This is a genomic window from uncultured Pseudoalteromonas sp. (assembly GCF_963922945.1).
Lineage (GTDB): Bacteria > Pseudomonadota > Gammaproteobacteria > Enterobacterales > Alteromonadaceae > Pseudoalteromonas.
In genome coordinates, this window is record NZ_CAWUKC010000002.1 from 1 (window position 1) to 111,903 (window position 111,903).

At 41.5% G+C, this 111,903-nt stretch carries 98 protein-coding genes; 26 read left to right on the forward strand and 72 right to left on the reverse strand.

What is annotated here, in order from left to right; genetic code table 11:
- Positions 1 to 246: 246 nt before the first annotated feature.
- The 11 genes from fdx to prlC all read right to left on the reverse strand — a co-directional run bounded on the left by fdx (position 247) and on the right by prlC (position 10,819).
- On the reverse strand, positions 247 to 585 hold the full coding sequence (gene fdx / locus AABI99_RS00545; RefSeq protein ID WP_338362620.1) for an ISC system 2Fe-2S type ferredoxin: 339 nt from the start codon (positions 583 to 585) through the stop codon (positions 247 to 249).
- A gap of 10 nt (positions 586 to 595) precedes the next feature.
- The gene (gene hscA, locus AABI99_RS00550) at positions 596 to 2,458 is read right to left on the reverse strand and encodes a Fe-S protein assembly chaperone HscA (RefSeq protein ID WP_338362621.1); all 1,863 of its coding nucleotides are present in this window, start codon (positions 2,456 to 2,458) and stop codon (positions 596 to 598) included.
- 41 nt (positions 2,459 to 2,499) lie between these two features.
- Complete coding sequence (gene hscB / locus AABI99_RS00555) at positions 2,500 to 3,027, reverse strand: co-chaperone HscB (RefSeq protein WP_338362622.1); 528 nt, start codon at positions 3,025 to 3,027, stop codon at positions 2,500 to 2,502.
- Between the two features lie 81 nt (positions 3,028 to 3,108).
- Complete coding sequence (gene iscA / locus AABI99_RS00560) at positions 3,109 to 3,432, reverse strand: iron-sulfur cluster assembly protein IscA (protein WP_338362623.1); 324 nt, start codon at positions 3,430 to 3,432, stop codon at positions 3,109 to 3,111.
- A gap of 9 nt (positions 3,433 to 3,441) precedes the next feature.
- On the reverse strand, positions 3,442 to 3,825 hold the full coding sequence (gene iscU, locus AABI99_RS00565; protein WP_338362624.1) for a Fe-S cluster assembly scaffold IscU: 384 nt from the start codon (positions 3,823 to 3,825) through the stop codon (positions 3,442 to 3,444).
- A gap of 42 nt (positions 3,826 to 3,867) precedes the next feature.
- Positions 3,868 to 5,085: an IscS subfamily cysteine desulfurase gene (locus AABI99_RS00570; RefSeq protein WP_338362625.1), complete on the reverse strand. Its 1,218-nt coding sequence runs from the start codon at positions 5,083 to 5,085 to the stop codon at positions 3,868 to 3,870.
- A 24-nt stretch (positions 5,086 to 5,109) separates the two neighbouring features.
- On the reverse strand, positions 5,110 to 5,601 hold the full coding sequence (iscR, locus tag AABI99_RS00575; RefSeq protein ID WP_338362626.1) for a Fe-S cluster assembly transcriptional regulator IscR: 492 nt from the start codon (positions 5,599 to 5,601) through the stop codon (positions 5,110 to 5,112).
- A gap of 219 nt (positions 5,602 to 5,820) precedes the next feature.
- Complete coding sequence (trmJ, locus tag AABI99_RS00580) at positions 5,821 to 6,549, reverse strand: tRNA (cytosine(32)/uridine(32)-2'-O)-methyltransferase TrmJ (protein ID WP_338362627.1); 729 nt, start codon at positions 6,547 to 6,549, stop codon at positions 5,821 to 5,823.
- Between the two features lie 99 nt (positions 6,550 to 6,648).
- The gene (locus AABI99_RS00585; protein WP_338362628.1) at positions 6,649 to 7,404 is read right to left on the reverse strand and encodes a class I SAM-dependent methyltransferase; all 756 of its coding nucleotides are present in this window, start codon (positions 7,402 to 7,404) and stop codon (positions 6,649 to 6,651) included.
- Positions 7,405 to 7,454: 50 nt separating this feature from the next.
- Positions 7,455 to 8,636, reverse strand: coding sequence for a response regulator (locus tag AABI99_RS00590; RefSeq protein WP_338362629.1), 1,182 nt, complete (start codon positions 8,634 to 8,636; stop codon positions 7,455 to 7,457).
- 131 nt (positions 8,637 to 8,767) lie between these two features.
- The gene (gene prlC / locus AABI99_RS00595) at positions 8,768 to 10,819 is read right to left on the reverse strand and encodes an oligopeptidase A (protein WP_338362630.1); all 2,052 of its coding nucleotides are present in this window, start codon (positions 10,817 to 10,819) and stop codon (positions 8,768 to 8,770) included.
- A gap of 225 nt (positions 10,820 to 11,044) precedes the next feature.
- On the opposite strand from prlC, the gene gorA reads away from it, so the two are divergent.
- The 3 genes from gorA (at position 11,045) to AABI99_RS00610 (ending at position 14,222) form a co-directional block, all read left to right on the forward strand.
- Positions 11,045 to 12,406, forward strand: coding sequence for a glutathione-disulfide reductase (gorA, locus tag AABI99_RS00600; protein WP_338362631.1), 1,362 nt, complete (start codon positions 11,045 to 11,047; stop codon positions 12,404 to 12,406).
- 255 nt (positions 12,407 to 12,661) lie between these two features.
- Entirely contained in the window at positions 12,662 to 13,291 is a 630-nt protein-coding gene (locus AABI99_RS00605) for a hypothetical protein (protein WP_338362632.1), read from the forward strand.
- 94 nt (positions 13,292 to 13,385) lie between these two features.
- On the forward strand, positions 13,386 to 14,222 hold the full coding sequence (locus tag AABI99_RS00610) for a mechanosensitive ion channel family protein (RefSeq protein ID WP_338362633.1): 837 nt from the start codon (positions 13,386 to 13,388) through the stop codon (positions 14,220 to 14,222).
- 48 nt (positions 14,223 to 14,270) lie between these two features.
- Here the strand turns inward: AABI99_RS00610 and tldD are convergent, their stop codons facing one another.
- The 25 genes from tldD to AABI99_RS00735 all read right to left on the reverse strand — a co-directional run bounded on the left by tldD (position 14,271) and on the right by AABI99_RS00735 (position 43,533).
- Positions 14,271 to 15,710: a metalloprotease TldD gene (tldD, locus tag AABI99_RS00615; RefSeq protein ID WP_338362634.1), complete on the reverse strand. Its 1,440-nt coding sequence runs from the start codon at positions 15,708 to 15,710 to the stop codon at positions 14,271 to 14,273.
- Positions 15,707 to 16,534, reverse strand: a complete 828-nt coding sequence (locus AABI99_RS00620) for a carbon-nitrogen hydrolase family protein (protein WP_338362635.1) — start codon at positions 16,532 to 16,534, stop codon at positions 15,707 to 15,709. Before AABI99_RS00620 ends, tldD begins: the two co-directional genes overlap by 4 nt.
- Positions 16,531 to 20,388 carry a YhdP family protein gene (locus AABI99_RS00625; RefSeq protein WP_338362636.1) on the reverse strand — a complete coding sequence of 1,286 codons (3,858 nt, stop codon included), beginning with the start codon at positions 20,386 to 20,388 and terminating at the stop codon, positions 16,531 to 16,533. Before AABI99_RS00625 ends, AABI99_RS00620 begins: the two co-directional genes overlap by 4 nt.
- Entirely contained in the window at positions 20,388 to 21,860 is a 1,473-nt protein-coding gene (rng, locus tag AABI99_RS00630; RefSeq protein WP_338362637.1) for a ribonuclease G, read from the reverse strand. The genes AABI99_RS00625 and rng overlap by 1 nt, the downstream gene beginning before the upstream one ends.
- A 1-nt stretch (position 21,861) precedes the next feature.
- Positions 21,862 to 22,431: a Maf family protein gene (locus AABI99_RS00635; protein WP_338362638.1), complete on the reverse strand. Its 570-nt coding sequence runs from the start codon at positions 22,429 to 22,431 to the stop codon at positions 21,862 to 21,864.
- Complete coding sequence (gene mreD / locus AABI99_RS00640; RefSeq protein WP_338362639.1) at positions 22,431 to 22,910, reverse strand: rod shape-determining protein MreD; 480 nt, start codon at positions 22,908 to 22,910, stop codon at positions 22,431 to 22,433. The genes AABI99_RS00635 and mreD overlap by 1 nt, the downstream gene beginning before the upstream one ends.
- Positions 22,903 to 23,745 (reverse strand): rod shape-determining protein MreC, encoded by an 843-nt coding sequence (mreC, locus tag AABI99_RS00645; protein WP_338362640.1) that lies wholly within the window; start codon positions 23,743 to 23,745, stop codon positions 22,903 to 22,905. The genes mreD and mreC overlap by 8 nt, the downstream gene beginning before the upstream one ends.
- Positions 23,745 to 24,788: a rod shape-determining protein gene (locus AABI99_RS00650; RefSeq protein WP_002958401.1), complete on the reverse strand. Its 1,044-nt coding sequence runs from the start codon at positions 24,786 to 24,788 to the stop codon at positions 23,745 to 23,747. The genes mreC and AABI99_RS00650 overlap by 1 nt, the downstream gene beginning before the upstream one ends.
- Before the next feature lie 136 nt (positions 24,789 to 24,924).
- Positions 24,925 to 26,964 (reverse strand): SUMF1/EgtB/PvdO family nonheme iron enzyme, encoded by a 2,040-nt coding sequence (locus tag AABI99_RS00655; RefSeq protein ID WP_338362641.1) that lies wholly within the window; start codon positions 26,962 to 26,964, stop codon positions 24,925 to 24,927.
- A 176-nt stretch (positions 26,965 to 27,140) separates the two neighbouring features.
- A complete protein-coding gene (locus AABI99_RS00660; RefSeq protein WP_338362642.1) occupies positions 27,141 to 30,824 on the reverse strand; it encodes an H-type lectin domain-containing protein in 3,684 nt (1,227 codons plus the stop codon).
- Positions 30,825 to 30,880: 56 nt separating this feature from the next.
- Positions 30,881 to 31,366: an agglutinin biogenesis protein MshP gene (locus tag AABI99_RS00665; protein WP_338362643.1), complete on the reverse strand. Its 486-nt coding sequence runs from the start codon at positions 31,364 to 31,366 to the stop codon at positions 30,881 to 30,883.
- Positions 31,356 to 32,195, reverse strand: coding sequence for a type II secretion system protein (locus AABI99_RS00670; RefSeq protein ID WP_338362644.1), 840 nt, complete (start codon positions 32,193 to 32,195; stop codon positions 31,356 to 31,358). Before AABI99_RS00670 ends, AABI99_RS00665 begins: the two co-directional genes overlap by 11 nt.
- Complete coding sequence (locus tag AABI99_RS00675; protein ID WP_338362645.1) at positions 32,195 to 32,737, reverse strand: type II secretion system protein; 543 nt, start codon at positions 32,735 to 32,737, stop codon at positions 32,195 to 32,197. The genes AABI99_RS00670 and AABI99_RS00675 overlap by 1 nt, the downstream gene beginning before the upstream one ends.
- Entirely contained in the window at positions 32,724 to 33,215 is a 492-nt protein-coding gene (locus AABI99_RS00680; protein WP_338362646.1) for a prepilin-type N-terminal cleavage/methylation domain-containing protein, read from the reverse strand. Before AABI99_RS00680 ends, AABI99_RS00675 begins: the two co-directional genes overlap by 14 nt.
- Before the next feature lie 9 nt (positions 33,216 to 33,224).
- Positions 33,225 to 33,758: a prepilin-type N-terminal cleavage/methylation domain-containing protein gene (locus tag AABI99_RS00685; protein WP_338362647.1), complete on the reverse strand. Its 534-nt coding sequence runs from the start codon at positions 33,756 to 33,758 to the stop codon at positions 33,225 to 33,227.
- A 22-nt stretch (positions 33,759 to 33,780) separates the two neighbouring features.
- A complete protein-coding gene (locus AABI99_RS00690; protein WP_338362648.1) occupies positions 33,781 to 34,365 on the reverse strand; it encodes an agglutinin biogenesis protein MshB in 585 nt (194 codons plus the stop codon).
- A 5-nt stretch (positions 34,366 to 34,370) separates the two neighbouring features.
- The gene (locus AABI99_RS00695; protein ID WP_338362649.1) at positions 34,371 to 35,588 is read right to left on the reverse strand and encodes a type II secretion system F family protein; all 1,218 of its coding nucleotides are present in this window, start codon (positions 35,586 to 35,588) and stop codon (positions 34,371 to 34,373) included.
- The gene (locus tag AABI99_RS00700) at positions 35,575 to 37,302 is read right to left on the reverse strand and encodes a GspE/PulE family protein (RefSeq protein WP_338362650.1); all 1,728 of its coding nucleotides are present in this window, start codon (positions 37,300 to 37,302) and stop codon (positions 35,575 to 35,577) included. Before AABI99_RS00700 ends, AABI99_RS00695 begins: the two co-directional genes overlap by 14 nt.
- On the reverse strand, positions 37,299 to 38,489 hold the full coding sequence (locus tag AABI99_RS00705; RefSeq protein WP_338362651.1) for a tetratricopeptide repeat protein: 1,191 nt from the start codon (positions 38,487 to 38,489) through the stop codon (positions 37,299 to 37,301). The genes AABI99_RS00700 and AABI99_RS00705 overlap by 4 nt, the downstream gene beginning before the upstream one ends.
- Positions 38,486 to 39,388 (reverse strand): AAA family ATPase, encoded by a 903-nt coding sequence (locus tag AABI99_RS00710; protein WP_338362652.1) that lies wholly within the window; start codon positions 39,386 to 39,388, stop codon positions 38,486 to 38,488. Before AABI99_RS00710 ends, AABI99_RS00705 begins: the two co-directional genes overlap by 4 nt.
- Before the next feature lie 2 nt (positions 39,389 to 39,390).
- Positions 39,391 to 41,049, reverse strand: coding sequence for a pilus (MSHA type) biogenesis protein MshL (gene mshL, locus AABI99_RS00715; protein WP_338362653.1), 1,659 nt, complete (start codon positions 41,047 to 41,049; stop codon positions 39,391 to 39,393).
- Positions 41,033 to 41,350: an agglutinin biogenesis protein MshK gene (locus AABI99_RS00720; RefSeq protein WP_338362654.1), complete on the reverse strand. Its 318-nt coding sequence runs from the start codon at positions 41,348 to 41,350 to the stop codon at positions 41,033 to 41,035. The genes mshL and AABI99_RS00720 overlap by 17 nt, the downstream gene beginning before the upstream one ends.
- Positions 41,328 to 42,008, reverse strand: coding sequence for an agglutinin biogenesis protein MshJ (locus AABI99_RS00725; protein ID WP_338362655.1), 681 nt, complete (start codon positions 42,006 to 42,008; stop codon positions 41,328 to 41,330). The genes AABI99_RS00720 and AABI99_RS00725 overlap by 23 nt, the downstream gene beginning before the upstream one ends.
- The gene (locus AABI99_RS00730; protein ID WP_338362656.1) at positions 42,008 to 42,604 is read right to left on the reverse strand and encodes a PilN domain-containing protein; all 597 of its coding nucleotides are present in this window, start codon (positions 42,602 to 42,604) and stop codon (positions 42,008 to 42,010) included. The genes AABI99_RS00725 and AABI99_RS00730 overlap by 1 nt, the downstream gene beginning before the upstream one ends.
- Positions 42,601 to 43,533 carry an MSHA biogenesis protein MshI gene (locus AABI99_RS00735; protein WP_338362657.1) on the reverse strand — a complete coding sequence of 311 codons (933 nt, stop codon included), beginning with the start codon at positions 43,531 to 43,533 and terminating at the stop codon, positions 42,601 to 42,603. Before AABI99_RS00735 ends, AABI99_RS00730 begins: the two co-directional genes overlap by 4 nt.
- Before the next feature lie 77 nt (positions 43,534 to 43,610).
- On the opposite strand from AABI99_RS00735, the gene AABI99_RS00740 reads away from it, so the two are divergent.
- Positions 43,611 to 44,519, forward strand: coding sequence for a pyridoxal-phosphate dependent enzyme (locus AABI99_RS00740; protein WP_338362658.1), 909 nt, complete (start codon positions 43,611 to 43,613; stop codon positions 44,517 to 44,519).
- Positions 44,520 to 44,526: 7 nt separating this feature from the next.
- Here AABI99_RS00740 and AABI99_RS00745 read toward each other — a convergent pair whose 3' ends face one another.
- The 6 genes from AABI99_RS00745 to AABI99_RS00770 form a co-directional block, all read right to left on the reverse strand.
- On the reverse strand, positions 44,527 to 46,200 hold the full coding sequence (locus AABI99_RS00745; protein WP_338362659.1) for an EAL domain-containing protein: 1,674 nt from the start codon (positions 46,198 to 46,200) through the stop codon (positions 44,527 to 44,529).
- A gap of 145 nt (positions 46,201 to 46,345) precedes the next feature.
- A complete protein-coding gene (gene arsC / locus AABI99_RS00750) occupies positions 46,346 to 46,762 on the reverse strand; it encodes an arsenate reductase (glutaredoxin) (protein WP_338362660.1) in 417 nt (138 codons plus the stop codon).
- 9 nt (positions 46,763 to 46,771) lie between these two features.
- Entirely contained in the window at positions 46,772 to 47,788 is a 1,017-nt protein-coding gene (gene arsB, locus AABI99_RS00755) for an ACR3 family arsenite efflux transporter (RefSeq protein WP_338362661.1), read from the reverse strand.
- A gap of 9 nt (positions 47,789 to 47,797) precedes the next feature.
- Positions 47,798 to 48,520, reverse strand: a complete 723-nt coding sequence (arsH, locus tag AABI99_RS00760; RefSeq protein ID WP_338362662.1) for an arsenical resistance protein ArsH — start codon at positions 48,518 to 48,520, stop codon at positions 47,798 to 47,800.
- A 425-nt stretch (positions 48,521 to 48,945) separates the two neighbouring features.
- A complete protein-coding gene (gene ssb, locus AABI99_RS00765) occupies positions 48,946 to 49,626 on the reverse strand; it encodes a single-stranded DNA-binding protein (RefSeq protein ID WP_338362663.1) in 681 nt (226 codons plus the stop codon).
- 20 nt (positions 49,627 to 49,646) lie between these two features.
- Complete coding sequence (locus tag AABI99_RS00770; protein WP_338362664.1) at positions 49,647 to 51,014, reverse strand: MFS transporter; 1,368 nt, start codon at positions 51,012 to 51,014, stop codon at positions 49,647 to 49,649.
- 162 nt (positions 51,015 to 51,176) lie between these two features.
- On the opposite strand from AABI99_RS00770, the gene uvrA reads away from it, so the two are divergent.
- A complete protein-coding gene (gene uvrA, locus AABI99_RS00775) occupies positions 51,177 to 53,996 on the forward strand; it encodes an excinuclease ABC subunit UvrA (RefSeq protein ID WP_338362711.1) in 2,820 nt (939 codons plus the stop codon).
- Positions 53,997 to 54,076: 80 nt separating this feature from the next.
- On the opposite strand, the gene trpS is transcribed toward uvrA, so the two are convergent.
- The 3 genes from trpS to rpe are packed head-to-tail and all read right to left on the reverse strand — an operon-like array spanning position 54,077 to position 56,462.
- Complete coding sequence (gene trpS / locus AABI99_RS00780) at positions 54,077 to 55,081, reverse strand: tryptophan--tRNA ligase (RefSeq protein ID WP_338362665.1); 1,005 nt, start codon at positions 55,079 to 55,081, stop codon at positions 54,077 to 54,079.
- Between the two features lie 32 nt (positions 55,082 to 55,113).
- Positions 55,114 to 55,779 carry a phosphoglycolate phosphatase gene (locus AABI99_RS00785; RefSeq protein WP_338362666.1) on the reverse strand — a complete coding sequence of 222 codons (666 nt, stop codon included), beginning with the start codon at positions 55,777 to 55,779 and terminating at the stop codon, positions 55,114 to 55,116.
- Positions 55,779 to 56,462 carry a ribulose-phosphate 3-epimerase gene (rpe, locus tag AABI99_RS00790; RefSeq protein ID WP_338362667.1) on the reverse strand — a complete coding sequence of 228 codons (684 nt, stop codon included), beginning with the start codon at positions 56,460 to 56,462 and terminating at the stop codon, positions 55,779 to 55,781. The genes AABI99_RS00785 and rpe overlap by 1 nt, the downstream gene beginning before the upstream one ends.
- Before the next feature lie 201 nt (positions 56,463 to 56,663).
- Between rpe and AABI99_RS00795 the strand changes: the two genes are divergently transcribed.
- Both AABI99_RS00795 and AABI99_RS00800 read left to right on the forward strand, forming a co-directional pair.
- Positions 56,664 to 56,960: a hypothetical protein gene (locus AABI99_RS00795; protein ID WP_338362668.1), complete on the forward strand. Its 297-nt coding sequence runs from the start codon at positions 56,664 to 56,666 to the stop codon at positions 56,958 to 56,960.
- Positions 56,961 to 56,963: 3 nt separating this feature from the next.
- Positions 56,964 to 57,149, forward strand: a complete 186-nt coding sequence (locus AABI99_RS00800) for a DUF2970 domain-containing protein (protein ID WP_338362669.1) — start codon at positions 56,964 to 56,966, stop codon at positions 57,147 to 57,149.
- Here the strand turns inward: AABI99_RS00800 and AABI99_RS00805 are convergent.
- From AABI99_RS00805 to AABI99_RS00845, 9 genes are all read right to left on the reverse strand, one after another.
- Positions 57,097 to 57,963, reverse strand: coding sequence for a Dam family site-specific DNA-(adenine-N6)-methyltransferase (locus AABI99_RS00805; protein ID WP_338362670.1), 867 nt, complete (start codon positions 57,961 to 57,963; stop codon positions 57,097 to 57,099). The genes AABI99_RS00800 and AABI99_RS00805 overlap by 53 nt on opposite strands.
- Positions 57,964 to 58,016: 53 nt before the next feature.
- Entirely contained in the window at positions 58,017 to 59,387 is a 1,371-nt protein-coding gene (locus AABI99_RS00810) for an AAA family ATPase (protein ID WP_338362671.1), read from the reverse strand.
- Positions 59,387 to 60,457 (reverse strand): 3-dehydroquinate synthase, encoded by a 1,071-nt coding sequence (gene aroB, locus AABI99_RS00815; RefSeq protein WP_338362672.1) that lies wholly within the window; start codon positions 60,455 to 60,457, stop codon positions 59,387 to 59,389. The genes AABI99_RS00810 and aroB overlap by 1 nt, the downstream gene beginning before the upstream one ends.
- Positions 60,458 to 60,485: 28 nt before the next feature.
- A complete protein-coding gene (aroK, locus tag AABI99_RS00820; RefSeq protein WP_338362673.1) occupies positions 60,486 to 61,004 on the reverse strand; it encodes a shikimate kinase AroK in 519 nt (172 codons plus the stop codon).
- Positions 61,005 to 61,188: 184 nt separating this feature from the next.
- Positions 61,189 to 63,279: a type IV pilus secretin PilQ family protein gene (locus AABI99_RS00825; protein ID WP_338362674.1), complete on the reverse strand. Its 2,091-nt coding sequence runs from the start codon at positions 63,277 to 63,279 to the stop codon at positions 61,189 to 61,191.
- Positions 63,266 to 63,802 carry a pilus assembly protein PilP gene (locus tag AABI99_RS00830; RefSeq protein WP_338362675.1) on the reverse strand — a complete coding sequence of 179 codons (537 nt, stop codon included), beginning with the start codon at positions 63,800 to 63,802 and terminating at the stop codon, positions 63,266 to 63,268. The genes AABI99_RS00825 and AABI99_RS00830 overlap by 14 nt, the downstream gene beginning before the upstream one ends.
- Positions 63,799 to 64,404: a type 4a pilus biogenesis protein PilO gene (locus AABI99_RS00835; RefSeq protein WP_338362676.1), complete on the reverse strand. Its 606-nt coding sequence runs from the start codon at positions 64,402 to 64,404 to the stop codon at positions 63,799 to 63,801. Before AABI99_RS00835 ends, AABI99_RS00830 begins: the two co-directional genes overlap by 4 nt.
- A complete protein-coding gene (locus AABI99_RS00840; protein ID WP_338362677.1) occupies positions 64,394 to 64,966 on the reverse strand; it encodes a PilN domain-containing protein in 573 nt (190 codons plus the stop codon). The genes AABI99_RS00835 and AABI99_RS00840 overlap by 11 nt, the downstream gene beginning before the upstream one ends.
- Positions 64,954 to 66,033 (reverse strand): pilus assembly protein PilM, encoded by a 1,080-nt coding sequence (locus AABI99_RS00845; protein WP_338362678.1) that lies wholly within the window; start codon positions 66,031 to 66,033, stop codon positions 64,954 to 64,956. The genes AABI99_RS00840 and AABI99_RS00845 overlap by 13 nt, the downstream gene beginning before the upstream one ends.
- 131 nt (positions 66,034 to 66,164) lie before the next feature.
- Between AABI99_RS00845 and AABI99_RS00850 the strand changes: the two genes are divergently transcribed.
- Positions 66,165 to 68,681, forward strand: a complete 2,517-nt coding sequence (locus AABI99_RS00850) for a PBP1A family penicillin-binding protein (RefSeq protein ID WP_338362679.1) — start codon at positions 66,165 to 66,167, stop codon at positions 68,679 to 68,681.
- A 66-nt stretch (positions 68,682 to 68,747) separates the two neighbouring features.
- Here AABI99_RS00850 and metL read toward each other — a convergent pair whose 3' ends face one another.
- Positions 68,748 to 71,093: a bifunctional aspartate kinase/homoserine dehydrogenase II gene (gene metL / locus AABI99_RS00855; RefSeq protein WP_338362680.1), complete on the reverse strand. Its 2,346-nt coding sequence runs from the start codon at positions 71,091 to 71,093 to the stop codon at positions 68,748 to 68,750.
- Positions 71,094 to 71,099: 6 nt separating this feature from the next.
- Positions 71,100 to 72,347 (reverse strand): cystathionine gamma-synthase, encoded by a 1,248-nt coding sequence (gene metB, locus AABI99_RS00860; RefSeq protein WP_338362681.1) that lies wholly within the window; start codon positions 72,345 to 72,347, stop codon positions 71,100 to 71,102.
- A gap of 269 nt (positions 72,348 to 72,616) precedes the next feature.
- Here metB and metJ point away from each other — a divergent pair, with 269 nt between their 5' ends.
- Positions 72,617 to 72,937, forward strand: coding sequence for a met regulon transcriptional regulator MetJ (gene metJ, locus AABI99_RS00865; protein ID WP_004589341.1), 321 nt, complete (start codon positions 72,617 to 72,619; stop codon positions 72,935 to 72,937).
- 61 nt (positions 72,938 to 72,998) lie between these two features.
- Here metJ and AABI99_RS00870 read toward each other — a convergent pair whose 3' ends face one another.
- Positions 72,999 to 74,240 carry a malic enzyme-like NAD(P)-binding protein gene (locus AABI99_RS00870; RefSeq protein WP_338362682.1) on the reverse strand — a complete coding sequence of 414 codons (1,242 nt, stop codon included), beginning with the start codon at positions 74,238 to 74,240 and terminating at the stop codon, positions 72,999 to 73,001.
- A gap of 520 nt (positions 74,241 to 74,760) precedes the next feature.
- The gene (rpmE, locus tag AABI99_RS00875; RefSeq protein WP_004589339.1) at positions 74,761 to 74,976 is read right to left on the reverse strand and encodes a 50S ribosomal protein L31; all 216 of its coding nucleotides are present in this window, start codon (positions 74,974 to 74,976) and stop codon (positions 74,761 to 74,763) included.
- Between the two features lie 232 nt (positions 74,977 to 75,208).
- Here rpmE and priA point away from each other — a divergent pair, with 232 nt between their 5' ends.
- From priA to AABI99_RS00900, 5 genes are all read left to right on the forward strand, one after another.
- Entirely contained in the window at positions 75,209 to 77,395 is a 2,187-nt protein-coding gene (gene priA, locus AABI99_RS00880; RefSeq protein WP_338362683.1) for a primosomal protein N', read from the forward strand.
- Positions 77,396 to 77,406: 11 nt separating this feature from the next.
- Positions 77,407 to 77,934, forward strand: coding sequence for an SPOR domain-containing protein (locus tag AABI99_RS00885; protein WP_338362684.1), 528 nt, complete (start codon positions 77,407 to 77,409; stop codon positions 77,932 to 77,934).
- A 79-nt stretch (positions 77,935 to 78,013) separates the two neighbouring features.
- Positions 78,014 to 78,532 (forward strand): ATP-dependent protease subunit HslV, encoded by a 519-nt coding sequence (gene hslV / locus AABI99_RS00890; protein WP_004589336.1) that lies wholly within the window; start codon positions 78,014 to 78,016, stop codon positions 78,530 to 78,532.
- Positions 78,533 to 78,543: 11 nt separating this feature from the next.
- Positions 78,544 to 79,872 (forward strand): HslU--HslV peptidase ATPase subunit, encoded by a 1,329-nt coding sequence (hslU, locus tag AABI99_RS00895; RefSeq protein WP_338362685.1) that lies wholly within the window; start codon positions 78,544 to 78,546, stop codon positions 79,870 to 79,872.
- Positions 79,873 to 79,934: 62 nt separating this feature from the next.
- On the forward strand, positions 79,935 to 80,309 hold the full coding sequence (locus tag AABI99_RS00900) for a gamma-butyrobetaine hydroxylase-like domain-containing protein (RefSeq protein WP_338362686.1): 375 nt from the start codon (positions 79,935 to 79,937) through the stop codon (positions 80,307 to 80,309).
- A 31-nt stretch (positions 80,310 to 80,340) separates the two neighbouring features.
- Here the strand turns inward: AABI99_RS00900 and AABI99_RS00905 are convergent, their stop codons facing one another.
- From AABI99_RS00905 to AABI99_RS00915, 3 genes are all read right to left on the reverse strand, one after another.
- A complete protein-coding gene (locus AABI99_RS00905; protein WP_338362687.1) occupies positions 80,341 to 82,221 on the reverse strand; it encodes a methyl-accepting chemotaxis protein in 1,881 nt (626 codons plus the stop codon).
- 89 nt (positions 82,222 to 82,310) lie between these two features.
- Positions 82,311 to 83,348 carry an MJ1255/VC2487 family glycosyltransferase gene (locus tag AABI99_RS00910; RefSeq protein WP_338362688.1) on the reverse strand — a complete coding sequence of 346 codons (1,038 nt, stop codon included), beginning with the start codon at positions 83,346 to 83,348 and terminating at the stop codon, positions 82,311 to 82,313.
- On the reverse strand, positions 83,345 to 83,884 hold the full coding sequence (locus AABI99_RS00915) for a phosphatase PAP2 family protein (RefSeq protein ID WP_338362689.1): 540 nt from the start codon (positions 83,882 to 83,884) through the stop codon (positions 83,345 to 83,347). The genes AABI99_RS00910 and AABI99_RS00915 overlap by 4 nt, the downstream gene beginning before the upstream one ends.
- Before the next feature lie 200 nt (positions 83,885 to 84,084).
- Here AABI99_RS00915 and rraA point away from each other — a divergent pair, with 200 nt between their 5' ends.
- The gene (rraA, locus tag AABI99_RS00920) at positions 84,085 to 84,582 is read left to right on the forward strand and encodes a ribonuclease E activity regulator RraA (protein WP_338362690.1); all 498 of its coding nucleotides are present in this window, start codon (positions 84,085 to 84,087) and stop codon (positions 84,580 to 84,582) included.
- 75 nt (positions 84,583 to 84,657) lie between these two features.
- Positions 84,658 to 85,707 (forward strand): formimidoylglutamase, encoded by a 1,050-nt coding sequence (locus AABI99_RS00925; protein ID WP_338362712.1) that lies wholly within the window; start codon positions 84,658 to 84,660, stop codon positions 85,705 to 85,707.
- Positions 85,708 to 85,728: 21 nt separating this feature from the next.
- Here the strand turns inward: AABI99_RS00925 and AABI99_RS00930 are convergent, their stop codons facing one another.
- Positions 85,729 to 87,387 carry a GGDEF domain-containing phosphodiesterase gene (locus tag AABI99_RS00930; RefSeq protein ID WP_338362713.1) on the reverse strand — a complete coding sequence of 553 codons (1,659 nt, stop codon included), beginning with the start codon at positions 87,385 to 87,387 and terminating at the stop codon, positions 85,729 to 85,731.
- 122 nt (positions 87,388 to 87,509) lie between these two features.
- Entirely contained in the window at positions 87,510 to 88,757 is a 1,248-nt protein-coding gene (gene hutI, locus AABI99_RS00935) for an imidazolonepropionase (RefSeq protein WP_338362691.1), read from the reverse strand.
- 112 nt (positions 88,758 to 88,869) lie between these two features.
- Here hutI and hutC point away from each other — a divergent pair, with 112 nt between their 5' ends.
- The 3 genes from hutC to hutH all read left to right on the forward strand — a co-directional run bounded on the left by hutC (position 88,870) and on the right by hutH (position 92,856).
- On the forward strand, positions 88,870 to 89,577 hold the full coding sequence (gene hutC / locus AABI99_RS00940; RefSeq protein ID WP_338362692.1) for a histidine utilization repressor: 708 nt from the start codon (positions 88,870 to 88,872) through the stop codon (positions 89,575 to 89,577).
- A 67-nt stretch (positions 89,578 to 89,644) separates the two neighbouring features.
- Positions 89,645 to 91,318, forward strand: a complete 1,674-nt coding sequence (gene hutU / locus AABI99_RS00945) for a urocanate hydratase (RefSeq protein ID WP_338362693.1) — start codon at positions 89,645 to 89,647, stop codon at positions 91,316 to 91,318.
- Positions 91,319 to 91,320: 2 nt separating this feature from the next.
- A complete protein-coding gene (hutH, locus tag AABI99_RS00950) occupies positions 91,321 to 92,856 on the forward strand; it encodes a histidine ammonia-lyase (protein ID WP_338362694.1) in 1,536 nt (511 codons plus the stop codon).
- On the opposite strand, the gene AABI99_RS00955 is transcribed toward hutH, so the two are convergent.
- Positions 92,853 to 93,623: an NADP-binding protein gene (locus AABI99_RS00955; protein WP_338362695.1), complete on the reverse strand. Its 771-nt coding sequence runs from the start codon at positions 93,621 to 93,623 to the stop codon at positions 92,853 to 92,855. The two genes, hutH and AABI99_RS00955, sit on opposite strands and share 4 nt — an antisense overlap.
- Before the next feature lie 116 nt (positions 93,624 to 93,739).
- Between AABI99_RS00955 and AABI99_RS00960 the strand changes: the two genes are divergently transcribed.
- The 4 genes from AABI99_RS00960 to AABI99_RS00975 all read left to right on the forward strand — a co-directional run bounded on the left by AABI99_RS00960 (position 93,740) and on the right by AABI99_RS00975 (position 100,371).
- Positions 93,740 to 95,767 carry a methyl-accepting chemotaxis protein gene (locus AABI99_RS00960; protein ID WP_338362696.1) on the forward strand — a complete coding sequence of 676 codons (2,028 nt, stop codon included), beginning with the start codon at positions 93,740 to 93,742 and terminating at the stop codon, positions 95,765 to 95,767.
- 363 nt (positions 95,768 to 96,130) lie between these two features.
- Positions 96,131 to 98,839 (forward strand): preprotein translocase subunit SecA, encoded by a 2,709-nt coding sequence (gene secA / locus AABI99_RS00965; protein ID WP_338362697.1) that lies wholly within the window; start codon positions 96,131 to 96,133, stop codon positions 98,837 to 98,839.
- 59 nt (positions 98,840 to 98,898) lie between these two features.
- Positions 98,899 to 99,297, forward strand: coding sequence for an 8-oxo-dGTP diphosphatase MutT (mutT, locus tag AABI99_RS00970; protein ID WP_338362698.1), 399 nt, complete (start codon positions 98,899 to 98,901; stop codon positions 99,295 to 99,297).
- A 6-nt stretch (positions 99,298 to 99,303) separates the two neighbouring features.
- Positions 99,304 to 100,371, forward strand: a complete 1,068-nt coding sequence (locus tag AABI99_RS00975) for a phosphotransferase (RefSeq protein ID WP_338362699.1) — start codon at positions 99,304 to 99,306, stop codon at positions 100,369 to 100,371.
- A gap of 100 nt (positions 100,372 to 100,471) precedes the next feature.
- On the opposite strand, the gene AABI99_RS00980 is transcribed toward AABI99_RS00975, so the two are convergent.
- The 3 genes from AABI99_RS00980 to pmbA form a co-directional block, all read right to left on the reverse strand.
- Positions 100,472 to 102,547, reverse strand: coding sequence for a M13-type metalloendopeptidase (locus AABI99_RS00980; RefSeq protein ID WP_338362700.1), 2,076 nt, complete (start codon positions 102,545 to 102,547; stop codon positions 100,472 to 100,474).
- A gap of 250 nt (positions 102,548 to 102,797) precedes the next feature.
- Positions 102,798 to 103,280: a DUF721 domain-containing protein gene (locus tag AABI99_RS00985; protein WP_338362701.1), complete on the reverse strand. Its 483-nt coding sequence runs from the start codon at positions 103,278 to 103,280 to the stop codon at positions 102,798 to 102,800.
- A 71-nt stretch (positions 103,281 to 103,351) separates the two neighbouring features.
- Entirely contained in the window at positions 103,352 to 104,701 is a 1,350-nt protein-coding gene (gene pmbA / locus AABI99_RS00990) for a metalloprotease PmbA (protein ID WP_338362702.1), read from the reverse strand.
- 144 nt (positions 104,702 to 104,845) lie between these two features.
- Between pmbA and yjgA the strand changes: the two genes are divergently transcribed.
- Positions 104,846 to 105,379, forward strand: a complete 534-nt coding sequence (gene yjgA / locus AABI99_RS00995; RefSeq protein ID WP_338362703.1) for a ribosome biogenesis factor YjgA — start codon at positions 104,846 to 104,848, stop codon at positions 105,377 to 105,379.
- Between the two features lie 111 nt (positions 105,380 to 105,490).
- Complete coding sequence (hemN, locus tag AABI99_RS01000) at positions 105,491 to 106,864, forward strand: oxygen-independent coproporphyrinogen III oxidase (protein WP_338362704.1); 1,374 nt, start codon at positions 105,491 to 105,493, stop codon at positions 106,862 to 106,864.
- 105 nt (positions 106,865 to 106,969) lie between these two features.
- Here the strand turns inward: hemN and AABI99_RS01005 are convergent, their stop codons facing one another.
- The 3 genes from AABI99_RS01005 to AABI99_RS01015 form a co-directional block, all read right to left on the reverse strand.
- Positions 106,970 to 107,485, reverse strand: coding sequence for a DUF2489 domain-containing protein (locus tag AABI99_RS01005; protein ID WP_338362705.1), 516 nt, complete (start codon positions 107,483 to 107,485; stop codon positions 106,970 to 106,972).
- Positions 107,486 to 107,497: 12 nt separating this feature from the next.
- Positions 107,498 to 108,091, reverse strand: coding sequence for a Der GTPase-activating protein YihI (yihI, locus tag AABI99_RS01010; protein WP_338362706.1), 594 nt, complete (start codon positions 108,089 to 108,091; stop codon positions 107,498 to 107,500).
- A 740-nt stretch (positions 108,092 to 108,831) separates the two neighbouring features.
- Positions 108,832 to 109,464, reverse strand: coding sequence for a c-type cytochrome (locus AABI99_RS01015; protein WP_338362707.1), 633 nt, complete (start codon positions 109,462 to 109,464; stop codon positions 108,832 to 108,834).
- 280 nt (positions 109,465 to 109,744) lie between these two features.
- Between AABI99_RS01015 and yihA the strand changes: the two genes are divergently transcribed.
- The gene (gene yihA / locus AABI99_RS01020; protein WP_338362708.1) at positions 109,745 to 110,404 is read left to right on the forward strand and encodes a ribosome biogenesis GTP-binding protein YihA/YsxC; all 660 of its coding nucleotides are present in this window, start codon (positions 109,745 to 109,747) and stop codon (positions 110,402 to 110,404) included.
- A gap of 10 nt (positions 110,405 to 110,414) precedes the next feature.
- Here yihA and AABI99_RS01025 read toward each other — a convergent pair whose 3' ends face one another.
- Together AABI99_RS01025 and AABI99_RS01030 are read right to left on the reverse strand one after the other, a co-directional pair.
- A complete protein-coding gene (locus AABI99_RS01025) occupies positions 110,415 to 110,933 on the reverse strand; it encodes a DUF1285 domain-containing protein (RefSeq protein ID WP_338362709.1) in 519 nt (172 codons plus the stop codon).
- Positions 110,930 to 111,517, reverse strand: a complete 588-nt coding sequence (locus tag AABI99_RS01030) for a YceI family protein (protein ID WP_338362710.1) — start codon at positions 111,515 to 111,517, stop codon at positions 110,930 to 110,932. The genes AABI99_RS01025 and AABI99_RS01030 overlap by 4 nt, the downstream gene beginning before the upstream one ends.
- Between the last annotated feature and the right edge of the window lie 386 nt (positions 111,518 to 111,903).

Consider the following 111,903-nt stretch of genomic DNA (forward strand, 5'->3'; position numbering starts at 1 on the left):
CTATCAGCTATCAGCTATCAGCTATCAGCTATCAGCTATCAGCTATCAGCTATCATCTATCAGCTATCAGCTATCAAAAGCTAAAAAATCGAGAAATAGATGTAAAGCTACTTCAGTTTATTAACACAAATAACTAAACCTTCATCTCGAGCAACTAAAAACTAACGGCTGAAAGCGCTAAAACAAAAAACCGCTGTAGAGACCAAGCAACTACAGCGGTTTTTATTAAATCAAAGCCGTTAAGAATTAATGCTCTTCATTAACGATATTGAGATTGTACTTAGGGATTTCAACCACTAAGTCTTCATCTCTTATTACTGCTTGGCAGCCTAAACGAGATTCTGGCTCTAAGCCCCATGCTTTATCTAACATGTCGTCTTCTAGCTCGTCGCTTTCATCTAGTGAATCAAAGCCTTCGCGAATTACTAAGTGGCACGTGGTACATGCACACGACTTTTCACATGCATGGGGAATGCTTATGCCATTTTTTAAGGCCACATCTAGGACTGTTTCGCCCGCTGGCGCTTCTAGTGCTGCACCGTCAGGACATAATTCCGGATGGGGAAGAAAAATAATTTGTGGCATTCTAACCTCTTTAAACGTTGTCTACTGACTGCCCTGTAAGGGCTTTTTTAATTGATGCATCCATTCTGCGCGAGGCAAAATCGCTGCTAGCGTTATCTACTTTTTCAATTGCTGCTTTAATATCACTTGGCTGTGTCGCTGTTTCACGTATTTTTGCAAGCTCGCTTATTTCAGCTTTTAAATTAGCAAGTTGAATATCATCGAGCAAATCGCCATCACTAGCAAGTGATGCTTCTAGTGCTTCAATAACACGCAGTGCTTCTACTTGTTGCTCTTTAAGCATACGTGCTTGCATGTCGTCTTTAGCATTGCTCATTGACTCTTTAAGCATATTGGCAACTTGGTCATCAGATAAGCCAAACGATGGTTTAACTTGGATCTCAGCTTGTACGCCTGTGGATTTTTCCATAGCCGATACACTTAATAAGCCATCTGCATCCACTTTAAAAGTAACACGTATATGCGCAGCGCCTGCTGCCATTGCCGGTATACCTTTTAAACTAAATTTAGCTAACGAGCGGCAATCATCTACAAGCTCGCGTTCACCTTGAAGTACATGTAAAGACATGGCTGTTTGGCCATCTTTAAACGTAGTAAATTCTTGTGCACGAGCAACAGGTATTGTGGTATTGCGCGGAATTATTTTTTCAACTAATCCACCCATGGTTTCAAGGCCAAGCGACAATGGTAATACATCAAGTAATAACATGTCAGAATCTGGCTTGTTGCCCACTAATACGTCAGCTTGTAGCGCAGCACCTAATGCAACAACCCGATCTGGGTCGATCGAGGTAAGCGGCTCTTTTGCAAAAAAGCTTTCCACTTGGCTGCGAACCAGTGGCATACGTGTAGAACCACCCACCATAACGACTTGCAGTACTTCTTCGTTTTCGATGCCTGCATCTTTTACAGCACGGCGACACGAACGAAGTGTTTTTTTAACCAGCGGCATAGCCAGCTCATCAAAGGTTTCGCGTGTGACTTCTACAGTGTATTTTTGCTCATCAAACTCAAGCACGACATTCACTTTTGCGTACTGGCTTAATGCCTCTTTACAGGCTTTTGCTTTATTAATAAATAAACGAAGCACTGAGGGTGCTAACGACGAAATACCTGTTTGCTGCTTAAAGTAATCAACGAGTAATGAGTCAAAATCATCGCCACCTAGGCTAGAGTCGCCACCTGTAGCCATAACTTCAAACACACCTTGGTGCAAGCGCAAGATTGAAATATCAAAGGTGCCGCCACCTAAATCGTAAACAGCAATAATGCCTTCTTGGCCCGAGTCTAACCCATAAGCGACTGCCGCAGCGGTTGGCTCGTTTAATAAGCGCAATACGTTAATTCCTGCAAGCTCTGCAGCATCTTTAGTGCTTTGGCGCTGTGCGTCATCAAAGTAGGCAGGTACGGTAATAACAGCACCTAAAATTTCCTGATTACCAAAGCTTTGCTCGGCACGCGCTTTAAGCGCCGATAAAATGTGGCTAGATGCTTTCACTGGGCTGATTTTTCCAGCTTCGGTTTCAATAGCAAGTGAGCCGTTATCCTCGCAAAATTGGTAGGGTAGCTGGCCGTAGCTTTGTTCAATTTCAGCCTGCGTTTTACCTAAAAAGCGCTTTACTGAAATAAGCGTATTGGCTGGATCTTGAGTCGCTGCTTGGGCAGCATCAGTACCTACCGTTATACCACCGGCTTGATAGCGTACAACTGATGGCAACATAGCTGCGCCATGCTCATCTGTTAATGTGCGGCTTTCGCCACTTTGTACCGTTGCAACCAATGAATTAGTGGTACCTAGGTCAATACCTATTGCTAATTTATGTTCATGTGGTGCCGCGCTCTGCCCCGGCTCAGCAATTTGCAATAATGCCATAATGCTCTTTAAACTCGTGTTGCTCGCTTTACAGCAAGTAATTAATCGTCAAATAAACTGTCTTCAATGCGCTCAAGTTCGTCTTGCAGCTTATATACAAACTTTAATTTGCGAATGTTGTCGGCAGCGAGTTGATATTGCGCCTCATCGTTGCTCGCAAGCTGCTTGGCAAGCTCACTACTGTATTGAGCTTTTAGTTGTTTTATTTGTGATTCAAAATTAGTAATAGCAGTATCTGGATCATTTGCAGACTCTAGCTCTTCGAGCTCTTCTCGCAGTTCCATTTGTTGCATTAAAAATGAGGGATCTTGCAAGGTTTGTTGCTCAGCACGAATATCAACCCCAAGTTCGCTAAGCATATACTCTGCGCGCTTTACCGGGTGCTTGAGCGTTTGTAGTGCATCGTTAATTTCAGCAGTACTTTGTACAGCCATTAACTTATCACGGCTGCTCGAATTAGCGTGGCGATCAGGGTGTACTGCACGCTGCAACTCAAGGTAGTGCTTATTTATTGTCGCCAAGTCGATATTGTAATCAACGGGTATTGCAAATAACTCGAAATAACGCATAACTTTAACCAATATAATTCACAAATAATAAAGCCCTACAATCACTGGCAGGGCTTATAAATACTACAAAGGTAGTTGAGCTTAAACAGTAAAGCTTTCGCCACAACCACACTCATCGGCTTGATTTGGGTTATTAAATTTAAACCCTTCATTTAAACCTTCTTTAGTGTAGTCAAGCTCAGTGCCATCAATGTAAACCAAGCTCTTTGCATCAACAATTAAGGTAACGCCTTTGGCTGCAAAGGTTTCATCGTCTTCGTTTAGCTCATCAACAAACTCAAGTACATAAGCAAGACCTGAACAGCCCGTCGTTTTAATGCCAACGCGCAGGCCTATGCCTTTTCCGCGGTTTGCTAAAAATGATTGTACACGGTTTGCTGCCGCATCTGTCAATGTCACTGCCATGAGACTCTCTTACTTTGCTTGTTTGCTTTTGTAATCAGAAATTGCTGCTTGAATTGCATCTTCGGCTAAAATTGAACAGTGGATTTTCACTGGTGGTAATTCAAGCTCTGCACTGATATCAGTGTTTTTAATGGTTGCAGCTTCATCTAATGTTTTACCTTTTACCCACTCTGTTACAAGCGAAGATGAGGCAATTGCACTACCACAGCCGTATGTTTTGAATTTTGCATCTTCAATAACGCCTTCAGACGATACTTTAATTTGCAGTTTCATTACGTCACCACATGCTGGTGCGCCAACCATACCCGTTGCCACTGACGGATCATTTTTGTCTAGAACACCCACGTTGCGTGGGTTTTCTACGTGGTCGATTACTTTATCACTATAAGCCATAATTCTATCCTCATTACCTGCTACGGTAGATGCTCACACGTATTAGTGGTGAGCCCATTCAACTGAATCTAAATCAATACCATCTTGATGCATTTCCCATAAAGGAGACATCTCGCGTAGGCGACCGATAGAGTTTTTGATTAACTCAACGGTGTAATCAATCTCTTCTTCGGTAGTAAAACGACCAATACTAAAACGAATTGAGCTGTGTGCTAGTTCGTCGTTACGACCAAGTGCGCGTAATACATATGAAGGCTCTAAGCTTGCTGATGTACATGCAGAACCCGATGATACCGCAATATCTTTTACTGCCATAAGTAGCGATTCACCTTCAACAAAGTTGAAGCTTATATTCACAATACCTGGTACTGATTGGTCTTGTGCGCCGTTAAAATATACTTCATCCATATCAGACATAATGCCATCGATTAAGCGTTTACGTAATGCGCTGATATGTGCATGGTCTTTTTCAAAATCTTGCTTAGCGATTCTAAATGCTGCACCCATACCTACAAGCTGATGCGTTGCAAGTGTACCCGAGCGCATACCACGCTCATGACCACCACCGTGCATTTGCGCTTCTAAGCGTGCACGTGGTTTACGACGAACATAAAGCGCACCAACACCTTTAGGGCCGTATACTTTGTGGCCTGAAAACGACATAAAATCAACTTTAAGCTGTTGTACGTCGATGAGTACTTTACCCGCGCTTTGCGCAGCATCTACGTGAAACATAATCTTACGTTCACGACACATTTCGCCAATCGTATTGATGTCTTGGATAACACCTAGCTCGTTGTTAACGTGCATGATGCTAACAAGCACCGTGTCTTCACGCATAGTTTCTTCAAGCTTTTTAAGATCTAATAGGCCGTTTTCTTCAACGTCCATGTAGGTTACTTCAAAGCCTTGGCGCTCAAGCTCACGACATGTGTCGATTACAGCTTTGTGCTCAGTTTTAGCGGTAATAACATGCTTACCTTTCTTTTTGTAAAACTGTGCTGCACCTTTAATTGCAAGGTTATTTGATTCTGTAGCGCCCGAGGTGAAAACAATTTCACGCGGATCTGCATTAATTAAATCGGCAATGTCTGTGCGCGCTTGGTCAACGACTTCTTCAGCTTGCCAACCAAAACGGTGCGAACGTGACGCAGGATTACCAAAATTACCGTCCATTGTCAGGCATTGCATCATCTCTTTTGCAACACGCTCGTCAACAGGCGTAGTCGCTGCGTAATCTAAATAAATCGGTAACTTCATTTCTCTCTCCGCTATAGGTCAACGTTATAGTTGACAGCTTACTTGAATGTTTTCCAACTGCTTAATTGCATTATTGATGCTGTTATCTTGGCGAGATGCGATTGCTTTCACATCTGACTTTTCTACCAATTCAGCTAAGGTAATATTATTTAAAAACTCTTCGATGCGTGCGCTTAAATCAGACCATAAGCTATGAGTTAAACAACGCATACCACTTTGACACCCGGTATCGGCACCTTGACAACGTGTTGCATCTACCGATTCGTCTACCGCATTGATTACATCACCAACAGAGATAACCGCAGCTTCTCGGCCTAGCAAATAACCCCCGCCAGGACCACGAACCGAGCTAACTAAACCGTTTTTACGTAAACGGGCAAATAATTGCTCAAGGTAAGACAAAGAAATTTCTTGCCTTTGTGAAATATCAGCAAGGGCTACAGGGCCTACACTCGCATGTAGTGCAACATCCAGCATAGCTGTTACGGCATATCTGCCTTTTGATGTTAACTTCATAACGCCCCCCGCACAAAAGAGTGCAAATTTTAATTACCAGAGTAAAATAGTCAAGTATTATCACTTGATAAAAATTTGATTAAGAACCTTGTTCTATTAACAAACTTTTAATACTTGACCTTTTTGGTCAAGTATTAGGTGTATTGTAATTACCTGAGTGTTTTAGTCAAGTATTAGCTGATTATTTACCCGCAGGTTTTTATAACCAATTGCTATAGCTTACTTAGGAATAGATTTATTAATTGAGGTAAGAATGCCGCGCAGTATGTTTAGCTCTGCCTCTTCTGGGCGAGCTCGGTTAAACAAACGACGTAACTTCGTCATTACTAAGCCTGGATGCTGTTTTATGATAAAGCCCGTGTTATTAAGCGTTTCTTCAAGGTGCTCATAAAATAGCTCTGTTTGTTTTGAACTTGGGTAAGCTACCTCGTCCTCTGCTTGCTCTACTTTTGGCTGCTGATTTAAAAATGCCATACGTGTTTCGTAGCTTAGTGTTTGCACGGCCATAGCTAAATTAAGCGAGCTATATTCAGGATTTGCAGGAATGCATACATGGTAGTTACACAGTTGTAGCTCCTCGTTGGTCAATCCGCTATTTTCACGGCCAAATACAAGTGCTACTGGGCCATTCGCCGCCTCAGCGACTAGTTTTTCACCACACTCACGTGGTTCAACCATAGGCCAAGACAACGTGCGCGAACGAGCACTTGTACCAATGGTTAACGCACAATCGGCAATAGCGTCTGCCACAGTGTCAACAACAACGGCATTGCCTAAAACATCGGTTGCGCCCGCTGCTAAGGCGCTTGCATGGCTGTCTATTTCACACGCAGGATCCACTAAATAAAGTTTTGATAAGCCCATGGTTTTCATCGCGCGAGCCGCCGAACCAATGTTGCCTGAGTGAGAAGTGTTAACTAAAACGATGCGAATATCATCTAAGATCATTGCTATGCTACTTTACTGTGCCAAAAAATTGTGCGAATTCTAACATAAAAGCGCATTAAGATCCTAGATCCTTAAAACCGATCAACACGCCAAACGCCGTTATACCATAGCCGCTTTTACATACACGTCAAAACGGTTCTTCTTTGTTTTAATTTGCATACTGGGAGTTTGATTGTTCAGAAACGGCGCGTAATCAGGGCGTTTAACAACAACACGTTTACTAGCAAGTGGATAAGCAAACTCTAGCAAGTCATCGGCATCGGTATCGGCGCCAACAAGCTCTTGAAATACTCGCATTTCTTTTTTAACTAACGCTGATTTTTCTCGGTGTGGAAACATAGGATCTAAATACACGACATCGGGCATACTCTCACACTGTTCTAACAGCGTGTGGCTTGAGCCAAATACTAAGCTCATATTTTGCTGCATCCATTGGCCTATTTCTGCATCGTTGTATGCACGCTTTAAGCCATCAAATAATAGAGCAGCTACCACAGGGTGGCGTTCATGCAGTATAACTTTACATCCCAGTGACGCTAATACAAAGCCATCACGACCAAGCCCTGCGGTGGCATCTAGTACAACAGGGGTTGCGCCTTTGTTTAACCCTACCGCTTTTGCGATTGACTGACCTTTACCACCACCAAATTTTCGCCTGTGAGCAACAGCGCCTGTAACAAAGTCTACGTTTATTGCGCCAAGTTTAGGTTCATCGCTTTTTAAAAGGCTCAGACCTTTATCGTCATAATGTAGAGTAAAGCCGCTACAACTTTGCGCCCATTGGGCTAAGTTAAAACGCGTTTCTAGCTCATTTAAATACGGGCGACACTCTTTAAAAGCACACTGAATAACCACGACACACTCCGACGAAAAATTTCAGCTGCAGTATAACAAGCGTTAACGCACTAAAATAGCTCTATATCGCTTTGGTGCGCAAGACTATGTGAGCTGGCCTCTTCTACTTTTGAGCGTAAACTGCACAGTAATTCGTTGCGGCTCTCGGTCACTTGTTTAAGCTGGTATTTTATAAATGCTAGATCACTATTTGCGGTCACTAACAGCTGCATAGTTTCGTCTAATTGAGACATGTATAAGGTTAAATCTGCAGGGTTTGCCTGTGCTTGTGTTTGTTTAATAGCGCAGTTTAGTTCATGCAGCTGCTCTATAAACTGCCTAGTGTAGTCATTCTGTACAACATTTTGGCTGGTAAGTTGCTTTACAATATCTTGCAAAGCGGTGCTGATTTGCGTGGCTTGCTCAAAGCTATTTTCGTTTCTTTCCATAGCAACGACCTTTTCGTTTGTCACCTCGAGTATGTGCGGAAATAAGTCTTTATAGCGGCCGTACAAAGCACGATCCTCAATAGGCATATTTTTGATTAACAAAGAGAGTTTGGGGTAATTTATAATGGTACTACTGCCAATATCAACAAAGCGCTCTGCATTGCGGTGCTGCTCTAAAAGCTCTTGCTCAAGCGGGCAAACTCCTGATTCCAAACTATAAAAAAAACTATTGCCTTGATACCAAAACACCACAACAACATCTAAATTTAATGGCCCAAAAAACGCTAAAAAATGCTCACTTAGCGATTGAAAGTTATGACAGTGGTAACTTTGCGCCACAAACCTGACTATCCGTCCCATATCTCCAGACTCAGCTAAAGCCATAGCGGCGGTAGTTTGTGCTTTAGCCACATCAAACCTTAGCTTTTTGCACTGCTGTCGGTACTCATAAAGTACTTTAATTCGTGCCATTAATTCTTCGGTATTAAAGGGTTTTATAATGTAGTCAGATGCGCCAACGCTGTAACCTTTAACTCTATCACTAAGCTCAACTTTAGAGGATAGAAACATAACCGCTATATCGTGTGTTAACTCATCCTCTTTTAACGCTTGGCACACTTGGTAGCCGGACTTACCGGGCATTTCTATATCGAGTAAAATGATATCTGGTGTGTGTTGTTTAGCTAGTTTAAGTCCTTGTTCGCCATCTTTGGCGTGAATAAGCTTACAAAAGCCCGCTAAAGCCTCCTCTATAATTCGATGAACATATAAGTCGTCATCAATTGTTAGTACTACCTTTGCCATGCCTTAGTCCATTTTACTGTGTATACATAAAGCATAGTACGAGAGGTTAAAATTACTAAAAACAATTGGCCAATATATTAAAAAACATAAAAAAAGCGCCATATAGGCGCTTTATAAGGTTAAGTAGTTGTTTATGCAGCTATACCACTGTGACGCAACAAAGCATCAACATTTGGCTCGCGACCACGAAACTTTTTAAATAATGCCATAGGCTCTTCACTACCACCTTTTTCTAAAATATTTTCTAAAAAGGCTTTACCTGTCTCGGCATTAAAAATACCGTCTTCTTCAAATTTAGAAAATGCGTCGGCAGAGAGTACCTCAGCCCACTTGTACGAGTAGTAACCGGCGCTGTAGCCACCTGCAAAAATATGACTAAAGCCATGTTGAAAACGATTAAACTCAGGCGGATTTACTACCGACGTGCGACTGCGTACATCATTTAGCGTTGCCTGAATTTGACACGATTGATTTGCTTGGTAATCGTGGTGAATTCTAAAGTCGAACAACGAAAACTCAATTTGACGCAGCATTTGCATACCAGAATTGTAGTTTTTAGCAGCTAGTAGCTTATCAAGTAGCTCTTTTGGTAATGGCTCTCCACTTTCAAAATGGCCTGAAATAAAGCTCAACGCTTCTTCATCGTAGCACCAGTTTTCTAAAAATTGGCTTGGTAGTTCTACGGCATCCCATGCCACACCGTTAATACCCGCAACAGGCGCAGCATCAACTTGGGTAAGCATGTGGTGAATACCATGACCAAATTCGTGAAAAAGTGTGGTTACTTCGTCATGTGTAAATAGCGCCGGTTTGTCGCCTACCGCTTTATTAAAGTTACACACTAAGTACGCAACAGGTGTTTGTAACTCACCGTTGGCGCGTATTTTACGCCCCATACAGTCATCCATCCACGCACCGCCACGTTTGCGCTCACGTGCATACAAGTCAAGGTAAAAACGACCGCGTAATGTGTTTTTGCTGTCAAAAATTTCAAAAAAGCGTACATCGTTGTGATAACTATCAAAGTCGCTTACTTCTTTTACTTTAATACCAAATAAGCGATTAACGGTTTCAAATAAACCACTAAGTACTTTATCTGCAGGGAAGTAAGGGCGCAGTACTTCATCTGAAATTGCGTATTTTTCTTGCTTGAGTTTTTCGCTGTAATAACCAAAATCCCATGCTTGAAGCTCAGATATACCGTGTTTTTGCTCGGCATAGGCTTTTAGCTCTGCCACTTCTTGCTCTGCTTGTGGCTTAGACTTAGCGGCTAAATCTTCTAAAAAAGAGAAAACTTGCGCTGGCGATTCGGCCATTTTAGTTGCTAATGATTTTTCAGCGTAGTTATTAAACCCTAACAGCTGCGCTAGTTCATGGCGAAGTGCAAGCTCTTCTTCCATTATGGCTGAATTATCAAACTCACCTGCATTAGGGCCTTGATCTGAAGCGCGGGTGCAAAATGCCGTGTAGGTTTCTTTGCGCAGTTCGCGGTCATCTGCGTAGGTCATAATTGGCAAATAAGACGGAAAATCAAGTGTAAATACCCAGCCGTCTAAGCCTTTGCTTTTCGCTGTTTCGCTGGCAAGCGCTAACGCCGACTCTGGCAAGCCTGCCAATTGGCTTTCATCGGTAATGTGTTTATGCCATGCAAGTGTTGCATCCATTACGTTGTTGCCAAACTTAGAAGCAAGTTCAGATAAACGCGTGCTAATTTCGCCATAGCGCTTTTGATCGTCTGCTGATAAGGCAATGCCTGAAAGTTTAAAATCACGTAGGGCGTTAGTTATAGTTTTTTGTTGCGCAGTGCTCAGAGTTTTAAATTCATCGCTGTTAAAAAGCGTATTATACGCCTCGTACAGGCCTTGATGCTGCCCGACAAATGTTGAGTACTCAGATATTAGCGGTAGGCATTGTTCGTAGGCTTCACGCAGCTCGTCGTTATTCATCACTGAATTAAGGTGCGACACCGGTGAAAACATACGCGAGAGTTTGTCATCGGCTTCTTCAAGGGGTAGTACTAAATCATTCCATGTAAACGAGCCTTTGGCTAACACGTCATCGATGGCTTTACGACATTGCTCTATACCGTGCTTTAGTGCCGGTACTACGTACTCTGGCTTTATTTTTGAAAACGGGGGTAAGCCTTCAAGGCCAATGAGTGGATTTGTTTGTGCTTCGCTCATGAATTTTCTCAATTTATTTGACTATGAATTTGAAGTTGGGGCAAAACGTTGAAATACAAGCCTCCATTAATGGGTCTAATATAGCTTAGGTTGAAACTGATCGGCACAATAAAGGATTTCGTTTGTTGTGTTTATCGGCTTTTTAGCGTGTTGTGCTGGGTGACTTGCACTTAGCATATGCTATCATCGGCACATTATAGTTAAATATATTTTTGAGGATTAAACATGGCTCAGCATTTTGATTACATTGCGATTGGTGGTGGTAGTGGTGGTATTGCCTCTGCTAACCGTGCAGCAATGCGTGGCGCTAAAGTAGCGCTTATCGAAGCAAAACACATGGGTGGCACCTGTGTGAATGTAGGCTGTGTGCCTAAAAAAGTAATGTGGCATGGCGCACAAGTTGCTGAAGCAATTAATTTATATGCACCGGATTATGGCTTTAATGTAGAAGTAAAAGACTTTAACTGGAGCAAGTTAGTCGAAAGCCGTGAAGCTTACATAAGCCGTATTCATAAAGGATATGACAATGGTTTAGCAAACAACGGTGTAACCGTAATTAATGGTTTTGCTAAATTTGTTGATAACAAAACCGTAGAAGTAAACGGCGAGCATTACACAGCTGATCATATTTTGATTGCAGTAGGTGGACGCCCGCATACACCTAATATCCCAGGTGCTGAGTACGGTATAGATTCAAATGGCTTTTTTGAGCTTACAGAGCAACCAAAGCGAGTGGCAGTCATTGGCGCAGGCTATATTGCTGTAGAGCTTGCCGGTGTATTGCATGGCCTAGGTACTGAAACTCACTTATTTGTGCGCAAACATGCACCGCTTCGTAATTTTGATACGCTACTGGTTGATACTCTAGTAGATATCATGAAAAAAGAAGGCCCAACACTACACACCGAATGCTCGCCTAAAGAAGTGGTTAAAGAGAGTGATGGTAGCTTAACTATACATTTTGAAAATGGTTACAGCCAAAACGTTGACCAAGTTATTTGGGCAATTGGTCGTGAGCCAAGCACCGATGTAATTAACATTGCAGTTACAGGGGTTGAGCTAAATAGCTCTGGTTATGTAAAAGTAGATGAATATCAAAATACAAACGTACCTGGCATTTATGCTGTAGGCGATATTATTGAGCACGGTATTGAACTTACACCTGTCGCTGTAAAAGCCGGCCGTACCTTATCAGAGCGTTTATTTAATAAAGACCTGCCTGATGATTTAAAAATGGATTATAGCCTTGTACCTACCGTGGTATTTAGTCACCCACCTATCGGTACTATTGGTGAAACCGAGCAAGAAGCGATTGCTCGCCATGGCGAAGAAAACGTAAAAGTGTACAAGTCGGGCTTTGCTGCAATGTACACTGCCGTAACGCAGCATCGCCAACCGTGTGCCATGAAGCTGGTATGTGTAGGCCCTGAAGAAAAAGTTGTTGGTTTACACGGCATTGGTTTTGCCGTTGATGAAATGATTCAAGGCTTTGCGGTAGCAATGAAAATGGGCGCAACTAAAGCTGATTTTGATGCGGTTGTTGCGCTGCACCCAACAGGCTCTGAAGAGTTTGTTACTATGCGCTAAGCGCAGGCCTGTTATAATTTTAAAAGCCCTTGCTCTGTTTGAGTAAGGGCTTTTTTATGCCGTGTGCATTTATACCAATACTACACAACTGATTAACCCAATACACCACAAACAACACACAGGGTATACATCTAACCCATTAATTTAACTATATAAATTTTAGACCTCAAAATATTTAAAAAGTTTCGATAATGTTTTGGCTTTTAGCTTATTTTGTAATTACACTCCGCGCATTGTTTTCTATTTGAGCTTATTATGTTTTTACTGCGATCGTTTATCTACTTACTGTGCTTAGCAGGTGTAGCTTTTTTAATCCAGCTTGAAGGCTTTGATTTACAGCAAAACGCACTCTACAGTGAAGAAACGCTTACTGAACACATGCAAGATATTTTAACGCTTCTAAGTTCTATTTTGTTTTTTTATGCCTCACGTATCAATTCACAACTTAAGATAGCCTGCGTATCATTAGCGTCCCTAACGGCAATGATGTTCGTAAGAGAATTTGATACATACCTTGATATGTATGTGTTTGATGGCGCATGGCAAACTATTGTGTACACTCTGTTAGCCTTGATAATACTGTATTTAGTCACTCAAAAAGGGCATATTTATAGCTCCCTAAAAGCGTATGCACATACACCAAGCTATGGTATTTGCTTATCTGGCTTGGTTACTTTACTAGCGTTCTCAAGAATGATGGGAAAAGGTGAGTTTTGGCAAGCGGTTATGGCAGAGCATTATGTACGTGTGGTTAAAAACATTATTGAGGAAGGCATAGAAACCCTAGGCTACACGCTTATTTTTATCGCTGCTATTGAGCTTGTATTGTTTTGCCAAAAACACGCTAAACACGCGCAGGATTCTATTACACAGCGAGCAGCCTAGCTGTAAATAAGTCATTTTATACAGGTTAAATTTGCTAATTTGTTTGATTACTCAATATACTTAGCGTGCTTATTTTTACAACTATTTGGATGTTATGCTCACAGACATACTCATGCACCCTTTTTTAGTTTCTGTACTCGTACTTGCCATCGCGTTTGTACTTAAAGTACTGCTTGATAAACTAGCAAGAAACCGCGCAGAAAAAAAAGAAAAAGACATTCGTTACATCACCCATAACATTAAGCACTTTATTAATTTTGTTATGGTGCTGTCGCTTTTGTTTGTATGGTCTACCGAAATACAAAATTTTGCACTGTCTATTGCCGCGTTTGCGGTGGCTATTGTGCTTGCAACGCGCGAGTTTATACAGTGTGTTATTGGTTTTTTTTACCTTGTTACAACACGCCCATTTAAAGTCGGTGATTGGATACAAGTAGGTGATTACTTTGGCGAAGTAGCTGAGACTGATTGGATAAAAACCACATTACATGAAATTGATATGCATACATATCAGTTTTCTCGTAAAACAATTTACATCCCTAATAATAAGCTTATAACCAGCTCAATCAAAAACTTAAATTTTGTAAAACGCTTTACCACGCACCATTTTACAATTGTAAGAAGAGAAAGCTTTAACCCTTATCCTATTTATGAGGCACTAAACGAAAAAGCGAAGCTATTTTGTAAAGAGTTTGAGGAGGTTGCTAGCCGCTATAACTCAATGATAGAGCGCAAGTTAGATGCTAAAATTTCTGGGCCTGAACCCGTAATACATTTTAGTACCACGGAGCTTGGTGAGTTTAAAGCTAACTTTACACTGTTTTGCCCAACTCATAACGCCTTGGAGATTGAGCATAAGTTAACTGAGTGTTTTATGAACTTGTGGTACGAAGAAGCGAAGAAAAACAAAGAAACAAAAAGCGAGGCTTAAGCCTCGCTCATATAACTTTTAAAGCACAAATTGCTTCGCGCTATTGTTTTATGCGGTGCCGCCTACTGTAAGTTGGTCTACTTTAAGACTTGGTTGGCCTACCCCTACCGGCACGCTTTGGCCATCTTTACCACACACGCCTACGCCTTTATCAAGCGCTAAATCGTTACCCACCATAGAAATGTGCTGCATAACCTCTGGGCCATTACCAATTAGCGTTGCGCCTTTAATTGGCTGGGTAATTTTACCGTTTTCAATTAAATACGCCTCTGATGCGCTAAATACAAACTTACCTGAAGTTATATCTACTTGGCCGCCACCAAAATTTGGGGCAAACACCCCTTTTTTAACTGAGCTGATAATATCGGCTTGGCTGTGCTCGCCACCTAACATATAGGTGTTAGTCATACGTGGCATAGGTAAATGCGCATACGACTCACGACGTGCATTACCTGTTGGGTTTACGCCCATTAAACGCGCATTGAGCTTATCTTGCATGTAGCCTTTTAATATACCGTTCTCGATGAGTACGTTATAAGCTGCAGGTGTGCCTTCATCGTCAACATTAAGTGAACCACGGCGATCAGCCATGGTGCCATCATCCACTACAGTACACAGCTCAGATGCAACTTTTTGCCCTACTTTACCGCTAAATGCCGACGCGCCTTTACGGTTAAAGTCGCCTTCAAGGCCGTGCCCTACTGCTTCGTGTAACAACACGCCTGGCCAACCATTACCAAGTACAACTTCCATTGTGCCAGCGGGTGCATCAATTGCCTCTAGGTTTACTTTAGCTTGGCGTACGGCTTCTTCGGCAAAGCCCATCCAGCGCGGCTTGCCTTCAACTAGCTCTTTAAAATAACCATAATCTAAACGTGCACCGCCCCCTGCGCCACCGCGTTCACGGCGGCCATTTTTTTCAAGCAAAACGGAGCAGTTTAAACGAATAAGCGGGCGTATGTCGGTTGCAAAGGTACCATCGCTGGCAGCAATTAATACTTCTTCGTATACCGCCGACATTGAGCTAATTACTTGCTGTGCATCAGGGGCAAGTTCGCGAATGTAGTTTTCAAGCTCACGTAGTAAACTCACTTTGTCGCTGTCACTCATGCTTGATATGGGCTGATGCGGTGCAAATTGCGCTTTTGCTTTCACGTCGCTAAACACTTTAATGGTTTTATCTGCGCCCGCATCAGCAATGCTACGAGCTGCGGTTGCCGCTTTGTTTAACGCTTCAAGGTTAATGGCATCAGAGTAAGAAAAGCCCGTTTTTTCGCCACTAACGGCACGTACACCTACGCCGCGCTCAACGTTGTAAGAGCCTTCTTTTATTAAACCGTCTTCAAGTACCCATGACTCATGATGGCTTGATTGAAAGTATAAATCGGCGTAGTCCACTTTGTGCTGATGAATATACCCTAGCGTTTTTTCGAGTTCTTCTCGATTTAGCTGGCTGTCGTGTAATAAATGCTGTTCAACCGAATTCATAATAAATGCTCTCTAAATCGTTGATGAGATTGCACAGGCATATCTCGTCTAATTTTATTTAACTGGTTTAGATCAGCGTAACCGCTAATAAACCCGACCCCGTTTTCACGTGTAGCTAATTGCTCACCCCACGGAGAAATAATCATACTGTGGCCGTATGTTTGGCGACCATTTTGATGCGTTCCATACTGCGCCGCTGCAACAACGTAACATTGTGTTTCTATTGCTCGCGCTGTTAACAATGGCTGCCAATGTGCTTGCCCGGTAGGGACTGTAAACGCACTAGGTACTAACATTATTTCAGCCCCTTGGCGCGCAAGTGCATTAAACAATCCACTAAAGCGCAAATCATAACATACTGTTAAGCCAATTTTGCCAAATGGTGTAGCAACCACTACAACATCATCACCGGATTGGGTAAAGTCTGACTCTCGATAGCTGGCGGTTTTATCCGCCACATCAACGTCAAATAAGTGCATTTTGTTATACGTAGCAACGCATTCACCTTGCTCATTGAATAAATGCGAAGCTGCATAGTATTTATTATTTTTGCTTGGCTCGGGGACAGTGCCCGTATTTAACCAAATAGCATGCTTTTTACAGAGTAAACTTAATTGCTTTTTATAGTGGCTAATGCGCTTAGCAACCTTTAACGTCTCATGGCCACTTTTACTAAATACTAAAAACGCTTCGGGTAGGCACACAAGCAAAGGCCTAGCTGCGGGTAGTTTATTTAATGCATTGGCAAGGGTTGCCATGTTTTCATCGGGGTTGGTGCCTGAGCACATTTGCAAAGCAACTATATTAGGGCTTACTGTACTCATTGTGCTGCTTTTACCGCTGCATCTTTAAGTGTAAGCGTGCTAGTTGCTTGCGGCTGATTTTGTGCAGCTTGCGGTAAGGTAACCTCCTTACTTTTGCGATCAAGCTCTTGCACTACAGGGTCATTCATTTTACCCGTTACCTTAAAGTTAATTTCTGAGATCACCCTTGCTGAATGAATAACTTTATCAAGCGCGAGTGCCGCAAGCCCCGTAACAGGGTTGACCATCCAAGCCACAATGACTGGAATGCTTGATGTTACTTGTGGTGCCACAGCTAAATCGTAATCGATTTCTAGGGTATTTAAATTAGCATAGCCGTTAATGGTTAAATCGGCTGGTACGCCATCCATTTTGGTATTTTTAGTGTAGGCTATGCCTTTATCTAACTGCATAGAGCCTTTTAAATTGTTATAAAAAAAACCTTTTGAAAATACATCTCTAAAGTCGAGTTTTAATTTACGTACTAACGAATCAAGGCTGAGTAGTGAAAAAACACGTGCGCCACCATCGCTTATTTCAGCAATGTGCCCTTCACCTAAGTTCCATTTAACTTCACCGCCTAAACTCGGTATATCAAAATCATACGGGGCACCTTGCCATGCAAGGGTGTAGTTAATATCAGCCTTTGAGTCTTTTATTGCAGTAGTGATATCAAACTCGTTAAATAAAGCACCTATATCATCACTTTTAAGCTCACCATCAAATTGTGTAAAGCCGCCTTGCCATTGCCCCTTGGTATGTAAAATATGATCGCCCTTATCAACCACAAGCTCAGAAATAGTCAGCTTATCACCTTCACCAACTAGCGAAGCGCTAACCTGATCAAGCTGATAACTGGCCACTTTACAATCTGCACATTCAAACTCTATTGCAGGTATTTTATTAAGCCATGCTAAGTCTTGCTCTGGCAGTACATCAATGTTCTCAAGATCTTCCTCTACTTTAGGTGCAAAATTAAGCCTTAAGTAATCACTATTAATACGTATTGGTTGGCTGGGTTGAGAGCTTGGAATAAACACGCCGGCGCGAAGCTCTTTGGCATTGAGCTTTAAATATAAATCGTTTTGTTGTGGTGCTAAGCGCATTTCAAAATCGTTAAAAATAATGTCGCTCACGTTCACCTTGTCAATATGCGCAACCACTTCATTTAATGGCGGCATAATACCGGGAGATTGCTGCTCAGGTTTAGCTTTAGCGGCTTTAATAATTTGGTCGATTAATTCAAACCATGCTTCTAGTTGTGTTTGCTCAAGGTTGATATTAACGCTAAAATCTTTTTGGTTTAGTCCTAAATCTTGCTCACCGAGTACGATATGCATATTGCTAAATTGCGGCTGGCCATTTTCTAAAATCGCATTAAAATAAAGCTGTTGATTAGCATTAGCTGTAATAAGGTTTGAGATATCATCACCTTGCACAACGCCACTCAGCGGCCAAATTTGCTCACTAGTTTTGTTATATGGTGCAGGTAATGTGCTTGTTAAGCCACGCAGCTCTGAGCTAACTTGAGCGCGATAATTAAAGCCTTGTTCGGTAAAATTAAGGGTAAGGCCTATATCAACGTCACTTTGCCCATTTAGGTAGCCTTTCAGCACGCCTTGCGCTTGGGTTGTTAGTGTATCTGCATTTAAAAGCGCCGTTATATCAATATTAGCGGTGTACTGCTGTGCTTCGCTTTGACTACGGTAGTCAATACTCAGCGGCATTCCCAACCAAGTAGCGCTAGCGTTTTGCATGCTAATTGTATCGTTTTCAAAACTAAGCTCGCCGTTTAATTTTTCAAGCGCAATACCTGGAGCCGAAATATAAACAGGTAAATCGTTTAGTTTTACTTTGCCGCTTACACTGGCTCCGCCTTTAAATTTAGAGCCAATTAAAAGCGTGACACTTGCATCGGCTTCCCCTTTGCCCTGTACCACTTCAAAAATATTAGCTAGGGGGTTTGCAATCGGCGTGGCGGCAAAAAAGTCGTACAGTTTTTCCATTTGCGCACGTTTATCTATTTGTACAATGAGTTCATCAGCATTCATTAAGTCAGCAATACTGACTTGCACGCTATCGCCTACTTCTAAATTAACTAACTGGCCTTGCTGGCTATAAATATCCATACGTTCGTTAGCAAAATGCAGTTGTACGTTTGCATTAGTAACTGCTGGCCAATTGGGGTCAAACGCGTATGTTGCATTATCTATTTGCGCGAGTACATCGAATTGGCCGCTGCCATCTGTGAAAGGAAAACCTGAAAGCGGGCCCGCAAATAATACTTGCGCTTTAGCTACTTCGCCCCCTTTTATTGCGCCGTTTAAGTAGCTTACAAGTTGAGGGCTCATTGCCTTTAAAGGAAAATAGTGACCTGCTACGGTGGCATCATCGGCATAGGCTTCTGCGTAAAGATCTAAACGGGGATCGTCGCTAAGGTTTACATTTAGTTCAGCCGCTAAGGTCACTTCGTTATTATCAAACCAAATATTATTGCTACTTACACGCCAGTAATTATCTATTTTTGCTAAATCCAGATCGATATTAATTTGGTTGTAATCAATATTTTTACTGAAGCTATCGCCGGTTATTAAAGTGCCGTTTTCACCAAATATTTGTACTCGCCCGCGCTGCTGATTTATTAGCCCAGATACTCTAAGCGCTTGCGCTGCAGGAATACCTGACACTTCTTGCCAGCCAATATTATTTGCTGAAAACCAAAGCTGCCACATTTCATTTGGGTTGAGCTCTAGGTAGGCTTGATCAATAAAACCACTTGGTTTGCGGTTTAAAAGTGGCTGTAATGCTTCAAAATTAGTTAACGAAGCCAAGTTACCCAGTAAAGAAAGATCAACCTGCTGCAGCCACACTTTATTGTGCTTACCTAAGTTGGCCTCAAATTCTAGACTTGGCCAGGTTGTATCGTTATTACTAAATGCTAAGCCCGTGCTTTTTAAGTGCCAAGCGTTTGCCTCAGGAAATAAATGAAATCCCCCTTCGCTTAAACTTACTTGCTTAGCTTGCTGGCCATTTTGCCAATGAACAAAACTGGGTAACCACTGCATTTTTACATCGCTGATAAAACCATTTTCGAGCTTAAGCCAAGACTTTAAGTTTATGTCAGTGTAAAGCTGTTGTTTTTCAGTATTAATATATTGCGCTAACCAGTTAGATACATCTACGCTATTTGCTTGTACGTAAATATCACCTGCAATTTGCTCTATGGTTTTACCGCTTAGTGCGATACGTGCGTCAAAGCTTCCAACACTAATGCCAGGCAAGGCCAGACTACCACTTCCTAGGTGTTGTTTTTCTTGGTTTTGCCATACTATGTTTTCGAGTAGCAGCTTACGCTCTTTGCCATCTTCTAAAATAAAATTAATGCTCGAATTTTCAATCGCAAAGTGGCCTGTGTCACCTAAAAACAGCTCTTCAATTAACTCCTTTTGTTCAAACGAGACATCCTCATTATTGGAGTTATTCAACAAGTTTTGAATATTTACGCTAGTGTGAAAGCCATTAATTACAAAGTAATTAGACTTGAGCTGAAAAGCTTTAATGCTCTCCCATAAATTAAGCTCTAGGCTGGTTTTGGCTATAGTAAGTGATATAGGGGCAGTTTCGTTGTCTTTAAACGATAAATCTTCTAACACCAAGGCAGGGCCGGCACCATGCCAACTGGCAGAGATTGCGCCAATAGAAAGACTAATGGCAAATTTATCGTGCAGGTAGGCTTCTATATCGCCTTTGTAGTCGTTTGCATAAGGTAAGGTGTACTTTAAAATAGAAACAATTACGGCCAGTAATACTAAAATTATGGCGCAGGTTTGCCATAACTTTCTAAAACAAAAAAAACAGACCGCTTTCGTTTTCATTACATCATTACCACATCAAACTGCTCTTGGCTGTATAGGCTCTCTGTTTGGATATTGACCTGCTTACCAATAAATAGTTCAAGTTCGGCTAGGTTATGGTACTCGTCGTTGAGTAAGGCTTCACTTACCGCAGGCGCTGCATAGACCATAAATTTATCAGCATCGTAAGCACGATTAACACGCACTATTTCGCGCAGTATTTCGTAACATACGGTTTCAACTGTTTTTTGTGAGCCACGCCCTGAGCAAGCAGGACACACATCACACAAAATATGCTCAAGGCTTTCTCGGGTACGCTTTCGGGTCATTTCGACTAAGCCTAATGCGCTTAAGCCATTTATATTAGCTTTTGCACGGTCTTTAGATAACGCAGTTTCTAATGAGTGCAGTACTCTGCGTTTATGATCCTCGCTGATCATATCGATAAAATCGATAATAATAATGCCGCCTAAATTACGCAATCGTAGCTGCCTAGCTATGGCTGATGTGGCCTCAACATTGGTATTAAAAATGGTCTCTTCTAAGTTGCGATGCCCTACAAACGCGCCGGTATTCACATCAACCGTGGTCATCGCCTCGGTTTGGTCGATAATTAAATAACCGCCTGACTTGAGTGTAACTTTACGATGTAGCGCTTTTTGAATTTCAGTTTCAACGTCAAATAAATCAAAAATTGGGCGCTCGCCAGGGTAGTACTCAAGTGCCTGCGACAGTAACGGCACAAACTCTTCAGTAAACAGCTTTAGTTCTTGGTAGGTTAGCTTAGAGTCAACCCTAATGCGTTCCATATCTTCCCCTACGTAATCGCGTAGGGTTCTAAACGCAAGTGTTAAGTCTTCGTGTAATATACTGGCTTTATTGGTTTTTTGTCGGCGTGATACAATTTTTTGCCACAGCTTTTGTAAAAATTCAGCATCGTGTCTTAGCTCTGCCTCACTTGCTCCCTCAGCTGCTGTACGAACAATAAAACTGCCGTTATCGTCGCCATACTCTGCTACTATTTTTTTAAGGCGTGCACGCTCTTCTTCAGTCTCTATACGCTGGCTTACGCCAACATGGGTCGCGTCTGGCATAAATACTAAATAACGCGAAGGAATCGTAATATCAGTCGTCAGACGAGCGCCTTTAGTGCCAAGAGGATCTTTGACCACTTGCACCATAATGTATTGGCCTTGACGTACCAGCTCACGGATATCTTGTACTTTTTTAATGGGTTCGTCATCAACCCCCTCAACTATTGAGGCACTATTAACTATGTCTGATGCATGTAAAAAAGCGGCTTTTTCTAATCCAATATCAACAAACGCAGCTTGCATACCTGGTAGTACGCGACTTATTTTGCCAAGGTAAATATTACCTACAATCCCTAAGTTGCCAATTCGCTCTAGTTGAATTTCTTGTAATACACCGTTTTCTATTAAGGCAACACGGCTTTCACTTGGTGTGACATTTATTAATAGCTCTGTACTCATGTTACCTTCTTAAAAATGCATGTAATAATTGTTCGGTCTCATATAAAGGTAAGCCCACAACTGCAAAATAGCTACCTGCAATGTGTGTAACAAAGCGACCACCTAAGCCTTGAATGCCATAACCGCCGGCTTTATCTTGCGGCTCGTTTGACTCCCAATAGCTATTTATTTCTTCATCGCTAAGGGTTTTAAAGGTTACATCGGTACTCACCACACAGCTGAGTACATTGCTTGGTGAAGCAAAAGCGACTGCTGTAAGCACTTGATGTGTATTACCCGATAAACGTTTGAGTGTTGCAACGAAATCGTTTTTGTCGCGTGGTTTACCCAGCGATTCGTTATCAATAACAACCACAGTATCGCTACCAAGCACAGGGCGGTCTGTGTAACCGAGTTCGACACCAGTTTGTGCTTTTAAACGGGCCAAACGCTCAACCAAGTCATAGGGTGTCTCGTTTGCGAGGGGACTTTCATCTGCATCAACACTAAATTGTTCAAACTTAATGCCTAGCTGACTCAGCAACTCTTTACGTCGCGGGGAGGCTGATGCCAAATATACTGCGGTTGTCATTACCTGATCCTAAAATGTCTACGGTATTTACGAAGAAGTAAAAAGACCCAAAACCAACTGACCATGCCGGTTACCACTGGCCAAAGGTATTGTGGATTAAAATAAACACCTAATAAAAAGTGGTTTAACCAAAATTGCATTAAGTGATACAGGGTTAAAAATAATCCTATCAACAAGCTTTGTTGCCAAAGCGAAAAATTACGTATTTTTTGAAAATTACTCGCCGTCACAAATATGCAAATAGAGTATGTAAGTGAGTTTACGCCCAGTGGCGAACCCAATGCTAAATCCATAAGTAGACCAACAATCCATGCGGTACCAATATTCAATCTATGCGGTACTGCCAATGACCAGTACATTAATACCAGTAATACCCAGTCGGGCCTAAAAGGTTCAAACGAAAAAGGCAGTGGCATTAATGCCATAATTAAAGCAAAAAAGATGCTTAGGGCAATTAACAATGAATAACGATTAATCATCGCTGATTTGCTCCTGTTGATTGCGCCATAAAATAACCAACAAACGAATACGATCTAGCTGTGCAATAGGCTCTGCAAATACTTGGGCAAATGGGCGGCCTTCGTCACGGTTTATTTCGGTAACAACAGCCACCGGATAACCTTCAGGGAACGTACCACCTAGTCCCGAGGTAACAAGTACATCGCCAATGCGAACATCTAGGCTATGAGGTACATGCGAAAGTTTAACCACATTAATTTTACCAATACCTTCTACCACTGTGCGTACGTCGTTTCGCAAAATACGCACCGGCGTAGCATGAGTTGTGTCGGTCATAAGTAATACACGCGATGTAGTAGAACCAACTTTAGTAAGCTGCCCAACAACGCCCATTTCGTCAATGACAGCTTGACCTTCGCTTAGGCCGTCGGTAGTACCGCGGTTAATAACCACTTGATGACTATAAGGGTTTGAGTGAACAGAAAGCACCTGAGCTATTTTTTTACGATTAGATTGCTTAGCCGATGAGCCAAGTAACGCGCGTAACTTTTGATTTTCACGAGCTAAAAATTGGTACTGCTGCAATTGCTCGCTTTGTAACATTTGCTTTTTTTTCAGTGCTTCGTTTTCGCTCAGTAGCTGTTCGCGAGTGTGAAGGCTTTTAGCACCTAAGCTAAATAATTCGTAAGGCAGGTTGGCAACGTAAATTAATGGACTGACAAGTGTGTTGAGGCTAGTACGCACAACCGTGCCGCCTTGCGTAAACTTATCGCCCGCAATGAGCATTATACTCAAAAGCACTGCGACAAAAAGTCGCAGTTGCAAAGAGATGGTTTGTCCAAACAGTAATTTCATTAATCGTAACTAAAAACGTCACCACCATGAACATCAATCATTTCAAGAGCTTTACCGCCACCACGTGCTACACATGTCAGTGGGTCATCGGCAACAACCACAGGAATGCCTGTTTCTTCCATTAATAAACGATCTAAATCTTTTAATAGTGCGCCACCGCCAGTTAGCACCATACCGTGAGCAGAAATATCTGATGCAAGCTCAGGTGGTGATTGCTCAAGGGCAACCATTACAGCACTTACAATGCCCATTAGCGGCTCTTGTAGCGCTTCTAAAATCTCGTGCGAGTTAAGTGTAAATGAGCGAGGTACACCTTCTGCTAAATTACGACCGCGTACTTCAATTTCAATAGGTTCATCGGTTTTAAATGCAGAGCCAATTTGGTGTTTAATATTTTCGGCAGTTGCTTCACCAATTAGGCTACCAAAATTACGGCGCACATAATTGATAATGGCTTCATCAAACTTATCGCCACCAATACGCACAGACGATGAGTAAACAACCCCGTTTAGTGAAATAATTGCTACTTCGGTAGTACCACCACCAATATCAACAACCATAGAGCCGGTTGCCTCTGATACGGGTAGCCCTGCACCAATTGCGGCGGCCATTGGCTCTTCAATTAGGTAAACTTCGCGAGCGCCAGCACCCATTGCTGATTCGCGTATTGCGCGTTTTTCTACTTGGGTTGCACCACACGGTACACAAATAAGTACACGCGGGCTTGGGCGCATAAAGTTATTGTTGTGCACTTGTTTTATAAAGTGTTGTAACATTTTTTCGGTTACATAAAAGTCGGCTATTACCCCGTCTTTCATTGGGCGAATTGCTTTAATATTACCCGGTGTACGCCCTAGCATTTGCTTTGCTTCTGTACCCACAGAAGCAACACTTTTAGGTCCACCAGCGCGTTCTTGACGAATTGCAACCACTGAAGGCTCGTTAAGTACAATACCTTCTTCTTTTACATAGATAAGGGTATTGGCTGTACCCAAGTCGATCGATAGATCGTTTGAAAAAATACCACGGAGTTTTTTAAACATGAGGCTGGATGACCTTTGAAATACGTTCTTATGTTAGCTGTACTCACTTTAACATGCCTAATTAGATGAGCAATATAAAGCACAGCTACCTTTGTTAATTTGTGAAAAAAGGAAGCTAGGCTTCCTTGGTTAAATGCTATCGTTCGCGGACTAAGCGAAAGCCAATGTAGTTAGATCTAAAATCTGGCGCTAAAATTAAACGTGTTGAAGCTCGAGCAAGGCTCGGTGCAAAGTTCCACGCCCCGCCTCTTACTGCAACATCAGATTCGCCTGACTCTTTAGCTGTCCATTCCCACACATTGCCTACGGTGTCGTATAATCCAAATGCGTTAGGAGAAAAAGAACCCACCGGTGCTGCACGTTTGTTTGACCATTCGCTACCACACCAACCACAGTTAGCTAAATTTTTACCTATTTCGTTACCCCAAGGGTATTCTGTTTCTGTACCTGCACGAGCGGCGTATTCCCATTCAACTTCATTAGGTAAACGGTACTGCTGGCCAGTTTCGCCAGAGAGCCATTCGGCGTACGCTTTCGCGTCGTTAAATGTTAAGCACACAGCAGGAAAATCGCTGCTTTGCTCAAAACCTGGGTTACGCCAGTTTAAATTAGCTTCCCATACGGGTTCGCCATTTAAATAATAAGCACACCCTTTGTTTTGCTCAGCTTGTGTTTTATATCCTGTGCTTGCTACAAACGCTTCGTAGGCACCTACGGTAACCTCCTTGGTTTGCATAGCAAATGAGCTGGCTATTACTTTTTCAATAACAGGGCGTTCATTCGCTAAACCATTGCCGTTAATATCGCCCATCTTAAATTTACCAGCGGGCACAACTACAACATTGCTTTGTACGTTAGCACTGCGCGTAGTACTTGCGGTACGATTTGCAGGCTTTGGTTGCTCGCGAGTGTAAGCCGGTGCAGCAATCGACTCAGACTTTTTTACTAAATTAGCATGAATAGTCTGTGCTTTTGTTAAATCAACTCTTACTTTGTAAGGCTTATAACCTAGTTTACGGATCTCTATGTTATGCACCCCACGCGGTAAACGAGTAACTAAGCGCGTAGAGCCAAAGCTCACCCCATCAATAAACACTTCATCATCATAAACATTTGAACGTAAAGTCAACTCAACTTGCTGATTTTTTTCTTTATTTATAATTGATGGATAGTTTTTTTTTGTAGGTGCAGATTTTACTGAATAATCACGCACTGGCTGTTTACTCATTCGCGATACCGCCACTGTGCCGTTATTATCCGTGGCATTGCTGAATGTTAACTGACTATCAGAGTAGGTTGCGCCGTAACCTGGCTGATACGCTGTTGCTAGTGGTGAGCCATATTCAGAACAATAACGATTATCTACGCTTAATAAGCTACATAAACGACTACTATTTACTTCGCCGCGCATCGTTACGCTTAAATTAACGTTGTAATTACCTTGTCCGCTAAATGCACTGTTAACTACGTGGCTATTTAAAATTTGTACCTGTGCACCTGCCATATTGCGTTTTGGCTCAACAATGCGCTCTTCTGTTAAGTTAGCAAATATTTGATCAATAAAACGCTTTGTGGCTTTTTGTAAGCCCATCTGTTGGCCGCGTTGCTCACAGGCAGCAAGTGTTTCAGTGCGCTTACAGTTTATTGTGTGGTTTACCTCAAGTGTCCCTTCGCGGGTAAACTCATTTCGTAAACGCTCTACTCGAGCTGTAGTTAGTTGCTCTTTTAAGCTCTCTAAAGTGTTTAACAAGGTATGTTTTGCAACACGAATTTGCTCAATATCTTTTCGATGAGATGCAATTGCCGCCAACTGCATTGAGATGTCGTCTTTATTTTGCTTGTGATCAACCACTGCTTTTTGATAGCGCGACTGAGCAGCGCTAATATCAAGTGTTGGGTCATCAATTAAACGGCGATACATTTCATTCATCGCATCCAGGGCTTGGTTTTTTTCTTTATCGAGCTCTGTAGAGCGAGAACGAAGTAATTCAAGCTGGTTTTGTAACTGACTTTCTTCTTTTAAGTGTTTTTCAAGTATTTGTGTCGAGTTATCGTATTCTGTTTGTTTAATACTGATCTCTGACTCAATTCCAGTTACTGTTGCTGTGTCTTGTGCAAACGCACTACTAGCTAACATACTAGCGGAAATTAATAGAGATAAAGGAGCAATTCGCATATATTCCAGTCCCAAAAAGCGGCAATTATTTGGTCGTTATTATTGTTTATTAAAGTGTACTCATTTTTGAAGACTGAATACTTTTTAACCTTCAAAAATCAATACACCCAATGCCTTATGCTATTTACTTGAAGCACAAAACACAAGCTTTGTTCAATTATTATCTTAGTTTACAACTATTCTCTTGTTTCACGCCAGTAAATAACCCGATCATTTCCTCTAAAGCGACCAAATTGCAAAATAGCGTGGGGATCTTGTTGTGAATTATCACCAAGCCAATCCCACTTTAACCAATTTTTTGTTTCATATTCTACCGTAAAGGTACCCCCCCCATTTGGCATAGCATAAATTGAATTATTAACCGGGTAGCTACCGGCTTCGAGTTGCCCAGCGCTGCCATTACTATACTCATAGGTTAATAGTGGCGTTGATGGCGAAACTTGCGATAACTGTGGATGCTCAAATACGCTGCAATTATCTTCGCTATTTAACACAAAACCTGAGCCATTATAGTACTGAGCCTGCATAGGGACCCGTAATGGGTCTAAATCAGAGCCGGAATTGTTGCCTAGCACTAAGCGTCCAAATCGAAAGTCGATTGGCACATCGTTTAAACGCACGCTATTGCACCCAGTACTGATGCAGTTTGCTTGTGTGTTCGGTTCATCATTTGCATCGATTAACGTTGCACCTTCTCTGTTAGTTACAGTAGCCATAAGACTAACCATAGAAAATGGGCCATCGGGGTTATTAGTCGCCAAACGCGTTAACATGGCCGTACTATCACTCATTTGCCATTGCCCATCGGCAAGGGTGTTCCAACTATTGCTGCTTATATTAGCTATTCGGCTGGTTAGTGTTGTTGCTGGTACATAATTACCAGCTTGATTGTTTTCGGCATTTATTTGTACTTGCGCTTTTTCAAAACCTTGCTTGTAATTAGCCATTAATTGATTGTTATGATTAAGCGCCTGTACGGTAAAGCCAAGCTCAAAGGGCTGATCTAAATACGTTAAATTACTGCCTAACTGTGTACATTGCGCAGCAGCTTGAACACCTAAAACTTGATAATGCGATGGAGCAAACCGCCCTACGTTGTTTAGCTGTCCTTTTACATCGCCTACACCAAAATAATCGCCATCTTGCAAACCCGCGAATACGTTTATAATACCCACTTGGTCATAAGCGTACTGCGATATGGATTCACTTAAACTACCTGTATCGGTAAACGCATTAGTATTTAGCGCGTCAATTTGCCCCTCAGTCCCTGAACCGGGTAAAACCAAGCTATGTGTTACTAACGGCGACTCGTTAATAAAGTGCTTAGCGATAGGGTTGTTATGAATTGCGCTGTAGTTATCGGGTACTCCATCGTTGTTAGAGTCTTGTTCTGCTCTCCACTGTACTGCATTCATTTTTAAATCGAATGACTCCCCCGTTAATCTGAATAAGCTGTCATTTGCTGTTTGGGCATAGCCGTCACTTGCAACTTGCATCGCGAGCCCAAAGGGCTTAACTACATAATCGTTAGAGCTACCTGTTAAACTTACTGATAGGTTAGTTATTGGGTCTAGTACAAGTGTTGCCCGCGCATTTAAGCTTAATTTAGCGGCATCGGGGTAGTTAATAGCAATAGGCGCTTTTGAGTCTTGATCAAAGGTGAGCGAAAAAGTTTGATATGCTTGCTGCACGCTATAAGTATTCGCATTATTACTCAGTTGTATTGGATCTGAACACGTAGCGCCGGTACTGCAGGTATACGCTAAATCTAAATCAACTTGACCACCGGCAGGGAATGCGGCTTCGCATACGCCTGTTGTAGTATTTGTTTTAACCGCTTGAATGGATAGCTCGGCGGCATTAAAACCCTCGCTAGAGGGTTTACCAGATAATTGAGTGGGGATACTCGCTGTATTGGTTGTGTCGTTATTAAAAATAAACCCAGCATCAGAAAAAACCACTTTGCACCCACCGAGCCCTACGTTATTGCCACCTATGTAACAACGCAGCGGTGCAGAAGGGTCTGCGGTATTATAGCCAAGTGTTACCGTTCCTGTGGTGCGCTTTGCCAGCGCCACGGGAGTAGAGCCTGTAAAGGTAATATTTTCACCGCTTACCCAGCTTTGTTGGCCATTGTTATTTGGAGAAAGATCAAGTGCAGAGGGTTCATCATAGAGTAAATCACATGCATCGTTTGCACAGGCAGTTAGCGTCATTTCTTTTGCTTGGCAGGTTAAGCCTTGGTTATCACTCATTGATAGGCGGTAGTGATCAAGCAAAACTGGCGTAAAAATACCGCAAAACCCTGGAATGCTCTGAGGCACTGTTAACGCATCAAACGTAGAGCTGCCCTCTGTTATTACTTGTGTTGCAGCGGTTATTGAGCCTTGGTAAGTAACGTTTTGGGCAATTCTTACCTCTCCCGTTGCGACAATATATGCAGCAATATTTGCATCGGCCGCAATGGCAACATCGCCATCTACGTATATGGCTAAGTATGCCCCTTGTTCAACCGCTATATTTGTTTTACCTATGTTCAAAAATGCATTAGAAATTAGCGATGATGTATCTTTTAAAAAAATTCGGGTAGGCGCTGCTACCCTGTATTCATCCTCTAATAAGTTCAGTACTAACTCGTCATAAAAATAATCGCCAGCTAAGGTTATAGGCACATCACCTGTTGAGCTTCCATCGTTTGTGACCGTAGGTACTTGCGCAGCTTGATTTGGCTCTAGGGAGTTATACCCTGTTGCTACACAGCCTTGGCCATTACACAAAGGCGGGTTAGTTAGTGCAGTTGATATTAAATTAGTGGTGGTGATAAATTGTGCATTGCTATCGGTTATTTGCACACCTTGAACAAGCTGCACTTGCCCATCATTGTAGGTAGAAATAGCGCCAGGAAATAAAGTATCGCAATCTAAAATATCGCCATTAAATACAAACGTACTGGTCATGGCCAATATAGAGGCTTCTTCTTTTACGTGGTTACGCTCTCTGTCGCCATCGCGGTCTTCATCAACCACCAGCCCTAATCGATTCGCTCTTAAATTACAGCTGCGCAGCCACCCCCCGTCTTCTTCAAGTCGGGAATTTTTACTTGCCACCACCAGCGGCGCTTCACTAAAGTTATTGTTAAAATTAAAGTAGTTACATCCATCACTCCAACCATCAACTTCGAATCCTGTAAAAAAGGTCTCCCACAACACTTCTACACCATTGTCATCAGTAAAGGTACGATTGCTGCCTGGTTCTACGGCCATGTAAGCCACCGTTTCACTTTGAATAACACCTAATGCGGTTTCCGAGGCCTCTAACGCTATATTTACCTCTGTGGTTGATAAACTTCCTGTTTCTACCGCTATAGTCAAAAAAGGAACTAACGCTTGTGACGGAGGATTGCTATCTAAACTATTAATTGTTTGTAAAGAATGGAAAAAGTTAGGTCTAACAGTAAATGGTTTATCAAAAGTTAGGGCTTTGTAACCTTTCGGTGTGAGGGGGGCAAATCCCGACTTAGCACCATATTGTAGCTCAAGGCGTAAGTCGGTGCTCCCTACCTCCATAATGGTGCCATCAGGAAATTCATGCACTCCGTATTCTACCGCTAAATAATGCGCGCCCATGGTTATATGCTCGCCATCTTCTCCCGATGGCTCGAGTGGAAGTGCTTCAAACCCTGTGGTTGTTACATTGCGTATTCTCACTATAGCGGGGTTACCGCCTTGATTAGTTGACAACATAAATACCGCAGGCGGTGTTATATATTGCTGCTGAAAGTTTATTTTTGTCCAAATGGGTGAAGTATACGTGTTTTGTAGCTCTATAAATCGTCCTTCAATTTTAGGCGGTACAGCCATGGCATTTGCGCCTAACAGTAAACCTATTAAACATAAAACACAGAGGGTATATTTGCTCATGGTAATGTTTTAGCCTCCACACTTAAGGTACGCTGGGTTTGCCAATACTCTTTTTGACATGCTGAACCTGCAGCACAGTCATTGGCGGCACACGTTGCGGCACTTTGTAAATAGTAAATATTTACCGTGCCAGAGCGAGTGCTACTGTCGGGTAAGGCTATGTATTCACTACAACTTAGTTCAACCTCGCAATTGGCTAGATAGACGGTGCTAAAATTCCTACTAGTGGTCACCGCACTGCATGTTTGTGCTGCGCTATTTAGTGCAAAAATTTCACTTAATCCAGCTTCTAACCCGCTTTGCGCTGCCATGTAAGCACGCGCGCCGTAATACTCAATGGTATTTTGTTGCGCCGCCCCCGATAACACTTTTGAAAGCGCCAGCCCCAATGCCAGCAAAGTGACTATGATCACCAATGTAATTATGAGCAAATTACCTTGCTGCTTTTTAGCAAAACTGATGTTTTTTATATCAGGGGACATTAGGTACATGCACCTCATGGCTAATACTTATTTGTTCGGTGTCGTTAAACCCCATTAGCGCAAACACATTAACAACCGCGCTGCGCTGTAGCGAAATCTCACTTAACGTAAAAAAGGCTCTGCTCGTTAAGTTATTGGCAATATAATTACTCATTAAATCGCGTTTAACGCCCGAGCTAACCTGTAAGCTGGCGGCGTTTAATTGGCTTGTAGTAAAGCCGTAGTTGCTATAGCGGTACAGTGAATTACCTTCTACACAAAAGCTAACGGGCTGATCTAATAAATAAAGGCGCTTACTCGGTGACTCTTGAGCAAATGCTTTGCTAAATTGCCATGTATCGAGCTCACTTGTAACGGCGCTGTAGCCGCTAACTTGTAGACGCTTATTTTGACTTTCATCGTATATATCGCCGCTATTTGATGGATAAATACTTGCCCAATCGTTTATTTGTGGCTCAGTCAAATTATTAAGCGCAAAATTAACGGCGGTAATCTCAAAAGGGGCACTAGTGGGTAAGTAATCGGTATAGTGAGTGGCAGATAAGAACGGCGTAAATTCTAAACACTGCTGCGTGCTACACGCTCCATTGCTGGCGTTATCGCAATTTAAGCGCAGTGAGTTAGGGGTTGCGTGGCGAAGCTCTTTACTTAACCGGGTTAAAATAAAACGACTTTGCGCCACCGCTTCTTGGCGTTTTACACCTTGGCTGTAAATATTAAATCCGGCGCTAATAAACGAAAATGACGCCACGGCTAAAATACCAATAATTACCATCACAAGTAATAGCTCAACTAAAGTAAAGCCACGCTTTTGCTTTGCTCTATTCATTAGTAATTACCTTTATATGCACTAAAGCCGTACACTTGCCCCAAGGGTGAGGTTACTTCAATGGTAATTCGTTTAAAGACAACGCCATCGTTATTGGTTGCCTCGTTTAGGTCGCTGTCGTATTGCACCTTCACAGCCAGTGAAAAATCGCTGTATTGCGCTAATGTATTCCCTAAACTATCACTAATAGGCTGCCCGGTGAGCGCAATATAATCATCAACATCGTTAAAATTTGTCCGTGTTTCACCGCTATCGGCCCCCAGTTCAGAACTAGTACTACAAGGCTGAGCACCTAAACTTGTTTCGGAGCAGCGCCTAAATGGAGGCGAACGTTCGCTATGTTCATCAAATGATTTAGCTAAAATTTCGTTCATTAAGGCTTGCCCAAGCTCAGATGCCCTTAGAGCATCGATAGGCTCTGCGCTTTGCTTTGCTTGCGGTGCTATAAGCGCTGTAATAATGCTTAGCGCAATAGCAAACATGACAATACCAATAATCAGCTCTATTAAAGTAAAGCCTAATTGTTTTTTATTGGCAGGCATAAATAAGCCCTTCACCGCTAATACACACCGCTGCTAGGCCAAGGTCAATTTTGCATTGTACTGCGCAATTTTGATCGGCCCTTCCAAGTGGATCAAAGTTTATTTGCGAAAACGTATTGCCATTGCTATCTAAAGCATTAAAAAGTACGTCACTACGCCCAGTGTTTATTTCGACAACTAAATGCTCGCTATTGTTAGTACTTGGGCCGCCCGCACAGGTTTCTGGCTCTGGCCCCGCAACCAAGGTAGGTGAAATATACAGTTTATGGCAGCTGCTTGTTGCAGTATTTTGCATCGCGCGTAATTGTACTGTGCGTAGGGCGTTTAATACCCTATCTCTGTATGAGTATGCTTGCTCTGTTGAACTGCCTAGCAACTTGGGCACTGCCGTTACCGACAGTATGCCCAAAATAACTAAAGTAATAATTAATTCAACCAGTGTGAAGCCACGCAATCGTTGATTACTACTGCTATTCATTTATATAAATTAACACCCACTCGTGATAAGCGTAACAGTAGGAGGCGTTACAACTGTTTGTATTGGCGTTGTAGTCGTTGTTGTTGCTGATGCTTGTGTATACTCAATACGGCAATCATCAGTTTGCACGTAGCTATTAGGGAAAATAATTGCTTTTTCATCATCAGCAACTGCTACAAGGTTAAAATCTGCAGAGTCATCAGCTGCAAATTCAACATCTAAAAAAGCTTCAAAAGCTGCTTCCGTCGCTGCAGGGTAGCCATAAACTATAGATACGTCTGCACCACTATCTACAGAAACCGAATCTGAAGCTTTTTTATGGGTACTGGCGATAATAGACTTACCATTAACAATATTCATACCACTGCGAATTGAACCTTGTAAACCTTCGAGTGTAGAAGCGTTAGCATCACCCTGCAGGTTTAAAAAACGAGGGGCAGCGGTCACCGCTAAAATACCTAAAATTACAATTACAATTATTAGTTCAACAAGCGTAAAACCTGCTTGCTTATTCATTGGTTGTTTTAATGACTGCGTTTTCATAAGTAAGCCTCTTTATAATTACTTAGTTTTTAAAAATTTGCACTTTGCCTGTTGTTGGAAAGTACGAAAACCCTACGTGTTTAGCCATAACTGCGCCATCGGTAGGTAGGTTGTTAGTGTTTAAATTATGGGTTAAATAATAAATACACTGGTTTTTTTTAGTGTTATAACGCACCAAATAACTCACCTTGGTTATTATAGAAACCTCGTTACTTAATGTGCTTGTAGGCGCATCTTGTAAAATTACCTTAAATACTTTTTGGCATTTCAGTGCAGTCATTGCGCTGGCCCGCGTATCAGTATTAGTCGTTTTATCACCCGTTGGTGTGCCTCTGTGTCCATCGACACCAACAATGACACCTCCGTAATTAATATGTGTTGTATTATTAACGCCCTTTGGACGCCCCGATAATTCCCACTGACCTTTGACCATCAACACCGCAGAGGCAAATCCACCAGCCACCACATCCACACTCGCATTGTGTGCCTGATTTTTAATGCCTATGTATTGAGGTATAGCAAAAGCGATAATAACTGCCAGTAAAACAACTACTAAAATCAGCTCAAACAATGAGAAACCTGTTTCATGAGCGCGCCAGTTATTCACAATGGCTACCCTTTAATAGCCGACATCATGTTCCACATTGGCATAAAAATACCGAGTGCTAAAATAAGCACCATAATGGCAACAAACACCGTCAAAATGGGCTCTATTTTTGCGGTTAAACTGCGTAAATCGTAATCGACTTCTCGTTCATAAAAATCAGCTGCTTCTTGTAATAACTCATCTACGCGACCGGTTTCTTCACCCACTGCCACCATTTGCAGTACCAACTGAGAAAATAGCTCGCTACTTCGCGACGCCCGCAACAAACTGTCGCCTTTTTCGATATCTTGACGCATGGTGATAATGGCTTTCTCCATGTAGCTGTTATCAACTGCGTGGGCCGTTAACGACAGCCCTGTCGTCATAGGGACGCCCGAGCGCAGCACCATGGCTAAACTTTGGCTATAACGGCCAAGTAAGGTGCGTTTTAAAATATCGCCTACAAATGGAATTTTAAGTTTGTGCTTATCCCACTTAAAGCGCCCAGCCGACGTATTTAAATACCGACGCCATGCAACGACTCCACCCACTAACATTAGCGATAGCAACCACCAATAATTGACAAAAAAATGGCTGGTACCAATAAGAACTTGGGTCATTAAAGGCAGCTCTGCATCAAATTTTTCGAACATGCTGGCAAAGGTTGGGATCACAAAAATATTTAATATGATCATCGCCACTAAAAGCGCCAAAATAACAAAGGTCGGGTAACGCATAGCGGATTTTATGCGCTTTCGGGTTTCTTGTTCTTTTTCAAAGTAAATAGCCAGTTGATAAAAGGCATCTTCTAATCTCCCTGAACCTTCACCCACTTTAACCATAGCAATAGTTAAGCGGCTAAAAACCTTGTTGTGTATGGCTAGCGCACTAGAGAGCTCACGACCTTGTTCAAGCTGGCGTGTGACTTCAAGCAATACACTTTTAAACTCTTTATTTTGCGTGGTATCAGCAAGGCCTATCATTGCCCTAATAATGGGGATCCCGGCTTTGAGTAACGAATACATTTGCCTTGAAAACATAATCATGTCATCAAGGGTTATTTTTTCTCTGAATAGGTTATCGAATAACTTGATATTGTTTTTGGTTTCAACCAACGTGATTGAAATCGGTATATACTGGCGCCTAAATAAGCTATCGGCCACACCCGCTTCGTTATTAGCCTCAACTTGGCCCTTAACCAACTCTCCTTTGGCATCTTTGGCTTTGTAGCTATAAAGTCGCATCGTCATCACCTACTATTTCAGGTACATATTCAGCCACTTTAAATACCTCATCTAATGAGGTAATGCCTTGCTTTGCATACGTTAAAGCCATATAAGAAAGCGGTGCAAAATTAGCGCTATTTTTAGCCGCTTCGGCAAAACGCTGCGTATCGTTAATACGCAGGGCATCCATCATAGCGTCGTTCATTTCTAGCAGTTCAAAAACCCCCACCCGACCTTTATAGCCACTATGACTACACGCTGTGCAGCCTTGGCCTCGCCAAAATTGTGTGCTGCTAACATCTTCACCTAAGTAGGTAAGCCAACTTTGTTCTTGTTTATCTGGGTGATAGGGTGTTTTACACTCATTACAAATACGCCTAACTAAGCGCTGAGCAATAATAGCGCGCAGTGAACTGGCGACTAAATAAGCGGGTGCCCCCATATCAATTAATCGCATTGCACTTGATATAGCATCGTTGGTATGTAGCGTAGAAAGTACTAAGTGCCCCGTTAATGCAGCTCTTAGCCCTATATCAACGGTTTCTTGGTCACGCATTTCGCCAACCATAATAATATCGGGGTCTTGCCGTAGTGTGGTTCTTAGTACACTGGCAAAGCTTAAGCCTATTTTGTTATTAATTTGCACCTGATTTACCCGTCCAATCCGGTATTCAACCGGATCTTCTACGGTAATAATTTTACTTTCTTGTTGGTTAAGCTCACTTAAAGCACCATACAGAGTGGTGGTTTTACCTGAGCCGGTAGGCCCAGTCACTAACACCATGCCATGAGGGCGTTTTATAATGCTGCGCAGGCGTTTTAAAATATGCACCGGCATACCTGTTTCGTCTAACGATAAGAGGCCAGCAGATTGATCAAGCAAGCGCATCACAACAGACTCACCATATTGCACTGGCATTGTCGATAAACGTACATCAATGCTGTGCGCGTGCACTTTTATATTAAAACGGCCATCTTGCGGTAACCGCTTCTCCGATATATCTAACCCCGACATAAGTTTTAGCCTAAGTACTAAAGCAGAGGCTATTTTTACTTGGTTAAGTGTATGCTCTTGCAATACACCATCAACTCGTTGGCGAATGCGTAATAGCCTTTCATCGGGTTCTATGTGGATATCTGAGGCACGTACTTGTACTGCATCTTCAAATATAGATTGCAGTAGTTTTACTACGGTGGCGTCAGAGGTTTCATCTGCTAAGGAATTAAGATCAAACTCTTCTACGTCTTCGTATTCTTCGTGTAGCTTTTCAGCAAAGTTAGTAATATCTTCTGTTCGGCGGTACACATTATCAAACGCTGCCATAAGCTGGCTTTCTTGCACAACAGCAAGCTCAATTCGCTTAGGGGCTAGCATTGGCGCTAACTGATCCAATGCTCTCAAATCAGCGGGGTCACTCATTCCAACTAACACAGAATCCCCGTTATCTTCTATTACTAATGCTCGGTAGCGTCTGGCATAAACCTCTGAAAGTAATTTAGATACATCTGAAGATATTTTGCGCTGCGAAATATCTAAAAACGGTATTTGTAATTGTTGAGCTAAAAAGCGTAATAACTGTGGCTCGCTTATAAACTCAAGCGCAATTAATGTAGCGCCTAACTTACGCCCTGACGCGGCTTGTACATTGAGTGCTTCGCTTAACTGCGCTTCGGTGATCATTTGCTCATGAACGAGTAAGTCCCCTAAGCGCATTTTTAAACTGGGTCTCATGCAGCCTCCTTCAATACAACTAAACGCTTAAGTGCATGTTGCGTCATTGCGGCATTTAAACCGCCTAAATCTAGGGCAACTTTATAAAGGTGCTTTGCATCAGCAAATTCCCCCAATGCATCTTTTGAAGTAGCTAACGCCAGCCACCATTTAGCCTGTTGAGGCTGAAGCTGTGTAAGCTGTGTAAAACTCGCAAGCGCTATTTGATGTTGCTGTGCATTTTGTGCTGCAGTGCCTTTTAATACCCAAAACTCCAAGTTTGCTTGCGGCTCAAGTTCGGCTATAAGCAGTTTAAGCACGCCTTCATACTCTTGCTGCATAATTAAAATTTTACTGAGCATGATTCTCCACTGCACAACCTCAGGGTTTATTTTTATACCAGCAACTAATAACTGCTGAGCCATAAGTACATCTTGTTGTTGAAAGTAGGTTGCCGCGAGTAAATTACGCGCTTCTATATGCTCAGGTTGTGTTTGTAAAATAGCGGTTAAATCGTTAATCGCATCATCATATAAAGCAAATTCCAACGCTTGTTTAGCACGCTTTAATTGCTGTGCTATGCGCTGGGCTTTGGTTTGTTTAACACTTAGCGTTTTTACTAATTTATTTTCAGCGGGTGGCTGCTCAGCCTGTGTAATGCTTTTTACTGGTGCACTGCTTTTTGCTTCAAGTGGGGCATTTATCTCTGTACTAGTGGCTACTTTTACGCTTGTCTCTGTGGGGCTTGTTTTTTTTCTAAGAAGCGTGTCTTTGTCTACAGCGTGTTGTTGTATTATTTCGTCTTTTGCCTGCTTAAGCAACGCGTTATTACTTTGCTCCTGCGCCAGCTTTTTTTGCGCAACTGCAGGATTGTAAGGCGCTTCAGCAGCTGCGCTCTCTTCGCTTAATAGTTTTAAAGGCTTAATTACGGGGGTAATTTTAGCTTGAGCAATTTCAACCGGCTGGCTACTATTATTAACAGCATGAGCTTTTTCAGCTGTGTCGCTACTCGGTTGAGGTGCTTGTGAAAAAGGCAAATAAAGGTAGGCTGTAAAAATAATTACAATCGCGAGTAACACACTCAACACTTTAAATAATACATCATGGTAGTCGCGTACGGGGCGAATAGCGACCCCAGCACTTCGCTGATTACGCTGAGCATTTTGGCGCTGGTCGATGTTTTTGAGCATGTTATTAATCACACTCATAACCATTGCCTCCATATCCACATTACTGCAATAGCAGACACACTAATAGCTAATAAGCTGTAAGCCCAGTAATGGTTAGCATGGTGCTTTTTGCAATCTTCGGTGTCTGCAATAGCAAGATGTACATGGCGTGGTGTTACTTTATTAAGCCCTTCGCCGTAAGCTTGCAGTAAAGCTTTGTGGCATAAAATATTGACCAACCGTGGAATGCCTCGACTTGCACGCGCTATTTTTAATCCTAATCGATTAGTAAATAGTAGCGGTTGATTGAAGCCTGCCACCTGTAAACGGTGGTTAATATAATAAATAACTTCACTGGCGGTCATTGCACGCAATGAGTAGGAAAAACTGATCCGCTGGCGTAACTGCCTCACTTTACTATTAGCAAGTTTTTCATCTAATTCAGGTTGGCCAAATAGCACCACCTGAATAAGCTTTTCGGTTTCGGTTTCTAGGTTTGTAAATAATCGAAGCGCTTCAAGTGTATCCCAACTCAAGCACTGCGCTTCATCTATTAATAACACAACCCGTTCGTTATCTTCTTGCAGCTCTAGTAAGTAATGGTTTATTTGCTGACTTAACGATTGCTGATCTAGTGTTTTATCTACATCCATGCCAAGCTCTACAGCAATAGCCCAACGTAATTCTTCAGGGCTTAAATAAGAATTAGGTAAATAAGCCACGAAATAGTCTTCTTCAATTTGATTTAAAAGCTTTCTGCATAGTAAGGTTTTGCCTGTCCCTACTTCCCCTGTTACTTTTATAAACCCTTCACCCATTTCTAGCGCAGTGGTCAGCACTTGCATAGCTTCGTGGTGCGGTTCAAGCGCACAAAAAAACTCAGTGTTTGGGGTTAAGGTGAAAGGCATTTCAGTTAAATTAAAAAAACTTAAATACATAGTTAGTTCTCATACCATGTATTTAACAGCGCGCGGCTATGAGCCTGTTGCTTTTTCCACGTGTCGGGCATTACCACCGTTGGCTTGATTAAAATAACGAGCTCTTTTTTCTCTTGGCGCTTACTAATACTTTTAAATAGATTACCTAATATTGGCACATCGCCCAAAATCGGTGTTTTCGACTCTTCATCTTCCGTGGTGGTTTGCATTAACCCACCTATTACGACTATTTCACCACTTTGAGCGCGGATCACCGTATCAGATTCACGAATATTGCTTTGTGCAAGCGGCAATTCAAAACGCTGATCATCTAATGTAATTACCTTTAGCTGCTCTTCTGTTTCGGTCACCGAAGGGTGAACATGTAAAATAACTGAGCCATATTTATCAATTTGCGGTGTGACATCGAGCGCAATGCCCGAAAAAAACGGCGTTAGGTCTATTTCTGGTGACGTAGTCGTTGAGGTACCCGTTACCGTTGTGCTCGAAACATTAGTAACAAAGTACTCATCTTGTCCTACTTTAATCACCGCTTTTTGATTGTTTGTAGCCGTTACACGTGGGTTAGAAAGCATTTGCAGGTCGCCTTGCGTTTCAAGCAAGCTAATTACGCCGCTAAAGTCGCCTTTTTCAATCGTTAACGAGGAGACCCCTCCTAAAGTAGCTGAAATAGAATTACCTATGCTGCCTGCTGTTGTTGCAAACGACACCCCACCTTCTAACCCTCTAGAAATTCGCTCCCAGTTAACTCCTTGTTGATATTCATCTTTTAGAGTTATTTCGACAATTTTAGCTTCAAGAATAACTTGTCGCTGAAGGTTTTCTTGGCTTTGGCGCAAAAAGTCTTTTAATTGGTTTATTTCACTTGGCAAGGCATTAACCGTAACCAAGCTTGCCTGCGGGCTGGCAACCACATAACGGCCATCGTTAGAGCCAATAAGCGATTTAAGAGCCAGTTCAAGTTCTTTCCAAAAATCGTTTTTATTAATTGTTTGAATACGAGAGCCATTTAACTCAGTATTTTGATTATCGCTGCCAAACTGATTATTTTGGCTCGAATTATTGCTGCTGTATGAGTTTGAATTTGAACTTGAGTTGTTTTGTGAGAACTGGCTTACCCCACCTGCAACAACACTTACCGTTGATTGTCCATGGCGCTGCATCATTAAATAATTAACCGGTATGGTTTCGGTACGCATAATTGCAGGTAACACCTGCACAATACGACCTTCTTGGACAATATCTAACGGATACACCCGTTTAATAACCGCTATAACTTCTTCAAATGATACGTTTTTTAAATTTAAAGAAATAACACCGCTCACTTGCGGGTGGACTGCCACGCTATATGGCGTATCAGCCGTTAAGCCATTAAAAAATGAGCTTATTTCTACCTCTTTTGCGGCTACATCAAAACGCTTTACCGCTAACTCATTTGTTAGACTTTGCTCATTATTAAGTGACGAAAGTAAGCTTTGCGTAAGCGCGCTACTCACCTCTACAGGGGCAACACTTTTAGCTTGGTTACTTATGGGTGCAAGCTCTTGTGCTATGTGTGGCTGAATCTCTTTTCCGGGCTTAAAACTATGGCACGCCGTTAAAAAAGGCGGTATTAAAATAAGCGCAAGCCATGGCTTTGTTATATTATTTTTTAATTTCATAGTCGTACAATTCTAATTTTATTTGCTTATTACTATTTGCTAACAGCACTGAATTGGCATTGATTGTTAGCACCCGAAATTCACCTATTACATCGCCTGGCTTATATAGCTGCTCAGAAATTATTGCTGTGTACTGCTTTTCACTTTTAATAATTGACTCTAAAGAAAGCGCTTTACTCTTAACTGTAGCGCCTTTTAATATTGGCGCATTGCTAGGCTGAGTAGGATCGCGAAGTATTTGCGCTGAGCTTGCAGAGAAAACACAACACATACATAGGCTATAAAGCGATAAATTTTTCATTGGCACTGACCGTCGCTATTTGTAATGTAAGCTCTGCATTAGGGTATGTTTGCACTTGATAATTAAACTGCTGTATCAGTAACTTTTGCTGACTTTTTTTAAGCCCTTCTAAGTATTCCTGCAGGCTAAAATAACGCCCCTGCAGGGTGACTATCATTTGATGCTCAAAAAATAATGTTTGTGTGTCATTATCACCAAATTTTTCTATATCAATTGCTTTAGCAGGATTAACAGTAAAGCCAACGACCTGTACATCCGGGTTGTTAACTAATAAATCCTTTAATACAGCAGGCACTTTTTTTGCTGAAATAAAGCCTTGGCTAAATGTGCTTAACTTATTATTTATATCTTCTAACTCGCGCTGAGTTTGCCCTACTTGGTTTCTGAGCACTTTTGTATAGTCATGCTCTAATGCTTGTGTAAGCATAGACAGTTGCGCATCATTTTGATTGAGCTTTTCCCACAATGCGTTTTGCTCAACACGTAAACTATTGACCGCATCTTGTTGCGGAAATACCACAAACCACAAACCTAAGTAAATAATAAGAAACAAGCCTACAAAGAGTACCGAATACTTTTCTCGCTGCTGTAACGTTGCAAATCGTGCCTGGTATTTAACAAATACTGGCCAACCCGTTTTTTCGTTTTGCTCATTCATTACTCTGCCTCACTTACACTTAGCTGCGTAGCAACTTTGAATTCGCTAATACCGTCGTGATTCGACAGCGCTAATACAGAAAACTCTTTCCCCTTAAAAAAGCTTGATTGCTTGAGATTGGTAAGCCAAGTAGGTAAAAAATTAGCCTGCTGGGTATATCCCTTGAGTATTATTTTTTGGCCATCAAGCTTTATTTGTGCAAGCCAAATTTGCGGCTCGTGATACATAGCCAAATCCCGCATCACATCGGCATAATCTGTTTTAGTGTGCATGGATGTGTGTTCTAAATAATCAAATACCTGCTGTTTATGTAAAATTTCTTGTTGCAACACTTTTAGCTCATCAATTAAGTGCGATTTGTTTTGTTTATCAGCTAATTGCTGCTTTACCACACTTAATTGCTGCTGCGTATGCTTTAGATAAGCTTGGCTTTGTGTAAGTAATTGCTGGCTAGTGCGCTCTTCATATAAATAAAACAACCACGTTAGTGCAACCACAAAGAGGGTCGCGAGCCACAGTAAAAGCATTCCTTTAAAGGGTACTGGGTCGCGCCTAACCCGAATAGCTTTTTGATAAAAGTTGATCCGTGTTTTCATATTACTGAATCCGGATCAGTTAATTGGTATGCTGCGCCTAAAGCGTAATAAAAGCTTGGTTCGAGCTCCTGTGCTAAATCAATATTAGGTTTAAAATCAACAACTTTAACTTGTAAAAATTCTGCAAGACCAGCTCTTAAGGTTAACGACGATAAGTCGTCACAATGTAACTGAATACTTCTGATCGGCGGCTGCTTTAATTGGCTTTCAAAAAAGTCCATTGATCGCTGGATCTCAAGCCCTAGTGCTTCCACTAGACCTTGCGTACGCTCTTTGTCTGAAATACCTAAAAACCCGTTTAAACGCCTTGCTAGTAAAAGCTGGCCGTCACGAATAATGAGTATCCGCGGTTCATGCCCTGCATGCTGTACTATGAGCATATGTGCACTTTTATCTTTGCCAAACAAGGTCACTAAAATCATTTCTTCCGAGGTCATGGCTCTGAGCACAGGTTTTATTTTTGAAAAGCTATCAATGAAAGGTAATAACTGAAGTTTATTGGTAATAAACACATTCATTTTGCTGCTTTGCATAGGCTGTATTATTGGGTAATCAATAAAATCGGCAATAATGTTCTCTGGAGGAATATTAACCAAATCTTTTGTTGTCCATGGTAAGGATTGAATGATTTCTTCATCACTCAGCATGGGTTTATCCATTTGCACTATTTGATAAAAATAATGAGGAACCACTAAATTTACTGCGCATACTTCTGCGCACACTTCATTTGTGCATGTGGCTATCGCAGCGGTATAATCCGTTTGATCTTCTACTTTTACAGTGTGTGAGTTGTGTACGTACCACTGCCCTTGATTTTTTTTTAAACACACCGCGTTAACTGTATGCGCATAAGTAGCAATACCAATCGCCGTGCTTGAGTCTAAACTGCGATTTAACCAAGATAACAACGAAAACAGCTTTTTTTTCATATAGCTACTATTGTTAATAAGAGATTAATAAAGTGTCGTACAAGATTGTTAGTTTGCAAGTTTAAACGCGAGAAATAATGCTTAATTTATTTAATATTGAAAAAGATAGTCCAGTACAACATATAGTTAGCGAGTGTCTAAAAAAAAGAAACATTCGTTTAAGCATTAAAAGAGATGACCTGCTCCATCCACTTATTAGTGGTAACAAATGGCGTAAACTAAAATATAATTTACAGCACATGCAAGCCACCAATAAAACACAGTTACTCACTTTTGGAGGCGCGTTTTCTAATCATATTCATGCCTGCGCTGGGGCGGGTAAATTATTTAATATAAAAACTCATGCCATAATCAGAGGGCCCAATTTAGATATAAACAATCCGACCCTGCAATTTGCTAAGCAATGCTCAATGGACTTACATGCAGTAACTCGCATTGAGTATAAACAACGGCAAGATCCAGATTACCTAACGCAGTTACAGGCTCGTTTTCCGCACGCCTATATCATCCCCGAAGGGGGGAGTAATACATATGCTTTAGCAGGATGTGCTGAACTTACTAAAAGTTTACCTGAGCATGATTACTTGGTATGCCCCACAGGAAGCGGTGGAACACTCGCAGGCTTAATTGAAGGCAGCCTCGAGACAACCCAACTATTAGGAGTTGCCGTATTAAAACAAGCCGAGTATTTGAATAAAGAAATTACAGCACTGAGTAAAAAAGCAGCCCAGCAATCCAATTGGCAGCTGCTTACACAGTTTCATGATGGAGGTTATGGTAAGTTTACACGCGAGCTATGGCAGTTTTGCCAAACCATGCAGCAGCAATACAACTTACCTCTTGAGCCTATATACAGTGGTAAAATGATGTATGCGCTATGGCAACTTATTGAGCAAGACTACTTTGCCTCGGGTAGCCATATAATGGCTATTCATACAGGCGGTTTACAAGGCTTAGATGGGTTAAAGTATCGCGGCCTGATTTGAAAACTTTCTAATAAAACGTAGCATGTGTGTATTCCTGTAAAGGCTCAGAAAAATAAAAGCCTTGTGCGGCAATAACACCGAGTTTAGCCAGCATTAGTAGCTCTTTTTGGGTTTCTACGCCTACCCCATACACAGGTATGTTAAATGAGTTACTTTGCGCGACAATATTTTTAATGTGCTTTTGCTGTTGTACTTTTTCATCTACGTTATTAACGAGTGTGTAGCCTAGTTTTATACCGCTTACTAACGTTTGCGACGCCATTAGGTCAATATGATCAACATGCAGTACATTATCAACCACCACCGAGCTTTGTATGGCAGTTAGTTTTTCAAAAGCATAAGTTAGTTGTGTTTGGTATTTAATAAAGTCTGCTTCGTTAATTTCAAATTGTAACTTACGTTTTGTTGCAAAGTCTTGCATGTTGGTCTCTAACCAATCCCAAAACCGCTCGTTAAGCCAATTACTTATATGTAAATTAACACTTACCGTTAAGGCGCTTGGCTCTGCTAAAATTAACTTTTTAACTTGAAGTAATACCGTTTTATCTAGTTCAAACGCTTGGTGATTATCAAAGTTTTGATTAATAAAATAGCGTGCAGCTAATAAGCCATGCGGTTGCTGCCTAACTCTAATTAATACCTCGTGTTGCACAATATCGCCACTGGTAATCATAAACAGCGGCTGAAAAAAGAGAATAAATTTATTTTTTTTGATGTTATCGATAACCTGCTTAGTCGAGATTAAATTCTCTGGGCTTTCGTTTAATGTGAGCCTATTCCAGTGCTGAATTAAGCTTTTTTCCGAGAGCATCAAAGCGGACTTAGCGAGTTTGAATATAACCGGCTGCTCAGCTGCATATCGATAATCACATAAACCAATCTTTATATTTTTACGTGTGACTGTACTTCGGTAACGCTTACAAGTTTGAAAAATACATTCATGCAGTTTTTCGCTGTAAGTATCCAATTTTGCAACGGGAATATAATTTAACGTAACAGCAATGTGGTTGGCATCAAATAAGTTAACCGTTACTGAAGGAAGGTCTTTAAAGTATTTCGCTACAATAACCTGAAAACTTGCTTGAGCGTCTGTATTTTCATCAAAAGCACAATCACATTTTACAATCGCAAACAAACTATGTCTTGTTGCAGTAGCACCGTACATAGATTTTACTTCACAGTTAAGAGTCGCTATTTGCGTAGAGAGCTTTTGAGCAGCCATAACCTTATTCGATAATAGTGGCACCGCTAAGGCTGATTTTTTTTCTAATACTTTCCACCATCGCACCCACCAACTAGCGGCTCCCACTACAATAAGGTTCAGTGTTAAAAATAAGTGAGCCTGCATCACCCATACAGGCCAGTGGTATAAACTAATGCTATAGGTTTTATAGCTATAAACATCATGCTCAATATCAACTAAATATTTAAAATGCCCAGCATTAGAATGGGCACTCAACATAAATCCCTGACTTTCGACCAATGCCTGTATTATTTCTTTGTCGTTATCAGCATCAATTTGCAACTCAAAAAGTTGCTTTGTTAACTGCAAGCCGTTTTCATCGACCTTTTTATGAAGCGTATTATTTAAAAGCACATTAAAAACAATAACCACCAGTATAAAACTCGTTAAGTAAATTATTTTTTTTTGCTTAGCTATTTTTATTAAGGCCTTATGCATAGTGCTCTCTGTGGCATCACAACTATTTAAAGTGTTGTTCAAAATAGTCATTAGCACAAGCATACGGCACAAGTTTAAGTATGTATAATTTTACAATGTAAAAAACCCTCGTACAAACGAGGGCTTAGCAAATCAGTAAGTCCTTTTAGGGTCGCTCACCCTGCGCGTTTAATATCATTTCGCCGTCTTCTTTGTATAGCTCGCCTCTAGGCCATTTTGCTAACAGCGTTAAAACTTGCTCACTAGGGCGACACAGTTTAACCCCTTTTTCGGTGCACACAATAGGTCTATTAACCAGTATAGGATGCTCAAGCATAGCCTCTAAAATAGCTTCGTCTGTTACATTTTCATTTAACAAACCTAGTTCTTCAGCAGGCGATTTACTCACTCTCAGCGCGGTTTTGGGTGTTAAGTTTGCCGCGGCAAATAACGCTAACAGCTGAGGCTTTGTCCAGCCCTCTTTAAGGTATTCAATAACCGTTGGGTTATAGCCAGCGGCTTTAATAACCTGCAATACATTGCGCGATGTACCACAATCAGGGTTATGATGAATAACAACCATGACACTCTCCTAATTAAACCAATGACGCGTTTTATTAGCAAAATAAACTAAGCTAAGCATAACAGGTACTTCAACAAGAACGCCCACTACGGTGGCAAGCGCAGCACCAGAGTGTAAACCAAATAATGAAATAGCCACGGCAACAGCTAGTTCAAAAAAGTTAGAGGTTGCAATCATGCAAGCAGGCGCTGCAATACTATGAGCTAGGCCCATTTTTTTTGCTGCTATATAAGCTATAGCAAAAATACCGTAGGTTTGTATAAGCAACGGAATAGCAATCAATACAATGGCTGCTGGATTATCTATTAATGTGTGTGACTGAAAACCAAATAAAAGCGTCACCGTTGCCAGTAAGCCAATTATAGAATACGGTTTCATTACCTTTAAAAAGTGATTTAACCGTGTGTGATCTTCACCTTTATCTAACTTTTTGCGGGTAATAGCGCCTGCTATGAGTGGAATAAGTACATACAAAACCACTGAAAGTAATAACGTGTCCCACGGTACCGTTATGTCTGTTACCCCTAGTAATAAGCCTGCAATGGGCGCAAAGGCAAAAATCATAATAATATCGTTTATAGATACCTGCACTAACGTGTAATTAGCATCGCCTTTTGTTAATTGGCTCCACACAAACACCATCGCAGTACATGGTGCTACTCCTAATAAAATCATACCCGCTATGTATTCTGTTGCTGTTTGTGGGTCGACAAAGTCGGCAAAAATACCCTTAAAAAATAACCAACCCAACAAGGCCATTGTAAAGGGTTTTATAAGCCAGTTAATAACAACTGTCAGCACTAAGCCTTTAGGTTTTTTGCCTACATCTTTAATAGAAGAGAAATCAATTTGCACCATCATAGGGTAAATCATAAACCAAATAAGTACGGCGATAACAATATTCACATGTGCATATTCTAAGCTGGCTACCGCACTAAATAGCTCGGGCACAGCGTACCCGGCTACAACCCCTACCGCGATTGCCAGCGCAACCCATACCGATAAAAAGCGTTCAAATAACCCCACATTAACCTCCTAAATATCTTTTTGATTTACGCGTTTACTGAGCTGCTCTGCTGTTTCTACTCGCTCAGAGTATCTATCAACAAAGTATTCTTTTTGGTCGCGCATTAATAAGGTAAATTTTACGAGCTCTTCCATTACATCCACTATTCGATTGTAAAAAGCGGAAGGCTTCATTCGGCCACTCTCTTCAAATTCTAAAAACGCTTTAGGCACAGATGACTGATTAGGTATTGTTAACATGCGCATCCAGCGCCCTAGTACGCGTAACTGATTAACCACATTAAATGACTGCGAACCACCACAAACCTGCATTACAGCCAATGTTTTACCTTGTGTAGGTCTTACCCCTCCAAGGTTTAAAGGGATCCAATCAATTTGATTTTTAAAGACACTTGTCATCGCACCATGGCGCTCAGGCGAACACCATACTTGCCCTTCAGACCAAAGCATCAAATCACGCAGCTCTTGCACCTTAGGATGCGTTTCATCTTCACTGTCTGTTATAGGTAAACCTTCAGGGTTAAATATTTTAACCTCAGCACCAAAGTGGGTGAGCAAGCGTGCACTTTCTTCTATCACCAACTTGCTATATGAGCGGGCTCGCAGCGAGCCGTATAACAGTAAAATTTTAGGCTTATGAGTTGAAAACGTTAATGTCAAACTCTCATTCGTAGGAGGAGCGCTTTGTGAGAGCGATAAATTAGGCAGCTCGTGTTCAATAGATTTACTCATAACCTTTAACCTTATAGCTCTGTAGTGAACTAAATACATATGAAAAAACGGATATATGAAATTTCACATATAAAAACATCAGAGTCAACTCTATTTATACCCATCCGCTTAATTAAGTGAGCTATTTGGGGGATGGAAAAACGTGTTGATAGCCAGGAAAAAATTCGCTATTAGTTTCTCTCGGCAATTGCATCTGCATTGCTCCATCTTCTGCTTCCATGCAGTTATAAATGAGATTTTTTAAACACTGATAGCGACACTTTTAGCCCCTCAAAATGATGAAGCTTATTGCGGACAGGTATGAGATTGGCATTTAGCTTTAAATCGTAAAAAATGCTCTCTGGGCAGTGGTTGTCTGTAAGTAAAAACTAAAAAGCCGCTAAAAAGCGGCTTTTAAGATTACATTTCAACATTTTTGTCTTTGATCAGAACGGGATATCGTCATCAAAATCTATTGTAGGCTCCATAGGGTTTGATGCACCGCCTTGTGGGGCATTTTGCGGCTTAGGTGCAAAACCACCTTGCTGCTGTGGCGCGCTATTTTGCTGTGGTGCAAAGCCGCTGTTATTTGATTGTTGATATTGGTTATTTTGCTGTGGTGCTGCAGCTGGACGCTGTGCTGGTGCAGCTTGCTGTTGCTGCCCATAGCCACCACCTTGTTGACCTTGGTTATTTTGACCATAACCACCACCTTGCTGATTATTTTGATAACCACCTTGTTGGCCACCTTGATAACCACCGCCTTGCTGATCACCACCACGAGCACCTAGCATTTGCATTTGACCCGTAAATCCATCAACTACAATTTCAGTTGTGTATTTTTCTTGGCCTTGTTGGTCAGTCCATTTACGTGTTTGAAGTTTACCTTCTACGTAAATTTGTGAACCTTTACGGCAGTACTCGCCTACAATTTCTGCTAACTTGCCAAAAAACACGACACGGTGCCATTCAGTTTTATCAACCATTTGGCCAGTGTTTTTGTCTTTATAGCTGTCTGACGTTGCTAAGGTAATGTTTGCTACACCATTGCCATTAGGCATGTAACGAACTTCAGGATCTTGTCCTAAATTACCAACCAAAATTACTTTGTTCACACCGCGTGCCATGGAACCTTCTCCTATAAACGTTAGATTAAACCAGCTACTTTACGTGCTTGGTCTAGGTCAAATTCTTTCTCATTAATCTTTAAATAGCTGCGGCTTTCGTCGCGTACTACTGTTGCTTCTATTACGCCAGGTAAAGCAACTAGCTGAGAAGCAAGTGCTTGAGCTTGCTCTTCAGAACTTAAATTGGTTATTAAACTAATAACTTTACTTTTCGGTGGGACTTGCATTTTCCACGCAATAATAAGCCATATTAACCCAACAAGTGCCGCTGCCGCAAACACAGCTTGCGTACTTGTTGTTTGGGCAACATAACCCCCTAAAATACCACCTAAAAAAGCCCCTAAAAACTGGCTAGAAGAATACCCGCCCATCGCCGAACCTTTTTGGCTAGCAGGAGCTATACGCGACACAAGCGCAGGCATGGTGGCTTCTAAAAAGTTAAATGCAACAAAATAAAGTAGCATACACATGGCTATACCAATGACGCTATTGGCCCAAATAGACATCGCTAACATACTAAGTGAAAGCAGCGCTATTGAACCAATAAAGGCTTGTTTTTCTTTTTCTTTTTTAATAGCAACAATCATCATTGGCACCATTAAAATAAACGCCAATAGCAATACCGGAATATACAAATACCAGTGCTGATTTGCCACTAAGCCATCTTTTATTAGCTGGCTCGGCAGTACCACAAAAATAGCAGTCAGTGTTAAATGTAATAGTAATACACCTGCGTTTAGTCGCGACAACTGTGGGTGCTTAATAAGTTTTTTAATGTCGCTAAAACTTGCCAATGTATCGCCTTTTGGCGCTTTATTGACTGCATTTGGTACTAAAAATAAAATAATGCTAATACCGACTACGGCAAGTATTGCTGTTAACCAAAATACGCCCGCTACGCCCCACGACGCAGCAACAATAGGACCTAGTAACATAGCAAACGCAAAACTCATGCCTATGCTCATACCGATTACTGCCATAACTTTAGGACGTTGCTCGTCGCGACTCAAATCACTGGCAAAAGCAAGCAATGCACTGGCTATAGCCCCCATACCTTGCAGGGCTCGGCCCACGGTGACCATTTGAATAGATTCAGCAAGGGCGGCTATGACAGAACCAAGTGCAAAGACCAGCAATCCACCCACAATGACCTTTTTACGGCCTATTTTATCGGATAAACGCCCCATAGGTATTTGCAGTACTGCTTGGGTTAAACCATACGCGCCAATAGCAAATCCTATCCACATAGGCGAAAAACCATCAAGCGATTGGCCATAAATAGCCAATACAGGCATCAGCATAAACAAGCCAAGCATTCTAAATGCAAACACACTCGCCAGCGATACAGCGGCGCGCTTTTCTCGTGAATTAAGTGAAGATGCGGTCATTATCTGCGTAATCTTACGATATGAAAAATTTAGGCAGGGATTCTATCACAAGCTTGGCAATAATTAATCGCCTATAAGAAAGGATTTTTCGCTGATCATTGATTAATAATGTTTCGTATTATGCGATACTGGACAAATAATTTTGGTAATAAACGAGATAGCATGGAAAACATTGAAGTCCGAGGCGCCCGCACGCACAATTTAAAAGACATCAGCCTAACCATCCCACGTGATAAATTAATTGTTATCACAGGCCTATCTGGTTCGGGGAAGTCATCACTGGCATTTGATACTTTATATGCAGAAGGACAGCGTCGTTATGTTGAGTCACTTTCTGCCTATGCAAGGCAATTTTTATCGTTAATGGAAAAGCCAGACGTTGATCATATTGAGGGTCTTTCTCCCGCCATTTCTATTGAGCAAAAATCAACATCACACAATCCTCGCTCAACAGTAGGTACCATTACCGAAATATACGATTACTTGCGTTTAATGTTTGCCCGCGTGGGCGAGCCTCGCTGCCCAACCCACGACTTACCACTTGCAGCACAAACAATCAGCCAAATGGTTGATACCGTTTTAGCACTGCCAGAGGGCACTAAGCTAATGCTTTTAGCGCCAGTGGTTAAGGATCGTAAAGGTGAGCATGTTAAATTACTTGAGCAACTTGCGAGCCAAGGCTACATTCGTGCTCGTATTGATGGTGAAGTGTGCGACTTATCAGATCCACCAGCGCTTGAGCTTCACAAAAAGCATACTATTGAAGTGGTAGTTGACCGCTTTAAAGTAAAAGATGGCCAACAACAGCGTTTAGCAGAGTCGTTCGAAACCGCACTTGAAATGTCTGGCGGTATAGCAAATGTCGCTCATATGGATGACAGTAGCATTGAAGAAATGCTGTTTTCAGCCAACTTTGCCTGCCCTACGTGTGGCTATGCAATGACCGAATTAGAACCGCGTTTATTTTCGTTTAATAACCCTGCTGGTGCGTGTCAAAGCTGTGATGGTTTAGGCGTACGCCAATACTTTGATCCCAACCGCGTGGTGCATAACCCAGAGCTCAGCTTAGCAGGCGGCGCTATTAAAGGATGGGATAAACGCAGCTTTTATTATTTTCAAATGCTGCAAGCTGTAGCCGAGCACTATAACTTTGATTTAGATGTACCATTTGAAAAGCTAGCTAAAGATGTACAAAAAATCATTTTAGAAGGCTCAGGAAAAACAAAAATAGCCTTTAACTACCGTAACGACAGAGGCGATTTAATAACTCGTAACCACGAGTTTGAAGGCGTGTTAAACAACATGAACCGTCGCTACCGTGAAACTGAGTCAAACTCGGTGCGTGAAGAGCTCGCTAAATATCAGACTAGCCAAGCGTGCCCTAGTTGTCATGGCTCGCGTTTACGCCAAGAAGCACGCCACGTATTTATAGGTCAAACAAACCTACCTGCTATTACTAACATGAGTATTGGCGAAGCGATGGACTTTTTTGAAGGGTTGTCGCTAACAGGCCAAAAAGCCCAAATAGCAGAAAAAATCCTGAAAGAAATTCGTGACCGCTTATCGTTTTTAATTAATGTAGGCCTTAATTACTTATCGCTTGAGCGCAGTGCCGATACCCTATCCGGTGGTGAAGCCCAACGTATTCGTTTAGCCAGCCAAATAGGTGCAGGTCTTGTAGGCGTAATGTATGTACTGGATGAGCCATCAATTGGTTTACACCAACGCGATAACGACCGTTTATTGCAAACATTGGTGCATTTACGCGATTTAGGCAACACCGTGATTGTAGTTGAGCACGACGAAGATGCCATTCGCGCAGCAGACCATATTATTGATATTGGTCCAGGCGCGGGTGTACACGGCGGGCATATTATTGCCCAAGGTACGCGCGATGATATTTTAGCGACCAAAGACTCGGTAACGGGCCAGTTTTTATCTGGCGTACGCAAAATAGAAGTACCAAAAGAGCGTAACCCAACCGGCGATAAATGGCTTGAGCTATTTGGCGCCACAGGTAACAACCTCAAAAATGTAGACTTAAAAATTCCATTTGGCTTATTAACCTGTATTACAGGAGTCTCGGGCTCAGGTAAATCAACGCTTATCAACGATACACTCTTTAAGCTTGCGCATACTGAGCTGAACGGCGCGACCACAGCAGAGCCCGCACCTTATGAGTCAATAAGTGGCCTTGATCATTTTGATAAAGTAATTGATATCGATCAAAGTCCAATAGGCCGCACACCGCGTTCAAACCCCGCAACCTACACAGGTATTTTTACCGGTATTCGTGAGTTATTTGCAGGGACACAAGAAGCCCGCTCTCGCGGCTATAAAGTAGGTCGCTTTAGCTTTAACGTTAAAGGTGGACGCTGTGAAGCCTGCCAAGGTGATGGTGTAATTAAAGTAGAAATGCACTTTTTACCTGATGTATATGTACCGTGTGATGTATGTAAAGGCGCGCGATACAACCGAGAAACCTTAGAAGTACAATACAAAGGTAAAAACATTCATCAAGTGCTCGAAATGACCGTTGAAGACGCACACGACTATTTTGATAAAATACCCGCAATAGCCCGCAAGCTTAAAACGCTCATGGATGTTGGTTTATCGTATATTCGTCTAGGGCAAGCTGCTACCACGCTCTCTGGTGGTGAAGCTCAGCGTGTAAAACTGGCTCGTGAGCTTTCTAAACGCGATACTGGTAAAACGCTATACATATTAGATGAGCCAACAACCGGCCTTCACTTTGCCGATATTGAACAACTACTTGTGGTATTACATCGCCTGCGCGATCACGGCAATACCATAGTGGTTATTGAGCATAACTTAGATGTGGTTAAAACCGCAGACTGGCTGGTTGATTTAGGCCCTGAAGGCGGTGCTGGCGGCGGTGAGATACTCATTGCAGGCACGCCTGAAGAAGTGGCCAAATGTGAGCGCTCGCACACAGGGCGTTACCTAAAGCCATTGCTTTAATATAGATTATAAAAGTATTCATTAAAAGGGACAAAAATGCCGCTAAATATAGCGGCATTTTTACTTTAAACTAAATAAACTTATGTACGAGGAATAAACCCGAGTGCATCGTAAACCGATTTAAGTGTTTTTTCTGCACGTACACTGGCCTTTTCTGCACCTGATTTCATGATGCTATCAAGTAGGTTTTGATCTTCTCTGATCTCTTTAAAACGAGTTTGAATTGGCTCAATCATATTGACCACAGCATCGGCTGTGTCTTTTTTCAAATGGCCATACATTTTATCTTCGTACTCTGGCACTAAGTCTTCAATTGAGCGCTTAGTCGCTACGCTTAACAAAGTAAGTAAATTAGAAACGCCTGGCTTTTCCGTACGATCAAAGTAAATACGTGCTTGTTCGTCTGAATCAGTTACTGCTTTTTTAAGCTTTTTCTCAATCTTTTTAGGCTCATCTAATAGCATGATGTAGCCGTTAGGGTTTTCATCAGACTTAGACATTTTTTTAAGCGGATCTTGAAGGCTCATTACGCGTGCGCCAAATTCAGGAATATATGGCTCAGGTAATTTAAATACGTCGCCGTATAAATTATTAAAGCGTGTAGCTATATCTCGCGTTAACTCTAAGTGCTGCTTTTGATCGTCCCCTACCGGCACTTGGTCTGCTTGGTATAATAAAATATCTGCTGCTTGCAGAACTGGATACGAGAATAAACCGACGTTTACATTGTTAGCATGCTTAGATGACTTGTCTTTAAACTGGGTCATGCGGTTAAGCTCGCCCATTTGCGCGTAACAATTTAGCACCCAAGCTAACTGCGCGTGTTCTGGTACTTGTGACTGTACAAATAAGGCTGATTTTTCAGGGTCTATGCCGCATGCTGCGTATAACGCTATACCATCTAATACACGAGAGCGAAGAAGCTCTGGCTCTTGACGTACGGTAATGGCATGCAAATCAACAAGCATAAAGAAACTTTCGTGGTCTTCCTGTAGCTTTAGCCACTGGTTAATAGCGCCAACATAGTTGCCTATTGTCATACCACCGGTTGGCTGAATGCCACTTAAAACTACTGGTTTACTCATGATTTTCCTTTAGTGTTTAGTTAATTAAAATTTTAACGCTGTGTTAGTGTCGGTATTATATCTAAGAAGTTATCGCATAGGTACTGTGGATTATAATCCTCAAGATTTTCGCCTTGGTTGTAGCCATAATTTACAGCTATAACATCAATTTTAGCGGCGTGAGCGGCGAGTATATCGCTTTTTGAATCACCAATCATGATAGCCTTACTCGGTTCGATGTTTAGCACCTTGCATGCATGTAGCAAAGGTTCAGGAGAGGGTTTTTTAACCATATCATCTCCACATACTATCACCTCAAAGTGACTGGTAAGCGAGAGTTTATCTAATAACATTTCTGTAAATATACGCGCCTTATTAGTCACAAGTGCTTTTGGCATTCCACGCAAAGCACTGAGTCCGGTTTCTACATGCTGATACAAGGCACTGTGCTCACCCACCAATTGACCGTAATGCTGGTGAAATATAGCAATGGCTTTAGTGCTAAGTGTTTCATCTAAATGCTCACTAATTTGCATATCGCCGCTGAGTGCACGTTTTACTAAAGTTTCAATCCCATTGCCTACCCAGCTTTCAACAAGGCTTTGGCTAGCAATAGGGAACGCTAGGTCGCTCAGCGTTAAGTTAACTGCCATATATAAATCGTAAACGCTATCGACCAGTGTACCGTCTAGATCAAACAAAGCTGCATCATATTTCATTATTTTACACTTCCTAACTGCTCACGCATTTGATCAATAACCATTTTGTAATCGGGCTCATTAAAAATGGCAGAGCCGGCTACAAACATATCAGCGCCCGCTTGTGCTGCTGCAGCAATATTATCGACCTTGATACCGCCATCTACTTCTAAGCGAATATCACGGCCTGACTCTACTATACGCTGCTTAGCTTGCGCTAATTTTTCAAGGGTATGAGGAATAAAGCTTTGCCCGCCAAAACCTGGGTTTACAGACATTAATAAAATAGTATCTAGCTTATCAATAACGTGATCGAGGTAGCTCAGGCTAGTGGCAGGGTTAAATACTAAGCCCGCTTTACAACCATGGTCTTTAATAAGCTGTATGGTCCGGTCTATATGCTCGCTTGCCTCTGGATGAAAGGTAATGATTGACGCGCCAGCCTCTGCAAACTGGGGAATGATGCTATCTACGGGCTTTACCATTAGATGAACATCTATCGGTGCAGTTACACCATAGTCTCTGAGCGCTTTGCACACCATAGGCCCAATAGTAAGATTGGGAACATAATGATTGTCCATGACATCAAAATGCACTATGTCTGCGCCTGCCGCGAGTACTTTATCTACATCTTCACCTAATTTAGCAAAGTCGGCTGACAAAATAGAAGGCGCAATTAAGTATTTTTGTTCAGGGTTTAACATAGTAGTCCGTCAATCAATAAAATATACCTTAATGTACCGTAAATACTAAGGTTTCCCAAGTAATACACCTTAATCGTAAAATATAATTAATCGTGTAAGCCTTTATTCCAATAAGCTTTGATGATTTTAGATAAATATTAGTTTGTTATTTATACAGCTTTTGATATTATTAAAAGAGTAATTTATTTTTAGGCTAATATTATGCGTGCATTTAAAACAGGGATCTTAATTGCGTCGGCATTGTTATTTATTGGAGCATTTAGTTTTGCGCCAAGTTCTGATCAAGATTTAAGCTTGGTTAGCAATTGTCAGCATCAGGCAAGTAGTACAAATACTTCTAACACCTCAACGTGTGCGAAAGTAGAACAAGACTCATCGTGGTTTTCGTGGCTAACAGGCGATAGCCGCAGTGCGCAATTTCATTATTTAGATTTATTAGAGCTATTAACTGGCTCAGAAGATGCTAAAAATACGCCTTCAATAAAACCACTATTTTAAGTAATGCTGCATTTTATTAGCGCCTTGCAAAGTGTGCTCGCAGCATTTTTTGGTGTGCAATCTGAGCATAAACGCCAAGTCGACTTTCAACAACACTCCCCGCTTTTTATTATCGTTTTAGCAGTACTGTTTTTTATTATTTTTGTAGTGACAATTTATGCAGTGGTTGCTTGGGTGCTAAATACATAGCCATCAACTCATCAACCTTATTGCGCGACCCACCTTTAGGGCTAATAGTCCGCTTTACCTGAATTTTATCAAGCGATGCTTGGCTATAGATTTTTCTTGTCCATACGGTATCGTGGTTAGATATAAGCACAGGAGTATTATTTTCAAATGCGGCTTGTTCAGCCAAGTTAGCTAAGTTAGCTTGATCATCTAAATTGAATCCGCCTTTAGCATAAGAAGTAAACGATGCTGTTTTACTTAGTGGCACATAAGGCGGATCGCAATAAATAACCGCATTATTTGGCACTAGCTTAAACACATCATCATAACCTAAGCAGGTAAAGGTCGCGTTTTGAGCTTTTTCAGCAAAAAAGTACATTTCTTTTTCTGGAAAATAAGGCTTTTTATATTTACCAAACGGTACGTTAAAAATACCTTTAAGATTATATCTACACAGTCCGTTGTAACCATGGCGGTTCATGTATAAAAAAAGCATCGCACGCTCATACACATCACTACTTTTATTAAACTGTATCCTGTATTCGTAGTAAGCGTCTGGGTGGTTATTTAAATCAACAAACAGTTTTTTAGAGTCACTTATAAACTCATCAGGCGAGCGCTTGAGTTCTTTGTATAAGTTAATTAAATCAGCATTAATATCGTTAAGTAAATAGTGTTTAAAGTTACTATTTAAAAATACCGAGCCTGCGCCTACAAAAGGTTCTACCAAGGTTTCAGCATGTTTACTGGCTTGAGATAATCGTGCATTAATATCTTCAACTAGGCTGTATTTACCGCCAGCCCATTTAAGGAAGGCTCTACTCTTTTGTTGCATTGGTTCTTAACTTCAATCTGCTGTAGCGCGATTTTACACTAAAGTGAGTCACTTTACCGATCAAGTAGTGCAATTTCTTGCTTTATTTTGCTGATTTTTTTATAGAAAGGCTTGTTCTTTCTAAGCACACCCGGCAAGGCAGACAACGCACTTTTAGCATCATTGAGTGATGCATAACTGCCAACAGTAACCACCCACCACACTTTATTATTTCGCTTAGTTTGGTATACCTTAGCGCGGTCGCTCAAGTTATGCTGACTAATAAACTCACGGGTGATTTTTTCCTGCGTTACTGCTAGCAGTTGTACCGTTGTATTATTATGTGGCTGAGCTAAATACCAAGCGTTATCGGAAACATTATTAGAAGTCTCAGGCTGTATAGCTTTTTGCTCAAGCTTTACAGGTGACTCCATGCTATCAAAGGTATTTTCATTCTGTGCCAATATCTGGTTTTGTGTGCTATTGGCACTATGTTGAGCTTGACGTGTTAAACTTTGCACTATTGCAGGAACATCATTTTTATGTAGCTCAACATCATCCAGTGACTTAGCACTTACTTGCTCTAAAGATACCTTAGCTTTTTCAGTATTCAAATTAGCCGCTTCAACTTTAGTATCCACATTAGCGATAGCCCTCACTTTAGATGTAGGGATAGCGGTCTCGATAGCTTGGTTTGGTGGATTTTGATAATAGGTTTGCCACCACTGAGTCATGTCATTTTTATAAAGTAGGCCAATAATAAGTAACATGATAATTATCAATAAAGAGATTAAGTGTATACGCCATGACACTTTATCTTTTTTTACAATATCAGCCACATGCTCGGTTGGCTGCCACGATAATAATAGACTAGGGTTACCTTTTGCTTCATTAAGAAATGTGCTAAATACAGGGTCTTCATCGTACGGTAAATTAGGAAAATACCAGCTCATCAACTGTTTAGATTCTCTGGAAGATAAAGGCTCTAAGTAAATTTCAACGGCATTATTAATAGCCAGCTTTGATTGCGAGGCTAGCATAATATAAAGCGTTATAGGGCTATTTTTGGCAAGTAACTCTAACTCTTGTAATAACTCTTCAGTTAAATGCCTTGCATTATCGAGCACCCATAAACAGGCCTCGCACGGCTGTTGTTCTAGCAGTTGGTAAAAGTTTTCACTTAACGATAAATCGTGGTCAATCAGCGGAGAGTTAAAGCTTTGCTCTAATATATCACTCATCAGTGATATATCATTTACACTGGCACTTACTTGTACAAATGCTTTATTAAAACTGTTGTATTTGTCGGTGATGAAGGTTTCGAGCATATAACTTTTGCCAAGGCCTGAGGTGCCTAGCAATACAATTAAGTTTTGCCCATATTCAAATTGCAGCGCGATTCTATCCACCAACGCCGCTCGGCTTGGTAAAATTTGCGCCTGCATTATTGCTCGATTAACGCTCTAACGTGGTCATCTGATACGTCATCTACCAATGCGCATTGACCAAATTCTGTCGGTAAAATAAAACGGATAGTGCCCTTTTTATTTTTTTTGTCTTTGCGCATATGCATCAAAAACTGCTCAGCAGTCATTTCTTCTGGGATCTCAGTAGGCAAATTATAAAGCTTGAGTAGCGTTACAATTCTATCTACCTCATCTTGCGACAAATCACCACGTGTGTGGGCTAATTTAGCAGCCAGTACCATTCCGGTCGCAACAGCCTCACCATGCAGCCATACGCCATACCCCATTTGCGCTTCAATTGCGTGTGCAAAGGTATGCCCTAAGTTGAGTAACGCACGTAAACCATTTTCTTTTTCATCTTGCGCAACAATAAGCGCTTTAATTTCACAACATCTATAAATGATATGCTGCAAACTGGCTTCGTCTAATTGCTTTAGCTTTTCTGCATTTTGCTCAATAAAAGTAAAGAGCTCGGTATCGTAAATCAGACCATACTTGATAACTTCGGCCATGCCCGCTGCAAATTCACGCGCTGGTAATGTATGAAGTGATTCAGTATCAATAAAAACAGCTTGCGGCTGATAAAATGCCCCAATCATATTTTTACCCAGTGGGTGGTTTACCGCTGTTTTACCCCCAACAGAAGAGTCAACTTGTGATAATACTGTAGTGGGAATCTGAATAAACGGAACACCGCGTTGATAACAAGCAGCTACAAAGCCTGTTAAATCGCCAATAACACCGCCACCAAGTGCAATTAAACACGTGTCTCGACCACAATTGTTTTGCAATAAAAAAGCGGATATTTTCTCAAACCATTCAAGTGACTTGTATTGCTCACCATCGGGAATGACAAAAGAAAGAGGATTTAGTTCAGCTAACGAATCAAGCAATCCTTGCAAATACAAAGGCGCAACGGTGTCGTTAGTGATAATGATAGGCCGACACTCACCAATATGATGTATAAGGCGGCCATTATCTTGAAGTGCAGATTGACCAATAAAAATAGGATAACTTCGCTCGTCCAAATTAACAGTTAATTCAAGCATGCTTTGTTATTTCCTTTATTATTGGTTTTTAAAAATCTAGTTTCTCGATGATTTGGTTAGCAACGACTTTAGCGCTTTGCTCATCAGTGCGTACAACAAAATCGGCAACTTCTTTGTATAGTGGCTCGCGTTCTTCTGCTAAGCGCTCTAGTACATCTCGAGGTGCTTCTTCAGTTTGCAGTAATGGGCGACGCTTATCGCGTTGCGTGCGTGCAACTTGCTTTTCTATAGGTGTCTCTAGGTATACAACGATACCACGAGCCGAAAGCTTGTTTCTAACTTCTTTACTCATTACTGAGCCACCACCGGTTGCAAGTACAATACCTTGCATCTCGGTTAAGTCTGCAATAACAGATTCTTCACGAAGTCTAAAGCCTTCTTCACCTTCAAGATCAAACACCCAGGCAATATCCGCACCGGTACGGCGTTCGATTTCTTGATCAGAATCGACAAATTCAAGGTGTAATTGGTCAGCGATGTGACGACCAATCGTGCTTTTGCCAGCCCCCATGGGGCCAACTAGAAATATATTACGTTTCTCAGCCATATCTTTTAGTACAAACGAACTCTAAAATTTGAAATAAAACCCCGCCTAACGACCTGGCCCCAAAATTAAGGAGGGGATTATCTCAGTAATTGGACGGGTATTTCAAGTCTATTACAAGAAAAAGCCATATAACGAGCAATTATTATTGATAATCACTCGCTGGCAAACATAAAACCAGTTAATTTTAGTCTATTTGTATTTTCGGTGTCACGAAAATCAATAACTCACGTTTCTCATTAAACTCACTGGTACTTTTGAATAAGCGCCCAACGTAAGGAATATCTCCAAGTACAGGCACCTTATTTGTAGTATTAATTATTTGCTGTTGAAAAATACCACCTAGTACAACGGTTTGACCATTATCAACCAAAACCTGTGTTTCAATTTGTTGAGTATCGATAGAAACCGCCTCTCCAGTTCCTGTTTGAACTGTTTCACCGCGCGTATCTTGTGTGATTACTAAGTCTAAAATGACTTTATTATCTGGCGTTATGTGCGGTGTCACCTCAAGGCTTAGTACTGCTTTTTTAAAGCTTACTGTCGTCGCACCACTTGACGCAGATTCGGTATAGGGGATTTCTGTACCTTGCTCAATACGTGCTTTTTGCTGATTTGCAGCGGTAATACGTGGGCTTGCAATGATTTCACCTTTATTTTCTTCTTCTAAAGCACTTAGCTCTAAATCGATTAGGGTACCATTAGCCAGTTTAGCTATGTGCAAGCCGATACTTGCCGCAGGATTAGTGATAGGTAGATTTACATTCAGGCGATCTGATAAATCTGGGATAGTACCGTTTGAGATAGTCTCAGCACCTTCAAGCGAACCAGAAATGCCATCACTATCTTGTTGATCGCTAAAGCCCCAACGCACACCTAGATCTTCTGTAACGTTGTCGCGCACTGTAACCATGCGCGATTCAATAACCACTTGTTGCACTGGAATATCCAGTGTTTCAATCATACGACGAATACTTTCAATACTTTTTGCAGTATCTTTAATAAGTAAAGTGTTGGTACGCTGATCAACCGATACGCTCCCTCTGGCCGAAATAATGCTGTTAGTATCCGTTTTAAGTAAGTCGGCAAAATCTTCCGCTTTAGCATAATTTAAACGAATATATTCACTATAAAGCGGCTCTAAATCCTCTACTTTTTGCTTTGCAAGTAGGTCTTTCGCTTCACGAGCGGCAAGCTCCTCAGCGGGCGCAACCATCAATATAGAGCCATCCATACGCTTATCAAGACCTTTAATGCGCAGTACAACATCTAAAGCCTGATCCCACGGAACACCATCTAAACGAAGTGTAATATTACCGGTTACGGAGTCACTGGTTACTAAGTTAAACTCGTTATAGCCTGCTATAATTTGCAGCACAGCTCTAACCGAAATATCTTGGAAGTTTAAGGTCATTGGACGACCTTGGTATTCTTTGCCCCCATCTAAATAAGCATTTTGCGTTTCATCTTTTTCAATCGTTAACGTTAAAATGTTATCTATTTGCTGATAGGTATAGGTAAACGCCGCATTTGGCTCAATCACGATACGGCTTAGGCTATCTTCTTTAAAGGTTTCAATGGTACTTACAACAGTGCCAAAATCTAATACATCTAGTTCATACAGTAAGTCGTCTAAGATATCTGTATGATGAAACTCTGCAATTATTTTTCCACCGCTTTCATGTACTTCTATTGCAGCTTGCGTGTCTTGCAAAAATACTAAAACTTTTGCTTCACCTTTTTCACCACGGCGAAAATCAATAGATTGAATCCGGTTAATATAAGCGCTTGAGGCATCATAACCATTGCTGCTTTCATCAGAAGCTTGTTCAGTAAGTGGGTTATCCGATACGCGCAACGACACTAAGTTATTATTAACTTGAGTTTCGTATATTTTTAAACGCTCTAGGTTTACGGTTACTTTTAAACCTTGCTCTGTCAGCACGCTGCTCACACTGTTGATACCGGCATGGTCAACCGGCACATTTTCAAGGCCTTGATCTAGCTCTACACCCTCAAATAACATTTCTATGCGCGCTGGTGTATTATGCACCTGAATGATAGGTTGTTGTGTTAATTCTTCATCAAATACAAGTTGTAACTCAGTCTCGCCTTTTAGCAAGGGGTTATAACGCACATCATAAAGTAGTGGCGCAGCACTGGCTGTCTTTACAACAAAAAGAGCCAATATGGCAAATAACATCGTTTGAAAATGCCGATGCCAAAGTACATCCTTATGCATGTGTGGTTTACCTTTTTTATTATTAATTTGCGCCATTATTTGCCGCCTCTAACATTTCTAATTTAGTCAGCCGCTCTTTCCAACAACCGGATCCATCAGGGATTAATTCAACTAATTCTACATAATCACTATTTACAGACTTAACCTTACCGTCATACGTCCCTAAATAATTATTTACTGTTACCCGATGCAGCGTTTCATCTGCGGCGGTGATCAGTGCCCACATTTGCCCGTTAGAGCCTAATGTTCCTTTCATTGCAAGGTTATCGAGCGGGTACTTTTCAAGCGGCTCTCTCACTCTATCAGGATCAGGGTGTAAACAATTTTTAATTTGCGTTAGCTTGTTTTGAATAATTTCAGGCTGTGGTGCCACAAAGGGACTACGTAGCTGTGATGCATTATATTCAAAATGTTCAAACTGTGTTAATTCAGGTATTTCCTCGACTTTAGCCGTGGTGCTGGCCTTTACTTGGTCAATAAATTCTTTTTGCTCAGACGTGTCGTCGTTACAACCTGCTATTAGTAAAATAGACAATGATAATAAAGAGGCTAGTCTCACTTTTTAACCCCTTCTTCATAACGATACGTTTTTGCAACTACACTAAATGTTAGTTGCTTTTCACCAGATGATACAATCGAAAAGTCATGTAAACTTACAATTCGTGGTAATTGAGCTACTTTTCCTACAAATTCACCAAATTCGTGATAAGTGCCTATTACCTCAATTTTTATAGGTAGCTCGGTATAAAACTCTTTTTCAACCTCAGGTAACCAACCTATTTTTAAAAACGTTAAACCGCTGGTAGTACCCACATAAGATAAATCGTCTAACAAACCTGGCGTTTCATTTGAGGTAGGTAATCGCTTTAATAGTTGAGAAAATTTTTCTTCCATTTCAACCATTTGCTGACGATATATATCAAGCTTACTGGCTACGGCATATTTAGTTTTGTAGGTACTGCGAAGCTCTACTTCCTTTGCTACCGCGTTGTGATAACTGTCTATTTCATCAGATACCAATAAACTATAACTAAAAAATAATACTAAGCCAGCCACAAAAAGACAGCAAATTGCTTTTACAGCAACAGGCCACTCACCAATGTTATCTAGCTCAATTTCATTCCAATCTATTTCGTTCAGGGATTTTAAATCAAGGTTCATTGCTTCCCTCACCAATTTCATTAAATGGCTTCACGTAAAACTCCATATTAAAATCACTGAGTAACCGTGACGTTTGATCGCCTGCAACAATGCCTTGCATGGTCGGTCTTTCGAGTAAATATGAGCCTTGAACCCTACGTAACATAGTTGACAAACGGTTGTTTGATTCACTACGCCCTAATACATGAATTTGACTGCCACGGCGTTCAAGCTTAGTCAAATACACCCCTTGCGGTACAATCTTAGCTACTTCATCCATAATTTGAGTGCCTAAGTTACGACTGCTTTGTAGCTCCTCAATCAGCCGCATACGCTGTTGTAAATTCTCTTTTCGTTTATCAAGGTCTCTAATATCACTAATTTTCTTATCAAGCATGCTAATTTCTGAGCTTAAATAATTATTTTTTAAGTTTTGCCCATCCTTTAACCCTGCATAAAATGAGCTAAGTAAGTACATGCTAGCAAAACAAAATATGATAACCGCGATTAAAATTGTTATAAATTTCTTTTTTGATTCTTCACGTTGTAGCTCACGCCACGGCAGTAGATTTATATGTGGCATGATGAAAAGCTCCTTAATGCCAAACCAGTTGCAATTGCAAACTGTGTCTTATTTCGCTGCATTATATTTCTATCTACTTTTGGCGAAACTTCCATATTTGCAAACGGTTCAGCGACTACAGTGTGAATACCTAACTCTTCAATTAACAATCTGTCTAAACCATCAATCATCGATGTACCGCCAGTCAGTACAATATAATCAACCTGATCTTTACCTGTGGTTGTTAAAAACATTTGTACCGCACGGCGCACTTGTTGCAATAAAGAGGTTTGAAATGGTGCAAGCACTTCAAAAGTGTAATTAGGGGGTAAATCCCCTGTAGTTTTACCAATTTCAGCCTCATCAAAGCTTTTATTGTAGTAAGACACAATGCTATTAGTGTATTGATCACCACCAAATACCTGATCGCGGGTATAGATTGTTTCCCCGCCCTGCACAACACTAACCAGCGTCAATACTGCACCAATATCTACTACCGCAACACATTTGTTAAAGGCATCACTAGGTAATTGTTGGTAATATACATCCATAGCTCTACTTAACGCGTAGCTCTCCACATCAACCACTTTGGCAGTTAAGTTTGCCGCCTCCAGTGCCCCCACACGCGCCTCAACACTTTCTGTACGCGCAGCTGATAACAGCACATTCATTTTACTGGGATCGGCTTCGTTGGTTGAGAGCTTTTCGAAATCTAAGCTTACTTCATCAAGGGGGTAGGGTATTAGGCTGTCTGCTTCTATTTCAATTTGCGACTCTAATTCAGCGTCACTTAATGAAACATCCATAAAAATAACTTTAGTGATAACGGTTTGCCCTGATACAGCCACAGCTGCTGATTTCAACGATTTTGGAAGTCTTCTTTTTAATTTTGTAATTATATTACCAATGGCTTCAATATCTTGAATTGATCGCTCGCTCATTGCGCCTTTTGGCATAGGTTCAATTGCAAGTGCTTCTAGTCGAAATCCCGTTTCAATTTCACTTAAAAGCACAGCTTTGATAGAGTGCGATCCAATATCGATTCCGACCATCGCAGCTGATGGCTTTTGAAATAGTTGACTTAGCATGTTTGCAACTTGACCTTTGTTTTAATAATAAACAAGTTATAATTTTTTTAGTAAAAAATATTATTCATTTTTTAATCAATATATACTAGCAGTCTAAACTCGCAATTGGGAGTCCATTTAGGGAAATATAAGTGATTTTATTAAAACGAACATTACAATTTTTTATCATTTGCACGTTATTTGGCCTGATTACATTAATCAGCCTTTATTATTACGTTAAACCCGATATCCCTAGTGTGCAAGTTTTAAAAGACGTGCAGTTACAAACCCCTATGCAAGTCTTTACTAAAGATGGATTACTAATCAATCAATTTGGTGAGAAACGTCGTATTCCCGCTACTATAGACGAAATTCCCCAACCCCTAATAGATGCTTTTTTAGCAACAGAAGACAACCGATTTTATGATCATATTGGCATAGATCCCATTGGTATAATTCGTTCTGCTATTGTGTTAATTTCAACAGGCGAAAAAAAACAAGGGGCAAGTACAATTACTATGCAGCTTGCTCGTAACTTCTTTTTAACACGTGAAAAAGCCTATATTCGAAAAGTAAAAGAAATTTTTATTGCGCTACATATTGAAAGTATATTAACTAAAGACGAGATTCTTGAGCTGTACCTTAATAAAATAGAACTTGGTAATCGCGCATTTGGTATTGGCGCAGCAGCCCAAGTTTACTATGGCAAAGAGCTTAAAGAGCTTACGCTGGCGCAAATGGCTATGATTGCAGGCTTACCTAAAGCGCCTTCAGCACTAAACCCTATTCGTAACCCCGTTAGAGCAAAAGCACGTCGTAATGTTGTACTTGGGCGTTTACTTACTGAAAACTATATTACGCAACAACAATACAACGAAGCAGTTAACCAACCTATTACTGCCTACTTTCATGGTGCTGAGATAGACCTTTATGCGCCTTACATCTCTGAGATGGTGCGTGCTGAAATGGTTAATCGCTACGGTATAGACAAAGCCTACAACTCTGGCTTTAAAATATTTACCTCTGTGGAGTCTAAAGTTCAAAAGGCTGCACAAACAGCGTTAGTTAATAATTTACATAACTATGATATGCGCCATGGTTTTCGCGGACCTGTAGACCTGATATGGGATCCAGAAACACAGCCCGCCTTAAGTGAGCAGCAAATCATAGAAAAACTAAAACCTGTTAAAGAAATAGCTGACTTGCACGCTGGCGTAGTGATAAAAGTAGCAGAAAAAACCGCTGACGTTATTTTAAAAAATGGTCAGCGCACCACACTTGATTGGGATAATTTAAAATGGGCGCGTAAATATATTACTCGTTACCGCCAAGGCTTTGCGCCAAAGGCTGCTACAGATATTCTTACCCCCGGTATGCAAATATGGTTACGTAAAAATAACGACGATAGTTATATACTAAGCCAAATACCTGAAGCTGCCAGTGCACTTGTTTCTATAGACCCTCAAGACGGTCGCATTAAGGCTATTGTAGGCGGTTATAGTTTTGAGCAAAGCCAATATAACCGAGCAGTACAGGCCAAACGCCAAGTTGGCTCTAATATCAAACCTTTTATTTACTCTGCAGCACTCGAAAATGGCTATACATTAGCCTCTATTTTGAACGATGCCCCAATAAACCAATGGGACAAGAGTTTAGGGGTAGCGTGGCGACCAAAAAATAGCCCTGCAGTTTATAATGGCCCTATACGTATTCGTCGTGCACTAGCACAATCTAAAAATGTTATTTCTGTACGTTTGCTTCGTGGTGTAGGACTGCAGCGCACGGCTGATCACTTACTTAAGTTTGGTTTTAAGGATGCTGATATTAACCGCAGTGAATCGTTAGCGTTAGGAAGTGCGTCAATCACACCACTCGAGCTTGCTCGTGGCATGAGCGCTTTTGCTAATGGTGGTCACTTAATTGAACCTTACTTTATATCTGAAATTCAAGATGCCTTTGGTAATGTACTATTTAAGGCAAACCCTGCTCTTGCCTGTGACGAAAACGAGCAATTGCCTAGCCTTCAAGCTGCAAATAATATTGCTAATGATAACTTAGATGCTGACATAGCGCAGAACTCTGAATCACAACCACACTGTGCACCGCGTATTATATCAAAGCAAAATGCGTTTTTAATTGCTGATGCAATGCACAGCGCTGTATGGGGTGGCGGTAGCTGGACTCACAAAACAGGTTGGAGTGGTACGGGTTGGCGTGCGCAAGCATTAGATAGACGCGATCTATCAGGTAAAACAGGCACCACCAACGACTCTGTTGATACCTGGTTTAGCGGCTTTAACCGCAATGTAGTGACTTCGGTATGGGTTGGTTTTGACAACCCAGGTAATTCATTAGGGCGCTCAACCTATAATAACAACCTAGACAGCAGCCAGATCTCTGGTGCTGAATCGGGTGCCAAAACGGCACAACCTGCTTGGGTTAACTTTATGAAAGTAGCGCTTGAGGGCACACCAGAAGCCCCAATAGAACCACCGGAAGGCCTAGTTTCAATTCGTATTGATTTAAAAACAGGTTTGTTAAGTCATAAAAACGATTACACCAGTCGTTTTGAGTACTTTGAAAAAGGCACGGCGCCTACTAAGTATGTACTATCTCAGCCTACTGATATTTTTGAAGAAGACACTAAAACCGAAGAAGAGCTATTTTAATCATAATGTAGAAAAACAAGAACGGCAGCCAATATAAGCTGCCGTTTTACTAGTAAATTTGCTCTATTACTTTAGATGTTTAACCAACCAATATAAGTCAGAATGTACACCCGCTGCGGTCACTTCTTTGCCCGCGCCAGGTCCTTGGATAACCAAAGCATTGGTGTTGTACCACTGGCTATTAATAACAAAAATATTATCACCAGGCGTTAAATTAGCTAGAGTCCCTCCTTTAGGCGCGTATGTTATACCTACTTTAGCTGTTACTTTACCCTGATTTAATGCTAATAAACCGGTGTACCTAAGTACGGCATTTTGTTCATTTGCCGCATCGCCATGGTATTTAATAAAGGCATTTAGCGTATCTTTATTCGCTAAAAAGTCCTCCCATGAACCTTGTGCTAGCTCATCTGGCATGAGTGCTTGTAAACTTATATCCTCTAGATCTAATTCTAGACCAAGCTCACGCGCAAGTATAAGTAACTTACGCTGCATATCGCGGCCCGATAAGTCTTCGCGCGGGTCAGGCTCTGTAAAGCCCATTTTTTGCGCTTCAAGAACAAGATCCGAAAATGCCACACTGCCATCATACTTACTGCATAACCATGAAAGTGTGCCAGAGAATACCCCCTCGATACGGGTAATTTTATCGCCACTATTTTGTAAATCAGCCAGCGCAAAGTTAATTGGCAAACCAGCCCCCACGCTGGTGTTGTATCGCCAATGCAAGTTACGCTCACTAATACTTTGACGCAACGCGTTATACCAATTTGATGCAGCCGTCCCTGCGTACTTATTAGCGCTTATTAAATGGCAATCCCGTTCTACAAAATCAGTATATAATTGGCTAAATTGCTCGCTTGCCGTTATATCAACAACCACTTTATGCTCGTAATCAAGGTCGTTTAAGGCATTTAATAAGTCGACTTGCTCATAGCCAACCGAATTATGCTGCCACTGCTGCCTCCACTGCTCCAGTGTAATACCAGAGGCATTGAATAGCATATTTTGCGAGCGGATTAGTCCAACTAACTTAATACTATAATCACCCGATAAGCGTGTAAACTGGGCATCCAGCTGAGTTAAAAACTCATCGCCTACGTTACCTAAACCTGCAACAACTAGTGCAACTTCTTGACCTTTATTAATTAGTTTTTCGTGAAGTAAACTAAGTACATCGCTCTCTATTAACTGATCAGTTAACAGCAATGTATAGCCGGTATCTTGATGAATAAAACGAGGGTGAATATTTTGCTGATTTAAAACCCCAGCCGCTAATGTACTTAGCGTGTAAACATCTTGCGTAGGCGCAACTACAGCACAGCCGTTCAAATTAGACTCAATTATGTTTGCTCGCCCCGCAAAATAACTCACAACCTGATACGTCGCGCTTGCAGGCACAACTAAGTAGATATCACCATCGTGTATAAAATGATGAAGGCTGTGTTGGATAAGCTGACTAACATGTGCCACCTCACCAACATTGAGGCCTTCTACTAGCAATAAATCAACGTTTTGTAATGTAGTAATAAAGCGTTTTTGCTTAGCCTTACCCTGCTTTACAACATCAGTAGGAGCCGCTTGCACATCAAAGCTACTTCGTACAGCCAGCTTAATATTAGTGTTTTTTAAAGGCGAAAGCGTTTTTGCATGCAAAACAGGGTTACCCAATCGTGCTAGTAAGTTAGCCTGTTCACGACACACTTTATTGTACTTAGTCGCTTTTTCAACTTTACGTGGGTCAGCACTAAACACCCCTGGCGTATCAGTCCATATGCACACACTTTGAGCGTCGCAATAATTGGCTAATAAAGTGGCGCTATAATCACTGCCATTGCGGCCTAGCGTAACCGTATCACCGTCACTACTTGCTGCGATAAACCCTGTTACTACATTAATTTTATTTGCCTCAATCACACGACTACACTGTTGTTTGTTTTTCGCATGCAATAGCTCTTCGTTTGTTACAGTGAATAACGTTCTTGCATCATGAGCGCACGCCTCAATCGTTAATTGCGCTAAATAGGCTGCCAATAATCGTGCAGACCACAGCTCGCCATGCGCCAGTAACGCCGCCTCTTGCAACTGCTGCTGATCCGCTTGCTCTGCTATATTACTTAACTCTTGCGCTAACACTGCTAAAGCCGTGTGTTTAGCATCGGCTTTTAATAACTCTTCAATTAATGCTGTTTGATGATTACTCAATTGCAGCAAAATATCAGTAATAGCTTGCTTATCTTGTTGCTGATAACTTTGCCACAGCGAAACTAAGGTATCGGTAGTTTTACCGGCTGCAGATACAACCACGCAGTCACCTGGCTGTGTGTGGCCAATAATAATTTTTGCCACACGTCTATAGCACTCGCTCGAGCTTAAACTCGAGCCGCCAAATTTATGTACACTATTTACCATACTCAATCACCACAATGCTGGATGAGCAGCTTGTTGCTTTACATCTCCATTGGCATTGCCTGCAGCTTTACCAACACGGCCTACATTTTTATTTTGCCCGGGTTTAACTAGGTTAAATACACGCTCAAAATCAGCCAATAAGTCTTCTATATCTTCAATACCTACCGAAATACGAATTAACGTATCCCCTACTCCCGCTTCTAGGCGTGCTTTTGGCTCCATCCCTGCGTGAGTCATAGTAGCTGGGTGGCAAATTAAACTCTCAACCCCACCTAACGATTCGGCTAAGCTAAACTCTTTAAGGCTTGTTAAGAACGCCGCAGCATCATCCACATCACCTTTAATATCAAAACTAACCATGCCACCAAAGCCAAGTTGTTGAGCTTTAGCAAGTGTATGTTGAGGGTGCGATTCAAGGCCTGGGTAGTAAACTTGGCTAACATACTCAGATCTTTCAAGATACTTAGCAATCGCCAGGGCATTTTCTTGGTGCTGCCTTAAACGCACATTTAAAGTACGTAACCCACGTAACGTTAAATAGCTGTCAAATGGGGCGCCGGTAATACCAATGTTGTTGGCCCACCACGCAAGCTCGTCACCAAGCTCTTGGCTTGCAGCCACAACGGCACCGCCTACAACATCAGAATGGCCGTTAATATATTTGGTGGTAGAGTGCACCACAATATCTACACCAAACTTAATTGGGTTTTGCAATGCTGGTGATAAAAAGGTGTTGTCGGCAGCAACCAATGCCCCGCACTGTTTTGCTATATCTGTCACGGCTTTAATATCCGTTAAGCGCAGCACAGGGTTACTTGGTGTTTCTATCCAAATTAATTTAGGTTTAATAGTTAAAATTTGTTCTAGGTTTTCTGGCTTGGTTAAATCAAGAACCTTTAACTTTAGTAGGCCGCGCTTCTCTAACGATGTAAATAAACGGTAGCTACCACCATAGCAATCATGAGGAATTACGAGTGTATCGTCGCTATTAAGTAGCTGTGTGGCCAAATGCACTGCTGCCATGCCCGTAGCTGTTATGATGCCGCGTGCACCACCTTCAAGTTCTGCTAATGTCTCGGCTAAAATATCGCGATTTGGGTTACCACTGCGCCCGTAATCGTATGCACGTTTAGTATCAAAATCGGCAAACGAATACGTTGTCGATAAATAAATTGGCGGTACTACAGCACCATGATGTTTATCGGCATCAACCCCATTTCGTACAGCAATGGTTGCTTTGTTTTTTTCGCTCATATTCGTCACCTAATTATTTTGGATGTTTAGACGTCTAAAAGAGTAAGTTATCCATTATAATAAGTCAAAGATTTTAAGACTCTAGATGGCTAAAAATTATAGACTCGTAGTACTTTAACTGGGCTGTATTTAGCGTTATAAACAAGCTTATTCTGCGAGTTTGGTATCTATTATTTGACTATCTTTTTTAAAACGATAGAATTTCACGCATATTTACACGCTTTTTACGCCGTGTTAGAAATTAATAATCTGAGGCAACGATACATCTTATGGCTAAATGGAATGGTGAGTATATTCACCCATACGCAGAACACGGGAAAAAATCAGAGCAAGTTAAAAAGATCACCGTTTCGATCCCGCTAAATGTATTAAAGGTATTAACTGATGAACGCACGCGTCGTCAAATAAACAACTTGCGTCATGCAACAAACAGCGAGCTACTATGTGAAGCATTTTTACATGCATTTACAGGTCAGCCGTTACCTAATGATGATGACCTACGTAAAGATAACGCAGAAAAAGTACCTGAAGAAGTTAAAAAGATAATGCAAGAAATGGGCTTAGAAGTGCCTATTTTAGATGAAGAATAAAGCGCCTTTTTAAACAAAAAAACCTCAGCATGCTGAGGTTTTTTTGTTTCAACGCTATATATTACGCCATGTAGTTTTCTGGTAAGTCAATTTGTGCCACGCCTGATTCAACTGCAGCAATCGCAACCGCCTTGGCTATACGTGGTAATAAACGCGGGTCCATCGGCTTAGGAATAATGTAATCTGCACCAAACTCAAGCTTTTCTACACCTGCCGCTTTTAATACTTGCTCAGGCACTGGCTCTTTAGCAATACTGCGTATAGCTTCAACAGCAGCTATTTTCATTTCATCGTTAATAGCGCTTGCACGAACATCAAGTGCACCACGGAAAATAAACGGGAAACATAAAACATTATTAACTTGGTTAGGAAAGTCTGAACGACCCGTAGCCATAATTAAGTCCGCACGTGCGCTGTGCGCAAGCTCTGGAGCAATTTCGGGATCTGGATTTGAACATGCAAATACCACAGGTTTATCAGCCATCAGCTTTAAGTCTTCAGGCGCTAATAAATTAGGGCCAGAAACCCCAACAAACACATCTGCATCAGCAATTACATCTTGTAGCGTGCGCTTATCTGTATTGTTAGCAAAAAGCTGTTTGTATTCATTTAAGTCATCGCGGCGAGTATGAATAACCCCTTTGCGGTCTAACATATAAATATGTTCGCGCAGTGCTCCACACTTAATTAATAGCTCCATACACGCAACTGCTGCAGCACCTGCCCCTAAACATACAATAATGGCATCTTCTATTGATTTGCCCTGCACTTCTAATGCGTTAAGCATACCTGCTGCAGTAACAATAGCGGTACCATGTTGGTCATCATGAAAAACCGGAATACTGCAGCGTTCAATAAGCGCTTTTTCAATTTCAAAACACTCGGGCGCTTTAATATCTTCTAAGTTAATGCCACCAAACGTGTCAGCAATATTCGCCACGGTATTAATAAAGTCTTCAGTGGTGCGATGCTTCACTTCTATATCAATAGAATCTAAGCCTGCAAAGCGTTTGAATAACAGTGCTTTACCTTCCATAACAGGTTTAGAGGCTAATGGCCCTAAATTACCTAAACCTAAAATTGCCGTACCGTTACTGATCACCGCAACCATGTTACCTTTACCGGTATAGGTATATGCATTAGCTGGGTCTGCTGCAATTTCACGCACGGGTTCTGCAACACCAGGGCTATATGCTAGAGCTAAGTCTTGCACTGTTTCCGCTGGTTTTGTGAGCTCAATGCTGATTTTTCCAGGAACGGGGTGTGAGTGGTAGTGTAATGCTTGTTCACGAAAATCTGACATAACGCGATGGTATCCTGCAATTTAAGTTAAGTGAGAGGGAGTATAGGGCTAAGATACTCTTATTATTTTTAAATTCCAAGCAATATCAGGTCTATCCTGTTATATGCTATATCCGTTAATTTTAAGTGATTTATCAGCAACTTCGCTAAAAGTTATCAACTTTAAACAAATAAAAATTCATCTAAAAAGTGCGTTTTGAGGTTCATTTTTCCCGTACAGTATTTTGGTTAAATTGTAGTGCACTTAACTATTAAAATGCACCATTATGGCGCGTTTACCTACGTTAAAAACAAATATCGTCACGATAAGCACTTTTAGCAGCTTGGTTAAAAATTAACATATAAAAATATAGAGAAGAATCGGGAAATTGTCTGTAAAGGATTATGCATATTCAGAATAAGAACAGGAAATAGTTATGCATAAGTAGTACGGCAACAATCGCTGATATTTCAGCAAAAATGAGGAATTTTAGGCACAAAAAAAAGCACCCAAAGGTGCTTTTTTTACTAAACAGCAATAATTACTTTTTGCTGCTAAGTGCACCGAAGCGCTTGTTGAAGCGATCAACACGGCCGCCAGTGTCTAAAATCTTTTGCTTACCAGTGTAAAACGGGTGACACGCAGAACATACGTCTAAGTGAATGTCTTTACAAAGAGTAGAACGAGTTTCGAATTTGTTTCCGCATGAACATGTTGCAGAAATTGCTTCGTACTTAGGGTGAATACCTTCTTTCATAGGAACCTCTAGTTAAGGCCGCATCGCTCTCCAAACCCGAAGTCTGGCACCATACGTCGTTAAAACAAATTTATAGGCCGCGGATTTTATCCAACTAGCTTGCCCCACACAAGCTTTAATTACGCTTTTTGTCAAAAAAGTAACCAACCAACACTACACTCTCCATTTGCATGTAGGTTTTTAACCTTATTTTTAGTACATTAAGCCATTACCCTTTATTACATGAGTTGTTATGCGCTTTGTTGAAGTGGCTATTAAAGTGCCGTTACCACGCACCTTTGATTATAAAATAGATGAACAACTTACCTCGCTCTCGGCGCCTATTATGCCGGGGATGCGCGTATTAGTGCCTTTTGGGAATCAAAAGAAAGTAGCGGTAGTGCTAGCACTTAAAACGCATACCGATGTACCAGAGAACAAAATTAAAGCGGTTATTGAGGTTATTGACCAAACCCCTATTTTATCATTGCAGCATCTAGAGCTGCTCAGTTTTACAGCACGTTACTATTGCTACCCATTAGGCGAAACCATACACATTGCACTACCAAGTGCGCTTCGCCAAGGTGAAAACCCAGATAAAACCAGCATAAACATGGTTAGCCTTACCGAGAAAGGTGAGAAATTACCGTCCTTAAAAGCGAAAACTCAATTAAACTTATTAAAACAGCTCGCACAGTCGGGTAAATCATCGTTGACCGAGCTAAAAGCGCTCGGCTTTAGTAAAAAAACAATCGATGCCTTAATAGATAAAGAACTCATAACCCAGAGCATTGAGCATGATAATCAATGGCAAAACATTGCGCCCACAGTCGGTACCAAGCCAGTACTTAATAAAGAGCAAGCTGTTGCGTGCACGACAATCAATCAAAGTGTTGGCTTTAAAAGCTTTTTATTAGAAGGTGTGACTGGCAGTGGTAAAACCGAAGTGTATTTACAGTGCCTTGAAGAAGTCCTTAAACGTGGCGAGCAAGCCTTAGTATTGGTGCCTGAAATAGGCTTAACCCCGCAAACTGTCAACCGGTTTCGCCGTCGCTTTCCTGATACGCCAATAATGTTGTGGCACTCAGCCTTAACCGATAACGAGCGCTTACAAACATGGCGTTTTTGCGAAAAAGGCAGCTGCGCAATTGTTATTGGTACCCGTTCGAGCATTTTTCTACCTTTTTTAAAGTTAGGGATGATAGTGGTTGATGAAGAGCATGATTCATCATTTAAACAGCAAGATACCTTACGTTACCATGCACGCGATTTAGCTGCTTATCGAGCATTTCAGCACAAAATACCGCTAATTTTGGGCAGCGCCACTCCCGCGCTAGAAACCCTTCACAAGGCAATAAATAACAAGTATCAACTTTTAAGTCTGACAGAGCGCGCACAAACTGCGACCGATAATCAGTTTATGCTGCTCGATATGAAAGGACAGCCTGACCAAGCAGGTATTGCCCACGCAAGTCTTGCCACTATGCGCCAACATTTAAAGCGTGGTAAGCAAGTTATGGTGTTTTTAAATCGGCGTGGTTTTTCTCCCACGCTAATTTGCCATGAATGCGGATGGCTCAGTGAATGTAACCGTTGTAGCACCAGCGCGACTTTTCATAAAGCGATTGGGCAAATGATTTGCCATCACTGCGCTGAGCAACAACCAGTACCTTACCAGTGCCCTGATTGCGGTAGCACACAAATTTTTCCTAACGGAAAAGGTACAGAACAAATTGAAGAGTTTTTATCAAGCGAATTCCCTGATACACCCGTAACGCGAATAGATCGCGACTCAACTCGTCGTAAAGGAAGCTTAGAAAAAGCACTAGAGGAAATTAATCAAGGTGGCCCACGTATTTTAGTGGGCACTCAAATGCTGGCTAAAGGTCATCATTTTGCCGATGTGAGCTTAGTACTTATATTAGATGTAGATAGCGGTTTGTACTCGTGCGATTTTAGAGCCACAGAGCATTTAGCCCAATTAGTAACGCAAGTTGCAGGGCGCGCAGGTCGCTCGGGAGAGCCTGGGCAAGTATTACTACAAACCCATTTTCCTGAACACCCTTTACTACAGGACTTGGTAAATAATGGCTACCAAGATTTTGCTCGTTTTGCATTAAGCGAACGTGATGATGCCGACCTACCGCCTATTACAAATATGGCTATAGTTAGAGCGCAAGGACACAATATTACTCAAGTTGTCGATTTTTTGACGGATTTGGTTCCTGTCAACGGCGTATCTGGTATACAATTGCTCGGACCAATACCAGCCCCATTAGAAAGAATAGCGGGTATGTACCGGTTTCAATTGCATATTCAAGCGCAAGATCGCAAAGTATTACACCAGTATCTTGCGCAAATGGTTGACTATTTAAGCACCAGCAAATTAGCACAAAAAGTGCGCTGGAGTTTAGATGTTGACCCTATAGACATGATTTAGGTTAAAGCCAAATGGCACAGCACGATTATATTAATAAAAAACCAGCGGGCAGAAAAAACACCAAGCAAGCCCCTGCTAAAAAGCCCTTTCCTATATTTTTAGTTATTATTACTGTTTTGCTTGTAGGCGGTTTCGCCTACGGCTTATGGTTTATTAAAAATAATGCAGACCCTAAGCTTGCTGAGCAGCAAGCCCACCCAAAACCAGCGCAAAAAGTAGAAATTGCTAAGCCTCGCGCGCCTAAGTTTATTGAAGAAATTAAAGAGCACGAGATCCAAGTAGAAGTACGAGAGATTGAGCAAAAAGGCCCCTATGTTATGCAGTGTGGTTCGTTTAGAACACACGAGCAAGCCGAAACACTCAAAGCTAAAATCGCCTTTGCTGGGTTAATTTCTGAAATTAAAAAGACCACAGGTACTAATGGCGTGTGGTATAAAGTGCGCTTAGGTCCTTATAAAACCAAGCGCCAAGCCGAAAGCGACAAAAACAAACTCAAGCGAGTGCATGTTGTTAGCTGCGGAATTTGGGGCTGGACTTGAAATTAGACCATTCACCCATATAACCTCATCATAATCGTTTTTAACAAGCTGCCCCCGCAGCTTGATGATGAGGAATAAAATGACCACTATCGTAAGTGTACGCCGCGACAATAAAGTAGTAATTGGTGGCGATGGCCAAGTATCACTTGGTAATACTGTAATGAAGGGCAATGCCCGTAAAGTTCGACGTCTTTATAATGGCAAAGTAATTGCTGGTTTTGCCGGTGGTACTGCTGATGCCTTTACCCTTTTCGAACGCTTTGAAAGCAAACTAGAAATGCATCAAGGAAACCTTACTAAAGCCGCTGTTGAAATGGCTAAAGACTGGCGCAGCGACAGGGCTCTTCGCAAACTTGAAGCACTCCTTGCCGTTGCCGATGAGACCGCCTCACTGATAATTACTGGTAACGGCGATGTAGTGCAGCCAGAAAACGACCTAATCGCTATTGGTAGTGGTGGTAACTTTGCACAATCAGCAGCCACTGCCCTATTAGAAAATACCGATTTAAGCGCTCGCGATATTGTAGAGAAAAGCCTTACCATTGCTGGCAACATCTGTGTATTTACCAACAACTTCCAAACAATCGAAGAACTATAATAGGACCCATTATGTCTGCTATGACCCCAAGAGAAATTGTACACGAGTTAGATCAGCATATTATTGGTCAAGCTAAGGCTAAAAAAGCTGTGGCTATTGCCCTTCGTAATCGCTGGCGTCGAATGCAATTAAACGATGACTTACGTAGTGAAGTAACCCCTAAAAACATTTTAATGATTGGCCCAACAGGTGTAGGTAAAACAGAAATTGCCCGTCGTCTAGCTAAACTTGCAAATGCGCCTTTTATTAAAGTAGAAGCAACTAAATTTACCGAAGTAGGTTATGTTGGCAAAGAAGTAGAAACCATTATTCGCGATTTAGTTGATGTAGCAATTAAAATGACTCGCGAGCAACAAACTAAAAAGTTTAAGCACCGCGCAGAAGAAGCGGCTGAAGAACGTATTTTAGATGCTCTTTTACCACCCGCTAAAGACCAATATGGTGAAACACAGCGCGATGACAACTCATCTACTCGCCAAACGTTCCGTAAAAAACTACGTGAAGGCCAGCTTGATGATAAAGAAATCGAAATTGATCTAGCACAAGCACAACCAAATGTAGAGATCATGGCGCCTCCTGGTATGGAAGATATGACCAACCAGTTACAAAGCATGTTTCAAAACATGGGTGGCGACAAACGTACTAAACGCAAGTTAAAAATTAAAGAAGCCTTTAAACTGTTAACAGAAGAGGAAGCCGCTAAATTAGTTAATCCTGAAGAACTAAAAGAGCAAGCTATTTTTTCTGTTGAGCAAAACGGTATTGTGTTTATTGATGAAATAGACAAAATTTGTAAGCGTGGCGATTCGTCAGGCCCAGATGTTAGCCGTGAAGGTGTACAACGCGACCTACTTCCTTTAATTGAAGGTTCAACCGTTAATACTAAGCATGGCATGGTTAAAACCGATCATATGTTATTTATAGCATCGGGTGCATTTCAAATGGCCAAGCCATCAGACATGATCCCTGAGCTACAAGGTCGTTTACCTATTCGTGTAGAGCTTGAAGCACTTAGCGCAAATGACTTTAAACGAATTCTTACTGAGCCGCATGCATCACTTACTGAGCAGCAACGTGAATTGCTTAAAACAGAGCAGGTGAATGTTGAATTTAGCGATGATGCGATAGATCGTATAGCTAAGGCTGCATGGCAAGTAAACGAGAAAACCGAAAATATTGGTGCTCGTCGCTTACATACAGTAATGGAAAAGCTAATGGAAGAAATCTCGTATGATGCTTCTGAGCAAGCAGGCTCTACCCTTACTATTGATGCCGCTTACGTAGAAAAACACTTAGGCGCACTGGTTGAAGATGAAGACTTAAGTCGTTTTATTCTTTAAAGCGAATAAAAATACTATACTTAAAGCCTCCATATTGGAGGCTTTTTAATGGGGTATATAAAATGAAACACGTTATAAAAGTGCACTATCATAGTGTAAGTAAAAACCTAGATGTTTACTTTGATGATGACACTATGACTGTATTTAGCTGCGAGTTTTTACGCGTTCACTCCCCTTCTGCTGAAGTGCAAGGGCATGGGGCAGAGCCAATGAAACCAGTACTTAATAAACACAAAGTTGGTATAAAAAAGATTGTCCCTGTGGGACATTACGCACTCAGATTAGACTTTGATGATGGCCATAATAGCGGCCTGTTTAGCTGGCGCTATTTTGAGACGCTTCAAGCACAACAACAAACCTTGTGGGATAAATACCAAGCTCGCGTTGACGAGCACGAAAAAAACAAAGACAGCGTGCCAATAAAGTTTGTTCCTTAAACTTTATTGGCTTAATAAATACGACCTTGTACTACACTTTAAACTTATCAATAGCTGTGAATAAAACGCGTGCTTGCTCAGAGACTTCTTCACTTGTTTGCGCATTATTTACTGCATGCTCAGAAGCATTTTGAGCGATATCTCTAATGCGTACTACATTTTTGTTAACCTCAGAGGCCACTTGGCTTTGCTCATCAATGGCAACAGCAATTTGAGTACTCATTTCCATAATAGTTTGCACATCTTCAGTGATTAAGCCAAGTAAGTCACCTGCCTTGATAGCTTGAGAGGCACTTTCATCCCCTTGTGAACGACATTGATGCATAATACTAACAACCTCTTGAGTACGCTCTTGAAGGGTATTAATAATGCCTTCAATTTCGCTGGTAGATTCTTGCGTACGTTGAGCAAGTGAACGAACTTCATCTGCTACCACTGCAAATCCACGACCTTGCTCACCTGCGCGCGCAGCTTCTATTGCGGCATTTAGTGCGAGTAAATTAGTTTGCTCAGCAATCCCTCGAATTACATCAAGTACAGAGCCTATGGTTTCAGCATCTTTTTCAAGCTGTGATACCACGTTTGATGCATTCCCTAACGACGAAGATAAATCACGTATATGATTAACGGTTGAATCGACTTCATTACGCCCTTGCTGCGCACTAAGATTGGTTGACTCAGCTTTTTTAGCTGCCGCTTCGGTATTATGCGAGATATCTTGAATCGTGGCCTGCATTTGCGTTGCGGCAGTGGCAACCATATCCGCTTCGTGTAGCTGCTCTTGCATACCTGAACTTGTTGCAGAGGTACTTTCAGATAAATGTTCGGTGGCCACATTTAGCGTATTAAGCGCACTGTTAACTTCGTTTATGAGGTTTTTGAAATCGCCTATTAAGCTATTAAAATCTGAGGTCATAATGGTAACTTCGTCATTACCTGTTTGCTCTATAATAAGGCTTAAATCGTTATGACGGCGTATGTCGTTTATAGTGTGATAAACACGCTCGATAGGAACAATGATTGAGTGACTAGTCAGGTACACTAACGCCAATACAATAACGCCCGAAATAACAAATACAACTATGGCAATAAATTGAGCTTGCTCAACGCTTTTTTCAACTTCCAGCTTAGTTGATTGAACAATTTCACCTACAACCTGATCGCTTTTTTCTACGTTGCCCCGCATTACACCTAGCGCACCTGAGTCTAAGTCTAGGCCTAACTGTGTTTGTGCCTTTACAAGATTTTGAAAAGCGCTTTGGTACGTATCTATTAAAGGGCTTATTTGCGACTTATAACTACTTTGTAAATCAGCTTGAGTAATTTTTTGTTTAAACGTACTAATAAGTTCGTTAAAGCGAGTTAAGTATTTTGCATCAAAGCGCAGCATAAAATCTTTCTCAGCGCGTCGCAGCTGTAGCATTGCCGATAAAAGCTCAAAGTTATCTTGCTCTTTTAATAGCACCTCAACTTCGTGCACCGCAGTTCTGAGCTTGCCATATAACCCATCTTTAGGGTTTAAACCTATCTGTTGCTGTAACCTAACAACCTCTGAAAAATTGTTGTTGTAGTTAGTAATAAGCGTATGAAACTGCTCAATTTGCGCTGCGGTAATGCCCTGCTGTTGCATTACCCCCTGCAGCTTTTTGATTTTAGTGCTTAGCTGTCTAAAATCCTTATCAAATGATGTAAGTGCTTCCTGCTGCTTGTAAAAAAGAAAGTTTTTTTCATGCTTTCTGAGCTCTAGTGCATGTACGTTGAGCTCTTCTGCAAGCTGAATTGTTTTATTCAGATTGAGTGTTACGCGTGACTCATAAATTATCACACACAACAAAATGACCATTGCCAGACCGACTACCACTGCATTAAGTTGCAAACGCCTTTTAATGGTTAAGTTTTGTAAAAAATTCATTGAAAACACCTATATTTAATATGCACTAATAGTGTAGTACGTTCTGGCACTTCATATTGAATTTTTTATTAACTTTTTATACATACAACTCATGCTTTTAGATTAACATTACCCCATAAATCTTTATGCAATGAGTGAATGTCATGCCACTGTTTATTAAGTAGCCATTTAACCAAAGGGGCAGGATCACTGGGAAAATTAATTTTCTTGTTTTGCGGGGCACTATTCCAATCATCTAGCGCTTGCGGGTTTAAATAATTCATTACATGAGCCATTTTCATCGCCCGCAATGTTTGTGCATTTGCATCTTGTTCAAACTGACCATCAAGAGGTTTAAGTAATAATTTTTTCCCAAGCTTTAAGGCCTCACTTGCCAACTCAAAGCCTGCATTACCAATTACGCCACTGGTATTTGCTAAGTCGTTTAAAAACCCCGCTCTTGAAGGAGTGCGCAAATGGATATGACCAAGGGATTTGTCTTGTGCATGTGGGTGGTAACAGTAAAACTCTTTTTCTGGAAAGTCCTTTAAATAATCAATAATGTTGTCGAGGTTTTCAAAGGGTAAGTACACTAGCACTTTATTCATAACGGCGACCGGATTGCCATGGTCATGGTTTGCAATAAAGGGCGGTATAATATTGTCAGCAAAAGGTTGCCAATGTACGCCTAAATAAGTGCTTGCAGGGGCATAGTGCTTAATAAGAGACTTTCTAAATAACCCCCGACCAAACATAGGCACACTGTTAGATAAAAAGGCCGCCTGATGACTAATACCAATCACAGGTACGCCAGCTCTCTTTGCCGCCCAAGCTGAAATAGGCTCAAAGTCATTCAAAACAAAATCGTATTTTTTTACATCAAATGATTTTATATCGTTAACTAACTTGCACACTCGAGCATTTTTTAATGTTTGATAGCTTTTTACTTGGCCGTTTTTAGTGCTAAACGATAAACCCCTAAACGTTTTGTAATCAGCAAAGCCCTGCATATCAAAGTAGTCTTTTTCTGGACGTCCGGAAAAAACGTAATCTACATCTATACCTAACTCTTTAAAACAACTTGCCATAACACGGGCGCGCGTAATATGGCCATTACCTGTGCCTTGTATGCCGTATAATATCTTCATACAGGCACCACCAAAGCTAGCGCAAATAAACCACATGAACTGCCAATAGCGGCGCCTATTATTATATCTGCCGGAAAATGTACGCCTAATACCACACGAGAAACCGCCACCCCCGATGCCCAACTAAACCAAAGCCACGCATATTCTGCAAAAAAGTGACTCAATATTGCCGCAACTAAAAATGCTGCTGCACTGTGCCCTGAAGGTAAACTAAATTTGTCACTAGGTACAATATACGCATTACTGACTAAGCAATCGCAGGGGCGGATTCGGCCAAAGCTACGTTTTGCTAAAAAGTAAATAGGCCTTTCAATTGCAAACCCCAGTAACACCGATATTGGCAATAACTGATGCTGCTCATTGGTACTTAGCCACCAAACAGCGCCACACATAAGTAAATATAAACCACCATTACCACTTTTAGATAAACCAAGCGCAGCCGTTTTCAGCCATTTAGGTGAATTGTAATTAAACAGCGTTAAAAAGAGCCGTTCATCCATCTGAGCCATTTTTTTAAGTACGTTATTATCGTTCATTATTCACCCTCATCTGCACAATATCTAACCACAGTGAAAGCTTAGCGATATAAAATAACAATTGAGTGACGCTTTTAAGACACTAATGTTGCCATTTAAAATTTCCGCATTTTGAGTAAATTTACTGCTATTAAGTCGTTGTTATTGCATATAAGGAGGGTATACTGAGAGTAACTTATGTACCCTTTGAGGATAAAATAATGGATTACAGCACTTCTGACTTATGTGACTTTTTTGCCGATGTGGTTGACGTGCTTGAACCTATGTTCATCAACTTTGGTGGTCGACACACGTTTGGCGGCCGAATTAAAACGGTTAAATGTTTTGAAAATAATGAACTGATCCGTGAAATACTCTCACAAGACGGTACTGATCAAGTACTACTTATCGATGGTGGTGGCTCAACACGACGCGCCCTTATCGACATTGAACTTGCAGAGCTTGCTCTGGATAACAACTGGAATGGTATTATTGTTTTTGGTGCAGTGCGCCATGTCGATGAGCTTGAAGAACTTGATTTAGGTATACAAGCTATTGCATCAATTCCTGTTGCTGCCGATAGCGAAGGTGCTGGTGAAGATGGTATTGGTGTTAACTTTGCAGGGGTGTCGTTTTTTGATGGCGACTTTATCTATGCTGATAGCACAGGTATCGTTTTATCTGCAGAAGAACTTGAACTTGAAGTTGTCGAAGAATAAGACCACATGCAGTGTTCACAGGAACACTGCTTATTTCACCATAATAGTTTGATGCTCAATACGGACTGGAACACAGTGCCCCCACCCCTCAAAATATACGATGAAAACGCAGTAAAGCCATACTGTGTTAAACGCGCAAACGAAACAAAAACTTGGCAGTCGGTCGCCCTATTAGACACCCATGTAAACGTACAGCAAGCACTCAATGATGCGGCGCAATTTGGCATTCGCTTTGTATTAATTGGTATATGCGAGGATATAGGACCACGTGCTAATTTAGGCAAGGGAGGCTCAAACCAAGCGTGGTCAGCTTTTTTACATCACTATCTAAACCAACCTGTTAACCAATTTAGCGTAGCTGAGCAAGTATTGCTGTTAGGCGAAATTGATGTTGATGATTTGATGGCGCAAGCGCAAAATTTAGATAACCAAAATACAGCCCAGCTGGAGCAACTGCGAAAATTATGTGCAAAAGTAGACGAACGAGTTGAAGCCACTCTAGCCCTTATTTTTAGTGCTGGCCTTGAACCTATTATTATCGGCGGTGGGCATAATAACAGTTTTGGCATACTCACTGCTTTAAGCAAACATTACAAACGCTGCGTTAACGCAATAAATTTTGATCCACATGCAGATTTACGCCCATGCGAGGGACGCCACAGTGGTAATGGTTTTAGCTATGCTTTGCAAAATAACGCGCTAAAGCACTATCATATTATTGGTCTGCACGAGCAAAAAAATAGCCAAGCTGTTTTTGGCTTAATCACACAAACCCAATCGAGTTTTCATAGTTATCAGGCAATTAATATCCGCCGAGAAATATCCCTAACTGATGCTGTGCAGCATGCTTTATCAACGTTTAATAGTGCGCCATTAGGTATTGAACTGGACCTAGACAGCATTTCGTTTTTACCGGCAAGCGCTTATACCTGTTGCGGCTTTAGCGTGAGTGATGCTGAGCATTATGTGTATTTAACAGCAAAACACAGCACTGCCCGTTATCTACATTTGTGTGAAGCAGCACCGCTAAATCACCCAGCTGGGTTAACAGCAGGTATGCAAAGCTGTGGACAAATTATTAGCGCATTAGTTAATGCGTACTTACATGCAAAAAGCAGTAATTAGCATTAGTGCACTAAGGAAAACCTATTGTGATTGAGCCGATTGCCACTGCTTTAACCAGCTCATTAGGCCAATACTACTAAGTGGATGACCAAAATAATAACCTTGTGCTGCATGGGCCTTTAAGCTTTTAACAAACTTTAGTTGGTCTAAGGTTTCAACACCTTCAAAAATAACCTTGGTATTTTGTTGGTTGTGCATTTCAACCATACCGCCAACTAGGCTGCGAATATTATTTTGATTGCTAAAATCTGCAGTAAGCGATGGCGCCACCTTAATGTACTCAACAGCTAAATTTGGTAGCTTAGAAAGAACGATTGGGTTATCCCCTAACCCATCAACACATATTTTTAAGCCAATATTATTTAATCTGGCAATCATAGCACGGCCCTTATCATCTAAGTCGGTGAATATATGCAATGGGCATTCAACAATGATATCGCCATGCTGTAATCGATGCTCGCTCACTACGCTATCAACAAACTCAACGAATTCTTCATTGAGCATTTCAGGACCAAATAAGTTGATACTAAGCGGTATAGCTATCCCCTCTATACGCAGCGCCATAGCAAGCTCTGCCGCTCGCTCTACTACAAATTTAGCCAGTGGGAAAGCTAAACCTGCAATATGAATATCATCAATAAATCGGTGCGCAGATAAAATACCTTGCTGAGGATGCTGCCAGCGTAGCAGTAGCTCTAAAAACTCAATTTGGCCGTCTTCGTTACGGATAATAGGCTGAAAATAAAGCTCTAGTTCGCTTACAAAGTCAATATTAGCTAACTCTTTTAAGCGCGCTTGTTGCTCAAGCTGTTCAACCATCATTTGTTGATGGTACACAACTACCGCTTTTTTTGGCTGGCTATCAAGAGCTAGATAAGCACACGATACTAATTTATCAAAGTTAGCATCTTGCTCTTCACAATTAACATAACTTGCTCTCGCTTTTACCTCTACAGTACAGTTGGCAACGTTGAATGGTTTGAGCGTCGCACTAATAATTTGCTCTATTATCTGCTCATGGCTGTGTTTATGCGCAGCTAGGCTACAAATAAATGCAAAATTAAGCCCCCCTAAATGTGCTAGCTTTTCACGCCCACCTAAAGCAATGACATCGTCGTTATTTAGTAAATCTTTTACTCTGCTGGCTGATTGCGCTAAAAGTAAATCACCAAAGTCTCTGCCAATGTGTTGGTTAACTTGTTCAAAGCCTTCAAGACGGACAATCACTAACACAGCTTCGTGTTGCTCTTTGTACCAATTATAATAACTTTTCCGTAACTGCTGTTTATCTGCAAATTCAGCTAGAGGAGAGTCATCCTGATAGGGTTCGGGATAGGTTACGTTATGCAAAACCTCAACGTTTTGATCTTCGTCTTTTATAAATCCTACAGTCGATAGCGTGATAATAGACACTACAACCCAAAAAAGCGGAACGTCCATTAATAAATACGCAGAAAACAACACCACGAATAACAAGCCAGAAAGTGCGCTTGCGATAATCATACTCCAGTTATTGCGCTCAAACGCTTGCCACAAGTTAAAGCAAAAGCCAAAGGCGAGTAATATTGCCAACCAAGCTGAACCACTACTCAAAATGGCTAATCCAACAACCGCTGTACATAAATAACTAAATTTTATACTCGTATTTCTAACCGAAAATAACGCAGCCACCATCGCCATTAACAGCGCACCGCTAAAAAAAACAGGAAAGTTACTATCAGCCAAAATACTCAAGTCTATGCCACTCCGTTAGCTATAAAATTTAATAAACACATGTTTGATTTGGGTAAAAATAATACAATCTAATTAATTCTACCCAAAATCCATAGATTTAACAGTTTATTTACGCCAAATTGGTAACTTAATTGCGAGGGGTGATTTATTTGCCAATGGGCAATATCAGCCCTTGATCCAACCTTTAGTACACCGCGATCGTTTAAGCCAAGCGCCTTTGCCGCATGGCATGTAACGCCAGCCAAAGCTTGCTCTGGCGTCAGCCTAAATAAAGTGCATGCCATATTCATCATTAATTGCACAGAGCATAACGGTGAGGTGCCCGGATTAAAATCACTGGCTATGGCGATAGGCACTTTGTATTTTTGCAGTAAATCGATGGGAGGAAGCCGCGTTTCGCGCAAAAAATAAAAGGCCCCTGGTAATAAAACAGCCACAGTACCAGCCTCAGCCATAGCTATAACGCCGCTCTCGTCAAGATGCTCAATATGATCAGCCGAAAGGCCTTTATACTCAGCCACCAGCTGTGCGCCTTTTTGATTAGAAAGCTGCTCGGCATGGCATTTTACCGGCAAGTTATGTTTTGCTGCAGCATCAAATACTTGTTTTGTTTGTGCAAGGCTAAAGCCTACATTTTCACAAAATACATCTACAGCATCTGCAAGGTTATTAGCCACTACCTGCTCAAGCATATGTGTGCATACTAAATCAATGTATTCATCTGCACGGCCTTTGTACTCAGGGGGTAACGCATGCGCGCCTAAAAATGTTGTTTTAATATCGATGGGGTGATGTTCATTAAGTAAACGCGCCACCTCTAGCATTTTTATTTCATTATCAATGTCGAGCCCATACCCTGACTTTATCTCGGCGGTCGTTACGCCTTCAGCAAGTAAAGTGTTTAACCGGTCTTTGGCATCAACAAATAACTGCTCGTGGCTTGCAGCGCGAGTCGCTTTTACCGTACTGGCTATACCGCCACCTTGTGCAGCTATTTGTTCATAGCTGACACCTTGTAAGCGCTGCTCAAATTCTTCTGCTCGAGAGCCTGCAAATATTAAATGTGTATGGCAATCTATCAGCCCTGGTGTCAACCATTGCCCCTTAATACTTAATGTAGGGGTAGCAAATACATCAAAACTGGGTAAAGTCGATTGCTCACCTAACCATACAATTTCACCGCTTTTAATTGCCATAGCTGCATTTTTTATCGTCCCATAAGGCGCGTCAATTGTGCTATCCATGGTTGCTATGTTGGCATCTGTTAATAATAAGTCGAGATCTTCTAAGACATAACCTGTTGTTTTATCTTGCATACTTAGCTCCCTAATGTGCTTAAAATACAGTCTAACAATACACCTTGTATATACAAGATAATTATGCCATCTTTATTAAATAGTTTATTTTAAGTACAGCTAATAATAAGTAATGACTACTCCTAAATTTGCACAAATAAAACAATTTATTGTCGATAAAATAAAAAATGGCGCATGGCAAGAAAACCAACGTGTTCCCTCAGAAAACGAGCTTAGCAGTCAATTTTCTGTAAGCCGTATGACCGCACGACGTGCACTGAGCGAATTAACAGATGCCGGTATTTTAACGCGCAGCCAGGGACTAGGTACGTTTGTGGCAAGTTTTAAATCGCAGTCGTCACTACTTGAAATTAGAAACATCGCCGATGAAGTAAAAGAGCGTAACGGGCACTACAGCTGTAATGTGCACGTGCTTGAATCTATCAATGCAGTTGCCCCCATCGCCATTGCGCTTGGCGTAGAGGTAGACAGCGTGGTGTATCGCAGTGTGCTGGTACATAACGAGAACGACAAACCACTGCAAGTTGAAGAGCGATTTGTAAACCCAGCTTTAGCCGCGGGTTATTTACAACAAGACTTTAGCGCACTCACCCCGCATGAGTACTTATCGAGCGTAGCGCCACTCACACAAGCACGCCACACTGTTGAAGCGGTTATGCCCAACTCGCAAATGTGCCAATGGCTAAACCTCTATAACGAGGAGCCCTGCTTGCAAGTTATTCGTCGTACTTGGTCTACAAAGGGGATAGTAAGCTTTGCACGCTTAGTCTCGCCAGGCAGTAAATACCGACTAGGTGGGCACTTAACATTTAAAAAATAATAAAAACGTCACGCTCATAAGCGTTTTTTTGTAGCTGAGCGTCTTGTATATACAACAGGAGGAACACATGAATAACCGCCTTGATACACACCGTGAGATCCGCGCGCCCCATGGCGATAAAATTAGCGCTCAAAGCTGGCAAACTGAAGCCGCTAAACGCATGCTAATGAATAATTTAGACCCTGAAGTGGCAGAGCATCCTCATGCGTTAGTAGTCTATGGCGGTATTGGCCGAGCAGCAAGGGACTGGGCAAGCTTTGATAAAATAATTGAAACCCTTGATAGGCTCGAAAATGACGAAACACTGCTTGTGCAATCGGGCAAGCCTGTGGGCGTATTTAAAACCCACGAAAATGCGCCGCGAGTTCTCATTGCTAATTCTAACCTGGTACCGCATTGGGCAAATTGGGAGCACTTTAATGAGCTCGATAAAAAAGGCTTAATGATGTATGGGCAAATGACCGCGGGCTCTTGGATTTACATTGGCTCACAAGGCATAGTGCAAGGCACTTACGAAACCTTTGTAGCAATGGCAAAACAACACTTTATCGGTAATGCAAAAGGTAAATGGGTTTTAACCGCAGGTCTTGGCGGTATGGGAGGTGCTCAACCACTCGCCGCGACGATGGCCGGTTTTAGCGCACTTGTTGTGGAATGCGACGAAACCCGTATCGATTTTCGAATTAAAACTGGCTACGTTGATGTTAAAGCTACTACACTTGAGCACGCACTTGAGCTAGTTACCGATGCGTGTATTAAAGGTAAGGCCCTATCGGTAGGTCTATTAGGTAATGCCGCCGATATTTTTACTACCCTAGCAAACAGCAATATTATCCCTGATATAGTGACCGACCAAACCTCAGCGCACGACCCACTCAACGGCTACCTACCTCAAGGTTGGAACATGCAACATGCGGCAAAAATGCGTAAACAAAACCCACACGCGGTTGTTAAAGCCGCGAAGCAATCTATGGCAGTGCAAGTTAACGCTATGCTAGCACTGCAAAAAGCCGGTGCTGCCACGACTGATTATGGCAATAACATTCGCCAAATGGCATTTGAAGAAGGCGTTACTAACGCGTTTGATTTTCCTGGCTTCGTACCTGCTTATATCCGCCCGTTATTTTGTGAAGGAATTGGCCCATTTAGATGGGTTGCGCTTTCGGGTGACCCCGAAGACATTTATAAAACCGATGCAAAAGTCAAAGCACTTATCCCAGAGGATACTCACTTACATAACTGGCTTGATATGGCACGTGAGCGCATTCAATTTCAGGGCTTACCCGCACGTATATGCTGGGTCGGTTTAAAAGACAGAGCACGCCTTGCCCTTGCCTTTAACGACATGGTTAAAAATGGCGAGCTTAAAGCCCCCGTTGTTATTGGTCGTGATCATCTTGATTCAGGTTCGGTAGCTAGCCCCAACCGCGAGACAGAAAGTATGCAAGATGGCTCAGATGCCGTATCTGATTGGCCGTTACTGAATGCTTTATTAAACACCGCAGGTGGCGCAACGTGGGTGTCGCTGCATCATGGCGGTGGCGTTGGTATGGGTTTTAGTCAGCACGCAGGCGTGGTTATTGTTGCAGATGGCAGTGAACAAGCCGCGCAGCGCATAGCTCGCGTACTTTGGAACGATCCGGCCACAGGCGTTATGCGCCATGCCGATGCAGGTTACGACATTGCAAAAAATTGCGCGCAAGAGCACCACTTAGATCTCCCTATGCTAAACAAGGAATAGTCATGATTTCACACACTCTCACACCAGGGCAATTAAACTTAAACACCCTAAGAAAAATTAATGACTCAGCTGTTAATTTATATTTAGAAAATAGCGCCGAGGCACAGATAGCGGCCAGTGCACAAACCGTTCAAAACGTAATACATAAACGCCAAACGGTGTACGGTATAAATACCGGCTTTGGCTTATTAGCCAATACAAAAATAGCAGATGACGAGCTTGAGCTACTGCAGCGCAGTATAGTTCTTTCGCATGCAGCAGGGACTGGTGAGCTGATGGACGACAGCACAGTTAGATTAATGATGGCCTTAAAAGTAAACTCTCTGTCGCGAGGTTATTCTGGAATACGTTTGGAGGTCATCGAATTTTTTATTAAGCTACTGCGCAGTGAAGTGTATCCATGCGTACCACAAAAAGGCTCTGTGGGCGCTTCAGGCGATTTAGCCCCCCTTGCTCATATGTGCCTGCCGCTGCTAGGTGAAGGCAAGATGCGCCACAACGGCGAAGTGATAAGCGCAGCACAGGGGTTAAAAATAGCTAATCTTTCTCCCCTCACCTTAGGTGCTAAAGAAGGGCTGGCACTATTAAACGGCACACAAGCCTCTACCGCATTTGCCCTACAGGGACTTTTTAAAGCTGAAGATTTATATGCACAAAGCTGTATTATTGGCTCCATAAGCATAGAGGCCGCCATGGGCAGTCGCGCCCCCTTTGATGTACGCATTCACGAAATACGAGGTCAGCAAGGTCAAATTGATACTGCTAAAATATTCAGACAGCTTCTGGGCGCTCAATCACAGATCAGCCAATCTCATGCAAACTGCGAAAAAGTACAAGACCCTTACTGTTTGCGCTGCCAACCGCAAGTACTCGGCGCATGTTTAACACAAATTCGTCACGCCGCAGAGGTTCTGCTGTGTGAATCTAACGGCGTGACTGATAACCCGCTGGTATTTGCCGATGTAGGCGATATTATCTCCGGTGGCAACTTTCATGCAGAGCCTGTTGCCATGGCAGCGGATAACTTAGCTGTTGCAATCGCCGAAATAGGCGCACTGGCAGAGCGAAGAATCGCATTACTTATTGATTCAAACCTCTCTACACTGCCACCATTTTTAGTTGAAAACGGCGGCGTTAATTCAGGCTTTATGATTGCCCAAGTTACAGCCGCTGCGCTCGCTTCCGAGAACAAATCGCTTGCACACCCCGCTTCGGTAGACAGCCTACCAACATCAGCAAATCAAGAAGACCATGTTTCTATGGCCACATTTGCAGCAAGGCGCTTAAACGAAATGGCCAATAATACTCGTGGAGTGTTAGCGATTGAATGGCTGGCTGCTGCGCAAGGGCTTGAATTTAGAGCCCCACTCAAAGCCTCCAGTCAAGTAGAAAAGGCCAAGGCCCTACTGCGCGAGCATGTGCACTACTATGATAAAGACCGTTTTTTTTCCCCAGACATAGACGCTGCAACACAGCTTTTAACAAAAGGGAAGCTAAACAGCTTTATAGAAAACAGTCCATTGCCATCAGCCAATTAAATCCCATGCTGATAGCTAAAACCTAATGCCTCAATTGCTGAGCCAAGCACTTTGCGCTCAGCACTTTCATTACTGGTAAAGGTTGGCATTTCGCCACCACGCTCTGCACACTTTTGTGCATAATAATTCGCTTTAGTAGGATGTGATGGATTCACTACGTTATATATATTTTGCCCCGAATCAAAGTTTTCTATTACTGCAAAAATAGCGTTTATCACATCTTGTTGATGCACCATATTAACCACCTGCTGACTCGATGTATTTAATTCTTTACCAGCCACAAAGCGCCCCGGCTCGCGATTAGGCCCTAATAACCCGGCTAAACGCAGTACTTTACCATTTTGCGCAAGCACCTTTTCTTCGCTATCGTACAGTTTTATTTGGCGCTCACTGGTACAACTTATTTCACTGCTTTCAGTGTAAACACCTGGCTCTTGGTCGTACACACCGGTCGATGAGCATAAAATAAAGCCTTTAGCATTTAATTGTTTAGCAAGCGTAAGGGCTGCACTTAGTGTTTCTGGGTAGTCACTTTCACTGTGTCTGCTTCGTGGGGGGATTGCACACACCCAGTAAGCACCGAGTAAATCTATTTGATGTATTAGTTTTTCATTATTGAGTACAAATTGACGTTGAAAGTCTTCGGTATGCTCATCACTTCTATGCGTACCTTGCACCTGCCACCCTGCCTGTTGAGCTTGTAGGCACAAAGCGTGCCCCAACCAGCCCGCACCTAGTACTACTAATTTATTAGCTTTTGTTTTCATTTTTGCATAACCCTTCATTTTAAACGCATAATTAGTGCTTTTTATCTAACTTCATAGCGATTTAAAGTAAGATATGGTTAGATATAACCTATTAAAAAACAATAATACGTGCACTTATGCTAAATAATTTATCATTACGGAAGAAAATATTATTATTGATTGGTGGCACCATCACCATTTTGCTAATTATTGCTTCAACATTTTTTGTAAATCACATCGCTAACCTTTCTAGAGTAAACATCGAGCGCGAAGCGCAAAGCTACCTACAAAGCGAACAACTTTCAATGCAAAGCTACTTTGCAAAGTATGGCAAGTTGGTTTCTACGTTTGTAAATAACCCGCATTTAGTTAACTTTTTTGAAGACTGGGATGTGCGCGATCAGCCAATTAAAAACGCCCCCGGCTACAACGAAGTTAATCAAGACTTTATCCGCATAAGTTCAAATGACGAAAACGTTCTGTCGGCGTTTTTTGCCTCAGCAACCACCGGTGAATACTTTAAAGAAAACGAGCGCACCAGCCATTACAACGGCCAGCCCTACTACGCTTATAAACGTGGTTGGTGGCAAGAAGCGCTGCAAATTAATAAACTTTACGTAGGCCCTATCTCAGTTGATTTAACCACAGGCGTTGCCTCGGCAGTTGTACAACAACCAGTCTACAACGCACAGCGTAAGCTTATTGGTATGGGGGGCGTTGATTTACAGCTTAATAAAATTAACGACATGGTCGAGGGTATCCGCTTTAACGGCCAAGGCTACGGCTTTTTACTCGATGGCAATCAAAAGGTTGTACACTTTTCAAATGCCACTGGCCATAAGTTATCTAACACCGATGAAGGCCCAAAAGGAAAGGAAGGGCTAGATGGCCTTGAAAGCCAGTTTAGTAATACTTCTGGTTTTGTAGAGCTTAACGCACAAATGCGTAACAACCTTGAAGGTAGCCAGTTGGTAACCTTAAAAGGTGAAGAGTTTTATGTGGTGTACCACCGCTTACAACTAGAACAACCTTATCTTGATTGGTATGTAGGTATACTAATCCCTACGAGTATGATTGAAGCGCCTGTTAATGAGGCTGTTACCACAACCACCACTGCTGTAGTGATTATTTTAGTGATCATTTTGGCAATGATATTATGGGCAACACAGATGATCTCGCAGCCAATTACCACCTTAACGAATATTATGCGTGATATTGCCTCAGGCGAAGGTGATTTAACCCAAAAGATTAATATTAATAGTCAGGATGAAGTTGGCCAGCTTGCCAATCACATGAATACATTCATTGATAAGCTACGCGCCATGATGTTAGAAACAGCTGCACAAGCAGAGCAATTGACCAATGCCGCAGCGCAGCTTAAAAACGTGTCAGCGCAAACCAACACCGAAATACAGCAAGAAAAACAACAAGTAGACAGCGTTAGTGCCGCCGTGACCGAAATGGCCAGCACCGTGCTTGAAATATCGCGCAATGCACAACATACCAACAGCGCCGCCGAAGAAGTACAAGCTATCACAGCCGAAGGAGCTGATCGCTCCACGCAAGCACAACGTGTAATGACCGAGCTTGCGCTGCACATAGGTGAAGCATCAAAAGTGGTCGCAGGACTTGAGCAAGAAAGTAATAATATTGGTGCGTTAGTGGATGTAATTAATTCCATTGCCGATCAAACCAACTTACTGGCGCTTAATGCCGCTATTGAGGCTGCGCGCGCCGGTGAGCATGGCCGTGGTTTTGCGGTAGTTGCAGATGAAGTACGCTCTCTTGCAAGCCGTACGCAAGAATCAACTGACGATATTCGCAATATGATTTCTCGCTTACAACAAATTGCTCAGCAAGCGTCGGTCATGATGCTACAAGGGCAAGAGCAAACTGAGGGCTCAGTATCGCAAACCAAAGAAGTACTTAGCTCATTGCAAAACATTGGCCAGTCGGTAACTAAAGTACAAGATCAAAGCCATCAAATTGCCACCTCAACTGAGCAACAAACGGTTGTGGCTGAGGATATTAATACTAGCCTTGCTGCGATAAATGGCTTAGTAAATAGCACCGCTGATCACGCTCATATTTTAGCAGATGAAGCGCGCGACTTAAGTGACCTTGCTATCGCCTTAAACAAAACGGTTAATCAGTTTAAGCTTTAAATACGCCGCAGATTTAGGTGGGTAACTAAGTATAAAACTTACCCACCGATACTCTTGTTTTTAAATTTTTTAACACCATATCTTCACAACTTACTGCTATTTTTTAGCGTAATAAAACTAGTTTTTACGCATCAGATCAAATTTTTCTGTTTTAAATACACATCTTTTTGTTGAGATAGTTTGTTGTTTGGCAGAGTCTGGTATAGTAGCACACGTATTAAACAGTACCTTTGAGGCTCTTTAGTACTAAATTGCTAATTAATATGTTCTACAGGTTATGTAAAAGTACATATTAATTACCAATTGTAAAAAATGGGTTAACCGACACTCGGTTAGCAAAGAATACATTGTAACGGTTTTATCATGATATCTAATTTATTTACCAAGATTTTTGGTAGTCGCAATGACCGCACTATTAAAAACCTAAGAAAGACGGTCGCGCTAATTAACGCGCTAGAAACGCAATTAGAAGCGCTTTCTGATGAAGATTTAAGAGCTAAAACAGCTGAGTTTAGAGAACGTTACGATAACGGACAAAGCCTTGATGACATTCTACCAGAAGCATTTGCTGTGGTACGTGAAGCGTCAAAGCGTGTAAATGGCATGCGTCACTTTGACGTGCAGCTATTAGGCGGTATGGTTTTACATCAAGGCCGTATTGCAGAAATGCGTACCGGTGAAGGTAAAACACTAACAGCCACGCTTCCAGCCTACCTAAATGGCTTAACTGGCAAAGGCGTGCACGTAATTACCGTGAACGACTACCTTGCTAAACGTGATGCTGAAACAAACCGTGAGTTATTTGAGTTCTTAGGCCTAACTGTAGGCTGTAACGTACCAGGCATGATGCCACAACAGAAAAAGCAAGCTTACAATGCCGATATTACCTACGGTACCAATAACGAGTTTGGCTTTGACTACCTACGTGATAACATGGCATTTAGCATTGATGAACGTGTTCAGCGCCCACTGTTTTATGCTGTTGTGGATGAGGTGGATTCAATCCTAATCGATGAAGCACGTACTCCACTTATTATCTCAGGTCCTGCCGAGGATAGCTCTGAGCTATACATCGAAATCAATAAAATTGTGCCGCTTTTAGAGCTGCAAGAAAAAGAAGATGAAGAAGGCGTTGAGGGCGATGGCGACTTCACAATCGATGAAAAGTCTAAGCAAGTTCATTTAACTGAGCGCGGGCAAGTTAAAGTAGAAGACTTACTTACTGAGCGTGGCTTAATTGAAGAAGGCGACTCACTATACTCAGCCGGTAGCATTACCCTACTGAGCCACGTGTATGCCGCACTGCGTGCCCATAAGCTTTATCAAAAAGATGTTGATTACGTTGTTAAAGAAAACGAAGTCATCATTATCGATGAGCACACAGGGCGCTCAATGGAAGGTCGTCGTTGGTCTGAGGGTTTACACCAAGCTGTTGAAGCGAAAGAAGGTGTAAAAATTCAAAACGAAAACCAAACATTGGCTTCAATTACTTTCCAAAATTACTTCCGTTTATACGAAACCTTAGCCGGTATGACAGGTACAGCCGATACTGAAGCATTCGAATTTCAGTCTATTTACGGCCTAGATACGGTTGTTATGCCAACTAATAAGCCGATGATCCGTGATGATCGTGCCGATTTAGTTTACCTAACTCAAGAAGAAAAATACGAAGCTATTTTAGCCGATATTAAAGATTGCCAAGAGCGCGGACAACCTGTGCTTGTAGGTACTATTTCGATCGAAAGCTCTGAGTATTTATCACAGTTTTTACGCAAAGAAAAAATTAAGCACAACGTACTTAATGCTAAATTCCACGCGCAAGAAGCTGACATTGTATCGGATGCAGGTTTGCCTGGTACTGTGACGATTGCAACTAACATGGCCGGTCGTGGTACCGATATTGTGCTTGGGGGTAACTGGAACAGCGAAGTTGAAAAACTAGAAAATCCAACAGATGAGCAAATTGCTGACATTAAAGCTGCTTGGCAAGTTCGCCACGATGCAGTAATTGATGCTGGCGGTTTACATATTATTGGTACTGAACGTCATGAATCGCGCCGTATAGATAACCAATTACGTGGTCGTGCGGGTCGTCAGGGTGATGCCGGCTCTAGCCGTTTTTACTTATCGATGGATGATGCATTAATGCGTATTTTTGCCGGCGAGCGCATGACCAACATGATGCGTAAATTAGGCATGCAACGCGGCGAAGCCATTGAGCACCCATGGGTTAACCGTGCAATTGAAAACGCTCAGCGTAAAGTAGAAGCGCGTAACTTTGATGTTCGTAAGCAATTACTTGAGTACGATGATGTAGCAAACGATCAACGTCGTGTTGTTTACGCCCAGCGTAATGAGTTGCTTGAAGAAGGCGATATTTCAGAAACAATCACGGCTATTCGCGCAGATGTACTCAATGGCGTAATTGACCAGTACATCGCACCACAAAGCCTTGCTGAAATGTGGGATGTGCCAGGGCTTGAAGAGCGTTTAAAACAAGACTTTTTAATTGAGCTGCCAATCACACAGTGGTTAGCTGATGACAATAAACTATACGAAGAAAAACTTCGTGAGCGTATTGAGCAAGCGGTTGAACAAGCTTACAAGCAAAAAGAAGAGCAAGTGGGCGACTCTGTACTGCGTCAGTTTGAAAAAGCGATTATGCTACAAAGTCTTGATCAACACTGGAAAGATCATCTTGCTGCAATGGATCATTTACGCCAAGGTATTCACTTACGTGGCTATGCACAAAAGAATCCTAAGCAAGAATACAAGCGCGAGTCGTTTGAGCTATTCACCGAAATGCTTGAAAACTTAAAAGTTGATGTAGTGGGCATTTTAAGTAAAGTGCAAGTTCGTGCCGAAGAAGATGTTGAAAAAGTAGAAGAGCAACACCGTAAAAGTGAAAATGCGCCTCGCGAGTACCAACACGAAGAAGCAGAACATGTAGGCGGTGAAGCACCTCAAAGCGCAACTGTAATGGCAAGAACAGCGCCTAAAGTTGGCCGTAACGATCCGTGCCCGTGTGGCTCAGGACAAAAATTTAAACAATGTTGTGGTAAATTAAAGTAACGACGCATTGTATGTAATTAAAAAGCGACGCTAGCGTCGCTTTTTTTATGGAGAAAAACATGACAACAAAAATTGTAAATGTAGCGGTAGGCGTAATAAAAAAAAATAACGCCATCTTTATCTGCAAGCGCGCCGATGAGCAACATCAAGGTGGCTTGTGGGAATTCCCAGGAGGTAAAGTAGAAGCTGGCGAGAGCGTATTTGCTGCACTCAAGCGTGAGCTAAATGAAGAAGTTGGCATTACCATTCACAGCTCTAGCCAACTGATGGTGATTGAGCATGACTATGGCGATAAATGTGTAAAACTTAATATTCACGTTGTGAGCAACTTTAACGGTGAAGCACATGGCGCCGAAGGGCAACCCAGTGAATGGGTCGCTATTAATGAGCTCAGTAACTACGAGTTCCCTGCTGCTAACGCCGAGATTATTGAAAAAATACAAACGCGTTACGCGTAAAGCATCATGAATACAGCAATACAAAATAACTTAAGTGAGCTATTAGAATTAAACCCTGTGCTCACTAATGTCAAAGCGATTGGCTCTGGACATATAAACACCACGTGGCTGCTCACTAATGCTGCGCAGCAATTTATTGTTCAAAAGCTCAATACCCATGTATTTAAAAACCCAGCACAACTGGTTAATAACGCCAAACTAATTGAGCACCATCTAAGCGCTAAACAGCAAGCAAATACATACCCACTCGATATTGTTAAGCATATAAGCACCAAGCAAGGTGAATACCTTATTACACTTAACAACACCTACTATCGCGTGCTTAACTTTATTAACCAAAGTGTGAGTGAAGATGTAGTTAAAGAGCCTAAACACGCAGAACAAGCAGCTTTTGCCTTTGGTACATTTACATGTGCTTTGCTCGATTTTAACGCATCAAGCCTCTACCCTGTTATTACTGATTTTCATAACTTAGCTATGCGTTTTAAGCAGCTAAATACAGCTATTAGCACGGCTGATAAAAGCAGGCTACAGCAGTGCAAAAACGACATAGATTATTGTATTGCACAACAATATTTAGTCAAAGAACTTGCTGAGGTAACGGCTGATTTGCCCACCCGCGTATGCCACAACGATACTAAAATAAATAATATGCTGTTTTGCAGCAATACATATAAAGCAAGAGCGGTTATCGACTTAGATACCTGTATGGCCGGCTTTTTATTGTATGACTTTGGCGACATGGTTCGCACATTTTGCTGTGCTGAGGCAGAAGACTCGACTAATCTTGATAAAGTGGTTATTCGCAAAGAGGTATTTACAGCGCTTGTTAAAGGCTACCTTGCTCCTCTTCAATCAGCCATTAGCAACAAAGAGCAAGCAAGTTTGATGCTTGGCGCTAAAGTTATGCCACTAATGCTTAGTGTGCGGTTTTTAACTGATTACTTAAATAACGACGTGTACTTTAAAACCGCCCATGCAGAACATAATTTAGAGCGTACGCAAAACCAACTTGCTTTGTATAAAAACATTTTAAGTAATGAAAGCTGGATGCATAAAACCCTAATGCAATAGCAGCAATGTTATTGCTATAAAAAAACCAGCAAGCTAAACACTTGCTGGTTTTTTATTAACTAACCTAAATTTTGGTTAAGCTAACTAAAATAAATATCAATTACCAAATTTTTACACGATCTTCTGGTTTGATATACATTTTGTCGCCTTCTTTTACGTCAAACGCGTCGTAAAACTCTGGCATATTCGACAAAATACCGATCACACGGTAGTGGCTTGGTGAATGTGGGTCTGTCATTAAGCGGTTACGTAATTCTTCATCTCGGTACTTACGACGCCAAATTTGTGACCACCCCATGAAGAAACGCTGATCGCCAGTGTAACCGTCAATTACAGGCGCTTTGTTATCGCCTAGCGATAATTGATACGCTTTATAAGCCACCGTTAAACCACCTAGGTCGCCAATGTTTTCGCCAAGCGTAAGCTCGCCGTTTACACCTGCATCTTCAAACGGTTTATATTCATTGTATTGCGCCACTAACGCGCCGGTACGCTCTTCAAACTGTTTAAGGTCAGACTCACTCCACCAGTTACGTAAGTTACCGTCACCGTCGTATTTAGCACCTTGGTCGTCAAAACCATGGCCTAGCTCATGCCCAATTACTGCGCCAATTGCACCGTAGTTTACAGCGTCATCGGCGTCTAAATTAAAAAACGGTGGCTGTAAAATAGCAGCTGGGAATACAATTTCGTTATTTACTGGGTTGTAGTAGGCATTAACGGTTTGTGGCGTCATGTGCCATTCTGAACGATCGACTGGTTTGCCTAATTTAGCAATCATATCGCTGTAAGCCCACTGGCTGTAACGTATGTAGTTACCCACTAATTCATCAGGGCTAATTGTAAGCTCAGAGTAGTCTTTCCATTTATCTGGGTAACCAATTTTAGGGGTAAATTTGTTTAGCTTTTCTTGGGCTGCCAGCTTGGTTTCTGGGCTCATCCACTCAAGGTTTTCAATAGCAACGCCGTAACCTTTAATAACGTTATCTACCAATTCTTCCATACGCGCTTTTGCTTCAGGCGGGAAGTTATCTTTAACGTATACTTTACCTAAAATTTCACCCAGTACGCTGTTAGACGCATCAACCGCTTTTTTCCAAAGTGGCGCTTGCTCTTTTACGCCGCGCAAAGTGGTGCTGTAAAAATCAAATTTAAGATCAACCAAGTCAGTGCTAAGTAACTGTGCATAACCACTTACAAAATGAAATTTTAAGTAGTTTTTCCACGTTGCTAAATCGGTTTCTTTGTACACATCAGCAAACCCTTCTAAGTAGCTTGGCTGACGTACAATAATCTCTGCGGTATCTACTCCTGCGCTTTTGAAAAACGCAGCTAAATCAAAATCACCGGTAAGCTTATTTGCTTCCGCTACGCTCATTTTATTATATGATTTAGTAGCATCACGGCTTTGTACACGGCTCCACTGAGCATTCGCTAGAGCGCTTTCAAATGCGATTACATTTTTAGCGGCATCGGCGGCATTTTCAACGCCTGATTTAGCTAAAATGTTGGTTATGTACTGCTCGTAAGATGCGCGAATTTTAGTAAATTTTTCATCATCTTTTAAGTAATAGTCACGATCAGGTAAGCCAAGCCCAGATTGCGATAAGTAAAGTGCGTATTCACTTGAATTTTTAGCATCGTTATTTACAAACCAGCCAAATGGTAAGCTAGCACCTTGCTGCTGAATTTTAGCCATTAAAGGCGCAAGATCAGCTTTTGAATCTAGACTATCAATGGTATTAAGTGAAGGTTGTAAAGGTGTAATGCCTAACTCATCACGTGTGTCTTTATCCATGTAGCTTTTATAAAACGCGCCAATTTTGTACTCGTCGCTGCCTTTTTTAGCACTGCTATTATTAGCTGCGTTTTCAAGCGCTGTTTTCATTGCTTTTTGTGATTCATCATACAGCTGTGTAAACGAACCATAGTTAGACTTATCACCAGGGATTTCTGTTTTTTCAAGCCACCGGCCATTTACGTGATAATAAAAGTCATCTTGCGCACGTACCGACTTATCCATATTGGCAAGCTCTACACCTAGCTCAAGTGTTTTTTCTGCAGGTGCTGTTACAGCAACAGTATCGGCCGCTTGCGTTTCTTGTTGTTTTTCACCGCAACCTACTAGGCCCAGTGCAAGTGCGATACTTGCAGCGGTTATAGTTACTTTTTTCATAGTTATTCCGTTTGTTAGTAAAGAATAAAATATCTATTTCATTAAACAATTGCACCGCAGAGAAAAATAAAATGGGCGCTGTGATACTTTCATTTAATGAAATTAATATTTAGGCGGTTAAAACAACACGCCGAATTTGTATGATAAACCCCATTAAAGAAACATTAAAATAGAATATGTAACAAAGTATTTTGTATGAGACGAGACAACAAAATAGCCCTATCAACGACAGTGATTACGCTAAAAGGAGCTATTTTTTACCATGGCGAGCAAGGCGCTCTAGCTTTTCTTTTAATGAAGGAGGCGCAGAGGCTGCAATGGCATTAAGGTAATCTGACGTTTGCTGGCTCATTTTTCTTGAATTGCTAGGTACTTTACCTGCGGGGCTGGGTTTATCTGTTGTAGGGCTTAAGCGCGCTGTTGCTTGAGGGTTAGCAACAATTTTAATTTGTCCAAGCTCTGCCATGCCTGCCGCTCTAAAGTGCGACTGCATATCCATTTTTAAATAATTAAGTTTAAGGGCAATTGCTGCCGATACAGCTTCAATCATCAGCGTGCCATCACGGTAATTACTCACACGGCATTTTTCACCGAGCTTTGGACCTACAAATTCTTTGAGCAGTGCTTGCTGCTTTTCAAGTGCGTGGCTTTTACCTGCATAGGCCGAGAGCCGGTTATTTAAGCCTGCCATAATGTCGGTTAAGGGTTTTGGTGCGTATCTATCTTTAGCCATTTAACACCTCATAAAGTTAAATAAAGCATTTAAGCCAAACATTTAAATGCTTAGCTTAAATGAGCGCTTTATTATGCGCCTGCTATTTGCATTTGCTCTATAAGTACTGAACCAGTTTGAATACCACCTCTGCGCTCAATATCACCACCAATTGCACTAATACCTTTGAACATGTCTTTTAAGTTTCCGGCAATGGTAATTTCACTAACAGGATACTGAATTTCGCCGTTCTCTACCCAAAAACCAGCCGCCCCACGCGAGTAGTCACCGGTCACTGTATTCACCCCTTGGCCCATAAGCTCAGTTACTAACAAGCCCGTACCCATGGTTTTTAATAATGCGGTTAAATCGTGGTGCGTTTGCTCAACTAACCAGTTATGAATACCGCCCGCATGGCCTGTTGGCGCCATATTTAATTTACGCGCTGCATAACTTGCTAATAAATACGTTTGCAGCTCACCGCCTTGAATTATTTCACGGTCAATGGTTTTTACCCCTTCGCTATCAAAAGGTGACGACGCTAACCCTTTCAATATATGAGGACGCTCAGCAATATTAACACTGTTACTAAATACTTGGGTACCGAGGCTGTCGAGTAAAAAGCTCGATTTACGATAAAGCGCCCCGCCACCAATAGCCGACACCAAATGCCCAAACAATGAGTTGGCAATATCAGCTCTAAAAATAACAGGCACTTTCATAGTACCGAGCTTTTGGCTGTTTAATTTAGCCAGTGTTTCGGTGGCGGCTTCTAGGCCAACTGCTGCGGCATCGTTTAAACCAGCTTGGTCGCGGGCAACAGTGTACGCCGAGTCGCGCTGCATGTGCTCGCCTTCTTTGCCTATTACCATAGTACTAATGCTATGGCGCGTACGTGGAAAACCAGCAATTAAACCATGGCTATTACCGTATACACGTAAACCTTGGTGCGATGAAAAACTTGCACCATCTGAATTTACAATACGCTCATCAGCATTTAAGGCGGCTTGCTCGGCGGCATGGCACAGTTCAATCCCTTGCTCAGGGCTTACATCCCACGGGTGGTATAAATCGAGATCTTTAGGTGCAAACTCAAGTAATTCTTTATCGGCAATGCCATTAAAAGGGTCATCTGAGGTAAATTTAGCAATATCAATGGCTTTTTCGACTACAGTGCGTAGTGTTTTTGGGTTTAAGTCAGCGGTTGATGCTGAGCCTTTATTATTCCCAACGTATACGCTAATGCCTAAGCCACCATCTTGGTTAAACTCTATAGTTTCTACTTCACCCATGCGTGTACTTACCGACAAGCCCGATGTGCTCGACATGGCGGCTTCTGCAGCAGTAGCACCCAATTTTTTAGCATGCTCGAGCACTTCAGCTACGGCATCTTTCACTTGAGAGATTTGAGAGTAAATTGGATCGTGTTGTTGGCTTTTCATAAATTAAGTCCTGAGCCTTAAGGCAATATTGCACGCATTTCTTATCTTTAAATGCTAACACACTCACTGCACCACATCAGCTAATATTAATCACTAAAAGAATCACGTATAATGGCAAAAGTTATTTTTACTTAAGAGCACCCCATGGCGAAGAAAAAAAGCAAGCCTGCTGAAATTGAAGAAGAAATTATTTACGTATCAAAAAGTGAACTAAAGCGCGACGCGCAAGAGCTTCATCAGCTAGGTTCTGAGATTGCCAAAATGGGGAAAAAGCAACGAGAACGCTTACCGCTCAATGACGATCTAAAAGAAGCCATGGTAGTTGCCGATAAAATTAGCAATAAAAGCGATGCCTACCGCCGTCATTTAAATTACATTGCTAAAACGCTGCGCACTGTTGAAAATATTGAAGAAATTAAAGCAATTATTGATGTAATGCTTAATAAAAATAACCAAGCAGAGGTTATGATCAAAAAAATTGAACAATTACGTAGCGATTTGATTGAGCAAGGCGATGCGTTAATCAACGAAACGATTGAGCAATACCCTACCCTTGAGCGCCAAAAAATGCGCCAATTGGTTCGCAATGCCGCCAAAGAGCTTAAAGCCGAAAAACCGGGTAAAGGTTACAAAGAGCTGTTTCAATACCTAAAAGATGCCCACAACATAACGTATTGATAAAAAATACTCTTTTAATAGGTGCTTAGGCACCTTTTTTGTTGTAGATCAAAGCCCCTTCCTTAAAAGCTTTTTATACTCACCGCCTCATTAATATATAAGGTGCGCGTGATGATAAAGCTTCCAAAATGGGATCAAACTCTTATAAACAAATATAACGTGTCTGGGCCGCGTTATACCTCTTACCCAACCGCGTTATCTTTAAGCCAGGGGTATCAGCAGCAAGACCTAGTTAGCGCTATAAAATCATCATCATGTCGCTCACTTTCTTTGTATATTCACATCCCATTTTGTAGTGAACTTTGCTATTACTGCGGGTGCAACAAAATAATTACCCGCCATCAGTCTAAAGCTGACGTGTATTTAGACTATCTAGCAAAAGAGATTGCCGCGCACGCGCCACTATTTAAACATTACACCGTAGAGCAACTGCATTTAGGTGGTGGCACCCCCACCTTTTTAACCGAGCAGCAAATGACGCGCTTAATTAATTTGCTCGAGCAACATTTTAATTTTACCCGCGACACTGAGCGAGGGATTGAAATAGACCCGCGAACTCTTGCTAACAACATGCTTATACACTTACGGGTACTTGGTTTTAATCGCGTCTCTTTTGGTATTCAAGATTTTAATGATGAAGTGCAGCAAGCGGTTAACCGCACGCAACACGTAGACACAGTTAAAGCTCTAATCACACACTCTCGCGAGCTCGGCTTTAAATCAATAAACGCAGATATGATTTATGGACTACCAAAGCAAACGCCACAAAGTTTTGAAAAAACAATCACACAATTAATTGCCTTAAGCCCAGATAGGGTTTCTGTATTTAATTACGCGCATTTACCTGAGCGCTTTGCAGCACAACGTAAAATAAAAGAGGCTGATTTACCGAGTGCTCACGACAAGCTGACAATGTTTAAAAACACATTGGCACAAATGACATCTGCGGGATATCAGTTTATAGGTATGGATCATTTTGCTAAAGCAGATAATGAGCTTGCAATAGCACAAAATAAAGGGCAGTTGCATCGTAATTTTCAAGGCTACACTACCCATGGTAATTGCGATTTATTAGGCTTGGGGGTTTCGTCTATTTCACAAATCGGCACGGCTATTTTGCAAAACCAAAAAATACTTAAAAATTATTACCATGCAATTGAAACACAAACCGGCTGCGCAATACATAAAGGAATGCATCTTACGCACGATGATGAAATACGTGCTGAAGTTATAAAGTCACTCATTTGCCAGTTTGAATTGGATACACGGGCTTTTGCTAAAAAACACGCTATACACTTTGAGGAGTATTTTACAGATGCGCTGCGAGCATTAAAGCCTTTAATAGACGACGGCATGGTCAACATAGATGAGCAAATAATTCGCGTAACACCGCGCGGAAACCTATTTATTCGTATTATATGTATGTGCTTTGATGCTCACTTACAAAAGCAAATAAGTAACACTCGTTTTTCACGTGTCATTTAATGAGTAATATGCCAATTCGCTAGCATTTTATGTTGGAAAAACCTGTCGATAAGCAGGCATAAAAAAAGCAGACCTAAGTCTGCTTTTTTGTATTTGCTATAGCGTTTAATTAAACACAACGTTTTCGCTGCCCGGCGCAGCTTTAAACTCCACAATAATTTTTTCGCAATCGGCTTTAATTTCATCACTAAAGTTTTCTTCTGCTCGCCAACGTGCGGTATCTTGCTTAAAAATCTCTTTTTTAGAGTATTTTTTGCGTGCATCGTGTGTCGGCATTTCTTTAACGACTTCATACATTTTATAAATACCTGGGTACGTTTGAGTTAAATCTCGCTCATCTTCAAACGCGTATTGCGACATCAAAACCCAAATCCGTAAGCAGCCTTCAGAGTACTCACATTGCTTTTCAGCCATTGCACGAGCGATTAAATGAATGCTATCTGCAAGTTTAGCGTTACGCTTTAAGCGCGACTGCTTAAGCTTTTGCTGTTGCTCTGCTTGCTTTTGCGCAATTAACTTTTTTTGCGCATTCAGCTTATAAAGTAACTGGCCTGCATAAAATGCCAAGCCAGCAATAATAACAGCACCTACAAACAAGGCTACAATCACTGCAGTACTCATGTAACGTCCTTACTATTTTTCGTCTTCATCATCTAGCCACTCATTGGCTAAATCATCAGAGAGGTATTTATCAAAATCCGAGCTACCTTCGGTTTCAAAGTCGTCTTCAAACTCATCTTCAAACTCGTCTTCATCTTCAATACCAAGTAGCTTACACAGCACCTGATGACGCGCGATACGGCTATTAAAGTACTTAGCATCTTTCCCTGTCAGCATTTCACCTTGCTCGTGGCGCTCAACAAGCTTAAGTAAACGCTCATCGTTTTCCAGCGCTTCAAGCTCTTGCTCTGGCGTAAGCTCAGGCTCTTTGGCCTTTTTAAGCTCAACCGTTGGCTTTAAGTTGCGCTTCATTTCTACTTGCGGCTGCGCAGCAGGAGCCACCAAAGGTACGGCTTTTTTACTGCCTACACGCTTATCTTTTGGTGCTGAACTTGCTTTTTTAGTATCGCTATCTAATAACTCTGGCGCATTACGCGAACCAGGCTTTGCCCCTTTTGGCTTTTTAACTCGTTGCTCTTTTAACGCACGCATTTCTTTAAGCTTATCTTTGCTTAAACGAACGGGACCGTTTGAAGGTATTTTGCGTGATTTTTTCTTTCTACTCATATCTTGATCATCTCACTTAAGAGGTTTTGAGCGAGGCACATAACATGAGCATCGCAGTGCTGGCATAGCCAGAAGAATTCGATTTGCACATTAGAGCTTGGGTTGCTCATTGAATTAGTGCATTAGCTTTTTGCTAAACGGTGAGTATTGTAACAGGACAAATAAAAAGGCGGTAGAGAAAACATCTCTACCGCCTACTAATCCGAGCGCCATTATCTGGACACTTCTCCCTTCGACTTTTTTAGTCTTTATTATTTTTATTATTATCAGTCCGTATTGTTATTATTTTAACCTTCCTTGTTAGATTCCCTTTTGTTTTTATTATTTAACTTCCTTGAGATTTTATTATTTACGGTCATCCTGACACTTTCTTGTTATTTCCTTTAGTAGCACCCTCAGTGTGCTATTCAGTCGTGTCGCGCCATTTTCCTTTAGCATAATCCATGTTGTTATTGTTGTTTTGCGACAGTGGTTAATTTACTCATTAATATTTTTGTTACAACTAATTTATATAATTTTTCTTATTGGGAACGTAATTAAAAAGAGTAGTTTCTATATATTTCAATACATTACAGCTTAATAAAAAAATAAAATAAGTTATTTCTTACAAACAACCATGGCAAATGTCTTACAAACCAAAGGGTGATATCGTTAAATTTTGGGCACAAAAAAAGCAGCGCGAGCTGCTTTTTGATCATGTTATATAGTATTACACTATAAAACTCGAAATAAATACGACTTTAGTGTAAACCACCTAAATACTGAGAAAGTACTTCAATGTCTTTATCAGTTAATTTCTTTGCAATGTCTCGCATCATGCCGTTATGGTCGTTGTTACGTGTACCATCACGGAACTTTTCTAGCTGAGACTTAATGTACTCTGGGTGCTGAAAAGAAATTTTAGGAAACTTAGCAAGTGACGAACCATTACCTCGCGGACCATGACATGCAGCACATGCAGGAATACCACGTTCAGCATCACCTGCTTTATATAGCATTTGACCTACTTCAACCACGTCTTTAGGCGTTGCACCCTCAGTCATGTTCAATGAAGAAAAATAAGCAGATAAATCTTTCATATCTTGTTCGCTAAGTGGCATCGCCATCGCGCTCATAACAGGATCCATACGGCCTTCTTTACCACCTGAAGTCATACCTAATTTTAAATCCTGAAGTTGTTTTAGGAGATAATCTGGATGCTGACCTGCAAGTTTAGGGTAAATATTAACCGGTGCATTACCGTTTGGGCCGTGACAAGCCGCACACGTTGCTGATTTTTCTTTACCTGCGTTTACATCGCCATCAAATGCTGTTGCGTTGCTTGCTGACAACGCACCAAGCAATATTGTTAAAGATAGTGCTATTTTTTTCATGGTGAATTCTCTGTTTCCGACCCTGTATCATCTACAATATGGATGTTGTAATTCATGTATTCTACACGATAAAAAATTCTCTGGCACGTTTTCTACTCATATTAAGCTTATAATTTATGGGGTTTTGACTTAGATTAACCTTTAAGCAGCTTTAATTGTGCCAATTGTCGCGTTTTTAGGTGTTTAAATACGCTTTTTAATACCGTCTTTATAGTATAAAATACGCGCCCTGAGTATATTTAGCTCAATAAGATTCACTTTTACGTTTTTAGGAGAGCCTGTGCTCAAATCTCGTATCAAATATAACACAGCGTCTTTTGTTACAAGCGCGCCAGACATCACTAGATTACCTGCTGATACGGGAATTGAAGTCGCGTTTGCTGGTCGTTCTAACGCTGGTAAATCGAGTGCGCTCAATGCGCTAACCGATCAAAAACTTGCACGCACCAGTAAAACACCAGGCCGTACTCAGTTAATTAATACATTTGAATTAGCTGGTGTTGATGATATGCGCTTAATTGACTTACCTGGTTATGGCTTTGCTAAAGTACCGCTAGAAATGAAAAAAAAGTGGCAAAAGTCGTTAGGTGAATACCTTCAAAAACGTCAAAGCTTAAAAGGCATTGTGGTATTAATGGACATCCGCCACCCGTTAAAAGATTTAGACAAAGATTTAATTAACTGGGCTATAAGCAGCGACATCCCTGTATTAGCACTTTTAACTAAAGCAGATAAGCTCAAACAAGGGGCACGTAAAGCGCAAGTACTACAAGTTCGCCGCGAATTAAGTGAACTAGACGGTGATATTACTGTTCATGCATTTTCATCACTTAAAGGGACAGGTTTACCAGAAGTCGCTAAAAAGCTAGATGAATGGTACTTAGGGCCAATCGTGGCTGTTGCACCACAGCCAAGTGATGAAGATAACTCAGACGCTTAAAAATAAGCATCTACGAGAGATAAAACTTTTCACCTGCAGACTTTATAAAATAGCCACGCTCATCAGCGTTGGCTATTTCAGCCCACTGATAAAACACACTTCGTGATACCCGCGCACTGCAGCCATAAGGCAATTGCAAATAAGGCACCGCTACAGTTTTATAGTTTTGTATATAAAGTGGTTGTTCAGCACTGACTAACCATTGCCGTGCTAAATTGTCTACACAACACATAACCTGCCCCTGCGCTGTGTTCTCTATATGCCAGCTTACAATAACGAAAGGCGCATCTTGTGCTTCTATCGCTATTTTTTCTGTGGGTGTTTTTAAGTAAAACTGCTTACCTTCTTTGCATAAAACGCTGGCAAACAGCTTTACCATAGCGGGGCGAATGATTTCGCTGCCATCGTAAAACCATTGCCCTTGCTCGTTAATAATAATTGGCAGTTCGCCACACTGGGTAGGCTGCCAACTATCAAACGGTTTACTAGGCTCGCTTAATTGCTTACTAAGCGCCGTTAACGAGATCACTGTTTTTTAAGTGTCAGCGCAAAAGTAACCGGTACAGCTGTAGCAACTGCTGGTAAACCTGCTAATTGCTGTAGCTTTTTAACGCCTTCGGTCACGCCAAAGTCTTGGCTATTTACAATCACAGGCGTAAACGACGACACGCTCAAATCACCATTTTCTGCACTACTAACAAGTACATTTATTTTTAATGGTTTTTTATTACCATGAAAATCAAGCTGTGCATCAAGGTCTTTTAATACATGCTGGCCCGGCTTTTTAATAGCACTTAATTGCTTTTTCAAATCCGCAGTTAAAATTGCATGAGGGTATTTTGACGCTTCAAATACAAATTGAGTTAAACGTTCATTACGAATAGGGATCAGTGTTTCTGCAGAGGTTAAGTCGATATTTACGCTAAAAGCACCGCTGTCAGACAGTCTCCCTTCTAAGTTAGTAAAATGATGCGCCTCGGCAATGGCGTCCTTTTTTATAGAAACAAAACTTAATTGGCTTTTATCATTAACAAGCTGCCAATCAGCATGAGCGGCATTAGACAAAACAAGACTAGATAACGATAAACCTACAACGGCTAACGCTTTAAACATAACGCACTCCTTAAATTTAAATGAGAATAATAGCGCTTTCGATACTACCATTTGCAGTATAGGCATACCAACTGAAATAAATAAGAAAGAGACAAGGGATGAAAAAACGGCCTACTTAAAACAAGCAGGCCGGTATAGCAAACTGGGGAGAAGCTATCAATTTGTTGCACCTTTTCAGATGCATCATCAACAGGATGTCCTACAGGATGAGGACGCGCGCACTTTAGCAAAAGCACGCATAAAAATACAATGATATTCCATCAAAATAGTTCAAATTGACGAACATATAACTATTTAATACAAATAGTTGCTTAAATTAACCTGCTTTTAACTAGGGCGTGTTGATCTTTGCGGATTGAAATTTGTTCAATCTAGGGGCGATCAAA

Bases quoted from the DNA above. Each gene is read 5' to 3' on its own strand.
- fdx (WP_338362620.1), bottom strand. From the start codon at position 585: ATGCCACAAATTATTTTTCTTCCCCATCCGGAATTATGTCCTGACGGT.
- hscA (WP_338362621.1), bottom strand. From the start codon at position 2,458: ATGGCATTATTGCAAATTGCTGAGCCGGGGCAGAGCGCGGCACCACAT.
- hscB (WP_338362622.1), bottom strand. From the start codon at position 3,027: ATGCGTTATTTCGAGTTATTTGCAATACCCGTTGATTACAATATCGAC.
- iscA (WP_338362623.1), bottom strand. From the start codon at position 3,432: ATGGCAGTGACATTGACAGATGCGGCAGCAAACCGTGTACAATCATTT.
- iscU (WP_338362624.1), bottom strand. From the start codon at position 3,825: ATGGCTTATAGTGATAAAGTAATCGACCACGTAGAAAACCCACGCAAC.
- AABI99_RS00570 (WP_338362625.1), bottom strand. From the start codon at position 5,085: ATGAAGTTACCGATTTATTTAGATTACGCAGCGACTACGCCTGTTGAC.
- iscR (WP_338362626.1), bottom strand. From the start codon at position 5,601: ATGAAGTTAACATCAAAAGGCAGATATGCCGTAACAGCTATGCTGGAT.
- trmJ (WP_338362627.1), bottom strand. From the start codon at position 6,549: ATGATCTTAGATGATATTCGCATCGTTTTAGTTAACACTTCTCACTCA.
- AABI99_RS00590 (WP_338362629.1), bottom strand. From the start codon at position 8,636: ATGGCAAAGGTAGTACTAACAATTGATGACGACTTATATGTTCATCGA.
- prlC (WP_338362630.1), bottom strand. From the start codon at position 10,819: ATGAGCGAAGCACAAACAAATCCACTCATTGGCCTTGAAGGCTTACCC.
- gorA (WP_338362631.1), top strand. From the start codon at position 11,045: ATGGCTCAGCATTTTGATTACATTGCGATTGGTGGTGGTAGTGGTGGT.
- AABI99_RS00605 (WP_338362632.1), top strand. From the start codon at position 12,662: ATGTTTTTACTGCGATCGTTTATCTACTTACTGTGCTTAGCAGGTGTA.
- AABI99_RS00610 (WP_338362633.1), top strand. From the start codon at position 13,386: ATGCTCACAGACATACTCATGCACCCTTTTTTAGTTTCTGTACTCGTA.
- tldD (WP_338362634.1), bottom strand. From the start codon at position 15,710: ATGAATTCGGTTGAACAGCATTTATTACACGACAGCCAGCTAAATCGA.
- AABI99_RS00620 (WP_338362635.1), bottom strand. From the start codon at position 16,534: ATGAGTACAGTAAGCCCTAATATAGTTGCTTTGCAAATGTGCTCAGGC.
- AABI99_RS00625 (WP_338362636.1), bottom strand. From the start codon at position 20,388: ATGAAAACGAAAGCGGTCTGTTTTTTTTGTTTTAGAAAGTTATGGCAA.
- rng (WP_338362637.1), bottom strand. From the start codon at position 21,860: ATGAGTACAGAGCTATTAATAAATGTCACACCAAGTGAAAGCCGTGTT.
- AABI99_RS00635 (WP_338362638.1), bottom strand. From the start codon at position 22,431: ATGACAACCGCAGTATATTTGGCATCAGCCTCCCCGCGACGTAAAGAG.
- mreD (WP_338362639.1), bottom strand. From the start codon at position 22,910: ATGATTAATCGTTATTCATTGTTAATTGCCCTAAGCATCTTTTTTGCT.
- mreC (WP_338362640.1), bottom strand. From the start codon at position 23,745: ATGAAATTACTGTTTGGACAAACCATCTCTTTGCAACTGCGACTTTTT.
- AABI99_RS00650 (WP_002958401.1), bottom strand. From the start codon at position 24,788: ATGTTTAAAAAACTCCGTGGTATTTTTTCAAACGATCTATCGATCGAC.
- AABI99_RS00655 (WP_338362641.1), bottom strand. From the start codon at position 26,964: ATGCGAATTGCTCCTTTATCTCTATTAATTTCCGCTAGTATGTTAGCT.
- AABI99_RS00660 (WP_338362642.1), bottom strand. From the start codon at position 30,824: ATGGCTGTACCGCCTAAAATTGAAGGACGATTTATAGAGCTACAAAAC.
- AABI99_RS00665 (WP_338362643.1), bottom strand. From the start codon at position 31,366: ATGTCCCCTGATATAAAAAACATCAGTTTTGCTAAAAAGCAGCAAGGT.
- AABI99_RS00670 (WP_338362644.1), bottom strand. From the start codon at position 32,195: ATGAATAGAGCAAAGCAAAAGCGTGGCTTTACTTTAGTTGAGCTATTA.
- AABI99_RS00675 (WP_338362645.1), bottom strand. From the start codon at position 32,737: ATGCCTGCCAATAAAAAACAATTAGGCTTTACTTTAATAGAGCTGATT.
- AABI99_RS00680 (WP_338362646.1), bottom strand. From the start codon at position 33,215: ATGAATAGCAGTAGTAATCAACGATTGCGTGGCTTCACACTGGTTGAA.
- AABI99_RS00685 (WP_338362647.1), bottom strand. From the start codon at position 33,758: ATGAAAACGCAGTCATTAAAACAACCAATGAATAAGCAAGCAGGTTTT.
- AABI99_RS00695 (WP_338362649.1), bottom strand. From the start codon at position 35,588: ATGCGACTTTATAGCTACAAAGCCAAAGATGCCAAAGGAGAGTTGGTT.
- AABI99_RS00700 (WP_338362650.1), bottom strand. From the start codon at position 37,302: ATGAGACCCAGTTTAAAAATGCGCTTAGGGGACTTACTCGTTCATGAG.
- AABI99_RS00705 (WP_338362651.1), bottom strand. From the start codon at position 38,489: ATGAGTGTGATTAATAACATGCTCAAAAACATCGACCAGCGCCAAAAT.
- AABI99_RS00710 (WP_338362652.1), bottom strand. From the start codon at position 39,388: ATGTATTTAAGTTTTTTTAATTTAACTGAAATGCCTTTCACCTTAACC.
- mshL (WP_338362653.1), bottom strand. From the start codon at position 41,049: ATGAAATTAAAAAATAATATAACAAAGCCATGGCTTGCGCTTATTTTA.
- AABI99_RS00720 (WP_338362654.1), bottom strand. From the start codon at position 41,350: ATGAAAAATTTATCGCTTTATAGCCTATGTATGTGTTGTGTTTTCTCT.
- AABI99_RS00725 (WP_338362655.1), bottom strand. From the start codon at position 42,008: ATGAATGAGCAAAACGAAAAAACGGGTTGGCCAGTATTTGTTAAATAC.
- AABI99_RS00730 (WP_338362656.1), bottom strand. From the start codon at position 42,604: ATGAAAACACGGATCAACTTTTATCAAAAAGCTATTCGGGTTAGGCGC.
- AABI99_RS00735 (WP_338362657.1), bottom strand. From the start codon at position 43,533: ATGAAAAAAAAGCTGTTTTCGTTGTTATCTTGGTTAAATCGCAGTTTA.
- AABI99_RS00740 (WP_338362658.1), top strand. From the start codon at position 43,611: ATGCTTAATTTATTTAATATTGAAAAAGATAGTCCAGTACAACATATA.
- AABI99_RS00745 (WP_338362659.1), bottom strand. From the start codon at position 46,200: ATGCATAAGGCCTTAATAAAAATAGCTAAGCAAAAAAAAATAATTTAC.
- arsC (WP_338362660.1), bottom strand. From the start codon at position 46,762: ATGGTTGTTATTCATCATAACCCTGATTGTGGTACATCGCGCAATGTA.
- arsH (WP_338362662.1), bottom strand. From the start codon at position 48,520: ATGAGTAAATCTATTGAACACGAGCTGCCTAATTTATCGCTCTCACAA.
- ssb (WP_338362663.1), bottom strand. From the start codon at position 49,626: ATGGCACGCGGTGTGAACAAAGTAATTTTGGTTGGTAATTTAGGACAA.
- AABI99_RS00770 (WP_338362664.1), bottom strand. From the start codon at position 51,014: ATGACCGCATCTTCACTTAATTCACGAGAAAAGCGCGCCGCTGTATCG.
- uvrA (WP_338362711.1), top strand. From the start codon at position 51,177: ATGGAAAACATTGAAGTCCGAGGCGCCCGCACGCACAATTTAAAAGAC.
- trpS (WP_338362665.1), bottom strand. From the start codon at position 55,081: ATGAGTAAACCAGTAGTTTTAAGTGGCATTCAGCCAACCGGTGGTATG.
- AABI99_RS00785 (WP_338362666.1), bottom strand. From the start codon at position 55,779: ATGAAATATGATGCAGCTTTGTTTGATCTAGACGGTACACTGGTCGAT.
- rpe (WP_338362667.1), bottom strand. From the start codon at position 56,462: ATGTTAAACCCTGAACAAAAATACTTAATTGCGCCTTCTATTTTGTCA.
- AABI99_RS00795 (WP_338362668.1), top strand. From the start codon at position 56,664: ATGCGTGCATTTAAAACAGGGATCTTAATTGCGTCGGCATTGTTATTT.
- AABI99_RS00800 (WP_338362669.1), top strand. From the start codon at position 56,964: ATGCTGCATTTTATTAGCGCCTTGCAAAGTGTGCTCGCAGCATTTTTT.
- AABI99_RS00805 (WP_338362670.1), bottom strand. From the start codon at position 57,963: ATGCAACAAAAGAGTAGAGCCTTCCTTAAATGGGCTGGCGGTAAATAC.
- AABI99_RS00810 (WP_338362671.1), bottom strand. From the start codon at position 59,387: ATGCAGGCGCAAATTTTACCAAGCCGAGCGGCGTTGGTGGATAGAATC.
- aroB (WP_338362672.1), bottom strand. From the start codon at position 60,457: ATGCTTGAATTAACTGTTAATTTGGACGAGCGAAGTTATCCTATTTTT.
- aroK (WP_338362673.1), bottom strand. From the start codon at position 61,004: ATGGCTGAGAAACGTAATATATTTCTAGTTGGCCCCATGGGGGCTGGC.
- AABI99_RS00825 (WP_338362674.1), bottom strand. From the start codon at position 63,279: ATGGCGCAAATTAATAATAAAAAAGGTAAACCACACATGCATAAGGAT.
- AABI99_RS00835 (WP_338362676.1), bottom strand. From the start codon at position 64,404: ATGAACCTTGATTTAAAATCCCTGAACGAAATAGATTGGAATGAAATT.
- AABI99_RS00840 (WP_338362677.1), bottom strand. From the start codon at position 64,966: ATGCCACATATAAATCTACTGCCGTGGCGTGAGCTACAACGTGAAGAA.
- AABI99_RS00845 (WP_338362678.1), bottom strand. From the start codon at position 66,033: ATGCTAAGTCAACTATTTCAAAAGCCATCAGCTGCGATGGTCGGAATC.
- metL (WP_338362680.1), bottom strand. From the start codon at position 71,093: ATGGTAAATAGTGTACATAAATTTGGCGGCTCGAGTTTAAGCTCGAGC.
- metB (WP_338362681.1), bottom strand. From the start codon at position 72,347: ATGAGCGAAAAAAACAAAGCAACCATTGCTGTACGAAATGGGGTTGAT.
- metJ (WP_004589341.1), top strand. From the start codon at position 72,617: ATGGCTAAATGGAATGGTGAGTATATTCACCCATACGCAGAACACGGG.
- AABI99_RS00870 (WP_338362682.1), bottom strand. From the start codon at position 74,240: ATGTCAGATTTTCGTGAACAAGCATTACACTACCACTCACACCCCGTT.
- rpmE (WP_004589339.1), bottom strand. From the start codon at position 74,976: ATGAAAGAAGGTATTCACCCTAAGTACGAAGCAATTTCTGCAACATGT.
- priA (WP_338362683.1), top strand. From the start codon at position 75,209: ATGCGCTTTGTTGAAGTGGCTATTAAAGTGCCGTTACCACGCACCTTT.
- AABI99_RS00885 (WP_338362684.1), top strand. From the start codon at position 77,407: ATGGCACAGCACGATTATATTAATAAAAAACCAGCGGGCAGAAAAAAC.
- hslV (WP_004589336.1), top strand. From the start codon at position 78,014: ATGACCACTATCGTAAGTGTACGCCGCGACAATAAAGTAGTAATTGGT.
- hslU (WP_338362685.1), top strand. From the start codon at position 78,544: ATGTCTGCTATGACCCCAAGAGAAATTGTACACGAGTTAGATCAGCAT.
- AABI99_RS00900 (WP_338362686.1), top strand. From the start codon at position 79,935: ATGAAACACGTTATAAAAGTGCACTATCATAGTGTAAGTAAAAACCTA.
- AABI99_RS00905 (WP_338362687.1), bottom strand. From the start codon at position 82,221: ATGAATTTTTTACAAAACTTAACCATTAAAAGGCGTTTGCAACTTAAT.
- AABI99_RS00910 (WP_338362688.1), bottom strand. From the start codon at position 83,348: ATGAAGATATTATACGGCATACAAGGCACAGGTAATGGCCATATTACG.
- AABI99_RS00915 (WP_338362689.1), bottom strand. From the start codon at position 83,884: ATGAACGATAATAACGTACTTAAAAAAATGGCTCAGATGGATGAACGG.
- rraA (WP_338362690.1), top strand. From the start codon at position 84,085: ATGGATTACAGCACTTCTGACTTATGTGACTTTTTTGCCGATGTGGTT.
- AABI99_RS00930 (WP_338362713.1), bottom strand. From the start codon at position 87,387: ATGGCGATGGTGGCTGCGTTATTTTCGGTTAGAAATACGAGTATAAAA.
- hutI (WP_338362691.1), bottom strand. From the start codon at position 88,757: ATGCAAGATAAAACAACAGGTTATGTCTTAGAAGATCTCGACTTATTA.
- hutC (WP_338362692.1), top strand. From the start codon at position 88,870: ATGACTACTCCTAAATTTGCACAAATAAAACAATTTATTGTCGATAAA.
- hutU (WP_338362693.1), top strand. From the start codon at position 89,645: ATGAATAACCGCCTTGATACACACCGTGAGATCCGCGCGCCCCATGGC.
- hutH (WP_338362694.1), top strand. From the start codon at position 91,321: ATGATTTCACACACTCTCACACCAGGGCAATTAAACTTAAACACCCTA.
- AABI99_RS00955 (WP_338362695.1), bottom strand. From the start codon at position 93,623: ATGAAAACAAAAGCTAATAAATTAGTAGTACTAGGTGCGGGCTGGTTG.
- AABI99_RS00960 (WP_338362696.1), top strand. From the start codon at position 93,740: ATGCTAAATAATTTATCATTACGGAAGAAAATATTATTATTGATTGGT.
- secA (WP_338362697.1), top strand. From the start codon at position 96,131: ATGATATCTAATTTATTTACCAAGATTTTTGGTAGTCGCAATGACCGC.
- mutT (WP_338362698.1), top strand. From the start codon at position 98,899: ATGACAACAAAAATTGTAAATGTAGCGGTAGGCGTAATAAAAAAAAAT.
- AABI99_RS00975 (WP_338362699.1), top strand. From the start codon at position 99,304: ATGAATACAGCAATACAAAATAACTTAAGTGAGCTATTAGAATTAAAC.
- AABI99_RS00980 (WP_338362700.1), bottom strand. From the start codon at position 102,547: ATGAAAAAAGTAACTATAACCGCTGCAAGTATCGCACTTGCACTGGGC.
- AABI99_RS00985 (WP_338362701.1), bottom strand. From the start codon at position 103,280: ATGGCTAAAGATAGATACGCACCAAAACCCTTAACCGACATTATGGCA.
- pmbA (WP_338362702.1), bottom strand. From the start codon at position 104,701: ATGAAAAGCCAACAACACGATCCAATTTACTCTCAAATCTCTCAAGTG.
- yjgA (WP_338362703.1), top strand. From the start codon at position 104,846: ATGGCGAAGAAAAAAAGCAAGCCTGCTGAAATTGAAGAAGAAATTATT.
- hemN (WP_338362704.1), top strand. From the start codon at position 105,491: ATGATAAAGCTTCCAAAATGGGATCAAACTCTTATAAACAAATATAAC.
- AABI99_RS01005 (WP_338362705.1), bottom strand. From the start codon at position 107,485: ATGAGTACTGCAGTGATTGTAGCCTTGTTTGTAGGTGCTGTTATTATT.
- yihI (WP_338362706.1), bottom strand. From the start codon at position 108,091: ATGAGTAGAAAGAAAAAATCACGCAAAATACCTTCAAACGGTCCCGTT.
- AABI99_RS01015 (WP_338362707.1), bottom strand. From the start codon at position 109,464: ATGAAAAAAATAGCACTATCTTTAACAATATTGCTTGGTGCGTTGTCA.
- AABI99_RS01030 (WP_338362710.1), bottom strand. From the start codon at position 111,517: ATGTTTAAAGCGTTAGCCGTTGTAGGTTTATCGTTATCTAGTCTTGTT.